The organism is Pseudomonas sp. UF-293 (genome assembly GCF_058245595.1).
Genome location: NZ_JBSICA010000021.1, coordinates 1 through 92,779, shown reverse-complemented (window position 1 = coordinate 92,779; position 92,779 = coordinate 1). Strand labels below are relative to the sequence as shown.

Here is a 92,779-nt window from a genome sequence, read left to right as displayed (position 1 = left end):
CTCGCGAAGGTGTCGTGTCAGGCAACACTACTATTGTCTGACCCACCGTTTTCGCGAGCAGGCTCGCTCCCACAGGGCGATTTACACAGGCTCGGGATCAGTAGTGATACCACTTCACTTCAAGCATGACTTCTGTTTCCGGGCTGGCGAGCTGGCTGAATTCACGCTGAGCACTCAAGCGCAAACCGAGGTTGCGCGACAGCTCCCACTGCTGATTCAGGCTCAGGCTGCGGCGCACTTCACCGTTGAAGAAGTAATCGCCCTTGGCTTCCAGGCTCAGATTGCCCAGCGGGTTTTTCCACAGTACGCCGGTATTGAAGCCACCGGCCGGGGAAACAAACTCGGCGAAGTCGTTGTTGTGTTCCACGCGCACCGTGCCCAAGGCAAAGCCGAGCACGTCTTCGCCCAATTGCCAGGTACCACCGCCGCCGCCGTTGACATGGCTGACCAGTGTTTCGTCGTCATGCTTGCCCGGTACGCGCTCGAGGCCACCGGTGACTTGCCACGACAGCGGTTGCAGCAGCTCGTTGCGCGGGGTCAGCGAACGAATGGTCGCCAGATCCAGTTGCTGCAACTGCCAGTCATTGCCTTCGTACTGACGCAGCTTCAGTTGCAAAATTTCGATCTGCGCGCCGAGGGGGAAGCTTTCGGCGTTGTCGTTGAGGTCGTGATAAGCCATGCGCAGGCCGTACTCGCCGAACGCGCGATCGCCGCGCGTACCGAGGCCGGCCTGCCAGGTGCGGGACTCGTGGCCATCCTCGGGCAGACCGGGTTGCGGAATTTCCAGCTCCGGCGCCGGGTTCTTGTTGATCGCCCGCAGCAGTTCGAAACTGCGCTGCGCTCGTTGCGGGTCGCGCTCCTGGCCATTGGCGCGGTAGCGCTCCAGACGATAGGCGGCGTCGACGATCAACGCCTGACGTGCGCGCGGCAGCGCTTTGAACGTTGGCTCTTGCAGGACTTTTTGATCGGCGCTGACTTTCAGCACCCATTGCTGTTCGTCATCGCTTAACGGCTCGGCGCGGCTGAGCAGTTCACGTTCGCGGGACGGGCGATATTCGATGTGCTCGACCAGCCCGGCCTCTTTCACCGCTTTGACGGTGTCGGTCGGGATCGCGGTCAGCGGGAATTGTTCGGTCAGGCGCAGGCTCGGCCGCGCCACTTGCAGCAATTCCAGCAAGCGATACGAGCAGTTTTCGTCGAAGAAGAAATAGTCGAACTGGATCTGCTTGAGCTCCCACACATGCTCGACCATGCGCGCGGTTTCTTCCTGAGTCAGGTTAAGGCGGTATTCCCACAGATCGCGGTTTTCCAGGCTGCGGTATTCCGACAGTTTTTCTTGATACGGCACCAGTGCGAACAGCCCCGGGTAGCCGCCCATCAAGCCTTTCCAGGCATACAGAATGCTGTTGTCCGAGCCTTCGATGTAGGCGCCGAAGTTGATCGCATAGCTGAGCAGCGAGGTCTTGTCAGCCTGCACGTCCGCCTGATCGATGCGCAGCAGGGTGTGGCCGAACATCGACGAAGGGCTGTTGAGATACGCCGCCGGGAAGATCATCACAGCACTGTGCGGCGAGACGTCCTTGAACCATTTCTTGTATTCGGCGCATTCCGGCGCTGGCAAATCGGAGAGGTTGAGTTGCGCTTTCAGCCAGCGCGTGCGCGCCGGATAGACGCATTGTGCATGTTGCTCGCCGAGGCTGGCCGGGGCGTACAGCGCCTGCACGGTGGCGGCCAGTTCGCGGTCCGGATGCTCGTTGCCATCGGGGGCGAGAAAGAACTTCTTGTCGCTGACATAGCTGCGCCAGCCGCCGAGCTTGGCGGTTTCGTAATGACCCAGAGAAATCCAGAAGCGGTCGTTGGCCAGTTGCTGCAAACGTTGAGGATCGATGTGAGGCGCGGCGGACAGCGGGGCGCAGACACAGAGCGCCAGCCAGGCAAGGCGTTTGAGCATAGTCGGCAACTTAAGTCGAAAGAAAAAATTCAATACCAACAAACTGTAGGAGCTGACGAGTGCAACGAGGCTGCGATCTGTTGATCTTCAAAAGCAAAGATCGCAGCCTCGTTGCACTCGTCAGCTCCAACAACGGGTCATTTGGCAAAAAATAAAAACCCGCTTCCCGAAGGAAGCGGGTGGGGTCGAGCTTAAGCCTGAGTTGCGTACTTGGCCAGACGTGGGTCCGATTTCAGTACTGCCAGGGTGTTGGTATGCACGTCTTCAGCGGTCACGTCAGCCTTGCTGAAGATCTGCTGGAAGTGCTCGTGGGTCACGGCAGCAAAGTGCGCGCGGTCTTCCGGTGCCACGCCCAGTACCACGGCATAGGTGGTCAGCGCTTCGCCGTTGCCTTTGGCCATGTCTTCGGACAGCTCGTTCATCATGCCATTCATGGCGAACCAGGACTTGCCGCCATAAGTCAGCGACGCGTTGGTCGAGCAGCCGTTGGTGCCGGAGGTCATACCGAAGGTAGCGTTACCGGAAGTGCCGTTGGTGGTGGAAGCAAGGAAGTGCGCCGGGGTGCCACGCTGACCTTCGAACAGCATGTTGCCCCAACCGCAATCCGGGCCGCCCGGGGCTTGCGCCATTGCGTTGATGGATACAGCGGTGAAGAGAGTACCGAGAAGAATCCGTTTCATAGCTTTGTTCTCTTTATGTGCATACCAATGGACAGGGTTCTGGCCTTTCGCACTCTGCCCGAGGACAGCGCCGAAAGTGTCAGTGGGCCGGTATTAGTTCCAGCCGCGCAGTTTGGAGTTTAGGCACGTTCCAGCGGTTCCGTGACTTTTTGCAAAATATTTGGAATAAACCTCTGATTTATCGGGACGCGTCGGCCGGCCGCGCGCTTGTCTATGCTTTGTCATGTGGCGCGCCTTGCCAGTGGGGCACGGGCAGCGCCAGAATGCCGCTACCTGCCCCGCCTGATTGTTAAGGAAGCCCGATGCCTGATCCTGTTGCTGCCAGCCTGCGTCTTGCGCCCGAAGCGCTGACTCGTCCGTTTTCCGCTGAACAGTTCAGCTTCACTACCACCAATGATCTGGAGCCCTTTCGCGGCGTGCTCGGCCAGGAACGCGCGGTCGAAGCCTTGCAGTTCGGTGTGGCGATGCCACGCCCCGGTTACAACGTATTCGTCATGGGCGAGCCCGGCACCGGCCGTTTCTCGTTCGTCAAACGCTACCTGAAGGCCGAAGGCAAGCGCCTGCAGACCCCGGCGGACTGGGTCTACGTCAACAACTTCGATGAGCCCCGCGAACCGCGCGCACTGGAGCTGCCATCGGGCACGGCGGGCTCGTTCATCGGCGACATCAACGGCTTGATCGACAATCTGCTGGCGACCTTCCCGGCAGTCTTTGAACACCCGTCCTACCAGCAGAAAAAAAGCGCCATCGACCGCGCCTTCAACCAGCGCTACGACAAGGCGCTGGACATCATTGAGCGCTTGGCGCTGGAAAAAGACGTCGCCCTGTACCGCGACAGCAGCAACATCGCCTTCACCCCGATGCTCGAAGGCAAGGCCCTGGACGAAGCTGAATTCGCCCAGTTGCCAGAAGCCGAGCGTGAGCGTTTTCACGATGACATTTCCGGCCTCGAAGAGCGCCTGAACGAAGAACTCGCCAGCCTGCCGCAGTGGAAGCGCGAGTCGAACAATCAACTGCGTTCGCTCAACGAAGAAACCATCACCCTGGCCTTACAGCCGTTGCTGGCGCCGCTGTCGGAGAAGTACGCGGAGAACGCCGGGGTCTGCGGTTACTTGCAGGCCATGCAGGTCTACCTGCTGAAAACCGTGGTCGAGCAACTGGTCGACGACAGCAAGACCGACGCCGTCGCGCGCAAGTTGCTGGAAGAGCAATACGCACCGAGCCTGGTGGTCGGGCATCCGGCCAGCGGCGGTGCGCCGGTGGTGTTCGAGCCGCATCCGACCTACGAAAACCTTTTTGGCCGCATCGAGTACACCACCGATCAGGGCGCGCTTTATACGACCTATCGACAGTTGCGCCCGGGCGCGCTGCATCGCGCCAATGGCGGTTTCCTGATTCTTGAAGCGGAAAAAATGCTCAGCGAGCCGTTCGTGTGGGATGCGCTCAAACGCGCCCTGCAATCGCGCAAGCTGAAAATGGAATCGCCGCTGGGCGAGATGGGCCGGTTCGCCACCGTGACCTTGAATCCGCAGCACATTCCGCTGCAAGTCAAAGTCATCATCATCGGTGCGCGGCAGCTGTATTACACGCTGCAGGACCTCGATCCGGACTTCCAGGAAATGTTCCGTGTACTGGTCGATTTCGACGAAGACATTCCGATGGTCGACGAGAGTCTGGAGCAATTCGCCCAGCTATTGAAAACCCGCACTTCGGAAGAAGGCATGGCGCCGCTGACCGCCGATGCGGTGGCGCGTCTGGCCACTTACAGTGCACGGCTGGCCGAGCATCAGGGGCGCTTGTCGGCGCGCATTGGCGATCTGTTCCAACTGGTCAGCGAGGCGGATTTCATTCGCCATCTGGCCGGCGATGAAATGACCGACGCCGGCCACATCGAACGCGCCCTGAAAGCCAAGGCCACCCGCACCGGGCGCGTCTCGGCACGGATTCTCGACGACATGCTCGCCGGGATCATCCTCATCGACACCGATGGCGCGGCTGTCGGCAAGTGCAACGGGCTGACGGTGCTGGAGGTCGGTGATTCGGCGTTCGGCGTGCCGGCGCGGATTTCCGCCACGGTGTACCCGGGCGGCAGCGGTATCGTCGACATCGAGCGTGAGGTCAACCTCGGCCAGCCGATTCACTCCAAAGGCGTGATGATTCTCACCGGTTATCTGGGCAGCCGTTACGCCCAGGAATTTCCGCTGGCGATCTCGGCGAGCATTGCGCTGGAGCAGTCGTACGGTTACGTCGATGGTGACAGTGCGTCGTTGGGCGAGGCGTGCACGCTGATTTCGGCGCTGTCGAAAACCCCGCTCAAGCAATGTTTTGCCATCACCGGTTCGATCAACCAGTTTGGCGAAGTGCAGGCGGTCGGCGGGGTCAACGAGAAGATCGAAGGCTTCTTCCGCCTTTGCGAAGCGCGCGGCCTGACCGGCGAACAGGGCGCGATCATTCCCCAGGCCAACGTCGCCACGCTGATGCTCGATGAAAAAGTCCTGGCCGCCGTGCGCGCCGGGCAGTTCCATGTCTACGCGGTGCGTCAGGCCGATGAGGCACTGAGCCTGCTGGTGGGCGAGCCGGCCGGTGAGCCGAACGCCGATGGCGAATTCCCCGAAGGCAGCATCAATGCGCGAGTAGTCGAACGCCTGCGCGATATCGCCGAGATGATCAGCGAAGAAGACTTGAAGGAGGCTGAGAAGGAACTGGCGCAGGAGGCTCTCGCCGAAGCCAAACCGGCCTGACAGGCTTGCACTAAACCCTGTGGGAGCGAGCCTGCTCGCGAATGCGGTGATTCAGTTGACGAATGAGTCGGCTGATCCATCGTCTTCGCGAGCAGGCTCGCTCCCACAGTGGTTTTCCAGATTGATCTCTGCGGGGATCTTCGGGGAATGTGCCACTACTCTGACGCCAATATTCACACAATGACCATTCGGCGCCTTCTGGTTCCATTTGGCTTGCGCAGGACACTTTTCTTCTATTCTCAGGTCAAGGATATCGACAGTATCACTGGATCGAGCCAGTCCTCCCGTGGGGGCTGAATACCGGCTTTACCGAGGGTCGCCGCCATGTCGCGCAACCTCTGTCTCACCCGTCAATGCCTGGGTCTGGTGACCCGGATCGAATGCGCCGTAAAGCCGCTGGCCGGCGACAACGGCATGTGGACACTGCTCTTCGCGGCCGGCATGGCCGGCGAACAACCTTCCGCGATCAAAGCCCAAGGCCCGTTCCACGGCCCGGTCGCGGCCGAGTCGATTCTCGACACGATTGTTGAAAGCCTGACTTTGCACGGCTACGAACTGGCCGATGATCCGCAGATATGGAGCCTGCACCTGCAGGCGCAGTTGCGGCAGATCAACGGCGGCCGTGGGCGCAGTCTCAACGGTTAAGGCGCCGTCTGGTCCACCTGCGCCTTGTCGAGCTTGACCTCAAAGCCGTATTGCACGGTGGTGAGGTCGGTGCGCTGATAGGATTCCACGCGAGTCGGGCGACCGTAAAAATAGTGCACGCCAAGCAGCGCCGGGCCTTCGGTGCTGGCGTCGTGGCTGACCGAGAGAATCTGCTTGAGGTAGTGGCCGCTGTCGTCCTTGACGAAGAAACGCCACTCGTTGGCCGGGAAGGTTTTCAAGTCGACCACCAGCGTGTTGTCCTTGATCGCCAGGCCTTTGGGCAATGACTGCGCCTCGTAGGAATGCTTGGCCACCGTGGCCAGAAACAACGGCATCGAACCGACGGCAATCGCCGGGGTTTCCGGAAACAGGTTCAGATCATAAGTAATCGTCGCTGATAGCGGATCCACCTGATATGCCTCGGGCGGCAGTTCGATCGGCTCATCGAGTTTGCCGCCGCGCTTTTCCGTGAAGAAGGTCACCGGGCTGACGCCGGGGTTGAGTTCGTCGCCGAGCAGTTCGTCGTTGAAGGTGCGGCGGTGGGAAAACTCGATACGCGCCGCGCTCGGCTCTTCCACCGATTGATGAATGCGCACGCCCGCCTTCAATTGTTCCTCGCTCAGGTCCGCGCCTTTTAGCCAGTTGGCTGCGAGGTCGTCATACACCACAACTGGCAGATCCAGCGGCTGCACGGCTTTGGCCGTGGTGTGCGGATTGAAGGTGCGCACCGGCAGGTCCAGGGTTTTGCGCGTCACCGTCGCCGAAGAGAAGTCGAGCACGCTGACTTCGAGGGTCTCGATCGGGCCGTGAAAGTAGACCTTGTTGTAGCGGCGTGGGTGATCTTTCTCGAAGGCTTGCTGGTCGTCGCTGAGCTGTTTCTCCAGGGTGTCGCTCCAGCTCGTTTGCTTCTGTAGTTGCGCCAGTTGTTTCTGATAAAACTCGACCTGCTCCGGGCTTTCATTGATCGAACCGGCGCGTACCAGGTATTGACCGCTGGCGTCGCGGGCCTGAATGATCAGCGGATTGATGCGGGTTTCGGCGACATCTGCGGCCAGCGGCCGGCTGTTGCTGACTTCGACTTCGGCATAGTTCTTTTCCAGCTTGAGCAGTTTGACGCTGAGGTTGTCGTTGCTGCGGGTCTGGCCGACGTCTTTCTGCGTCAGGTCGAAACTGTACAAGCGACGCGGCGCGATGACTTCGATCTGGCCTTGCAGGCTGACCGGTTGCGGCAGGCTTTTTTTGTCGACGTTAAGGCCATCGATAAATGGGTAGGTCACCGTCAGGTCATCGGGATTGGTCACGTTGGAACTGGACGGGCTGAGCTGGATGCCCGGATCGGTTTCCGACCACTCCGGTTGCCAGGCGATGACACGTTTGTTGCTCAGCGTCACCGAATGCCATTCGATGCCGTGCGGAAACAGGAAACCGCCGGGAATGTTCAGGTTGAACGGGAATACCGGTTGCAGATCGGTGAGGTAATCCGAGCTGGCGTCCTTGTGCAGCACGAACAGGCCGTTGATGAAGGTATCGACCAGCGCCTGCGGGGTGGGGTAGTGCTTGAGCACAGCGAGGGCGTCGGCGCCGTATTCGGTATGCGGTGCGATGTCGTCGAGCTTGAGCCGGGCCCGTTCCAGTAACAGCAGCGAGCCGCCGAGTTCGGTGACGGCATCCTTGAGCTTGGGATCGCTGATCGTGTCCAGTGACTGTTCGAAGGTGGCGGTCTTTTCGTCGAGGTTGGCGACGTGCTTTTCATCGCCGGGCGAGCAACCGCCGATGAGCAAGGCGAGGCAGATACCGGCAGTCGTCAAGGCTGATCGCACATCCATTTCCACGCGTCCTGTCCACTGTCATTGGGCTGTCAATGCTTTGGACACTAGCAGAAAAACTTTGTCACACACACGCAGGTGGCGGATTTTCCGGCGGTTTCTGGCTGTCACAGCGGGCTGTTATACTCGCCGCCATTTCCAGCCCCTTGTGTGAGAGTCAATGGAACGCTTTATCGAAAATGCAATGTACGCCACCCGCTGGCTGCTGGCGCCGATCTACATCGGCCTGTCCCTCGGTCTGCTGGCGCTGGCATTGAAGTTCTTCCAGGAAATCATCCATATCCTGCCCAACGTCTTCGCCATGGCCGAATCGGACCTGATTCTGGTGCTGCTGTCGCTGATCGATATGGCGCTGGTGGGTGGTCTGCTGGTGATGGTGATGATTTCCGGCTACGAAAACTTCGTCTCGCAACTGGACATCGACGAAGGCAAAGAGAAGCTCAGCTGGCTGGGCACCATGGACTCGTCGTCGCTGAAGATGAAAGTCGCGGCGTCGATCGTGGCGATCTCCTCGATCCACTTGCTGCGCATCTTCATGGACGCCAAGAACGTCGATCCCGAGCATCTGATGTGGTACGTGATCATCCACATGACGTTTGTGGTGTCGGCGTTTGCCATGGGTTATCTGGACAAGGTCACCAAGCACTGATCGGCCGATCAAGGCAAAAGAGCCGCCCGTCTGTTGCGAAACAGACGGGCGGTTTCGTTTGTGGCTTGTGCTTTCAAGCGCACCGGCCTATCCCTGTAACGGTGCGATTCGCCACGGTGTGAGGTGCTTCCATGAACCTGCAAGAGTTGAACGCGTTTGCTGTTGCCAGGAAGATCGACGAGTTGAACCTGATCTCCATGGAAGGCGGCATTTACCTGTTGGAAGCGAGGATGCATGGGGCGGCGTATCCGTTGAGCGATCTCAAGGGCAATATGCTGACGCTGCGCTCAGTTGAGCATGCGCGGGATCTGCTGCATGCCTTTCCGGTTCTGCCCTTCAATCTTGTGCATACCTCGGTTCATGACGAAATGTGTGGGCTGGTCGGTGACCTCGATGAAAGCCTGAAAGTACCGCTGGCCTGGCGCTCGGCCCTGTAGGCCCGGCCCCAACCCCAGGTATCTGTGCTAGTCTGCTCGCCCTTTTGGTTCCGGGCGCGCCGGGACGAGCTGTGCACGCACGGCTAGTCCTGTGGCCGTCCGCACAGCGGAGCAGTGTCATGTCCGAAGTAAATCTGTCCACCGACGAAACCCGCGTCAGCTACGGTATCGGCCGTCAACTTGGCGACCAGCTGCGCGATAACCCGCCACCGGGTGTCAGCCTGGACGCGATCCTGGCCGGTCTGACCGACGCTTTCGCCGGCAAGCCAAGCCGTGTTGGCCAGGAAGAAATGTCCGCCAGCTTCAAAGTGATCCGCGAGATCATGCAAGCCGAAGCAGCTGCCAAGGCTGAAGCCGCGGCTGGCGAAGGCTTGGCCTTCCTCGCCGAAAACGCCAAGCGTGACGGCATCACCACGCTGGCCTCCGGCCTGCAATTTGAAGTGCTGACTCAGGGCGAAGGCGCCAAGCCGACCCGTGAAGACCAGGTGCGTACGCACTACCACGGCACCCTGATCGACGGCACTGTGTTCGACAGCTCCTACGAGCGCGGCCAGCCTGCAGAATTCCCGGTTGGCGGCGTGATCGCTGGCTGGACCGAAGCGCTGCAACTGATGAATGCCGGCAGCAAATGGCGCCTGTACGTGCCGAGCGAACTGGCTTACGGCGCCCAGGGCGTTGGCAGCATCCCGCCGCACAGCGTTCTGGTATTCGACGTCGAGTTGCTGGACGTTCTGTAAGGCCTGATGGTTGGAGCGGGCTCGCGGTCATGTGGGAGCGGGCTTGCTCGCGAAAGCGGGGTGTCATTCAACGATGATGTTGAACGTAATGGCCTCTTCGCGAGCAAGCCCGCTCCCACAGGGCTCGCTCCGACATGTTGCGGTTTCATATTTCGATCTTGTTGTGCAGCTCACTGGTCGGGCGCAACGCCCGGGCATAGCAGAACAGGAACAGATTGCGCACCAGCTCCTTGAGTACCAGCGGCTCGCTGGAATTGAGGCTGCTGACGTCCAGATCACCTTGATCCTGCAACTCATGCAAGGCTTCTTCTTCAAGCACCGCACAGACTTCGCCGGTTTCCCGATGGAGGATTCTGAGGTAAGGGTGTGGGCGATCCAGCCAGGCGTCGATCAAATAAGTCATGGGTATCATCTCCTTGAAGGGTTTCAATGAGAATAATTCTTATTCATCAAATAGCAAGTGCCTATTGGCGGATCGTGAAGTTTTCCGGGTAAAGGTTGTGTCAGGTCAAAATGGCATGGCTGATGGCCATGCGCGGATTCATTGAGCTGAAGTGGGGAGGGCAAAACTCCATCCCACGGCTGGCGCGGGATGGCTGACGCAAGGCTCAGACTTTTCTGACGAACTCGGATTTGAGCTTCATCGGGCCGATGCCGTCGATCTTGCAGTCGATGTCGTGATCGCCATCGCACAGGCGGATGTTCTTGACCTTGGTGCCGACCTTGACCACCAGCGATGTGCCCTTGACTTTGAGATCCTTGATCACGGTGATGGTGTCGCCGTCCTGCAGGACGTTGCCGACCGAATCTTTCTTCACCGCATCATCGGCCGCCACTTCGGCTTCGCCACTGGCAGACCACTCGTGGGCACACTCGGGGCAGACCAGTTGGGTACCGTCTTCATAGGTGTATTCGGAATTGCATTTCGGGCAGGGTGGCAACGTGCTCACTAAGGTTCCTTGGGTATCAGGAGGGCTAAAGGGCGCACATTGTATAGGGTTTTAGCTTTTGAGGCAGTCAAAAGCAAAAGATCGCAGCCTTCGGCAGCTCCTACGGTGATGTGTAGGAGCTGCCGAAGGCTGCGATCTTTTGATCTTGTTTCAGCAATATCAGTGCGTGCGGGCTACCGCGAACTCGCTCAGTTCCACCAGCGCATCGCGGTATTCGCTGGCCGGCAGCGCCTCGAGGCACTTGATCGCGCGGGCCACGTAATCGCGGGCCAGTTGCGCGGTGTACTCCAGCGAGCCGGACGCTTCGACGGCGATGCGGATGCTTTCCAGGTCTTCGATTCCGCCTTTCTGGATCGCCTGACGCACCAGTGCCGCCTGTTCGGCGGTGCCTTCGCGCATGGTGTAGATCAGCGGCAGGGTTGGTTTGCCTTCGGCCAGATCGTCGCCGACGTTCTTGCCCAGGGTTTCCGCGTCGCCTTTGTAGTCGAGCAGGTCATCAACCAGCTGGAACGCCACACCCAGATGATCGCCGAAGGTGCGCAGGGCTTCGCTCTGCTCGGCGGTCGCGCCAGCCAGGGCGGCGGCGCTGTGGGTCGACGCTTCGAAGAGCATTGCGGTCTTGCCGCGGATGACTTCCATGTAGGTTTCTTCGCTGGTGCTCGCGTCACGCACCTTGGACAGCTGCAACACTTCGCCTTCAGCGATGATCCGAGTGGCTTGAGACAAAATCTTCATCACCGGCATCGAGCCCAGTTCGACCATCATTTCGAACGAGCGCGAATACAGGAAGTCGCCGACCAGCACGCTCGGGGCGTTGCCCCACATGGCGTTGGCGGTCGAGCGGCCACGGCGCATGCCGGACATGTCGACGACGTCGTCATGCAGCAGGGTCGCGGTGTGCAAAAATTCGATGGTGGCGGCCAGCAGGCGCATGTCGTCGCCTTCGCGACCCAGGGCCTTGCCACACAGCAACACTAATAAAGGACGCAGGCGTTTGCCGCCGGCCGACGTGATGTAATCGCCGATTTTCGATACCAGCGGCACTCGAGACGTCAGCTGCTTCTTGATGATGCCGTCGACGGCGCTAAAATCGTCCGCCACCGCGCGGTAGAAAGCTTGGGGTTGCATCAGCGAGAGTCGCTCCAGAAGGGTTGCGCGGCATGCTAGGACCCCCGTCCAGACCTGTCAAGGCGCGATGGACGGCCACTTGCGCGAGGCAGATTGCTTGCGTACAATCGCGCACCCTGAACTTCCTGGGCAGCACCTGCCTTACGCAATTGCACTTGGGCCGTTCCAGCCCCATGCAGCCATGCCAGCCAATACCTCTTCTTATAAAGAGCTGGGTGAGCAGGATTATCGGAGAAATACCATGTACGCAGTAATCGTTACCGGCGGTAAGCAATACAAGGTCGCTGAAGGTGAATACCTGAAGATCGAAAAACTGGAAATCGCTACTGGCGAATCCGTGACTTTTGATCGCGTTCTGCTGGTCGCCAACGGCGACGACGTGAACATCGGCGCACCAGTTGTTGCTGGCGCAACCGTCAAGGCTGAAGTGATCTCCCAAGGTCGTCACGATAAAGTCCGCATCATCAAGTTCCGTCGCCGTAAGCACCACATGAAGCGTATGGGCCACCGCCAGTGGTTCACCGAGATCAAAATCACCGGTATTCAGGCTTAATTACAGCCTAATTCCTCACTAGGAGAATTGAACTCATGGCACACAAAAAAGCTGGTGGTAGTACCCGTAACGGTCGCGACTCAGAAGCCAAACGCCTTGGCGTGAAGATGTATGGCGGCCAGGTCATCAAGGCCGGCAACATCATCGTGCGTCAGCGCGGCACCCAATTCCACGCTGGCTACGGCGTTGGCATGGGCAAGGATCACACTCTCTTCGCTAAAATCGAAGGCGTGATCAAGTTCGAAGTAAAGGGCGCCTTCGGTCGTCGTTACGTGAGCGTAATCGCGGCTTAATCGCGAGATCGCTGGAGAAGCCCTGTCTTGCGACGGGGCTTTTTCGTTTGTGGGGTGAGTCTCTTGCAAAGCTGTTTGTATGGGCTGTCGGCGTGCGATGCAGGTCGTGTCTTGGGGTCGCTGCGCTCATTTTTGCAAGAGTCTTATGTCTTGATTGTTTTTCGGCTCGTCCGTACGGCGAGAGGCGTTGGTTATGAAGTTTGTTGATGAAGTATCGATTCGCGTAAAGGCCGGTGACGGTGGCAACGGTGCCATGAGTTTCCGTCGGGAAAAATTCATTGAAAACGGCGGCCCGAACGGCGGTGATGGCGGTGACGGCGGTTCCATCTACATGATGGCCGACGAAAACCTCAACACCCTGGTCGACTACCGTTACACCCGTCACTTCGATGCCGAGCGTGGCTCCAACGGTGGCAGCACCGACTGCACCGGCAAGAAGGGCGAAGACCTGATCCTGCGTGTGCCGGTCGGCACCACCGTGATCGACTCCGCCACCCAGGAAGTCATCGGCGACCTGACCAAGGCTGGTCAGAAACTGATGGTGGTGCAGGGCGGCTGGCACGGTCTGGGCAACACCCGTTTCAAATCCAGTACCAACCGTGCGCCGCGTCAGACCACGCCAGGCAAGCCGGGCGAGCAGCGCGACCTGAAACTGGAAATGAAAGTGCTGGCCGACGTCGGTCTGCTGGGTTTGCCGAACGCCGGTAAAAGTACCTTTATCCGTTCGGTCTCGGCCGCCAAGCCGAAAGTCGCCGACTACCCGTTCACCACGCTGGTGCCGAACCTCGGTGTGGTCAGCGTCGATCGCTGGAAGAGCTTCGTCATTGCCGACATTCCGGGCTTGATCGAAGGCGCTTCCGACGGTGCCGGCCTGGGCATTCGCTTCCTCAAGCACCTGGCGCGTACGCGTTTGCTGCTGCACCTCGTCGACATGGCGCCGCTGGATGATTCCAGTGCTCCGGACGCAGCTGAAGTGATCGTCAACGAGCTGATCAAATTCAGCCCGTCGCTGGCCGAGCGTGATCGCTGGCTGGTGCTGAACAAGTGCGACCAGATCCTTGAAGAAGAGCACGATGCTCGCGTCAAGGAAATCGTCGATCGCCTTGAATGGACCGGTCCGGTGTACGTGATCTCGGCCATCGCCAAGATCGGTACCGAGCGTCTGTGCCACGACATCATGCGTTACATGGAAGACCGTGCCGATCGTCTCGCCGCAGATCCTGCGTACAAGGAAGAGCTGGCCGATCTCGATCAGCGCATCGAAGACGAAGCTCGCGCCCAGTTGCAGGCGCTGGACGACAAGCGTGCCCTGCGTCGCAGTGGCGTGAAGTCGGTCCATGACATCGGCGACGATGACTGGGATGAAGAAGATGTGGATGACGAAGACGGTCCGGAAATCATTTACGTGCGTGACTGATCCGTTGCGATAAACTTGAACGCCGCTCAATCGAGCGGCGTTTTAGTATCCGGAAATCGATCGTTGGTCAGCAATCGCCACGATTAACGTCACGGGCAGTGCCAGGTCGCGCTGCCCTCAAGCTAAGGTTGAAGATGATGCGGAGCAAGGTGACAGGTGCGCAGCGTTGGGTCGTGAAGATCGGCAGCGCTTTGCTGACAGCTGACGGCAAAGGGCTGGATCGCGCGGCAATGAGTGTCTGGGTCGAGCAGATGGTGGCGCTGCATGAAGCGGGCGTCGAGCTGGTGCTGGTGTCCTCCGGGGCGGTGGCGGCCGGCATGAGCCGCTTGGGCTGGACCGCGCGACCCAGTGCCATGCACGAGCTTCAGGCGGCCGCTGCAATCGGTCAGATGGGGTTGGTGCAGGCCTGGGAATCAAGCTTCGCCGAACATGGCCGGCACACCGCGCAGATTCTCCTGACCCACGACGACCTGTCCGACCGCAAGCGCTACCTGAATGCTCGCAGTACCTTGCGTGCGCTGGTCGAGCTGAAAGTCATTCCGGTGATCAACGAAAACGACACCGTGGTCACCGACGAAATCCGTTTCGGCGACAACGACACGCTGGCGGCGCTGGTGGCCAACCTGGTCGAGGCCGATCTGCTGGTGATCCTCACTGATCGCGATGGCATGTTCGACGCCGACCCGCGCAATAACCCCGATGCGCAGCTGATTTACGAAGCGCGCGCCGATGATCCGTCGCTTGATGCGATTGCGGGCGGTACCGGCGGGGCGCTGGGGCGTGGCGGCATGCAGACCAAGCTGCGCGCGGCGCGTCTGGCGGCGCGTTCCGGTGCCCACACCATCATCGTCGGCGGGCGCCTTGAGCGCGTGCTCGATCGTCTGAAGGCGGGCGAGCGCATCGGCACGCTGCTGTCGCCCGAGCGTGGCATGCTTGCGGCGCGCAAGCAGTGGCTGGCCGGGCATCTGCAAACCCGTGGCACCCTGGTGCTGGATGAGGGGGCGGTGTCGGCGTTGTCCAAGGGCAATAAAAGTCTGCTGCCGGTGGGGGTGAAACTGGTTCAAGGCAGCTTCCGTCGTGGTGAGATGGTCGTCTGTGTGGCCCCGGATGGTCGGGAGATCGCTCGGGGTCTGGCTAATTACAGCGCCCTTGAGGCGCAAAAAATCATCGGTCAGTCGTCGGATGCGATTGTCGGTTTGCTCGGTTACATGGCGGAGCCGGAACTGGTTCACCGTGACAACCTGATTCTGGTCTAAGGAAAATTCGATGCGCGTAGCGAAAGGATTGTTGGGCTTGCTGATGGCCATGCCATTGCTGGTCTCGGCCGAGGAAATCGGTCAGGTGTCGACCGTGTTCAAGTTTGTCGGGCCGAATGACCGGATTGTGGTCGAGGCCTTCGACGATCCGAAAGTCGAAGGTGTGACCTGCTACCTGTCGCGCGCCAAGACTGGCGGAGTGAAGGGTGGTCTTGGTCTGGCAGAGGATCGTGCCGAAGCCTCGATCGCCTGTCGCCAGGTCGGGCCGATCAAGTTCAAGGGTGAGCTGAAGGATGGCGATGAGGTGTTCAAGGAGCGCACTTCGCTGGTGTTCAAGACCATGCAGGTGGTGCGTTTCCTCGACAAGAAGCGCAACACGCTGGTGTACCTGGTCTACAGCGATCGCTTGATCGAGGGTAGCCCACAGAATGCTGTGACGGCCATCCCGATCCTGCCGTGGGTGCCCGTTCAGCAATAAGTGCCACCTATCCGAACTGTGGGAGCGAGCCCGCTCGCGAATGCGATCTGTCAGTTGATGTTTGTATCGACTGACGTGACCTCTTCGCGAGCAGGCTCGCTCCCACATTTTTTTGCCCGTAAGCTTGTTAAATCACAGGCAATAAAAAACCGACCCTGAGGTCGGTTTTTTAATGACTACGTCGATTAAGCGGCTTCTTTCAGCGCTTTGACGTGGCCATTCAGACGGCTCTTATGACGAGCAGCCTTGTTCTTGTGGATGATGCCTTTATCGGCCATACGGTCGATAACTGGCACAGCCAGAACGTATGCAGCTTGAGCTTTTTCAGCGTCTTTTGCGTCGATGGCCTTAACTACATTCTTGATGTAGGTACGAACCATGGAACGCAGGCTGGCGTTGTGGCTGCGACGCTTCTCAGCCTGTTTTGCACGTTTTTTGGCGGAAGGTGAGTTGGCCACCGTCGAGCTCCTCGAAAGACTTTTTAGGAAATAGCAAACAAAATAGGCCGCGAATCATGCCGATGAAGACTTGTCTTGTCAAGGGCACTTGAATCGTTCCGCTAAGTGGTAGGTATAAAGAGGCGGGATATTTATTTCCGGCGCTTGACCTGTAAACTCGCGAGCTTTGGCTCTGTGCTGTTGCGGCGCGGAGTATCGCACAAGTAGGCGCATTGTTCGCCTGCTGTTTATCGACAGGCACAAACTCTCTCAATGAATCTGCTCAAATCGTTGGCCGCCGTCAGCTCTATCACGATGCTTTCCCGGATTCTGGGTTTTTTTCGTGACACGCTGATCGCGCGAACATTCGGCGCCGGGATGGCCACGGATGCCTTCTTTATTGCGTTCAAACTGCCCAATCTGCTGCGGCGGATCTTTGCCGAAGGGGCTTTTTCCCAGGCGTTCGTGCCGATCCTGGCCGAATATAAAAGCCAGCAGGGCGAAGAGGCGACGCGCACCTTTATTGCCTATGTGTCGGGCCTGCTGACGCTGGTATTGGCGGTTGTGACTGCGCTGGGCATGATCGCTGCGCCCTGGGTGATCTGGGCCACGGCCCCCGGTTTCACCGATACCCCGGAAAAATTCCAGCTCACCTCCGATCTGTTGCGGGTGACCTTTCCTTATATATTGCTGATCTCGCTGTCCTCGCTGGCCGGCGCGATTCTGAATACCTGGAACCGCTTCTCGGTGCCGGCCTTCGTGCCGACTCTGCTCAACGTCAGCATGATCGTGTTTTCGCTGTTCCTCACGCCCTACTTCGATCCACCGGTCATGGCGCTCGGCTGGGCGGTATTGGTCGGCGGTCTGGCGCAATTACTCTATCAACTGCCACACCTGAAAAAGATCGGCATGCTGGTGCTGCCGCGCCTGAACCTGCGCGACAGCGGCGTGTGGCGGGTGATGAAGCAGATGCTGCCGGCCATCCTCGGTGTATCGGTCAGTCAGATTTCGCTGATTATCAACACCATCTTCGCCTCGTTTCTGGTCGCAGGCTCGGTGTCGTGGATGTACTACGCCGACCGTTTGATGGAGTTGCCGTCGGGCGTGTTGGGCGTGGCACTCGGCACGATTCTGCTGCCGACGCTGGCCAAGACCTACGCCAGCAAGGATCGTCATGAGTATTCGCGAATCCTCGATTGGGGGCTGCGCCTGTGCTTTGTGCTGGTGCTGCCGTGCGCGCTGGCGCTGGGGATACTTGCCGAACCGTTGACCGTTTCGTTGTTCCAGTATGGCCAGTTCAGCGGCTTTGATGCCGAGATGACCCAGCGTGCGCTGATTGCCTATTCTGTCGGCCTGCTCGGAATTATCGTGATCAAAGTGCTGGCGCCGGGCTTTTATGCGCAACAGAACATTCGCACCCCGGTGAAAATCGCAATTTTCACGCTGGTCTGCACGCAGTTGTTCAACCTGGCGTTGATCGGTCCGCTGGCCCACGCCGGCCTTGCGTTGGCGATCAGTGCTGGCGCCTGTCTAAACGCCGGGCTGCTGTTCTATCAACTGCGCAAGCAGAAGATGTATCAACCGCAGCCGGGCTGGGGCAAATTCGGCTTCAAGCTGGTGGTTGCAGTGACCGTGATGTCGGCGGTGTTGCTGGCCGGCATGCATTTCATGCCGGCATGGGATGAGGGCCATATGCTCGAGCGCTTCCTGCGTCTGGGCGCGCTGGTGGTGGCCGGTGTGGTGGCGTATTTCGGTATGTTGCTGCTGCTGGGTTTCCGTCTGCGCGACTTCAATCGCAAGGCCTTGAGCTGAGGTTTCAGCCTTCATGAGCAGGCATGAGCCGGCGGTTTTGTCGGCTCGTTCACTTTGCGTTACGGTGTTGCCTGTCGTCGGCCGTCGGGTGTGGTTATAATCGACCACTTTATGAGCAAGAAGCGCGTTATGCAGCTGGTTCGAGGCCTCCACAACTTGCGCCCCCAGCATCGGGGCTGCGTCGCCACTATTGGCAACTTTGACGGTGTTCACCGTGGTCACCAGGCTATCCTGGCCCGGCTGCGTGAGCGTGCGCTCGAGTTGGGCGTACCCAGCTGCGTGGTGATTTTCGAGCCGCAGCCACGGGAGTTCTTTGCTCCCGACACCGCACCGGCACGTCTGGCGCGGTTGCGCGACAAGCTGCAACTGCTGGCCGCTGAAGGCGTCGACCGGGTCTTGTGCCTGGCCTTCAACCAGCGCTTGAGCAAGCTCAGCGCCAGTGAGTTTGTCGACACCATCCTCGTTGATGGCCTCGGCGTGCAGCATCTGGAGGTCGGTGACGATTTCCGTTTCGGTTGCGACCGCCTCGGCGATTTCGATTTTCTGATGCAGGCCGGGCAGGTTCACGGTTTCACCGTCGAAGCCGCGCAAACCGTCGAGCTGGACGGCATTCGCGTCAGCAGCACGCAGGTGCGCAACGCCTTGGCTGCGGCCGATTTTGCCTTGGCCGAACGCTTGCTCGGCCGTCCGTACCGCATCGCCGGGCGCGTACTGCATGGCCAGAAACTGGCCCGGCAATTGGGAACGCCCACTGCCAATATTCAACTCAAGCGTCGTCGCGTGCCGTTCACCGGGGTCTATCTGGTGAATGTGGACATCGACGGCAAGACCTGGCCCGGTGTCGCCAATATTGGCGTGCGTCCCACGGTGCAAGGGGATGGCAAAGCCCACCTCGAGGTCCATTTGTTAGATTTTGCCGGCGATCTGTATGACCGGCGTTTGACGGTGGTTTTCCACCAAAAGCTGCGTGAAGAGCAGCGCTTCGCCTCTCTGGAGGCATTGAAAACGGCGATCAATGCGGATGTCGCCACCGCCCGTGCACTAGCCGCACCTAGCGCCCATCGCTAATGAAGAGCCTTAAATGACCGACTATAAAGCCACGCTAAACCTTCCGGACACCGCCTTCCCAATGAAGGCCGGCCTGCCACAGCGCGAACCGCAGATCCTGCAGCGCTGGGACAGTATTGGCCTGTACGGAAAGTTGCGCGAGATTGGCAAGGATCGTCCGAAGTTCGTCCTGCACGACGGCCCTCCGTACGCCAACGGCACGATCCACATCGGTCACGCACTGAACAAGATTCTCAAGGACATGATCATTCGCTCGAAGACCCTGTCGGGTTTCGACGCGCCGTACGTCCCGGGCTGGGACTGCCATGGCCTGCCGATCGAGCACAAGGTTGAAGTGACCCACGGCAAGAACCTCGGCGCGGATAAAACCCGCGAGCTGTGCCGTGCCTACGCCACCGAGCAGATCGAAGGGCAGAAGTCCGAGTTCATCCGTCTCGGTGTGTTGGGCGATTTCGCCAATCCATACAAGACCATGGACTTCAAGAACGAGGCCGGTGAAATCCGCGCCCTCGCTGAAATCGTCAAGGGCGGTTTCGTCTTCAAGGGCCTCAAGCCCGTGAACTGGTGCTTCGATTGCGGTTCGGCGCTGGCTGAAGCTGAAGTCGAGTACGAGAACAAGAAGTCCTCGACCATCGACGTCGCGTTCCCGATCGCTGATGAAGCCAAACTGGCTGCCGCGTTCGGTCTGGCCTCGCTGAGCAAACCTGCTGCGATCGTGATCTGGACCACTACCCCGTGGACCATCCCGGCCAACCAGGCGCTGAACGTGCACCCGGAATTCAACTACGCCCTGGTCGATATCGGCGACAAGCTGCTGGTGCTGGCTGAAGAGCTGGTCGAAGCCTGCCTGGCGCGCTATGGCGTGGAAGGTTCGGTCATCGCCACCACCACCGGTAAAGAACTTGAGCTGATCAACTTCCGTCACCCGTTCTACGATCGTCTGTCGCCGGTGTACCTGGCTGACTACGTCGAACTGGGCGCTGGCACCGGCGTGGTTCACTCCGCCCCGGCCTACGGCGTGGATGACTTCGTGACCTGCAAGAAATACGGCATGGTCAACGACGACATCCTCAACCCGGTGCAGAGCAACGGCGTGTACGTGCCGTCGCTGGAATTCTTCGGCGGCCAGTTCATCTGGAAGGCCAACCCGGCCATCGTCGAAAAACTGACCGAAGTCGGTGCGCTGATGCACACCACCGTCATCGAACACAGCTACATGCACTGCTGGCGCCACAAGACCCCGCTGATCTACCGCGCCACCGCGCAGTGGTTCATCGGCATGGACAAAGAGCCAACCAGCGGCGACACCCTGCGCGTACGCTCGCTCAAGGCCATCGAAGACACCAAGTTCGTTCCCGCCTGGGGCCAGGCGCGTTTGCACTCGATGATCGCCAACCGTCCGGACTGGTGCATCTCGCGTCAGCGCAACTGGGGCGTGCCGATCCCGTTCTTCCTCAACAAGGAAAGCGGCGAGCTGCACCCGCGTACCGTCGAGCTGATGGAGGAAGTCGCCAAACGCGTTGAAGTCGAAGGCATCGAAGCCTGGTTCAAACTCGACGCTGCCGAGTTGCTCGGTGATGAAGCGCCGCAGTACGACAAGATCAGCGACACCCTCGACGTCTGGTTCGACTCGGGCACCACGCACTGGCACGTCCTGCGCGGTTCGCACCCGATGGGCCACGAAAGCGGCCCGCGTGCCGACCTGTACCTGGAAGGTTCCGACCAGCACCGTGGCTGGTTCCACTCGTCCCTGCTGACCGGTTGCGCCATCGACAACCACGCGCCTTACCGCGAGCTGCTGACTCACGGTTTCACCGTCGATGAGTCCGGCCGCAAGATGTCCAAGTCGCTGGGCAACGTGATCGCGCCGCAGAAGGTCAACGACACCCTGGGCGCTGACATCATGCGTCTGTGGGTCGCTTCGACCGACTACTCCGGCGAAATGGCGGTCTCCGAGCAGATTCTGCAGCGCAGCGCGGATGCCTACCGTCGTATCCGTAACACCGCGCGCTTCCTGCTTTCCAACCTGACCGGTTTCAATCCGGCCACCGACCTGCTGCCGGCCGAAGACATGCTGGCGCTGGATCGCTGGGCGGTGGATCGTACGCTGCTGCTGCAACGCGAGTTGCAAGAGCACTACGGCGAATACCGTTTCTGGAACGTGTACTCGAAGATCCACAACTTCTGCGTGCAGGAGCTGGGTGGTTTCTACCTCGACATCATCAAGGACCGCCAGTACACCACCGGCGCCGACAGCAAGGCCCGTCGCTCGTGCCAGACCGCGCTGTTCCACATCTCCGAGGCGCTGGTGCGCTGGATCGCGCCGATCCTCGCTTTCACTGCCGATGAGCTGTGGCAATACCTGCCGGGGGAGCGTAACGAGTCGGTCATGCTGAACACCTGGTACGAAGGCCTGACCGAGCTGCCGGAAGGCTTCGAGCTGGGTCGCGCCTACTGGGATCGCATCATGGAAGTGAAAGTCGCGGTCAACAAAGAGATGGAAATCCAGCGTGCGGCGAAAGCTGTCGGTGGCAACCTGCAGGCCGAAGTGACGCTGTTTGCCGAAGAGGCGCTGAGCGCCGACCTGGCCAAGCTGAGCAACGAGCTGCGCTTTGTCCTGATCACCTCGACTGCCAGCGTTGCGCCATTCGTGCAGGCTCCGGCCGATGCAGTGGCCACCGAAGTCAGCGGTCTGAAACTGAAGATCGTCAAATCGGCGTTCCCGAAATGCGCACGTTGCTGGCATTGCCGCGAAGACGTCGGCGTGAACCCGGAGCATCCGGAAATCTGCGGGCGTTGCGTCGACAACATCAGCGGCGCTGGCGAGGTTCGTCACTATGCCTGATGCCATTGGCCGTTTCGGACGGCTGAGCTGGCTGTGGTTGAGCCTGCTGGTTCTGGTCATTGACCAGGCCAGCAAGTTCTACTTCGAAGCCAGGCTCGAAATGTTCCAGCAGATCGTGATCATTCCCGATCTGTTCAGCTGGACTCTGGCCTACAACACTGGCGCTGCCTTCAGCTTCCTCGCGGACAGCTCCGGCTGGCAGCGCTGGCTCTTTGCGCTGATCGCGATTGTGGTCAGTGCCGTGCTAGTGGTCTGGCTCAAGCGCCTGGGCCGCAACGACACCTGGCTGGCCGTCGCCCTGGCGCTGGTGCTGGGTGGTGCGCTGGGCAACCTGTATGACCGCGTTGCCCTGGGCCATGTGATCGACTTCATCCTGGTGCACTGGCAGAACCGCTGGTATTTCCCGGCGTTCAACATTGCCGACAGCGCGATCACCGTTGGCGCGATCATGCTGGCACTGGACATGTTCAAATCGAAGAAAACCGAAGAGGCTGCTCATGACTGAACCGCTATCGACTGAGCAACGCATCGGCCAGAACACCGAAGTCACTCTGCACTTTGCCTTGCGCCTGGAAAACGGTGACACCGTCGACAGTACCTTCGACAAGGCCCCGGCGACGTTCAAGGTCGGCGATGGCAACCTGCTGCCGGGTTTCGAAGCCGCACTGTTCGGCTTCAAGGCCGGTGACAAGCGCACCCTGACCGTTGAGCCGGAAAACGCCTTCGGTCAGCCGAACCCGCAGAACGTGCAGACCATCCCGCGTTCGCAGTTCACCGACATGGAGTTGTCACCGGGTCTGCTGGTGATCTTCAACGATGCGGCCAATACTGAATTGCCAGGTGTGGTGAAAGAGTTCGACGACACGCAAGTGACCGTCGACTTCAACCACCCGCTGGCCGGCAAGACGCTGACCTTTGACGTGGAAATCATTTCCGTCAAAGCGCTATAACTGACTGTATAAGGTCAAATGTGGGAGCGAGCCTGCTCGCGAAAGCGGTGTGTCAATCAACAGAAATGTTGCAGGTGATGGCCCCTTCGCGAGCAGGCTCGCTCCCACAGTCTGTTTTCCATTGTTTTCGCGCGCAAGACACGAGGCACAGCATGCAAATCAAACTCGCCAACCCCCGTGGCTTCTGCGCCGGTGTGGACCGGGCGATCGAAATCGTCAACCGCGCCCTGGAAGTCTTCGGGCCACCGATCTATGTGCGTCATGAAGTGGTGCACAACAAGTTCGTCGTCGAAGACCTGCGCAGCCGTGGCGCGATTTTCGTCGAAGAGCTCGATCAGGTGCCCGATGACGTGATCGTCATCTTCAGTGCCCACGGTGTTTCGCAAGCCGTGCGCAACGAAGCCGCCGGTCGTGGCCTGAAGGTTTTCGATGCAACCTGCCCGCTGGTGACCAAGGTGCACATCGAGGTGGCCAAATACAGCCGCGACGGTCGTGAATGCATCCTGATCGGCCACGCCGGTCACCCGGAAGTCGAAGGCACCATGGGCCAGTACGATGCCAGCAATGGCGGTGCGATCTACCTCGTCGAAGACGAAAAGGACGTGGCCGAGTTGCAGGTGCGCGATCCGGAAAGACTCGCCTTCGTCACCCAGACAACCTTGTCGATGGACGACACCAGCCGTGTGATCGATGCCCTGCGCACGCGCTTCCCGGCGATCGGTGGTCCGCGCAAGGACGACATCTGCTACGCCACACAAAACCGTCAGGACGCCGTCAAGCAACTGGCCGACGAGTGCGACGTAGTGCTGGTGGTCGGCAGCCCGAACAGTTCCAACTCCAACCGTCTGCGTGAACTGGCTGAGCGCATGGCGACCCCGGCCTATCTGATCGACGGTGCCGAAGACCTGCAAGAAAGCTGGTTCGCCGGCGTCGAGCGTATCGGCATCACCGCTGGCGCCTCGGCGCCGGAAGTGCTGGTCCGGGGCGTGATCCAGCAATTGCAGGCCTGGGGCGCGACCGGTGCCGATGAGTTGGCCGGCCGTGAAGAGAACATCACGTTCTCGATGCCGAAAGAGCTGCGCGTCCGTTCGATCTGACGCTTCTGTTTTTGTCGCACAGCGCCTGCTCGGTTTCCTGACTGCTCAGGCGCACGCGACCGGTCGCGGCCAGCACGATCTGGCGCTGGCTGACCGGTTCGCGCGGCGAGCAGATGTGTATCGTCCCCGCCTGAAATCGCCGCCCCGGCATCAGCGGCTGCCCCAGATGACTGAAGCGCACATAGCGGCTCACCCACCAGTTGCCGACAATCGGCACCTTCGCCTCACTGGCGCGTTCAACCAGCAGCGGATTGCTGCTGTCCTCCGGCCCCTTGCCGCTTCGATCCAGAATGATCCGCCAACCCTGACTCCAGTCACCGCCGATGCCGTGGATCACCACGCTCTGATTGTGCGTAATGGCCAAGGTGCGAGCGTGGCGGATACCTTCGAGTAGCGACTGCGCTGCGTGATCGCGGTGAGTCGCTTGCTTGAGCGCAGCGAACGCCGGGCTGACCAGCAGCAGAACAATTGCGCCAATTGCCAGTCCCATAAGCAGTTCAATCAGGCTGAAACCGTGTTGCGGCATGAAAAATCCCTCCGTGGAATGGTTTGAGCAGCGCAATCCGTGCGCCGCGCAGGGCAAATCAGTCGGCGCGTGCCGAGCGAATGTTCTAGCGTGTAAAAGCAGGTATAGCCGACAGCAACGGAGGGCATCGATGGATCTTCGTACAAAAGGTTTCACGCTGGTCGAGTTGCTGGTCGCCATCGCGGTGTTCCTGGTACTGATCACGCTGGCGGTGCCGGCCTTTACCCGTACGATCCAGAGCAGCAAGGCAGATACTGAAGTCGGTGACTTGCAGCGGGCAATCAATTTCGCCCGGCTCGAAGCGATCAATCGTGGCGTGACCACGCGTCTGCGTCCGACCGCTGGCGGCAGTGTCTGGACCGGAGAGCTGGCGGTCTACGACAGCACTGGCAATCCGGCCAATGTGTTGCGGGTTGTTCCAGCAATGAGCAGTGGCGCGACTCTGACGCTACCCTCAGGAGTGACCGCACTGGATTTCAACAATCTTGGTGGTCTGGCGGCACCGTCGACGGCGGTGGTCATCGGTTACACGCTGGGCACGCAAAGCAGGACGCTGAACGTGTGTTTGAACGGACGCATTCAATTGGGTGGAAATTGCGGATGAGGGCAGGGAGCAAAGTCGCACAGGAGGGCATGACGCTGATCGAAGTGCTGGTCGCGTTGCTGATTCTCACCGTCGGGCTGTTGGGCGCAGCAGCGGTGCAGCTCAATGCGCTGAAGTACACCGACAGTTCGCGGATGACCAGTCAGGCGAGCTTCATTGCCTATGACATGATGGATCGCATTCGCGCCAACTCTGGCGCCAACTACACCGTCACGCCGCCGACCTCGGGCAACCTCAGTGTTGCTCGGGATCAGGATCTCTACGACTTCACCACCAATATCGCCAACTTCGGCGGCCCGACCGCGACGGGCAACATCACCCTCAATCAACGGGTCTACACCATCACCATTACCTGGAGCGATGCGCGCGCGGCGAACGCTGCCAGTGCCCAGCGCAGTTTCGTTCTGACCAGCCGGGCGGCGGTCGATCCGGTGGCCACACCATGAAGCGTTCCAGCCGTGGTTTCGGCCTGATCGAGTTGCTGATTGCTCTGGCTTTGGGGCTGATCGTCGTACTCGGTGTGGTACAGATTTTCATCGCCGCGAAAAACACTTACGTCAGTCAGAACAGCGCCGCAGCGATGCAGGAAGATGCGCGCTTTGTCTTGAGCAAAATGATTCAGGAAATTCGCATGGTCGGCATGTTCGGCTGTCTCGGCACCATCGTTGACTCCAGTTCGGCAGGGGATTTCAACGCTGCGCAGATCGCCCCGATCAATTGGGATAACGCCAATCTGAAATTGACCCTGGTCACTGCTGATGTCGGTAGCGGGGGAGGGACGCCAACCTGGACGGTGGTTTCCGATTGTCGCAACAGTGCGGTCGCCTACACTGGATTGCGCAGCCCGACCACGGGCCAGATCGCGTTCCCGATCCGCCGTCTGATCTACAGCTTCAGCAATAACCAGATCCTCATGGGCACTGGCAGCGGCAATCCGGCGCAGCAAGTGCTGGTGAACAACGTCAGCGCCTTCAACGTCACTTTTGGTCTTGCCAGCTCGGCGACCGACGTGGCGGCCTCCACTTACAGCAGCAACCCCGGCGATCCCGCGCGCATCCGCAGTGTGCGCCTGAGCCTGACCCTCACCGACCCGAACAATCGGGTGCGCAATCAAACCTTCAACGTGGTTGCGGCATTGCGCAACCGCTTGCCATGAGGGGGCGGCGATGAGGATTTCCCTGCAACAACGTCAGGCCCAGCGCGGCATGGTCCTGTTGGTGAGCCTGGTGTTTCTGCTGTTGCTCACATTGATCGGTTTATCCTCGATGCAGAGCGCCAACCTGCAAGAGAAAATGGCCGGCAGCGTCAGCCTGCGCAATCAATCGTTTCAGGCGGCCGAAGCGGCATTGCGTGTCGGTGAAAGCGCAGTGCAACTGGACAGTTACTCGTTGGCGGTGTGCAGCGGCACGAGCCAATGTCTGCCGCCGGCTGAATCGTCATCAGTCAGCTCGGCCGGTTTCAATTCGACCTCCGGGGTGACCTGGATCGCTGCCGGTAATGGCTTTTATGGCGTGCAGAACATCGGCACGACCCTGACAGCGGTGAACGTGCCGAGCAACACTTCGGCAACCTTGTATCGAGTGACTGCGGTCGGCATCGCCGGCAATTCGCGTAGCGTGGTGGAGAGTGTCTATGCGAAGTATTGAGCGCGGCGGGTCGCTGCTGATCGGCATGCTGCTGAGTTTCTATCTGGCGGCGCCGGCCTGGGCGTTCACGCCGTCTGATTCGCCGCTGCTGAGCGCGGCAGCGGTGGCGCCGAACGTGATGCTGCTGATCGACGACTCTGGGAGCATGAACAGCATCATCTACGCCGCCGGATTCGACCCGAACGTCAACCGCACTCCCGCCCGGCAGTGCAATGCCTTCCTCGGCTTGTGCTCTGCACTCAATGCGCCGCAGATTACCGGCGACACAGTATTTCTATCGAGCCTGCCAACCTCCGGCTGCTCTGGAGGCGCCTACGCGTTCTACAACAACAGTGTGGCGCCGTTATGTCTGAAACTGCCCGACCCGGTAGGCAACGAGAACACTCGCTATTCCGCCGATTACATTTCCTACATAGTCAGCCTGGCCATCAGCAACGGCACCCGCGACTTCACCGCTGGGGCGATTCCCAACGATTACCGGATGAACGTGGCGCGCAACGTTTCCACCGCGCTGGTGAGCAGCAACCGCACCTTGCGCATGGGCCTGTCGACATTCAATCCGGCGACCAGCAGCAACCCGGGCAACGGCGGGTTTATCGCTCGCTCGATCACCGATTTGTCACCAGTCGCGGGCAGCGTCACCCAGGCCCAGGCAGACACTAACTACAACGCGCTGATTTCATCGATCAACGGCCTGAACGCTGTGGCCAACACGCCGTTGGCCGAGAGCTACTACGAAGTCACGCGCTACATGCGCGGCCTGGCGCCTTACTACAACGGCGCGCCGGCGACCTATACCAGCCCGATCCAATATCGCTGCCAGAAAAACTACGGCGTGGTGATTACCGATGGCTTGCCGACCTATGACCGTACCTTCCCGACCAACGATCCGCTGGGAGGCAGTCGGCTACCAAACTGGGATGGCGTGAATAACGATGGCGACAACCTCAACGGTGACGGCGAAGGTGACACCCTGTATCTGGATGACATTGCCAAATTCGCCTTCGACATCGACATGCGCTCGACCGGCACCGACGCCGCCGGCAAGAGCTGGAATGCGGTGGATTTTCCCCGGCAGTATATGAACACCTACACCGTCGGTTTCGCTGCGGACAACGACATGTTGTCCGACGCCGCCAGTTATGGGCAGGGCAGGTATTACCAGGCGACCGACAGCTCCGGGCTCAATGCGGCGTTATCGTCGGCACTGAGCGATATCACTTCCAAGGCCGGCTCCGGTGGTGCCGGCGTCGCCAGCAGCAGTACGTTGACCAGTGGCAGCAGTTTCTACCAGACCACTTACGATCCCAAGGATTGGCGCGGCACGATCAGGTCGTTCGGCTTTACCTCGACAGGCACGGTGAATACCTCGGCGGCGCAATGGTCGACCGACACCACTATCGTGCCCTCTGCCACCGCGCCGATTTTCCAGTCATGGAACACCGCGAGCAACACGCCCATTGCCCTGGCACTCCTCAACTTTTCCCCGGCGCAGCAGACTACGCTGAATCAGGGGTTGCCCAGCGGCATCAACGGCAATGATCTGCTGGAGTGGAGCAAAGGGACCAACAAGGCCGGGCTCAAAGTGCGCACTGCGCTGCTCGGCGACATCATCAATTCGCCACTGGTACTCGCGTCGCCTTCGGACAAGACCGCATCCGATCTGACGGGTGACAGCAGTTACACCAACTACCTGACCACCAAGGCTGCGAACATGAATACCAGCCTGGTGGTGAACGCCAACGACGGTTTCGTCAACGTGATCAATTCGGCGAACGGCACCCGCCGTTATGCCTACATGCCCTCCAGCGTGCTGCCTTCCTTGCGGCTAATTGCTGACGCCAACTACGTCAACGGCGTCAGCCACAAGTTTCTGGTGGACGGTCAGGTCGGCGTGTTCGATGCGCAGGCTGGCACTACTTGGAAAACGTTAGCCATTGGCGGAACGGGGGCCGGTGGCAAAACCTTCTATGGGCTGCAACTGTTCGATGCCTCGGCGGGCAATGTCATCAAGGCATTGTGGGAGGTCAGTGCGCCGGCCACGGCCAACACGTCGAACGCTTTCAATGATCTGGGTTACGCCTACGCGCGTCCGGCAGTGGCACGCTTGGCCAACGGTCGCTGGGCGACTTTCATCGCCAATGGCTACGGCAGCAATTCGGGGGTTGCAGCGTTGTATGTGCTGGATGCGCTGGATGGTTCGCTGATCAGGAAAATCGTCATTGACAGTACGGAAACCAGCAACGGTCTGTCATCTGTGGAGCTCAGGGTCAATTCCTCGAACGTGGTGCAGGCTGCCTACGGTGGCGACCTGAAGGGGCGTATGTGGAAATTCGACTTGAGCGCACCCGGGGCAGAAAGCTGGGGCGTGGCATTTGCCGGCAAGCCTTTGTTCACCGCCCCGGGTGGGGCAACGCAGCCGATCACCGCGCAACCGCTGCTGGCGGATAACCCACAGGGCGGCAAACAGGTGTTCTTTGGCACCGGCAAGTTCAACGAAACTGCCGACAAGAGCAATAAGGATCTGCAGGCGTTCTATTCAATCTGGGATGCAGAGGGTGGGGCCGGACAAATCACCGTCAGCAGCTTGCAGGCGCAGGCGATCACCGGTTCGTTCTCCGGCAGTTCCGGGCAGTTCTTGACCACCAGCCAGAATGAAACGACGTATCCGGGAGAAAAAGGCTGGTATTTGCCGCTGGTGTACAACAACGTGCTGACCGGCGAGCGAGTGATCAACCAGGCCAGCATTGTGCTGGGGCGAGTCGTTTTTACCACCGCCAGCGTCGATACCACCGACCCTTGTTCGAGCTTTGGTACGGGCCGACTGGTCGAACTCGATGCGTTCAACGGTAAGATGCTCAACTACGCCGTGATTGACACCACTGGCGACCGTTTGGTCGACAGCAATGACATGATATCCAGTGGCGTGATTTTTACCGGCGGCATTCCGACCCTGAACTTCATCTCCGCTAACGGCGAGCGCAAGGGCACGACTGACACCAGCGGCGCGGTCACGGTCATTGTGGAAAAAGGTGGCGGCGGCAGCCGTCGTATCATGTGGCGACAAATCCAGTAAGCGAGAATTTGAGGCATGCGCAGAACCAGCCGAGGTTTTACCCTGATCGAGATCATGATCGTTATCGCGATTATCGGGATCATCCTCACCATCAGCATTCCCAGCTACAACGAATACGTGAAGAAGGACCGTCGCGCCGAAGTGGTTTCGCTGCTCTCGGAGCAGGCGCAGACCCTCGAACGCTTCTACACCCGTAACAATGTCTACACCGGCGTCACCGGGCTGAGCACGGGCAATGATTTCTACACCATCACCCCGACGCTGACCGACCAGAGCTTTGTGCTCACCGCGCTGCGTAAAACCGGCTCGGCCATGGCGACCGACAAATGCGGGGATTTCACCCTGACCAACACCGGCGTACGAAGCATGAACAACGCGACCACCGGAGTGACCGCCAAGGATTGCTGGGGCCGCTGACGCATTCTTTCTCGGGCGCCTTTTGCGCTCACTGTCTTTTTTACGGTTGGATCAAACATGACCAGGCAACAGCAAGTGGTGATTGTCGGTGGCGGGGTGATTGGCCTGCTCACTGCCTACAATCTTGCCTCCGAAGTGCGCAGCGTAGTGCTGCTGGATCGCTCGAATGTCGGCCAGGAGTCATCCTGGGCTGGGGGCGGCATCGTCTCGCCGTTGTACCCGTGGCGCTACAGTCCGGCAGTCACCGCGCTGGCGCATTGGTCGCAGGATTTTTATCCACAGCTCGGCCAGCGCTTGTTTGCCGACACTGGCGTTGATCCTGAAGTGCACACCACCGGCCTGTACTGGCTCGACCTGGACGATGAAGCCGAAGCCCTGGCCTGGGCCGAGCGGGAAAACCGGCCGCTGCGGGCTGTGGATATCTCGGCGGCGCATGACGCGGTGCCGGTGCTCGGCAGCGGTTTCAGCCGGGCGATCTATATGGCCGATGTCGCCAACGTGCGCAATCCTCGACTGGTCAAATCGCTGAAGGCCGCGTTGCTGGCGCTGCCGAACGTGACGATTCATGAGCAATGCGAAGTCAGTGGCTTCGTCCGCGAGGGTGAGCGCGTGGTCGGCGTGGAGACTTCGACGGGGGTGATCAATGGCGACCAGATTGTGCTGACGGCGGGGGCGTGGAGCGGTGATCTGCTCAAGACACTGAGCCTGACGCTGCCGGTCGAGCCGGTCAAAGGCCAGATGATTCTCTACAAGTGCGCGGCTGATTTCCTGCCGAGCATGGTGCTGGCCAAGGGGCGTTATGCGATCCCGCGTCGCGACGGTCACATTCTGATCGGCAGCACGCTGGAGCACGAAGGTTACGACAAGACCCCGACCGACATAGCGCTGGAAAGCCTCAAGGCCTCGGCGATCGAATTGTTGCCGGCGCTGGCGGATGCCGAAGTGGTCGGGCACTGGGCCGGGCTGCGGCCGGGGTCGCCTGAAGGCATTCCCTTTATTGGCCGGGTGCCGGAGTTCGAGGGGTTGTGGCTGAACTGCGGGCATTATCGCAATGGGCTGGTGCTGGCGCCGGCGTCATGCCAGCTGTTCGCCGACGTGATGCTGGGGCGGGCGCCGATTATTGATCCGGTGCCGTATGCGCCTGAGGGCCGTATTTAGTCAGAGGCTGGTAGACCGCCTTCGCGAGCAGGCTCGCTCCCGCAGGAATACTCATTCCAAATGTGAGAGCGAGCCTGCTCGCGAAGGGGCCTTTAATCCAGGCCCAATTTCTTCAGCCGATAGCGCATCGACCGAAACGACAGACTCAACCGCTGCGCCGCCGCCGTGCGGTTCCAGCGGGTTTCCTCCAGCGCCTGCAAAATCAGTTTGCGTTCGACGCTCTCCAGATAATCCTCGAGATTGTCGATCTGTGTCAGATCGGCCAATGCGCCATCCGCCGAGCAATTGCCTTCGCTCAAACGCAGATCCTGCGCTTCGATCGTACGGTTTTCACACAGGGTGTGCGCGCGTTCGAGCACGTTCTCCAGTTCGCGCACATTGCCGGGAAAGCGATAGTTCTTCAGCGCCTCCAGCGCTTGCGGGTGCAGGCGTGCTTCGGGTTGTCCGGTGTCTTTGGCCAGACGCTTGAGCAGGTGCATGGCAAGCGCCTCGATGTCGTCGCGGCGTTCGCGCAGGGACGGCACGCGCAGTTCGATGACGTTGAGCCGGTAATACAGATCCTGGCGGAAGCGCTCGGCCGAAACTTCGGCTTCAAGGTCTTTGTGCGTGGCGCAAAGGATGCGTACGTCAACCACCGTTTCCTGCTGGCCGCCGACGCTGCGCACGGCTTTTTCCTGAATCGCTCGCAGCAGTTTCACCTGCATCGACAGTGGCAGATCGGCGACCTCATCGAGAAACAGAGTGCCGCCATGGGCCGCCTGGAACAGCCCCGGCTTGTCCTCGACGGCACCGGTGAAACTGCCTTTGCGGTGCCCGAAGAATTCGCTTTCCATCAGCTCCGACGGAATCGCCCCGCAGTTCACCGGTACGAAGGGGTGGTTGGCGCGCGGGCCTTGTTCGTGGATCAGACGCGCGACGAGTTCTTTGCCGCTGCCGGATTCACCACTGATGTACACCGGCGCCTGACTGCGTGCGAGCTTGTCGATCTGCTTGCGCAGATTGGCCATCGGCGGCGAGTCACCCAGCAACCGTCGCTCGATTGCCGTGCTCAGGCCGCCCGCTGTCGGCATGCGCAGCGCCGAGCTGACCAGTTCGCGTAGTCGCGGCAGCTCCACCGGTTTGGTGAGGAAATCGAACGCCCCGGCCTTCAATGCATTGATGGCCGTTTCCAGGCTTCCGTATGCAGTGATCATCGCCACCGGCAGGTGTGGATCGCGTTGCTGGATGTGCTGCACCAGTTCCAGCCCGGTGCCGTCGGGCAGGCGCATGTCGGTCAGGCACAGATCAAAGTGCTCGCGCTGCAACAGCGCCTGCGCCTCGCCCAGATTGCGTGCGCTGAAGGTATCGAGTTTCATCCGTCCCAGGGTAATTTCCAGGAGCTCGCGGATATCCGGTTCGTCGTCGACGATAAGAATTTTCTGCCGTGGGCTTGTATTCAACTTTGTTTCCGTCCGTGAGCAAAAGTGATGCAAAAGCAGCCGCCGCCTTGGCGTGATTTGAAGTCTAGGCGTGCCTGGTTGCTTTCGCACAGCTCACGGGACAGATAAAGGCCAAGACCGGTGCCTTGGCTGCTGGTGGTGAAGAACGGCTCAAAGAGATGTACCTGTTCGTCGGCCGACACGCCGGGGCCGTTGTCCTGCACTTCGAGCACTGCCAATTGGCTGTCGGGGTCGACGAACAGTGCCAGCCAGACGTCGGCCTGCTCGTGCAGTTGCGCACTGTGTCGCCAGGCGTTGCGTATCAGGTTGTCGAGAATCTGCCGCAGCTGGTTGGGGTCCATCAGCGTGGTGAATTCCCCGGAATTGATCCGCAGATGAATGTGCTGGCGCTCGTTGGCCTGCTCGCGGGTTTCGCCGACGAAGTCTTCCAGCCACGGCTTGAGGTCCAGCCGTTGCGGCGCGCTTTGCTGGCGGCGGGACAGTTGCAGGACGTTTTCGATGACTCGGTTCATGCGCTGGGAGTGGTCTTGAATAATCTGCGTCAGACGCCGATCTGCGCTATCGAGTTCCTCGGACTCGGCCAGCAGCTGAGCGGCATGACTGATGGCGCCCAGTGGATTGCGAATTTCATGGGAGATGCCGGCGGTCAAGCGTCCGAGCGCAGCGAGCTTGAGTTGCTGCGCCTGTTGGGTGATTTGCGCCAGATCTTCGAGAAACACCAGCGTCTGCTGGTTCGGGCTCTGCTCGAGGGCGATGAAGCTGGGTTGCAGCTCAAGGCCATTACCGGGAATTTTCAGGCTCTGCGGGCGCAAGGTCGGGTTGTTGCGCCACAGTTGCAGACGCTCGACCAGCGCTGGCGAATATTCGTCGATCAAATGACCTTGCAGGTGACTATGGCCGAGCAGACTTTGCGCGCTGTGATTGGCCAGTTGCACCCGACGCTGTTCGTCGAGCACCAGAATGCCGGTGCGCATGCGTTGCAGGATCAACGCGTTGAGCGCCTCCAGGCCGACCACTTCGCTGGCGCGCTGTTCGGCCAGGGTCTCACTGACTTCGAGTCGGCGGACCAGCCCCTGTACCAGCAATGAGGCGGCAAAGCACAATGCGCCAAGAGTGCCGGCTTGCAAGTAGGCGTTGGCGCTCAAGGGGCGGCTGAAACCCAGCACAAAGCTCAGGCCGACAATGCCGATCGCCGCGATCGCGGCAATCGACAGGCCGATGCGCCTTCGCAGCAAAGTGTTGCTGATCGCCACCGAGACGACCAGCAAGTTGCCCAGCGCACTGGCCACGCCGCCGGCCGCATAGAACAGACCGCACAACAACAGCACATCGACCAACGCTAAAGTGAACAGTTGCGCCGGGCGCCGGGTGTTTTCGAGGAACACCACCAGCAGCATGTTGATGATCAGGTACAGCCAGCTGCCGCCGCGCAGCAGATCGTCGTTGGCCGACGTCAGCAGGCGGTTGTCCATGTTGCTGGAGATCAGCAGCACCAGGGTGATGCCGACACTTAACCGGTAAAGATGATAAAGGCGCAGCAGACGCTGAGCCTGTTTTTGGTCGGTCTCAGCGACCACTGGCGTCCGGGCCTTGCTCAAGATGAGCCTGGCTGCAATACCACTGCTGCTGGTTGCCCAGGGCGCGGTCGCGTGGCAAATGCACGCCGCAGTGGGCGCAGCGCACCATCGGCGGCGCGTCCTGTTCGCGCGACGATCGGGTGGACGAGGCGGGGGCCTTGAATTTGCGCCAGAGCCAGATGGCGGCGAAGATCAGGGCAATCCAGAACAATAAACGAAGCATGATGAGCGGCTTTTCGGCTGATGATCCGGCAGTTTAGCCAAGGACCCGACCAGCGCACAGCCTATTAAAGCGCGGCAATAAAAAAGGGAGATCCGCAGATCTCCCTTTTTCGTACCGCCGGTGTGATCAGTCGAACACGCCGAAGGTCATGTAGCTGAACCACGAGCGGTCGGTGTCGCTGGATTCCGGCTCTGGCTCTTCGATCACGTCGCCGTTTTCGTCTTTAGGCTTGAGCTCGTTCGGGATCGCATCTTTCGCGTCCTGGAACTGCTTCTGCACGTCCTGGTTGGCGCGGGTTTCGCCCGGCGGCAGCGGTGGACGCGATTCGATCAGGCCCAGAGTCGCCTTGCTCAGGAACGAACGGTTGTCGGCCTCGGCTACGCGCGGCACGAACTGGCCGTCCTGCAGGCTCGGGTGATCCGGGTAGTTGAGCTTGAGGGTTTCCAGACTGGTGGCCGCAAGGTCGTCGAGATGCAGACGCTGGTAAGCCTCGGTCATCACCGCCAGGCCGTCGCCGACCGATGGGGTTTCCTGGAAGTTCTCCACAACGTACTTGCCACGGTTGGCAGCGGCTACATAAGCCTGGCGGGTCAGGTAGTAATCGGCGACGTGGATTTCGTAGGCGGCCAGCAGGTTGCGCAGGTAGATCATGCGCTGCTTGGCGTCCGGCGCGTAGCGGCTGTTCGGGTAGCGGCTGGTCAGCTGCGCGAACTCGTTGTACGAGTCACGGGCGGCGCCCGGGTCACGCTTGGTCATGTCCAGCGGCAGGAAGCGCGCCAGCAGACCGACGTCCTGGTCGAACGAGGTCAGACCCTTGAGGTAGTACGCGTAATCCACGTTCGGATGCTGCGGATGCAAACGAATGAAACGCTCGGCGGCAGACTTTGCAGCTTCCGGCTCGGCGTTCTTGTAGTTGGCGTAGATCAACTCCAGCTGAGCCTGATCGGCGTAGCGACCGAACGGATAACGCGACTCCAGAGCCTTCAGCTTGGCTGTGGCGCTGGTGTAGCTGTTGTTGTCCAGGTCAGTCTGAGCCTGCTGATACAGCTCGGCTTCGCTGAGGTTTTCGTCTACGACTTCCTTCGATGAGCAAGCAGCGGTCAATGCGAGGATGGCGATCAGCAGCAGGTGTTTCACTTGCATGGCGGCTTGCGTCCCTATGACGGCCGCTGTCTTGGGCGGGGCCGTCCTGTTATGATGAGCGCCCCGTTGAAAAGCCTCGGGGCAAAAGACGCCGTATTTAACCACAAGCGCGCAGCCGAAACCAAAGGCTGTGCCGACGCCCAGTCCGAGCATGTCCGATAAAATTGAACTTCGCGCAGAGGTGCCGTCCGAATTGGGCGGCCAACGCCTCGATCAAGTCGCCGCCCAACTCTTCGCTGAGCACTCACGCTCGCGCCTTTCCGCCTGGATCAAAGAAGGTCGCCTGACTGTGGACGGGGCGGTCATCCGCCCGCGTGACATTGTGCATGGCGGTGCCATCCTTGAGCTGATTGCCGAGCAGGAAGCCCAGGGCGAGTGGATCGCCCAGGACATCGAGCTTGATATCGTCTATGAAGACGACGACATCCTGGTGATCAACAAGCCTGCGGGCCTGGTGGTGCACCCGGCTGCCGGTCACGCCGATGGCACTCTGCTCAACGCTTTGTTGCACCATGTGCCGGACATCATCAATGTCCCGCGCGCCGGTATCGTGCATCGTCTGGACAAGGACACCACCGGTCTGATGGTAGTGGCCAAGACCATTCAGGCGCAGACCAAACTGGTCGCGCAATTGCAGAGCCGTAGCGTCAGCCGCATCTATGAGTGCATCGTGATCGGCGTGGTCACCGCCGGTGGCAAGATCAACGCGCCGATCGGTCGTCACGGCCAGCAACGCCAGCGCATGGCGGTGATGGAAGGCGGCAAGCCAGCCGTCAGCCACTACCGCGTGCTCGAGCGTTTCCGTTCGCACACCCATGTGCGGGTGAAACTGGAAACCGGGCGGACCCACCAGATCCGCGTGCACATGGCGCACATCAACTTCCCGTTGGTCGGCGATCCGGCGTATGGCGGGCGTTTCCGCATTCCGCCAGCGGCCAACCCGACCATGGTCGAGTCGCTCAAGCACTTCCCGCGTCAGGCTCTGCACGCGCGCTTCCTTGAACTCGATCACCCGACGAGCGGTGAGCGCATGAGCTGGGAATCGCCGCTGCCGGAAGATTTCGTCTGGCTGCTGACCCTGCTCAAGCAGGATCGCGAGGCCTTCGTCGGATGAACTGGCTGACGCCGGACTGGCCTGCGCCGGCCAGCGTCAGGGCCTGTATCACCACCCGCGAGGGTGGTGTCAGCGAGGCGCCGTTCGACAGCCTGAATTTGGGCGATCACGTCGATGACCGTCCCGATGCCGTCGCCGAGAACCGTCGACGCTTGACCGAACACTTTTCCATACAGCCTGCCTGGTTGCAGCAAGTGCACGGAATCACCGTTGCCCATGCTGATCCGGGCATTGTTGCGACGGCAGATGCCAGTTGGACGGCAACGCCGGGCATTGCCTGCACGGCGATGACGGCAGACTGTTTGCCAGCATTGTTCTGCGATCGTGCCGGCACGCGTGTCGCGGCCGCTCATGCCGGTTGGCGTGGTCTGGCGGCGGGCGTGCTTGAGGCAACTCTCGACAGCCTCGATGTTCCTACTGACGAGGTACTGGTCTGGCTCGGCCCGGCCATTGGCCCCAAAGCCTTTGAAGTCGGTCCGGAAGTACGGGAAGTCTTCATCAATCAACTGCCTGAAGCAGCAGAAGCGTTCGTACCGAGCAACAATGCCGGCAAGTTCATGGCTGATATCTATCTGCTGGCGCGCCTGCGTCTGGCTGAACGGGGTGTCACGGCTGTTTATGGTGGCGGTTTCTGCACCGTGACCGATCCGCGCTTCTTTTCTTACCGCCGTGCGTTGCGCACCGGTCGTTTCGCCTCCCTTGTTTGGCTCACCCGCTAAACTCTCTGATCTGCATCAACCCTCTGACGCTTGAATCTTGCAGAATCGACCGCATCTATAGCGGTATCTGGCAGGTTTCTTTATTCAGGATGGTTTCTTAGGTCCGGCCTGCTCAAAAGGAAGGTGACCCATGCGTATTGACCGTTTAACCAGCAAATTACAGTTGGCCCTGTCCGACGCTCAGTCGTTGGCAGTCGGCCACGATCATCCGGCCATCGAGCCGGCGCACTTGATGCAGGCCATGCTTGAACAGCAGGGCGGTTCGATCAAGCCGCTGCTGATGCAGGTAGGCTTCGACGTCAACAGCTTGCGTAAAGAGCTGACCAAAGAGCTCGATCAACTACCGAAAATCCAGAACCCGACCGGCGACGTCAACATGTCGCAGGATCTGGCGCGCCTGCTCAATCAGGCCGACCGTCTGGCTCAGCAGAAGGGCGACCAGTTCATTTCCAGCGAACTGGTGCTGCTCGCCGCGATGGACGAGAACAGCAAGCTCGGCAAGTTGCTGCTCGGCCAAGGCGTGAGCAAGAAGGCCCTGGAAAACGCGATCAACAACCTGCGTGGTGGCGAAGCGGTAAATGACGCCAACCACGAAGAATCGCGGCAGGCGCTGGACAAGTACACCGTCGACCTGACCAAGCGCGCCGAAGACGGCAAGCTTGATCCGGTGATCGGCCGCGACGACGAAATCCGTCGCACCATTCAGGTTCTGCAACGCCGCACCAAGAACAACCCTGTGCTGATCGGTGAACCTGGCGTGGGTAAAACCGCCATCGCCGAAGGCTTGGCTCAGCGCATCATCAACGGCGAAGTCCCGGACGGCCTCAAGGGCAAACGTCTGCTGTCGCTGGACATGGGCGCGCTGATTGCCGGTGCAAAGTATCGCGGTGAGTTCGAAGAACGCCTCAAAGGCCTGCTCAACGAGCTGTCGAAGCAGGAAGGGCAGATCATTCTGTTCATCGACGAACTGCACACCATGGTCGGCGCCGGTAAGGGCGAAGGCTCGATGGATGCCGGCAACATGCTCAAGCCTGCGTTGGCTCGCGGCGAGTTGCACTGCGTCGGCGCGACCACGCTCAACGAGTACCGCCAATATATAGAGAAGGATGCGGCGCTGGAGCGGCGCTTCCAGAAAGTCCTGGTGGACGAGCCGAGCGAGGAAGATACCATCGCAATCCTGCGTGGCCTCAAGGAACGTTACGAGGTTCACCACAAGGTGGCGATCACCGACGGCGCGATCATCGCCGCGGCCAAGCTCAGCCATCGCTACATTACCGATCGGCAATTGCCGGACAAGGCCATCGACCTGATCGACGAGGCCGCCAGCCGAATCCGCATGGAAATCGACTCCAAACCGGAAGTACTCGATCGTCTGGAGCGGCGCCTGATTCAGTTGAAGGTGGAATCCCAAGCGCTGAAGAAAGAAAGCGACGACGCGGCGAAGAAACGCCTGGAAAAACTCCAGGAAGAAATCGAGCGTCACGAGCGTGAGTATTCCGATCTGGAAGAAATCTGGAACTCGGAAAAAGCCGAGGTGCAGGGTTCTGCGCAGATCCAGCAGAAGATCGAGCAATCGCGTCAGGAGCTGGAAGCCGCGCGCCGCAAAGGCGATCTGAACCGCATGGCCGAGTTGCAGTACGGGGTGATCCCCGATCTGGAGCGCAGCCTGCAAATGGTCGACCAGCACGGCAAAAGCGAAAATCAGCTGCTGCGTAGCAAGGTGACCGAGGAAGAGATCGCCGAAGTCGTGTCGAAGTGGACCGGTATCCCGGTGTCGAAAATGCTTGAAGGCGAGCGCGACAAGCTGATGAAGATGGAGAGCCTGTTGCACAAACGGGTAATCGGTCAGGAAGAAGCGGTCGTGGCTGTGGCCAACGCCGTGCGGCGCTCCCGCGCCGGGTTGTCCGACCCGAATCGTCCGAGCGGCTCGTTCATGTTCCTCGGCCCGACCGGTGTCGGTAAAACCGAGCTGTGCAAGGCGCTGGCCGAATTCCTCTTCGATACTGAAGAGGCGATGGTGCGGATCGACATGTCCGAGTTCATGGAGAAACATTCCGTGGCTCGTCTGATCGGTGCGCCACCGGGCTACGTCGGCTATGAAGAGGGCGGTTATCTGACTGAAGCGGTGCGTCGCAAGCCGTATTCGGTGATCCTTATGGACGAAGTCGAGAAGGCGCACCCGGATGTTTTCAACATCCTTCTGCAAGTGCTCGAGGATGGCCGTCTGACCGATAGCCACGGGCGCACGGTGGACTTCCGCAACACGGTGATCGTAATGACTTCGAACCTGGGGTCGATGCAGATCCAGGAACTGGTCGGTGATCGTGAGGCGCAGCGTGCTGCGGTGATGGACGCGCTGACGTCGCATTTCCGTCCGGAGTTCATCAACCGCGTCGACGAGGTGGTGATCTTCGAGCCGCTGGCGCGAGATCAGATCGCCGGGATTACCGAGATCCAGTTGGGCCGCCTGCGCAGCCGTCTGGCCGAGCGCGAGCTGAAGCTGGAGCTGAGCCCGGAAGCGATGGACAAGCTGATCGCCGTCGGTTACGACCCGGTGTATGGCGCACGTCCTTTGAAACGGGCGATCCAGCGCTGGATCGAAAACCCGCTGGCGCAGTTGATCCTGTCGGGTCATTTCATGCCGGGCGACACCGCCACCGGCAAGGTCGAGAACGACGAAATCGTTTTCGGCTAAGCCTCAGCGGCAATGAAACCGGGAAGGCCTCGCATTGCGAGGCCTTTTTTTCGCCAGGCTGTTGAACTCAAAGGAAAAGGCTTGTAAAGTGCGCCCCGCAGTCAGTCACCGGCAGCGTTTCAACCCACTGGGTTGGAAACTGAAATAAGTTGCAAATCATTAACTTGAAAGCAATTTAGGGGGTTGACAGAGGTGTTCTAGGTTGTAGAATAGCGCGCCTCAGACACACGAACGCAGCGATGCGAACGGGTGGCGAGATGCAACAAGGCTTCACCGTTGTAAATTGAAATATGTAGTTCCGTGATAGCTCAGTCGGTAGAGCAAATGACTGTTAATCATTGGGTCCCAGGTTCGAGTCCTGGTCACGGAGCCAATTTAAAACCGGGGTATAGCGCAGTCCGGTAGCGCGCCTGCTTTGGGAGCAGGATGTCAGGAGTTCGAATCCCCTTACCCCGACCATATTTGGGTCGTTAGCTCAGTTGGTAGAGCAGTTGGCTTTTAACCAATTGGTCGTAGGTTCGAATCCCACACGACCCACCATTTTTGAAACCAGTTTGCGCTGGGATCGAATCTTAAGATCAGAGGCCAAAAGCGCTGATCGAAGAAGGCGATCTTTGAAAGGTCGCCTTTTTTTTACCGGGGTATAGCGCAGTCCGGTAGCGCGCCTGCTTTGGGAGCAGGATGTCAGGAGTTCGAATCCCCTTACCCCGACCATATTAAAAATCCTCGTATCGAAAGATACGGGGATTTTTTTTGCCTGCCCAGAGGCGAATCCCTTCAAGTCGTCATACAACCTGCCGATAGCCCGCTAACACGAGGGGACTGCCAACGCTTCGCCCCTTGATCTGGCCATTACAAGAATAAGGGCGTTCGTCATGTTGCTTCGTCAGTTGAATATTGCTCCCCGGGCTGCCTTGGGATTTGCCCTGATCGCGGTGTTGGTGGCCTTGCTTGGCGTGTTTGCGCTGGGGCAGATGTCGAGCATTCGCGACAGTGAGGTGGCGGTGGAGAATCGCTGGTTGCCGAGCATCCGTGGCGGCGACGAGATCCGCGAACTGATGCTGCGCATCCGCACCATCTCCCTGCGTATGGCGCTCGATCAGGATCCGGCCAACATCGCCACCTATCGCGGCCAGATGGACACCCGCGACAAGGAGCTGAGCGAGAAGATCGCTGCCTACGACAAACTGGTCGACACTGCCGAAGGTCAGCAGCTGTATGACCAGTTCAAGAAAACCTTCGCCGCCTATCGCACCGGCATTGCCCAGTCATTCACCCTTGCCGAGCAAGGCAAGCGTGACGAGCTGACCAAATTGCTCCTGGTTGACATGAAGACCGTGGTCGACGGCTCCGGCAAGCAACTCAACGATCTCGCCGATCTGTTCGCCCGCCAGGTCGCCGCCGAAAGCGAAAAGTCCGCTGCGCATTATGAAACCTCGCGGACCATCGTGACCCTGTTCATTGCCTTGGCAGCGCTGGCCACAGTGGCGCTGGCGATGTTGCTCACGCGCAGTATCGTCCGGCCGCTGAGCAGCGCCGTAAGCGCCGCTGAAAGCGTGGCGCAGGGCGACCTCACCCGGCCGATCGAAACCCATGGCAACGACGAAGTCAGCCGCTTGCTCAAGGCCCTCGCGACGATGCAACAGAACCTGCGCGAGACCCTGCAAGGTATCAGCGGCTCAGCCACGCAACTGGCCACCGCTGCGGATGAACTGAGCGCCGTCACCGTCAACAGCACCCAGGGCCTGCAAGAGCAGAACAACGAAATCGAGCAAGCCGCCACTGCGGTCAACCAGATGACCGCTGCGGTGGAGGAAGTCGCACGCAACGCGGTGTCGACGTCCGATGCCACGCGCCAGTCCAGTCAATCGGCGCGATTGGGCCAGGAGCGCGTCAGCGAAACCGCCAGCGCGATCAATGCCCTGGCCAGCGATGTGCAGAACACCGGTGAACTGGTGCAGTCGCTGGCCAATCAGTCGCAGGACATCGGCAAGGTTCTGGACGTGATTCGCGCCATCGCCGAGCAGACCAATCTGCTGGCGCTCAACGCTGCCATCGAGGCAGCACGAGCGGGCGAAAGCGGTCGAGGTTTTGCGGTGGTGGCTGATGAGGTGCGCGCGCTGGCGTATCGCACCCAGCAATCGACGCAGGAAATCGAACAGATGGTGCAAGGCATGCGCAGCGGTTCGAGCCAGGCGCTGGAGTCAATGCAGGCCAGCGCTTCCCGTGCGGCAAGCACTTTGGTTCTGGCTGAGCGGGCGGGTGAGGCGTTGGTGACGATCACGGCGTCGGTGCACGAGATTCACGAGCGCAACCTGGTGATCGCCAGCGCCGCTGAAGAACAGGCGCAAGTGGCGCGGGAAGTGGATCGCAATCTGGTGAACATTCGCGACCTGTCGGTGCGTTCGGCTGCGGGGGCTGATCAGACCAGCGCATCGAGCCATGAACTGTCGCAGCTGGCCAATGCGCTACAGGGCATGGTGCGGCGCTTCCAGCTCTGATGAACAGCGATTCATTGCAGGCCTTCGCCTACTGATTTGAGAACAGCACGCAACAATGTGGGAGCGAGCCTGCTCGCGAAGGGGCCGGATCATTCAACGACAGTGTTGACTGACCAACCGCTTTCGCGAGCAGGCTCGCTCCCACGGGTTGGCGCTTTAGTGCAGTTTCAGACGCGGCTCGGTGCCACGACCAATCTTGCTGCCCAGCATCAGCATCGCCGTGCGGAACGGGCCGTACAGTGCCATCTGGTGCATGCGGTACAGCGACACATAGAACATCCGCGCCAGCCAGCCCTCGAGCATCACGCTGCCGGTCAGGTTACCCATCAAGTTACCCACAGCAGAAAAACGCGACAGCGAAATCAGCGAGCCGTAGTCGGTGTATTTGTACTCCGGCAGGGTCTTGCCTTCGATGCGCAGTTTCAGCGACTTGGCCAGCAATGAGGCTTGTTGATGCGCCGCTTGTGCACGCGGCGGCACGTTGCGATCAGTGCCCGGTTGCGGGCAGGCTGCGCAGTCACCGAAGGCGAAGATGTTTTCGTCGCGAGTGGTTTGCAGAGTCGGCAGCACTTGCAGCTGATTGATACGGTTGGTTTCCAGACCGTCGATGTCCTTGAGGAAACCCGGTGCGCGAATGCCGGCAGCCCAGACTTTCAGGCTGGCCTTGATCTCGTTGCCATCGGCGGTGATCAGGCTGTCCGCAGTCACTTCGCTGACTGCTGCGTTGGTCATCACATTGACCCCGAGCTTCTCCAGGGTCTTGTGCACCGGCCCGCTGATGCGTTCCGGCAGGGCAGGCAGCACCCGTGGGCCGGCTTCGATCAGCGTGATGTGCATGTTTTCCGGTTTGATCCGGTCCAGACCATACGCGGCCAATTCATGGGCGGCGTTGTGCAGTTCGGCTGCCAGTTCGACGCCGGTGGCGCCAGCGCCGACGATGGCCACGCTGATCTGCTCGACCACGTCGGTCTGCCCGGCGTGGGCGCGCAGATAATGATTGAGCAATTGCTGGTGGAAGCGCTCGGCCTGTTTGCGCGTATCGAGGAACAGACAATGCTGCGCTGCGCCCTGGGTGCCGAAATCGTTGGTGGTACTGCCGACGCTGATCACCAGCGAGTCATAAGCCACTTCACGCGCCGGCACCAGCTCGACGCCGTTTTCGTCGTAGGTTGCGGCCAGCTGGATTTTCTTCTGCGCGCGATCGAGCCCGCTCATGCGCCCGAGCTGGAACTCGAAGTGGTTCCATTTCGCCTGGGCGACATAGTTGAGTTCGTCTTCGGAAGAGTTCAGGGAGCCGGCGGCCACTTCGTGCAGCAGCGGCTTCCAGATATGGGTCAGGTTCGCGTCGACCAGCATGACGCTGGCCGTGCCGCGCTTGCCCAGAGTCTTACCCAGACGGGTAGCCAACTCCAGACCGCCGGCGCCGCCGCCGACAATGACAATACGATGGGACATAGGGATTACTCGCAAGGTTTTTAAAGGAAATCTTTTTCGCAGTTACCCAAGCGAGCGCCAGGCAGCTCATAGCGTCAGATAACTGATAAATCGGCTCAACAGGCCTAGACCGATGGTCACTGCCAATACCAGCACCAGGAGCATCCATGGCCGGAAAGGCCGGCGCTCGACACGGTGTTGGGACAGTTGCAGGTACTCTTCGACATGCTTTTGGTCTTCGGGGTTCAGGCGGCTGGTCATATTTGCCTCGTCAGGTAGACGTTACTGAATGAGCACAGGCTACAGCGGTTTTCAGCCCGGGTTGAACGCAGCGTAGCCGCTGTCCGGAACCGGTTCGACGGACACGCTATCGTCGATACGAATGATGCCGCTTTGTAACACCCGGGCGGTGATCCCGCCATGCCCGCGCACGGCCTGGAAAGTGCCCGGGCCCAGATTGTTCTGCAAACGTGCGCAGGGCTGACACCAGCCAGTGGTTTCGAGTATCGCTTGCCCGATGCGAAAGCGCCGCCCCTTCAGGCTAAACAAATTGATTCCGCTTATAACGAGATTGCGCCGCAGATCTTCAGGCCGGATCGGCTGGTCATCGGGACGGCCCATCAAGGCGTTGATCACCGCCAGGTGCTCCCACTGAATCAGCGTCACCTGCCGCGCATTGCGAATGCCCGGACGGGCGTGGTCGCCGGTAAGCCCGGCTTCCAGCCGCGCTTCGACCGCGTCGAGCTCGAGCATCGGCCCACGGGATTCTGGACGCACACCGATCCAGCGCACACTGCCCGTTTGCGGAACCTCGGCGATCAACTGCTGCAGCGGCGTCACAGGCTGATGCCCACGTCGAACACAATGCTGCGGCCGAGGTTGCTGCGCAGAAAGTCCGGTGCGTCGGGGTGGGCGAACAGCACGCGGGCGAATGTCGGGCCGACCAGCGACAGCGAGCGCCAGCCCTGACGCAGATATTCGGTCGGTGGCGGGAAATGACTGTTGAGATCCAGCACTTCGCGCTTGAGGCTGGCGAAGGCGATGATGTCCAGCTCACCCAGATCCATGCCGCGTTCCTTATAGTTGTGCGCCTTCTTGCGCAGGGTCGGCGCCAGGCGCAGGAGAAATTCATTGGCCGGGATGCGTTTTGGCTTGGCTTCGCGGCGCACCAGTTGGCTCAGGGAAAACGCGCTGCGCCGACGCTGCAATTCGTCGCGCCACTCGTCATTGAGACGCCGGCCTTCATCGAGGACGAAAAAAACCTCGAAATTGGCATCGCGGAACAACACGTCCGGCGGCTCACCGGCCGGGGCGAACTCGTCGGCGCGGTAGGGGATGTTCAAACCTTGCAGCAGGCGCTGGCAGACCCAACGCTCACGCTCCCATTTGCGGGCATTGGACAGGAACGCATTGGCCTGCTCGGCCGCGATGGTCAGCAGGCGTAAATAATCTGAATCATCCATAAGCCCAAGCTTAGCGTCCAAATGCGACAAGCAGATAGCTTTGCATCGGCCCAGATATGAAGGTCGTGCGATTGCGTCCTTGTAGGAGCTGCCGAAGGCTGCGATCTTTTGCTTTTATAAACAAGATCAAAAGATCGCAGCCTTCGGCAGCTCCTACAAAAAAGCGTGTCGAGTAGCAGGTGAGGGAATCATGATCGGTGCCGAACTGCTTTCAACGGCAAGCCTGACGCTCGGCTGGCTGATTTATCTGCCGGTGCTGCTCTGGGCGGTCATGCGTGCGTCATGGGTCGAGCTGTTCAGCGACAGTCGCCGGCAGCACTTGCTGTTCGGCACGGTGTTCGCGCTGTTTCTGCTGTGGCTGGTGCGCAGGGATTTCGACACTGGCGTGTCTTATCACTTCATCGGCATGACGGCGGTGACGCTGCTGCTCGATTGGCCGCTGGCGATCGTCGGCGGGCTGGTTGCGCAGATGGGGCTGGTGCTGCTGGGGCGTCAGGACCTGGCTGCGGTGGGCGTCAATGGCGCGTTGCTGATTCTGCTGCCAGTGCTGATCACCGAATGCGTGGCGATTCTGGTCGAGCGTGCGCAGCCACGAAATCCGTTCGTTTACATCTTCTGTTCCGGTTTCTTCGCCGCTGCGTTGTCAGGCCTGTCGTGCCTGATCCTCAGCCTGACACTGCTGTGGTACGACGGCCTCTTCGCCATGCCGGAATGGCTGGAGGATTTCGTCGGTTACTTGTGGCTGCTGCTGTTTCCCGAGGCCTTTATCAACGGCATGGTCGTCAGTGCGTTGGTGGTGTTCTGCCCGGAATGGCTGGAGACCTTCAACCGCACCCGCTACCTGTCGGCGCCGTGGAAGGACGACGATCCGAAGTCCTGATCCACTCCGAAGCGCCATCCCCGTGCGGGTTTTATGCAACCTGATCGGCGATCAGTGACGCGGATCGAAATCGCCGGAAAACAGCTCGTCTTCGGCATCCGGGGCGACCGGAATCTTGTGCTCTTCCGAGGCCCAGGCGCCAAGGTCGATCAGTTTGCAGCGATCAGAGCAAAACGGACGGAATTTGTTCGCCGGGGTGAATTCGACGGGGGCGCCGCAGGTCGGGCATTCAACGGTTGGAATCTGGCTCATGCTTGGCCTCCGGATAAAGTCAGGTAAAAGTGATGCAGACGCTCGACTTCGCTGTGCAGCCAGGCGAGGTCGCGGTCGTTGACGATGACATCGTCGGCACGGCTCACGCGATCTTCACGGCTCAATTGCGCCTTGAGGATCGCCTGCACTTGTTGTTCGCTGGTCTGGTCACGCTGCAAGGTGCGTTCGATCTGCAGTTGTTGCGGCGCATCGATGACCAGGATGCGCTGGGTCATCGCGTATTGCCCGGACTCGATCAGCAATGGTGAAACCAGAATCGCGTAAGGCGATTTTGCCTGCGCCAGATGATGAGCGATTTCCTCGCCGATCAACGGATGCAGCAGCGCTTCGAGCCAACGCCGCTGTTCAGGGTCTTCAAAAATCAGTTTGCGCAGGGCGGCACGATCCAGCGTGCCGTCGGCCTGCAACACGCCGGAGCCGAAGTGCTCGGCGATTTTCGCCAGCGCCGGACGCCCCGGCTCGACTACCCATCGCGCCGCATGATCGGCATCCACCACATGCACACCGAGATCGATGAAGTGCTGCGCCGCCGCACTTTTGCCGCTGCCGATGCCGCCGGTCAGGCCGAGAATCCAGGGTTTTTCCACAGGGGTATTCATTTCAAACCGACAGACTGCCAATAGAAGTCGGTTATTTGACCACCCCAGAGCAAGGCAATCCAGCCGGCAATTGCCAGAAAGGGTCCGAAGGGGATCGGTGTAGAGCTTTCCTGAGCGCGCAGGCGCAGCATGACCACGCCCAAAATCGCCCCCACCAACGATGACAACAGAATCGTAAGCGGCAGAATCTGCCAGCCACCCCATGCGCCGAGCAAGGCCAGCAGCTTGAAATCGCCATGACCAATGCCGTCCTTGCCGGTGAGCAGTTTGAACAGCCAGAACACCGACCACAGCGCCAGATAACCCGCGACCGCGCCCCACAACGCATCGGGCAACGCCACGAACACGCCGAAGCTGTTGACGATCAGCCCCAACCACAGCAACGGCAGCACCAGCACATCGGGCAGCAGCTGATGCTCGCAGTCGATCAGACTCATCGCCAGCAGGCCCCACGTCAGCAAGATCAGCAACCCCGCCGGCCAGCCGAAGCCCAGATGCCAGGCGATGAAAGCCGAGAGCAGGCCGCAGCCCAGTTCGGTCAGCGGGTAACGTTTGCTGATCGGCGTCGCGCAGGCCGAGCAGCGCCCGCGCAGGCACAGATAACTGAGAAGCGGAATGTTTTCCCAAGGGCGGATCCGATGTCCGCAATGCGGGCACGCGGAGTGCGGCAGCATCAGGTTGTAGGTCGGCACGGGCGTTACGGTGGGCAGGCCGAGCACATCATGGGCTTGCTGGCGCCAGTCGCGCTCGAGCATCTTCGGCAGGCGCCAGACCACAACATTGAGGAAGCTGCCGACCACCAGCCCGAGCAGCAGCGCGGTGACCACAAAGGCCAACGGATACACGGTAAACAGTTCGTCGATAGGCATGTCAGATCGCTGAGCCGAGCTGGAAGATCGGCAGGTACATGGCCACCACCAGTCCACCGACGATGACCCCCAGCACCACCATGATGAATGGCTCCATCAGGCTGGTGAGGTTGTCGACCATGTTATCGACTTCCGCTTCATAAAAACCGGCTACTTTATCGAGCATGTCATCCAGCGCTCCGGATTCCTCGCCAATGGCGGTCATCTGCACGGCCATGTTCGGAAACACACCGGTGCTGCGCATCGAGAAATTCAGCTGCATACCGGTCGAGACGTCCTGCCGAACTCGCAACACCGCGCGCTTGAACACCACATTGCCAGTGGCGCCGGCCACCGAATCCAGCGCTTCCACCAAAGGCACACCGGCCGCAAAAGTGGTCGACAGGGTGCGGGCAAAACGTGCGACGGCGGACTTGTACATCAAGGTGCCCACCAGCGGCAGTTTCAGCAGCCAGGCATCGCGACGGTCACGCAGGGCCTGCGATGTCTTCAACGCGTGGCGAGTGCCGAAAAACGCTGCCACCAGTGCAAGAAGAATCGCCCACCACCACTGCTGCATGAACTCCGACAGGCTGATGATCATCAGCGTAAAGCCGGGCAATTCGACGCCGAAGCCGGAAAACACCGACTGGAACTGCGGCACCACTTTGACCAGCAGAATGCCGGTCACCACTGCCGCCACCAGTACCACAGCGGTGGGGTAGGTCATGGCTTTCTTGATCTTGGCCTTGAGCGCTTCGCTTTTTTCCTTATAGGTCGCCACACGTTCAAGCAAGGTGTCGAGGGCGCCGGACTGTTCGCCGGCGTCGACCAGGTTGCAGTACAACTCGTCGAAGTATTGAGGCTTCTTGCGCAGGGCCGTGGCGAAGCTGTTGCCGGCGGCGACCTCCTGTTTGACCTCGTCGACCAGTTTGCGCATGGCCGGGTTTTCGAAGCCTTCACCGATGATGTCGAACGACTGCAACAGCGGCACACCGGCCTTCATCATCGTCGCCATCTGCCGGGTAAACAGGGCGATGTCCTGCGGTTTGATGCGTTTGCCCAAGGTCAGCAGGGATGCGGATTTCTTGCGCACCTTGCCCGGGTTGATCCCCTGTTTGCGCAGCTGCGCCTTGATCAGTGCGGGATTCTGCCCGCTCAACTCGCCCGTGACCTTGCTGCCTTTGCGGTCGGTGCCTTCCCAGGCGTAAACGCTGACTTTCGCTGCCTTGACCGCCATGTTCAATCCTTGGTGACCCGGTTGATTTCCTCAAGGCTGGTGATGCCTTGCATGGCCTTGTGCAGCCCGGAGGTGCGCAGATCGGCGAAACCGTCGCGACGCATCTGGATGTCGATTTCCAGCGAATTGCCCTCGGCCATGATCAACCGTTGCAGGTCCGGTGTGTTCTTTACCACTTCATAAATCCCCACGCGTCCTTTGTAACCGCCGTTGCAGTGATCGCAACCGACCGGCTCGTAGATCGTGAAATGGCCGATGCGTTCCTCGGGGAAGCCTTCCTTGAGCAAGGTTTCATGAGGGATTTCCAGCGGCCGCTTGCAATGCGCGCACAACTTGCGCGCCAGACGCTGGGCGATGATCAGGCTGACCGAAGTGGCAATGTTGAAACCGGGAATGCCCATGTTGTGCAGGCGCGTGAGGGTTTCCGCCGCGCTGTTGGTGTGCAGGGTCGACAGCACCAGGTGGCCGGTCTGCGCGGCCTTGATCGCGATCTCGGCGGTTTCCAGATCGCGGATCTCGCCGACCATGATTACGTCCGGGTCCTGACGCAGGAACGAACGCAGCGCTTGGGCAAAGTCCAGCCCTTGGCGGGGATTGACGTTGACCTGGTTGATGCCTTCCATGTTGATTTCGACCGGGTCTTCGGCGGTGGAAATATTGATGTCGACGGTGTTGAGGATGTTCAGCCCGGTGTACAGCGACACGGTTTTGCCGGAGCCGGTGGGGCCGGTGACCAGAATCATCCCTTGCGGCTGTTTCAGCGCGGCGAGGTACAAGGCCTTTTGTTCGGCCTCATAACCCAAAGCGTCGATGCCCATTTGCGCACTGGACGGGTCGAGAATCCGGATCACCACTTTTTCGCCCCACAGGGTCGGCAGGGTGTTGACGCGAAAATCGATGGATTTGCTTTTAGACAGCCGCATCTTGATGCGCCCGTCCTGGGGTTTGCGCCGTTCCGAAATATCCAGACTGGCCATCACCTTCAAGCGCGCGGCAATACGCCCGGCCAATTGGATTGGCGGTTTGGCCACCTCGCGCAGCATGCCGTCGGTGCGCATGCGCACCCGATAGTTTTTTTCGTAGGGTTCGAAGTGCAGGTCGGAAGAGCCGCTCTTGATCGCATCGAGCAGCATTTTGTGGACGAAGCGCACAACCGGGGCGTCGTCGGCATCGAGGCCGCCGATCACGTCCTGTTTGTTGTCATCAATGGACTCGACGTCGAGGCCATCGAGATCGACATCGGCCATTTCCTCCAGGCCCGAAGCATGGCTGTCGAAGAACTTGTCGATGGCGTCGCTGAGCTTGTCGTCCTCGACCAGAATCGCTTCGGTGCTCAGGCCGGTGCTGAACTGGATGTCGCTGATCGCCTGCTGATTGCTCGGGTCGGAAAGGCCCACGAACAATTTGTTGCCGCGCCGCCACAAGGGCAGCGCGCAGTGCTGACGAACCAGTTTTTCACTGACCAGGCCCTTGGGCTGAGTCTCTTTGTCGAGGCAATGCAGATCGAGCAGGGCCATGCCGAAATGTTCCGAGGCGATCTCGGCAATTTGCCGGCTATTGACCAGTTTGTTGTGCACCAGGTAATTGACCAGCGACACGCGATTGCGCTGGGCCTGCGCCCAGGATTGCCGGGCACTTGTTTCCGTGAGCAGTTCGGCCTGGACCAATTGCTTGGCCAGACCGCTCAGAGCGATGTCATTCATGGGGATTCCGCACGCTTGCCGTTCATGACTTATAGCCTAGTCAAGTGACAGCGCCAAACACGGCCGGTGCAGGTGACAAAAAGTGTCAGATAGTGCGGTTGCGGGTTGTAGGAAACGGCGCAGGCGATTGCGCGCGCCCAGTAGGCGGGGCCTGAAAGGCGTTGGCATGGGCTGTGCTGAGCCATATCCAGATCATGAGATTTCGACTCATGCATGGAGCGTGTCTATGAAAAAACAACAAGGTTTCACATTGATCGAGCTGCTGATCGTCGTGGCGATCATCGGCATTCTGGCGACTATTGCCCTGCCGCAGTATTCGAAGTATCAGGCGCGGTCGAAGGTGACGGCGGGGTTGGCGGAGATTAGTGCATTGAAAGTGCCATTCGAGGACACGATCAATCAAGGCACAGCTCCAACCTTGGCCAACGTTGCCAATGGTGCGACTACTACTTCCAACTGTACGTTGGCGGTTACAGGCACAGCGGCGACTGGCGAAGGTACGCTTACCTGTACCCTGCTCAATGCACCGGGCCCGGTGTTAGGTAAAACCATTACGCTTTCTCGTTCCGGGGCGGCGACGGGGAATACCTCCGGTGTATGGACGTGTGCGACGACGGTCAACGCCGATTACTCGCCTCGGGGTTGCACGGCCAGCGGTACGTAAGGCTGAATCGAGCGAACGAAGAATGCCCCGCACTGCGGGGCATTTTCATATCCCGACCACTTAACAAAAGCTCCAATAATTTCAGCAGCTTATGAACTTTCCAGAAAACCGCAACTTGCATGCGAAGATTTGGCCAGTCATGCATTTTGCATGAAAACGAAAATTACCGTTTTTTATAACTCATTGTTTTCAAAGGGTTTTATGTGTCGGAAAAAGTTGGCACAGCGTTCGCAATATCTCCGGTAACCCTGCTGACAAGCGTTACAGCAGACTTCCAGTAAAAACAGGAGTTACTCGTATGAAGAAGTTCGCTATCACTGCCGCTGCTACCGCTCTGACCCTGACCATGGCTGGTGGCGCTTTCGCCCAGTCCGCTCAGGCTACCCAGGCGCCAATGGTTCTGGCTGCCGGTGAAGTTACCGAAATGAAACAAGATACCAGCGACACCTGGATCACCACCAAGGTCAAAGCTGACCTGGTTACCGAAAAAGGCATTCCAGGCACCGACATCAAAGTCGAAACCAACAAGGGTGTAGTTTCCCTGTCGTCGACCACTGCGGTAACCGAGTCGCAGAAAGAAGTCGCCGTTGGCATTGCCAAGAAAATCAAAGGCGTTAAAGCGGTCTCCGCTGACGGCCTGAAAGCCGAGTAAGGCAAGACTTCTCGCCTGAACCGGGAGAAGACGCGACAGACGGGCCGAGCAATACGTCTGCCGCAACTTTAGAGTTCATGCGAACGGTCACACGGATGTGACCATTACAGGCCCCGGCACTTGTGTCGGGGCCTGTTCTATTTGGAGAATCAAAAGATCGCAGCCTTCGGCAGCTCCTACAGGGAAATGCATTCCAAATGTAGGAGCTGCCGAAGGCTGCGATCTTTTGCTCTTCTCAGTTACCGCGTTTGCTGTTGATCTGCCGCAGGCGATTGCCTTCGAAGCGCAGGTATTGATACATGCCGTTGTTCGGGCCGTAGGTCCATTCCTCGACCTGAAACTCTTCGCGGCGATTGGCACTGCGCTTGTAGCCGAGCACGTCGCGACTGACCGGCTCGCCGCATTTTTGCAGCACTTCGCTGGCGCGGTCGCCGAGGCTGATCAACTGGCTGCCGCAGCGCAATGTATCCGACGCCGACGCGTGGCCGGCGGCGCACGTCAGCGCGAGCACAGCCAGCCAGTCACGCACGGTCATTCTGCATCCAGGTGCATTTGCGTGACCACGCGGCCATCGCTTTCGGCCTCGCCGAGGTTGGCGTCGATGAAGTACACGCGGTCATCTTCGAGCTTGCCCTTGTCGACCAGGTAATCCTTGATGGTGCTGGCGCGATCCTGGCCCAACTGTCGCAACAGCACCTCGCTGCCACTCCAGAATGCGATCACGCCCTGGCGCATTTTCGCCGTGCGCTCTTCCTTGCCCAGATCTTTCCATTCTGCCGGTGGCTGGGTTTTCAGGCGTGTGCGGTAGATGCCTTCGAGCAACGCGCCTTTCTCGCTTTCGGGCACTTGCAGCAGCGACGCCTGGGCCGGGACTTTGTCGCCACGGCGCTGGAGCATCTTGTAGTAGTTGTACTGATATTCGCGTTCCAGACGTTGCTCGGCCAGCAGGGGCCCATCGCTGCTCTTCGCGGCAGTGCCTTCAATTTCAAGGCGCAGCGCCGGGCGTTCCTTGAGCGCTTGCGACAGTTTCACCAGCGCCGCTTCGGCGTCTTTGCTCAGATCGCTGGAGCCCGGCGCGAAGGACACCGTGCCGAGGTCTTCGGAGCCGCCACCACTGACCAGCCCGCCGATCATCTTGAACGGTGCGGCGGCGGCTTTGACGATCAGATTGCGCAGGGTCTGCCAGACGATCGGCATGACGCTGAACTGTGGATTATTCAGGTCGCCGGTCACCGGCAATTCGATGGAGATCTTGCCGTCGACATCCTTGAGCAGGGCGATCGCCAGCTTCAGCGGCAGACTCACTGCATCGGGGCTGTCGACCTTTTCGCCCAGTTGCAGTTGCTCGACGACGACCTTGTTTTCGGCTTTCAATTGGCCCTTGGTAATCAGGTAGTGCAGGTCAAGATTCAGCCGGCCCTTGCGGATGCGGTAGCCGGCGAATTTGCCGGAGTAGGGCGTCAGAGTGGTCAGCTCGACGCGCTTGAAACTGGTGGCGATGTCGAGGCTGGCCATCGGGTCGAACGGATTGACCGCACCCTTGATGGTCACCGGCGCATAGCGGTCGACCTTGCCTTTGATGTCAACGCTGGCCGGTTTTGCCTGACGGCTGTCGATGGTGCCGATCTGGCCGTTGAGCTGTTGCACGGCGGTGGCGAAGTTGGGTGTCAGACTGAAGTCGGCGAAGTTGGCCGAGCCGTCGTTGATCGCAATCGCGCCGATGTGAATGCCCAGTGGTTTGTCCTTGCCGGCCGGTTTGGCTGCGTTGCTTTTTGCTCCGCTGTCGGCCGGTTGTGGGATCAGCAGGTCGTCGACGTTGGTGGTGCGATCGTCATTGATCATGAAGCGCACATACGGCTGCAACAGGTTGACCTTGTCGATCGACAGGCTGTCGCCGTGCTGATAATTGATGCCGTCGACCACCACTTGCTGCCATTTGAGGAAGTCGCGGGTCTTGAGCGTATCGAGGGTGTGCAGTTGATCGATCTGCGCGCGGCCGGTGACGCTGAGGGCCAGTGGCTCGGTGCTCTTCAGGTTGACCTTGAGATCACTGCCGAGCATGCCGCTGCGCAGCTCCAGGCGAATGAACGGGTTGATGTAGGACTGCGCGACACGCAGGTCGACGTCCTGGGTTTTCACGTTGAGCTGGGCGTTGACCGGGGCCAGGTTGACCGTGCCGTCGGCGCTGATCTTGCCTTGCTTGCCGAGGCCGCTGTCGAGCTTGAGCTTGAAAGGCGAGCCGTTGAGGCTGTCGAAATCCTGCAGATCGACGTTCAGCGGGGTGATGTCCAGCGCCACCGCCGGTTGCGCCGAGCGGTCGGCGAGATGGACCGTGTAGTTGCGCAGTTGCACATCCTTGACCAGCACCTGCCATGGCTTGCTCGGTGCGCTTGGTTCAGGTTTCGGCGAGTCGGCAGCAGCAGGTGTTCCCGCCGGTTCGGCAGCGGCTTTGGCAGCCGGTTTCGACGGTTGGCTGGCGAACAGTTTCTGCCAGTCCAGTTGGCCGTCGGCTTCCAGCGCCGCCCAGGTTTCCAGCTTGTTGCTGCGGATCTTGCCGACCACCACCTGTTGCTTGGCCAGGTCCAGCGAGGTTTCGCTGACGTCGAGACGTTCGAGCCTGGCCAGTGGGCGCCCATCCGGGGCCTTGATGGCGAATGGCGCAATGCTCACCGCGACGTTGTTCAGCAGCAGTTCGGTCTGTTTCGACAGGTTGAGTTTGTACTCGGTGCTGAGGCTGACCACGCCGTTTTCCAGCACCAGCGGCACGGCGTCACGCACGTAAGGCCAGAAGGATTTCATCTGGCCATCGGTGACTTTCAGGGTGCCTTCAGAGGTGAACGGGATCAGGCTGAAATTGCCGGTCCAGTCGATCCGCCCGCCAGCGGGGCCGATGGCGACGAGGGTCATGTCGGCGCTGTCCTCAGGCAATGTGCTGAGGTTTTTCAGCTCGAAACTGAGGTCGTCGTAAAGAAATTCGATCGGCTCACTGGGACGCATATCCTGGAAATGCACCACGCCCCCGGCCAGTTTGATGTTGTCGATGCGCAGCGGAAACGGCTTGGCGTCGGGATCGGCGGGTGTCGGCTCGCTCGGCGGCACGTTGAACAGGCCCAGCAGGTTGAGCTTGCCGTCCTTGGCGAAGAGAATTTCGCTTTTGGGTTTGTCCAGTTCGATGTCGGACAGATGCAGGGCTTTGGTCCACAGGCTATCGATCTGCAGGTTGGCATAGAGGCGATCGAAGCCGACCTGCTCCTTGCCCGGCTCGCCGATGACCAGGCCCCACAGGGTGACCTCAAGGCTGAACGGGTTCAGTTCGATGCGCTGCAGATGCGCCGGCACCGTCGCATAGTTCGCCAGTTGCTGGTTGGCCACGCGCAAGGCAATGCCCGGCAGGATCAGAAACCCCAGCAGGCTGTAGAGGGCCAGGGCTGTCAGCAGTGCGCCAATCGCGCGAATCAATCCTTTGGGCATGTGCGGCTTCATCTGTCTGAATCGGAGTGCCTTGGAGTATGGCACGCGATTCTGGTTCCGAAGTGCTTGATGTGGGACAGGATTGTTCAGAAATTTCTGTAGGAACAGATCTCCCTTGTGGGAGCGAGCCTGCTCGCGAATGCGGTGGTTCAGTGAAAAACAAGTCGACTGACACTGCGCTTTCGCGAGCAGGCTCGCTCCCACAGGGGAATGTAATCGCTCATGCCTGAGGGATCACAGCTGCAAGATCAGCGTCTTCAACGGTGGTTGCTGGTCCTGGGAAGGGAAGTCGGCGCCCGGGGTCATCACGCTCCATTCGCGTACCGGGCGGCCGGCTTTTTCGGCGCAGCGCAGCACTTGTTCGCGCCAGTCGTCCATGCTGACTTTCGCCAGGTTGTTACAGCAGATCAGCACGCCGTCATCGGCGGTGGTCAGCAGCGCGGGTTTGAGCAGGCTCTGATAATCGCGCAGCAGATCGACGGTGCCGAACGCACTTTTGGCCCACGCCGGCGGGTCGAGCAGCACCAGATCGTATTGGCGTTGTTCGAGGCGCTGATAGCTTGGCAGCTTCTGCCCGCGCCGCTGGCTGATCGGCAGGCCGGCGAGTTCGCGGATCGCCGGAAAGTAATCGGACTGAATGAATTGCATCGGCGGCAGCTGCGGGTTGAGCAAACCATTCTCCCGACCGACCGCCAGATTGCCCTCGGCAAAGTCCAGGTTGCACACCTCGCGCGCACCGCCCGCCGCTGCACTGAGGCCAACGCCACAGGTGTAGGCGAACAGGTTGAGCACGCTTTTGCCTTGCGCGTGGTCCTTGACCCAGCCACGGGTGTTGCGCAGGTCGAGGAACAGCAGCGGATCCTGCCCGGCATGACGCCCGCGCACTCGATAGTTCAGACCCCATTCATGCCCGACCAGATCGGCCAGTGCAGCGTCATCGGCTTTATAGACGCTGTCTTCGCGATCGATCCGCGAGTTGCCACGGGAACGGTCGTTGTAGACCAGCAGGCTGTCGAAGCCCAGCGTCTGGTTGACCATGGCATGCAGTTGCAGCAGGTCGTCACGTTCGAGCGTCTGGTGAAAACTCTGTACCAGCAATTGCGGACCGTAGCGGTCGATGGTCAGGCCGCCGGCGCCTTCCTGGCTGCCGTGGAACAGCCGATAGCAATCGGTGCCCTGGCTGTGCAGCACAGCGAGCAGGTCCTGGCGTTGATCGAGGGCGGCGCGCAGCGCCTGATTCAAGGAAGACATGCGGGCGCCTTGCTGAAAAAAACGCGAAGCTTAGCAGTCGCGGAGCTACAAGCGGCAAGTTTCTAGCTGCAAGCGAAAAGCGAAAAGCTGCGCGGACCGCTTTAGCTTGCAGCTTGTAGCTAGAAACTTGCAGCTCTCAAGTATTGAGCCGTTTATCAACGAGGTCTTGTACGACGCTTGGATCAGCCAGGGTGGAAGTATCGCCGAGACTGTCGAGCTCATTGCAGGCAATCTTGCGCAAAATCCGCCGCATGATCTTGCCCGAGCGGGTCTTTGGCAGCGCCGGCGCCCACTGGATCAGGTCCGGTTTGGCGAAGCTGCCGATTTCCTTGCTGACATGCGCCAGCAGGCCTTTCTTCAGCTCTTCGTTGGCCTCGGTGCCGTTCATTGGCGTGACGAACGCGTAGATGCCCTGGCCTTTGACGTCGTGGGGATAACCGACCACGGCGGCCTCGGCGATGCTGTCGTGCAGCACCAGGGCGCTTTCCACTTCGGCGGTGCCGATGCGGTGGCCGGAGACGTTGATCACATCATCGATGCGTCCGGTGATCCAGTAATCGCCGTCCTCGTCACGTCGGGCGCCGTCGCCGGTGAAGTAATAGCCGGGGTAGGGTTTGAAGTAGGTGTCGATCATCCGCTGCGGATCGCCGTAGACACTGCGGATCTGCGCCGGCCAGCTCGATTTGATCGCCAGCACGCCGCTGCCGGCGCCTTTGATTTCCTTGCCGACTTCGTCGAGCAATACCGGTTGCACGCCGAACATCGGTTGCGTCGCGCAGCCCGGTTTGATCCGTTGCGCGCTGACCAGCGGGCTGAGCATGATGCCGCCGGTTTCGGTCTGCCACCAGGTGTCGACGATCGGGCAGCGCTGTTCACCGACGGCATTGAAATACCATTCCCACGCTTCCGGGTTGATCGGCTCACCGACGCTGCCGAGCAATCTGAGGCTGGCGCGCGAAGTTTCCTTCAATGGTCCGGCGCCTTCGCGCATCAACGCGCGCAGGGCGGTGGGTGCGGTGTAGAAAATGTTGACCTTGTGCTTGTCGATGACCTGCCAGAAGCGCGAACTGCTCGGGTAGCTCGGCACGCCTTCGAACATCAGGGTGGTCGCACCGTTGGCCAGCGGCCCGTAGACGATGTAACTGTGGCCAGTGACCCAGCCGACGTCGGCGGTGCACCAGAATACTTCGCCGTCGCGGTAATCGAGCACGTACTTGAAGGTCATCGCCGCTTGCAGCAGGTAGCCGCCGGTGGTGTGCAGCACGCCTTTGGGTTTGCCGGTGCTGCCGGAGGTGTAGAGGATGAACAGCGGATCTTCGGCGTCCATCGGTTCCGGCGGGCAGTCGTCGTCGACTTCGCGTACGGCCTGGTGATACCAGAGGTCGCGGCCTTCGACCCAGTCGACCTGGCCCTGCGTGCGCTCGACCACCACCACGGTGCTGACGTTCGGGCAACTTTGCAGGGCTTTGTCGACGTTGTTTTTCAGCGGCACGAAGCGGCCGCCGCGCACGCCTTCATCGGCGGTGATCACGGTACGACAGTCGGCGTCGAGAATTCGATCACGCAGGGAATCCGGAGAGAACCCGCCAAACACTACCGAATGGATCGCACCGATTCGCGCGCAGGCGAGCATGGCATAGGCGGCTTCGGGGATCATCGGCATGTAGATGCACACCCGGTCGCCTTTCTTCACGCCACGGCTTTTCAACACGTTGGCCAGGCGGCAGACGTGGTGATGGAGTTTGTTGTAAGTGATCTGCGCCGATTCGGCTGGGTCGTCCCCCTCCCAGAGCAGCGCGGTCTGTTCGCCACGTTGGTCGAGGTGGCGGTCGATGCAGTTGTAGCTGACGTTGAGCTTGCCGCCAGCAAACCAGGCCGCTTCACCGGTTTTCAGGTCATAGCGCTGCACGGTCTGCCACGGCGTGCTCCAGTCGAGAAAGCGCGTGGCCTGCTCGGCCCAGAAGACGCTGGGGTGTTCAATCGATTCGCGGTACAGGCGCCGATACTCGTCCTGGCTCAACTGCGCGGCCTGGCGCACGGCATCGGCTTTGGGGAACGTGCTGATATCGAACATGACGGTTCCTTATTCTTGTGGTGCGACACGAATAAAGATGCGCCGAGCGCTGCACAGGTTCAAGTCATGCGCCAAAACAACTGTGGGAGCGAGCCTGCTCGCGAAGGTGGCGGATCAGTCAACACAGTGTTGAATGACGCACCGATTTCGCGAGCAGGCTCGCTCCCACAGGGAACAGCGTTGTGCCCGGAGGCTTTTATCAGCCGCGATGACGCCCGCGGAAGTAGTTGATCAGGCCCTGAGTCGAGGCATCGTCAGCCACGGTCTCGTCGCTGCCGACCAGGCGGTTGTAGACGCCTTTGCCCAGTTCCTTGCCCAGTTCCACACCCCACTGGTCGAAGGCGTTGATGCCCCAGACCACGCTTTGCACGAACACTTTGTGCTCATACATCGCAACCAGCGCGCCGAGGCGACGCGGGCTGATGCGTTCGACTACCAGGGTGTTGCTCGGACGATTGCCCGGGATCACCTTGTGCGGCGCCAGTTTGCGCACGTCGTCTTCGCCCATGCCTTTGTCGCGCAGCTCGGCTTCGGCTTCCGGCAGGGTCTTGCCGAGCATCAGCGCCTGGCTCTGCGACAGGCAGTTGGCGTACAGCCACTGGTGGTGGTCGGAAACCGGGTTGAAGCTGACGATCGGCACGATGAAGTCGGCAGGGATCAGTTGGGTGCCCTGGTGCAGCAACTGGTGGTAGGCGTGCTGACCGTTGCAGCCGACGCCACCCCAGATCACCGGGCCGGTGTCGGTCGACACCGAGGTGCCGTCCTGACGCACGCTCTTGCCGTTGGACTCCATGTCCAACTGTTGCAAGTGCTTGGTGATGTTACGCAGGTAGTGGTCGTACGGCAGGATCGCGTGACTCTGCGCACCCCAGAAGTTGCCGTACCAGACGCCGAGCAGTGCCAGCAGCACCGGCATGTTCTGTTCGAACGGCGCGGTCTGGAAATGCTGGTCCATGGTGTAGGCACCGGACAGCAGTTCCTTGAAGTTGGACATGCCGATCGCCAGGGCGATCGGCAAACCGATCGCCGACCACAGCGAGTAACGGCCGCCGACCCAGTCCCACATCGGGAAGATGTTTTCTTCGCGGATCCCGAAGGCCACCGCAGCGGCGTTGTTGCTCGATACAGCGATGAAGTGGCGATACAGCTCGGCTTCCGAGCCGCCCTGGGCCAGGTACCAGGCGCGTGCAGCCTGAGCATTCTTCAGGGTTTCGAGGGTGTTGAACGACTTCGACGAAACAATGAAAAGCGTGGTCTCGGCGCGCAGTTTCTGCGTCAGCTCGTGGAATTCACTGCCGTCGATGTTCGCCAGATAATGGCAACGCACGCCTTTCTGCGCGTAGGACAGCAGCGCTTCGGACACCAGCTCAGGACCGAGGAACGAACCACCGATACCGATATTGACCACGTCGGTGATCGGCTTCTCGGTGTAGCCACGCCACAAGCCATCGTGAATGCGGCCGACCAGATCGGTGATCTGGTTCAGCACCTTGTGCACTTCCGGCATCACGTTGACGCCGTTGACCGACAATTTGTCGCCAACCGGGCGGCGCAGGGCGGTGTGCAGTGCCGGGCGGCCTTCGGAAGCGTTGACGATTTCGCCGTCGAACAGCGCTTTGATCGCGCCCTTCAGATCGACTTCGTTGGCCAGACCCACCAGCAGGTTGCGGGTCTCGGCGTTGATCAAATTCTTCGAATAATCGAGAAACAGGCCGCAGCTGCTGAGGGTGAATTGATTGAAACGCTGCGGATCGGCGTTGAAGGCTTCGCGCATGCTGAAATCCTGCATGGCTTGGCGGTGATCTTTCAACGCTTGCCAGGCGGGCAGAGCGGTAACGTCGTGAGGAGTGCGGTAGTACGCCATCGCTGCGGTTTTCCTTTTTACTTGAACGGCCTTTTGAACACGGTTCAGATCAGCCATGCCCTTTTAATGCATGGGATCAACTGCGTCGACACGAGATCTGGACACAGGGCGAATACAGTAAACCTCGCGCTGCAATCTGTCTTGACTTTGTCTGACCAGATCCCTGTACTTTTTTAACATCCGCAGAGGAATCTGGCCGACAAACGGAGGCGCCCGGAAGAGTTTCGCCCAACCGGCATGCCCCGAAAACACCTGTGGGAGCGAGCCTGCTCGCGAAGGCGGCGTGTCAGTCGACCTTAATGTCAGCTGATACACCGCCTTCGCGAGCCGGCTCGCTCCCACAGGGAAATTCGTTGCTGCTTAAATCGGGCTATCGAGATTCAGGTGCAGGTTGTCGATCAGCCGCGTAGTGCCGAGGAACGCCGCCGCGAGAATCACCAGATCGCGGTCGTCCGCCGTCGCCGGGCGCAAGGTCAGGCCATGACGGATTTCCAGATAATCCGGACGCAGCCCCGCCGATTCAAGCACCTGCAACTGCACAGCGATCAGCGCTGGGTAATCGCGCTCACCTTGCTTGATCGCTTCGGCAATGCTGCTCAGCACGCGATACACCACCGGCGCCACGGCGCGCTGGTCTTCATTGAGGAAACCGTTGCGCGACGACAGCGCCAGACCGTCCGCTGCACGCACGGTCGGCTCGCCGATGATCTGGATCGGCATGTTCAGGTCGTGCACCAGTGCGCGGATCACCGCCAGTTGCTGGTAATCCTTCTGGCCGAAGATTGCGAGATCCGGCTGGACCATGTTGAACAGCTTGCTGACCACCGTCGCAACACCTTCGAAGTGCCCCGGACGGCTGGCGCCACACAGGCCTTCAGACAATTGCGGCACGCTGACCCGGGTTTGTCCGGCCATGCCGTCCGGGTACATCTCTTCAACCGTCGGCGCGAACAGCAGATCGCAACCGGCCTCGAGGAGCTTTTCCTGATCGGCGGCGAGGGTGCGCGGGTATTTGTCGAGGTCTTCGCCGGCGCCGAATTGCAGCGGGTTGACGAAAATACTCGCGACGACGAAATCGACTCGCTGGGTAGCTTTGGTGATCAGTGCGACGTGGCCGCTGTGCAGGTTGCCCATGGTCGGCACGAAGCCGATGCGCTTGCCTTCACTACGCGCGCGGGCGACGGCGGCGCGCAGTTCGCGTACGGTTTTGACGGTGTTCATGCAGAGAATCCGTGTTCGATGCCGGGGAACGTGGTGGCTTTGACTTCGCTGACGTAAGCCTTCAGCGCGGACTGGATGCTGTCCTGACCCTGCATGAAGTTCTTGACGAATTTGGGTACGCGGCCGGTGATCGACAGGCCGAGCATGTCGTGCAGCACGAGCACCTGGCCGTCGGTGGCGTTGCCGGCACCGATACCGATCACCGGAATGCCCACGGCCTGGCTGATTTCCGCCGCCAGTTCGCTCGGTACGCACTCGAGCAACAGCATGGCCGCACCGGCCTGCTCCAGCGCGATCGCATCGGCACGCATCTGCCGCGCCTGGTTCTCGTTGCGGCCCTGCACTTTATAGCCGCCGAGGAGGTTCACCGCTTGCGGGGTCAGGCCCATGTGTGCGCACACCGGCACACCGCGCTCGGCGAGCAGGCGGATCGACTCCGCCAGCCACAGTTGACCTTCGACCTTGATCATGTGTGCACCGGCCTGCATCAGCATGGCGCTGTTGGTCATGGTCTGTTCGAGGGTGGCATTGGCCATGAACGGCAGGTCGGCGAGGATCAGGGCATCGCCATTGCCACGCTTGACGCTGGCGACGTGGTAGGCCATTTCCGCCGTGGTCACTGGCAGGGTGCTGTCGTGACCCTGCAGGACCATACCGAGGGAGTCGCCGACCAGCAGCACTTCGACACCGGCCTCGTTGCAGGCATGGGCGAAGGTCGCGTCATAGCAGGTCAGCATGGTGATTTTTTCACCTTTCTGCTTGAGGCTCTGGAGCGTCGTCAGGGTGATGGCTGGCATGTAAAAAATCCTCGTTCAGGCGCTCTGGAAACTGCTGCGAGTCACGCGCGTGATTCTTCATCTACTCAGGCGCACGGTCTTGTGTCGTGCTTTGAAAGGCCTGGATTGCGCCCGTATGTGCCGGGTTGGCGGCAGCGGGACGCCTATAGTCGTGATGAGCCAACAGGAAGTCAATTGCGTGTGTTACCGCATTGTTACGCGGGCGGTGTTACCGGCGTTACTGATGCGATTCAGCGGCGCGGCGGGCCTGATTCGGGGGATTTTTGTCTGACAATAACCGTGAATATCACCCGATCAACTGTAGGAGCTGTCGAGTGAAACGAGGCTGCGATCTTTTGATCTTTAGAATCAAGATCAAAAGATCGCAGCGTTCCGCAGCTCCTACAGTGGAATTTGTGTCAGGGCTGGGAGATGCGCTCAAGACCGACGAACGGGCAGGCGGCCAGCAGGTCTGTCAGCGTGCGGCCATCGGCGAAACGCAGATCCTGTGGCGCCAGTTCAGCCAGGGGATAGAGCACAAAGGCCCGCTCCTGAATCTGATAATGCGGGACTTTCAGCCGTGGCTCATCGATCAGGCGATCGCCGAACAGCAGAACATCCAGATCCAGCGTACGTGGCCCCCAACGCTCCAGACGCTCGCGGCCCTGCTCATTCTCGATTGCCTGCAAGGCGTCGAGCAGCTCTAACGGTGCGAGCGCGCTGTCGAGGGCGACCACAGCATTGGTGTAACGCGGCTGGCCCGGCAACAGCGAATCGCTTTGATAAAAGGCTGAGACGCCGCAGAGGGTGGTCTGCGGCAATCGCCCCAGCGCCGTGACGGCGCTGCGCAATTGTCCGGCCGGGTCGGCGAGGTTGCTGCCCAGACCGATGTAGATGCGTTCCATGACTTACTCGCCCGTCGCGCTCGAAGCACCGGCGCGCTTGCGCTTGGAACCGCCGCTGCGGCGACGCTTGCGCGGTGCGCCGCTGGCGTCGTCACCCTTGCCGCTGAGGTCGCGGATCATGTCGCGGCGCTCGCTGTCGTTGGCGTCCTGATAATCGGTCCACCATTCGCCGAGACCGTCGGTCTCCTCGCCGGCGCTTTCACGCAGCAGGAGGAAATCGTAACCGGCACGGAAGCGCGGGTTGTCCAGCAACAGATCGGCGCGTTTGCCACTGCGGCGTGGCAGGCGTTCCTGCATGTCCCAGATTTCGCGGATCGGCATGGTGAAGCGCTTCGGAATCGCGATGCGCTGGCACTGCTCGGCAATCAGCTCGTGAGCGGCTTCCTGCATCGCCGGAATCGGCGGCATGCCACGTTCCTGCAGACGCAACACGCGGGCCGGCAGTGCCGGCCAGAGCAGGGCGGCAAAGAGGAACGCCGGGGTTACCGGTTTGTTCTGCTTGATGCGCAGATCGGTGTTGGTCAGCGCTTCGCTGATCAAGGTATGGGTGTATTCCGGATTGTATTCCAGCGCCTCGGCACTGGCCGGGAACAGCGGCGCGAACAGCTGCAGATCGACCAGCATTTCAAAGGTGATCGCGCCGTGGCCGGAGAGGAAAAGCTTGAGCACTTCTTCGAACAGCCGCGCCGAGGGAATCTCGCGCAGCATCGGCGCCAGTTCGCGGATCGGCTGCACGGTGTGCTTCTCGATGCCGAAGTTGAGCTTGGCGGCGAAGCGCACGGCGCGCAGCATGCGCACCGGGTCTTCCTGGTAACGCTGCTTCGGGTCGCCGATCAGACGGATCAGGTGATTGCGGATGTCGTGCACGCCATTGGCGTAATCGAGGATGCGCTCGCTGACCGGATCGTAATACAGGGCGTTGATGGTGAAGTCGCGACGTTGCGCGTCTTCTTCCAGAGTGCCGTAGACGTTGTCGCGCAGAATGCGCCCGCTCTCGTTGCGCGAAGACTGGTTGCTGTCTTCGTCGTCTTCGTTGACCGGGTGATTGGCGCGGAAGGTCGCGACTTCAATGATTTCGCGACCGAAATGGATGTGCACCAGCTTGAACCGGCGGCCGATGATCCGCGCATTGCGGAATTCGGCACGCACCTGCTCGGGGGTGGCACTGGTGGCGACGTCGAAGTCCTTGGGCGTGATGCCCAGCAGCATGTCACGCACGCAACCACCGACCAGATAAGCCTGGTAACCGGCACCTTGCAGGCGTTCGACGATATTCACCGCATAGCGGCTGAACTGCGTTTTCTGCAGCGAATGTTGGCCGCTGTTGAGCACTTCAGGGGTGCTGCGGATGTGTTGCGTACGACGCACGGGAGTTCGGAATGACTGGAACAGCTTCTTCAGCATGGGATGCACTGTTTGAAGGAATGTTCGGCCATACCAAAAGAATGACCGCATGATGGGCGCAGATTCTAGCATTTAGTCGGGGGATGGTGTAGGACGCAGCAGATATGAGCTGCAAGCCGCAAGCTGCAAGGGTCGAGCGAGGAAAACAGGGGATTTCGGTGCGGGAGAAACTACAAGGGGAGCCGAAGCTCCCCAAGAAGTAGTTGCGTGCTCTTTTTATTATTGATTCGGGCTTCTTGTTTTTGTTGAGTGCCCTCGCCACGAAGTGTTTCCTTCGTGACCCTCCCAATCGGGAGCCAAGAGCAAACGGATTGCTTTGGTCGCTGAATTGCAGTGATCTGTCGATCCAACCAGTACAGGCTCTGTCTTAGGACAGTTTTTGTTGTTCTCGGCCTGGTCGTGGGGCAAGCCCCAAATACAACGCCTCTCCAAAAGAATCAGTTAGCTGCGCCTCTCGCCGTCTTGTTTTTATTGTGCGTGAGTCGATTCGTCTTATTTTTATTGTCTTGTGCATTGCTTGTTATTGTTCTTGTACCAAACATATAGCAGGGTGCGTGCCAACTTTTGTCCCGTCCAGTAAAACAAGGGGTTAGGTCGATATAACCGTTTTGCAGGGGCGAAAAAAAGCCGGGGTTTCGTTACCGATAACCCCGGCTTCTGTTACGTGAATCGACTGCGGTAACAGTTTTTTCACATTGTCATGCGTTACCCGTGCACGCGGTGGGTAACGCTCAGCTTTCGCTGGCGACCCCGGTCTTGCGTCGTGGAATGCCCAGACGCTGGCGGCGTTCCCACAGACATTTGCGGCTGACGCCCAGTTTGCGTGCCAGTTCGGTCTCGGTCATGTGGTCCTGATGCTCGAGGACGAAGTGCTGAAAATAATCCTCCAGCGACAGATCCTCGGTCGGCTCATGGCTGCTGTTGCTGGCGTTACCGCCGGTTTGCGGCGGCAGACCGATGAACTCGTCGTCTTCCAGATCGCTCAGCTCGATGTCGATGCCCAGCAGGTCGGCCGAAATCTCCGGGCTTTCGCTGAGAATCACCGCGCGCTCGACTGCGTTTTCCAGCTCACGGACGTTACCCGGCCAGGAATAGTGCCGGATCGCCTGTTCGGCATCGGCGGCAAATTTCAGGTCGGTGCGATTGATCCGCGCGCTCTGGCGAGCGAGGAAGGCATTGGCGATTTCGTTGACGTCGGCGCCACGCTCGCGCAGCGGCGGCAGCTTCAGGGCAATCACGTGCAGACGGTAATAAAGGTCTTCACGGAACTGACCGATTTTCGCCAGGCTCTTCAGATCGCGGTGGGTTGCAGCGATCAGGCGCACATCGACTTTCTGCGACTGCACCGAACCTACGCGGCGAATTTCGCCCTCCTGCAGAACCCGCAGCAAGCGAGCCTGGGCTTCCAGTGGCAGTTCGCCGATCTCATCGAGGAACAAGGTGCCGCCGTCCGCCGCTTCGACCAGACCGGCGCGACCGGCGCTGGCCCCGGTGAACGCGCCTTTCTCGTGGCCGAACAGTTCGGATTCGATCAGGCTTTCAGGAATTGCTGCGCAGTTCACCGAAATCATCGGCGCCTTGGCGCGTTTCGACAGATTGTGCAGGGCGCGGGCCACCAGTTCTTTACCGGTGCCGGACTCACCCTGGATCAACACGTTGGAGTCGGTTGGCGCGACTTTGCGGATCTTGCTGTACAGGTCCTGCATCGGTGGGCAGGAGCCGATGATGCCAATTTCACCATTGCTGTTATCCACAGCGGCTTTGCCATTGCCAGCGGCAGGCTTGCTCGCGGTGGCTTCGCCGGCAGCCGGCGCCGACTGGCGATCGCGCAGGATCCGCGCAACGGCCTGAAGCATTTCATCGTGGTCGAACGGCTTGGCGATGTAATCGACCGCGCCCATTTTCATCGAGTCGACCGCCGAGCGCAGGCTGGCGTAACTGGTCATGATCAGCACCGGTGTGCCCTGGCCGAGCTTGATCAGCTCGGTGCCCGGGGCGCCCGGCAGGCGCAGGTCGCTGACGATCAGATCGAACGTAGGAATGGTGAAGCGTTCTTGTGCTTCCTGCACTGATCCGGCTTCGCTGACCTGGTACTGGTTGCGTTCCAGCAGGCGGCGCAAGGCGGAGCGGATAATGGTTTCGTCTTCGACGATCAAAATGTGCGGCATTGATTCGATACTCTCGACGGTCTCAGTTCACAGCGGACGTCGCTTCGACATGACGCGGTAAGGTCACCCGGATACGGGTGCCGCGTTGGCTTTGTACATCAGCCGGGCTGTCGATGGTGATTTGTCCATAATGCTCTTCAACGATGGAATAGACCAGTGCAAGGCCCAGACCGGTGCCTTCACCCGGATCCTTGGTGGTGAAGAAAGGTTCGAACAATCGGTCCATGATGCTCGACGGAATACCGCTGCCTTCGTCTTCGACGATCAGATCGACCGTGTGTTCGCCGGCTTCGCTCTTGACCCGTACCGCACTGTGCGGCGGCGAGGCGTCGCGGGCGTTGGAGAGCAGATTGATCAGCACCTGGGCAAGCCGTTGCGGGTCGCCTTCGACCCAATGATCGGGATCGCACAGGTTGTAGAACTGCACTTCGAAATTGCGTCGGTTCAGCGCCAGCAGGCCGATGGCATCCTGCGCGACTTCGGCCAGGCACACCGGTTCGTCGCTGTGCTGATGGCTGCCGGCATGGGCGAAGCTCATCAGCGACTGGACGATGCGCGAGACGCGTTTGGTCTGCTCGAGAATCTGCCCGCTGATTTCCGTCAGTTCGCCGTCGTCTTCGCGCTCTTCGCGCAGGTTTTGCGCCAGACAGGCAATGCCGGTGATCGGGTTGCCGATCTCGTGGGCCACACCCGCTGCGAGTCGACCGATGCTGGCCAGCCGTTCGGAATGCACCAGTTTATCTTCGAGCATCTGCGTTTCGGTCAGATCCTCGACGAGTAACACCAGGCCACTGTTACCCGGGGCCAACGGCTCGTCGATCGCCGCTTTGTGCAGATTCAGCCAGCGGGTCTGACCATCGAGGGCCAGGTGCTGTTTGTGCAAATGCTCGTCGGGCAGGTTGATGAAGCCTTGCAGCAGTTCTTTCCACGGGTTGGCGATGGTGCTCAGGCGCGAACCGACCACCCGCTGCGCGGCGATGCCGGTCAGCTCTTCCATGGCCTTGTTCCACATCAGGATCTCCTGATCCTTGGCCAGCGAGCAGACGCCCATCGGCAGCTCCTGCAAGGTCTGCCGATGGTAGCGGCGCAGGGCGTCGAGCTCGGCGGCCAGGCCGGTGAGGCGCGAGTGGTAATCCTCGAGACGGCTTTCAATAAAGTGAATGTCTTCGGTGACGTAGTTTTCGCCGCCAGCCTTATAAGGCAGGAAGGTTTCCACCATGTCCTGCGCAACGCTCGGACCCATCAGGCCGGACAGGTTGGCCTCGATGCGGTCGCGCAACCGGCGCAAGGCATACGGCCGGCGTTCATCGAAGGGCAGATACAGATCGCGCAGCGCTTGCTCGACCTCTTTCTGCGCAGCCTTGGCACCGAGCGGCTTGGCCAGTTGCGTGGCAAATTCCTGCGGCGAAGCGGCGTGCAGTTCGCGGCGTTGCGGGCGGCGCACGTTATCCACGGCGCAGGCTTCGGCGGCACTGGCTTCTTCCGGGCTGGCGTTGGTGAACAGTGAGATCAGGGTGAACATCAACACGTTGGCCGCCAGCGAGGCGATGGCCGCCATGTGCCAACTGGTGTCGTCGAGCACGTAGATCATGTTCAACAGCGGGATATAGAAACCCTGCAGATTGCCGACCAGCGGCAGCAACATGGTCACCACCCAGACCGTGATCCCCGCCAACAGACCGGCAATGAAGCCACGGCGGTTGGCGGTCGGCCAGTACAACACCGACAACACCCCGGGCAGAAATTGCAAAGTCGCAACGAACGCGACGATGCCGAGGTTGGCCAGATCCTGCTCGACGCCGAGCATCAGGTAGAAACCGAAGCCGGCCATGATGATCGCCACGATCAACGCCCGGCGCGTCCATTTCAGCCAGCGGTAGATGTTGCCTTCGGCCGGGGGTTGATAGAGCGGCAGCACCAGGTGGTTCAGCGCCATGCCCGACAAGGCCAGAGTAGTGACGATGATCAAACCACTGGCGGCGGACAGGCCACCGACGTAGGCAAGCAACGCCAGCGGTTTGCTGTTGGCGGCAATGCCGATGCCGAGGGTGAAATATTCCGGGTCGGTGGTAGCACCGAGTTTCAGCCCGGCCCAGAGTATCAGCGGCACAGCGAGACTCATCAGTAGCAGAAACAGCGGCAGGCCCCAGCTGGCGCTGACCAGCGAGCGCGGATTGAGGTTTTCCGTAAAGGTCATGTGATACATGTGCGGCATTACGATCGCCGAGGCGAAGAACACCAGCAGCAACGTGCGCCACGGGCCTTCCTGTAACGGCGTGTGCAGGGCGGCGAGGGCGGTCTGGTTTTGCAGCAGCCACAGTTCGAGCTGTTGCGGGCCGTCGAACACGCCATACAGCGCGTACAGGCCAACACCGCCGAGGGCGATCAATTTGATGATCGACTCAAAAGCGATCGCGAACACCAGCCCTTCATGTTTCTCGCGCGTGGCGATGTGCCGGGAACCGAAGAAAATCGTGAACAGAATGATCAGCGCACAAAACGCCAGCGCCACGCGGCTCTGCACACGTTCGCCGGTGAGAATACTGATCGAGTCGGCCACTGCCTGGATCTGCAGGGCCAGCAACGGCAGCACGCCAATCAGCATGAAAATCGTGGTCAGCGCACCGGCCCAGGTGCTGCGGAAGCGGAAGGCAAACAGGTCGGCCAGCGACGACAGTTGATAGGTGCGGGTGATCTTCAGGATCGGATAGAGCAGCACCGGCGCCAGCAGAAACGCACCGGACACGCCGAGATAACTGGACAGAAAGCCGTAACCGTACTGATAGGCCAGGCCCACCGTGCCGTAGAACGCCCAGGCACTGGCGTAAACCCCCAGCGACAGGGTGTAGGTCAACGGATGGCGAATGATCGCGCGCGGGATCATGCCCCGTTCACTGACCCAGGCCACGCCGAACAGCGCCGCCAGGTACGCGGCGCTGATCAGGATCATCTGGGTCAGGCTAAAGCTCATCGGCATCTTTTTGGCTCTGCAGGATGAAGGTCACGACAATCAGGATCAGCCAGAGCAGATAGGGGCGATACCAGGCGCCCGTCGCGTCGATCCACCAATCCATGATGGCGGGGGAGAACAGGTAGATCCCGACGACCAGAAGCAGGACCAAGCGATAGATGTACATCCCGGCCTCTCTTTTTTATGCGCGTGCCCGAAAACGTGCGGCGATGGTAACGGATGGGCGCGCGACTGCAAGTGTCGTCATTGCAGTTGCGCTTCGGGCAAGGTCAGTGTGCGCGGGATCTTGGCAGCATCCCACTGTGCGCTGCCCCAAGCGAGCAGTTCGCCCGGCGAAGCGTGTGCCAGTTCGGTGCCGGGATTCTGCCCCAATGCGCGCAAGGCTCGCAGCAGCAATGGTGTGGCTTGATCGGCTTCGAGTGGCGGCGAACGGTAGGACTTGCCGAGCTTGTTGCCGTCCGGCTGGGTGATCAGCGGCAGATGCAGATAGCGCGGCTGTTTCAGGCCGAGCAGTTCTTGCAGGTACAGCTGGCGCGGTGTCGAATCGAGCAGATCGGCGCCGCGCACAATATCGCTAATGCCTTGCCAGGCATCGTCGAGCACCACCGCAAGTTGATAGGCATAGAGGCCATCGCGACGACGGATGACGAAGTCGCCGACGTCGCGGCCCAGGTGCTGGCGGTATTCGCCCTGCACGCGATCGATGAAGTGGTATTCCAGCTCCGGCACGCGCAGGCGGATCGCGGCGTCGTGCTGGTCATGTCCGGCATTGCGGCAAAACCCCGGATAAATGCCGTGATACGGCTCCAGTTGTTTGCGCGAGCAGGTGCAGGCGTAGGCAAGGCCATGGTTGAACAGACTGTTGAGCACTTCGGCGTAGGCAGCGTGCCGATCGCTCTGGCGGACCATTTCGCCGTCCCATTCGAAGCCGTAGCTTTCCAGCGCCTTGAGAATCGCCGCTTGCGCACCCGGCTCTTCGCGCGGCGGGTCGAGATCTTCCATGCGCACCAGCCAGCGCCCGCCAACCGAGCGGGCATCGAGATAGGACGCCAGCGCAGCGACCAGCGAACCGAAGTGCAGGTGGCCACTGGGCGTAGGGGCGAAGCGGCCGATGTAGGCGGGGGATTTGGCAGTCATGGAGGCGATAAAAGCTATTCAGAATTAAGCAGGTTACCCCTGTGGGAGCGGGCCTGCTCGCGAAAGCGTCGGTTCAGACAACCTGGATGTTGAATGACACACCGCATTCGGGAGCAAGCCCCCTCCCACAAAAGCAGGAACCGCACAAACAAAAACGGAGCGTTCGCACGCTCCGTTTTCCGTTCAGGTGGAAGTTACTTGCCGACCTGCTTTTCCTTGATTTCCGCCAGGGTCTTGCAGTCGATGCACAGATCCGCTGTCGGGCGGGCTTCGAGGCGCTTGACGCCGATCTCGATGCCGCAGGACTCGCACCAGCCGTATTCTTCGTCTTCGATCAGTTGCAGGGTCTTGTCGATTTTCTTGATCAGCTTGCGCTCGCGGTCGCGGGCGCGCAGTTCGAGGGCGAACTCTTCTTCCTGGCTGGCACGGTCGGCCGGGTCAGGGAAGTTGGCCGCTTCGTCTTTCATGTGATCAACCGTACGGTCGACTTCCTGCATCAAGTCCAGTTTCCACTTGTTCAGGATCTTGGTGAAGTGCGCGCGCATCGGAGCGCCCATGTACTCTTCACCCGCCTTCGAAACGTAAGGTTCGAAGCCGCTGATCGTCGCTTGCTGCTGTTGCTTTGCCTGGGTGGACATGAAATAGACCGCCTCTACTCTTGTAATCCATTGCGCAGGATTGCTCCATCACCGACACCTGCCGGCCCTGCGGCTGCAAGCGGGCGAACTTACCAGATCAAATCAGCCTGCGCTACTCCCGGATGTCGAGCCCCCGGCGGGTGGCGCTTGCAGATGTCTGACAAGCCGTGTCTGTGGGAATGAAGACCTGTTCAATCACTGATTTTAGTCAATCCTGGAGCGTACGTTCAGATCGTTACAGTCCAGCGTTCTTGAGGCTGTGACCTTCACGGGTTCTCGCTCGTTCCGGCAGACAGGTAGAATCGTCTCTTTTTTCCGTCGAAGGCATTCCAATGGGCCCCTACAGTGCGCGCAGTCGTGCGATCGAACCGTTCCATGTGATGGCGCTGCTGGCGCGGGCCAATGAATTGCAGGCCGAAGGCCAGGACGTGATCCATCTGGAAATCGGCGAACCGGACTTCACCACCGCCGAACCGATCATCCGCGCCGGGCAAGCCGCGCTGACCGCAGGCAAGACCCGCTACACCGCCGCCCGTGGGATTCCCGAACTGCGCGAGGCGATCGCCGGGTTTTACCAGTCGCGCTACGGCCTGCATATCGATCCACGGCGGATTCTGATCACGCCGGGCGGCTCCGGCGCGCTGTTGCTGGCCAGTGCTTTGCTGGTCGACCCGGGTAAACACTGGCTGCTGGCGGACCCGGGTTACCCGTGCAACCGACACTTTTTGCGTCTGGTCGAAGGCGCTGCGCAACTGGTGCCGGTCGGGCCGGAAGTGCGTTATCAACTGACTCCGGATCTGATCGAGCGGCATTGGGACCACGACAGTGTCGGCGCCCTTGTCGCTTCGCCGGCAAACCCGACCGGCACTTTGCTGACCCGCGATGAGCTGGCCGGGTTATCCACAGCGATCAAGGCCAGGCACGGGCACCTGGTGGTGGATGAGATCTACCACGGCCTGACCTACGGCACTGATGCCGCCAGTGTGCTGGAAGTCGATGACAACGCTTTTGTCCTCAACAGTTTCTCCAAGTATTTCGGCATGACCGGTTGGCGCCTGGGCTGGCTGGTGGCGCCAGAGGCGGCGGTCAGCGAACTGGAAAAACTCGCGCAGAACCTCTACATCAGCGCGCCGAGCATGGCGCAATACGCTGCGCTGGCCTGTTTCGAGCCAGCCACCATTGCGATTCTCGAAGAGCGCCGCGCCGAATTTGCGCGCCGTCGCGACTTCCTCCTGCCAGCGCTGCGTGAACTGGGTTTCAACATTGCCGTTGAGCCTGAAGGTGCGTTTTATCTGTACGCCGATATCAGCCGTTTCGGCGGTGATGCCTTCGCGTTCTGCCGGCATTTCCTCGAAACCGAGCACGTTGCCTTCACCCCGGGACTGGATTTCGGTCGTTATCAGGCCGGCCATCACGTGCGTTTCGCTTACACACAAAACCTCGCACGTTTGCAGGAAGCGGTGGAGCGCATCGCGCGCGGCTTGAAGAGCTGGCAAGGCTGATGCGCTTTTATCCTGCTCTGGAAGAGGCGCGGCTGATTCGTCGTTACAAACGTTTTCTTGCCGATATCGAAACCGTTAGCGGCGAGTTGCTGACTATTCACTGCCCTAACACCGGGTCGATGCTCAATTGTCAGGTCGAGGGCGGGCAGGTCTGGTTCAGTCGCTCCAATGACCCGAAACGCAAATTGCCCGGCACTTGGGAAATTGGCGAAACCCCGCAGGGCCGGCTGTTTTGCGTCAACACCGGGCGCGCCAACGGCGTGGTTGAAGAAGCCTTGCAGGCGGGCGTGATCACCGAGTTGGACGGCTTTACCGCGTTGAAGCGTGAGGTTGCGTACGGACAGGAAAAAAGCCGCATCGACTTCCGCCTCGAATACCCCAGCGGCCCAGCGTATGTCGAAGTGAAAAGCGTCACCCTCGGCTTCGACGGCACGGCGGTGGCGGCGTTTCCGGATGCGGTGACCCAGCGCGGCGCCAAGCACCTGCGTGAACTTGCGCATCTGGCGCGCGACGGTATCCGGGCAGTGCAGTTGTACTGTGTGAACCTCACCGGCATCGATGCGGTGCGCCCAGCCGAGGAGATCGATTGGGCGTACGCCGAGGCGCTGCGTGAAGCGGTTGCTTGCGGTGTCGAGGTGTTGGCGTATGGCGTGCGCCTCGACCCTGAAGAGCTGGTCATCGACCGCCGACTTGATGTCTTGCTCAACGGTTAAACGTCGACCCATACGCCTTGTGTATCTTCCTGGCATTCAATCGCCGTCAGCGACTGCCCGGCGCAAGGTCCGGCAACGCATTCGCCGTCCTCGATCAGAAACAGTGCGCCATGGGTGGCGCACTGGATCAGGCTGTTGCTCGGGTCGAGAAACTGGTCGGGCTGCCATTCCAGCCCGACGCCCCGATGCGGGCAGCGATTGAGATAGACATAAGCCTGCCCGCCGCGACGCACGGCGAAGAGTTTTTTGCCTCCGATTTCGAAACCGCGACTGCCGGCTTCGGCCAGATCGCTGCCGGCGCAGAGAAACTTCATGGCTATCCTCTAGTGTCCGCTCGTGTCTGGATATGTCCGAGCTTGACGTTCAAATGCAAACAATTATCAAATGGCGACCCTCTCCCACTGGGAGTCTGGCCGTTGTCGAGAATACTTGGCTCGCTGCGCCGATGCCCGGGAAACCTCGTTCAAGGAAGCTGTGTATGCGCCTGAAAACCCGCGTTGCCGTGCTTTGCACCGGCCTTTTGCTCTGCCATCAGGCGGCCGCAGCTGATTTACCACAACGCTGGGTCAGCGCCGGCGGTGCGCTGTCGGAATGGGTCAGCGCGTTGGGTGGCGAGTCGAAACTGGTGGGGGTCGACACCACCAGTCAGCATCCGCAGACATTGAAAGGGCTGCCGAGCATTGGCTATCAGCGCAGCCTGTCGGCGGAAGGCATCTTGAGCCTGCGTCCGGACATTCTGATCGGCACCGAAGAAATGGGCCCGCCGCCGGTTCTGGCGCAAGTCAAAGCGGCGAAGGTCAAGGTCGAGTTGTTTTCAGCCCAGCCTGATCTGCCGACGCTGGAAAAGAATGTCACTCATCTGGGCCAGTTGCTCGGCGCACAAAGCCAGGCGGCGCAGCTGCTGCAGAGTTATCAACAGCAACTCCAGGCGCAGAAAACGCGCGTTGCCCACGTGCAGACCACGCACAAAGCCCCCGGCGTGTTGCTGCTGCTCGGGCATGCGGGCGGCAAGCCGCTGATCGCCGGCAAGGACACGGCCGCCGATTGGCTGCTGCAACAGGCCGGCGGGTACAACCTTGCGACGCATACTGGATACAAACCGTTTTCTGTCGAATCCCTCGCCAGCCTCGATCCCGAAGTGCTGGTGTTCGCCGACCGTGCGCTGACCGGCGAAGCGGCAAAAGCGGCGTTGTTCAAGGAAAACCCCATCCTCAATTCCAGCCGTGCGGCCAAGAGCGGGCGGGTCATGGAGCTGGATCCGACGCTGCTGGTTGGCGGCCTCGGGCCGCGTCTGCCAGCTGCTTTGCAAACCCTGACTGACGGTTTCTACCCGGCCAAGGATGGCCAATGACCACAATGGTCAAACCCCGTGGCTTGTTTATCGGCCTGACATTGCTGTGTCTGTTGGCGATCTGGCTGTCGCTGGCGCTGGGGCCGGTGAGTCTGCCATTGTTCGACACCTTGCGGGCGGCGCTGCGTCTGATCGGCGTGCCGTTGGCGCCTGAAGGGTTGGAGCAGGCTGAGCTGATTCTCGGTCAGATCCGCCTGCCGCGAACCTTGCTCGGCTTGGCGGTCGGCGGCGTGCTGGCGCTGTCCGGAGTGGCGATGCAGGGCCTGTTTCGTAATCCGCTGGCCGACCCGGGGCTGGTCGGGGTGTCCAGTGGCGCGGCACTCGGCGCGGCGATTGCGATTGTCGGCGGATCGTTCTTTGGCGGCCTGCCTGAGTGGTTCGGCCCCTATCTGTTGTCGGTGTGTGCGTTTCTTGGCGGGCTCGGGGTGACGGCGCTGGTCTATCGGCTGGGCCGGCGCAACGGTCAGACGCATGTGGCGACCATGTTGCTGGCAGGTATCGCTTTGACGGCGCTGGCCAGTTCGGCAGTCGGTCTGTTCACTTATCTGGCCGATGACGCAACGCTGCGCACCCTGACATTCTGGAACCTCGGCAGCCTCAACGGCGCCAGTTACGCGCGGCTGTGGCCCTTGCTGATCATCACCATCGGCGTGGCGTTGTGGCTGCCGCGCAGAGCCAAGGCATTGAATGCCTTGTTGCTCGGTGAATCCGAGGCCGGTCATCTGGGCATCGATGTCGAACGGCTAAAACGCGAACTGGTGTTCTGCACCGCGCTGGGGGTTGGCGCGGCGGTGGCGGCGGCGGGCATGATCGGTTTTGTCGGGCTGGTGGTGCCGCATCTGGTGCGCCTGCTGGCCTGCCCCGATCATAAAGTGCTGTTGCCAGCGTCGGTCCTGGCGGGTGCGAGCCTGTTATTGCTCGCTGATCTGGTGGCGCGCCTGGCGCTGGCGCCGGCGGAGTTGCCGATCGGCATTGTCACCGCGTTTATCGGTGCACCGTTTTTTCTTTATCTGCTGTTGCGAGGGCGTGCCTGATGTTGTCTGCGCACAATCTGCATGTCCGCCGTGGCCACAAGGCTGTGCTCAGCGGGGTCACGCTGCAACTCGAGCCCGGTGAAGTGCTTGGCGTGCTGGGACCGAACGGCGCCGGGAAAAGCACATTGCTCGGCGCCTTGTGTGGCGAATTGCTCGCCAGTGACGGCAACGTTTCGCTCGATGGTCAGGCGTTGAGTCAGTGGAGCGGAACGCAGCGGGCGCAACGAATGGCGGTGTTGCCGCAGGTGTCGACACTGGATTTTGCCTTCGCCGTGGAAGAGGTCGTCGGCATGGGCCGCTTGCCGTACCAGACCGGGCGCGTGCGCGATGATGAAATCGTCGCGGCAGCGCTGGCCGCCGCCGATGCCGGGCACCTGAGCGGGCGCAGCTATCTGGCATTGTCCGGGGGGGAGCGTCAGCGTGTGCATCTGGCGCGGGTGCTGGCGCAACTCTGGCCGGGTCAGGCCGGGCAAACCTTATTGCTCGACGAACCGACATCGATGCTTGACCCGCTGCATCAGCACACCACCTTGCAGGCGGTGCGTGAGTTCGCCGATCGCGGCGCGGCGGTGCTGGTGATCCTGCATGATCTGAATCTGGCGGCGCGCTATTGTGATCGCGTGCTGTTGCTGGAGCAGGGGCGCCCGGTTGCGCTGGATACTCCGCAACAGGTGCTGCGCCCGGAAACCCTCAAAGCCGTTTTCGGTCTTGAAGTATTGGTGCAACCGCACCCGGAGCGTGGGCATCCGCTGATCATCGCCCGCTGATCAATCATCGAGGTGTCGCATGCGTGGATTGTGGTTGTGGGCGCTGGTGTTGCTGGCAGGCTGTCAGCACGTGGTGGCTCCGCCGCTGAGCGGTGAAATCCGCGATCTGCGCAGCGGCGAGGTACTTGGCGCACAGCAACTGCTGGCGCGTCTCGCTGAGCCTGAGCGTTTGATCATCGGTGAGCAGCACGACAACGCCGATCACCATGCTGCGCAATTGTGGCTGTTGCAGGCGCTCGGCGAACAACGGGCGCAAGGCAGTCTGCTGCTGGAAATGCTCACGCCGAATCAACAAGCGAAAGTCGATGCGGCGCGCCAGGCGAAATCCGGTCCGGCTGATCTGCCTTTGGCATTGGCCTGGCAGGAGGGCTGGGACTGGAATCTTTACGGGCCGATCGTGCGCTTCGCCCTGACGCAGCCCTATCCGCTGCTGGCGGCCAATCTCGATGACAGCGAAATCCGCGCGTTCTACCGAAACCCACCGGCTCTCGTTGGTCCGCGCAGTAATGCGCAGGCGGTGAGAAACACGTTGCTCGGACAAGTCAGTGAATCTCACTGTGGCTTGTTGCCCGAATCACAGATGCCGGCGATGTTGGCGATTCAGCAGCAGCGTGATCGGCGTATGGCCGAACGCATGCTGGCGGCGCCGGCGCCTACGATCCTGCTGGCCGGTGCCTGGCATGCGCGCAAGGATGTTGGCGTGCCGCTGCATCTGCTGGATCTCGGCGCTGGGAAGGCGCCGACCGTTTTGATGCTGGCCGAGCAGGGGGATGCGGTCACGCCGGCGATGGCCGATTACGTCTGGTACACGCCTGCCACACCGAAGCCGGATTACTGCGAACAGATGCGCCAGCAATTCGCCAAATGACTTTCTCACAGGCAAAAAAAGACCCGGTAAAAACCGGGTCAAATAACCGTGATTAGCCTGATGAGGAGATAATCTGAGAGTCCGAACCAAGGGCTTTTCAGAATATCGACTGATCTCGCGACCAGTTGTGATAATCATAGCGATTCTCATTACCGCGTCAACCGCTGATTTTGCAAATCTGTAATTTAGTTTTGCAAGCGGTCGTGAAGCCCTGTGAATAAAGGGCTTTGCGCTAGGTCTGATGCATCGTCAATTGCGTGATCTGTCGATTCAACTGACCGATGCGTCGAGCCATGCCTTCAATCAGGCTGTGCGCGATCTTCGGGTTGCTGCGGGTCATGCTCAAAAATTGATCACCGGGAATCAACATTATCGTGCTCGGCTCGGACGTCATCACCGTGGCGTTGCGTGGCTCGCCGGTGAACAACGCCATGGCACCGAAAATCTCGTCCTTGGGCACGTCGCCAACCTTGTGCCCGTCAACAAATGCCTCGGCGTGCCCGTCGATGATCACGAAGACATGATCCGCTGCATCGCCCTGTTGAATCAGCACGGCGCCAGCCCCGACCCGTTTGAAGCCGTTGGTGCTGCGAAACTCGCGCGGTTTCAGCTCGGCCACGGCGTGGGCGAGCAGCGCCATTTGCCCGAGCAGATAGCTCAGGAGCTGCTCCGCTCGATCAGGGTCGGCATACAAATGCTGCAAAACCTCAGCGCGCCCATAGGGCAGCAGGCGCACAGCGCTGTCGCTGCACACGCGGCAGTCGCTCCAGTGCTCGCCGCGCTGCATACCGAGCAGGTCACCCTCCTGCCAATAGAACAGCGCTCGGCCTGCAATGCAGCCATGCACCACGCCCTCGCTCAGCAAAAACAGCTGATCATCCGGCAACTGCGCAAACAAATCATCCGTGGCTTCCAGTTCGATAACAGGCGCGCATGGCGATAAATCCTGTAGCCATTGCCCGGGAAGATTCTGCAAGCGATTGATCAATGCGTCGGCGTAGGCCGATTGTTCCCCCAGTAAATACATGGTCCGCGCCTGTTCAGTTCTTGTGGCGCGCGGAAATGGCTTCGAGCTGCTTGTTCAGGGCGTCCTTGCGCTCGGCGGGGATGTCGTTCCAGTGCACGTCCATCAACGCGCCCTCGATCGCATACAACAACACCTTCGATGCTCGAAACCCCCGAGTACGCACGGCCCGGTAGGCATCCACTGCACCGAGGCGACGCAAGTCCGAGGCGCTGTGGATGCCCACGGCATGCAGCCACTGCGCCGACGTCTTGCCAAGATTTTTCAAGTGTTGCAGTTCATCATTCATCAAGCCTCCTTGCGACGGCCGAATGGTGCGTGGGCGAGCTTCTCAGGAGTGTAGCCATCAGTAGGAAAAGCGTGGTTGTTTGGTCGGATTCGACGCAAAAGCTTCTAAGAAAGGGTAGTGAAAGGCCTGCGAACGCAGGAAGACGGGCGCAAATGCAGAAACAAATGTGGGAGCGGGCTTGCTCGCGAAGACGTCGGGTCAGTCACCAGAAGTGTCGACTGTCCCTACGTCTTCGCGAGCAAGCCCGCTCCCACAGGGAAAAGGCGTGGTGTCAGGAAGATTTCCAGATATCAGCGTGTGCGATAGCGCAACCGCGTGCCGAAATTCATCGACATCAGGATCTCGTCGGCACTCAGCTCCGGCGGAAAGTACGCCCCGGAGATTTGCGCATGGGCCAGGCTGGCGCCTTCGAGCGAGGCCTTGCGGAAGTCGATGCCGCGCAGATCGGCGGAGCGGAAGTACGCATCGCGGAAATCCACGCCGTCGGCGTTCAGTTCGCGCAGGTCGAGGCCACGGAAATCGCCGCCGACCATGTCGATCGGGCCATCCTGTGGGCGTTCCTTGTTGAAGCCTGCAACGTCATCTTTGTGCAGCAGGGCGTAAAGCGGAGTGTCGAGCAGTTTTGGCTGGCTCATGTCAGATCACCTGTTGGTTTTATGACGCCAGTATAGTGCCACTATTTGACGGCCGTGAAGCGAGCGAGGGCTTCACGGCCGAAATAGTTTTTTACAGACCCGGCAGGCGCTGACGGATCTGCGCGACCACGGTGTCCAGCGTGCCGGATTCATTGGTCTGCACGCGTTTGCTGCGCAGGATTTCTTCCGGCGTCAACGCTTCGCGGTTGGCCTGCTGCGCTTCGATTACTGCCAGGGTAGCGTCGGACGGATCCTTCTGATCGGCCTGACGCATCGCCAGCCAGCTCTCGATCACTGCCTGCGGGGCGTTGCAGTCGAGGATCAGGAACGGCGTGCCAGTGGCTTCGGCAATCTTCGCCGCGTTGTCGCGCTGCTCGCGCTTGAGGTAAGTCGCGTCGATCACCACCGGGAAACCGGCATGCAGGATCACCTCGGCGATTTCATGCAGACGTGCGTAAGTCGCGGAACTGGCGTCGGCGCTGTAAATGCCGGCCTGCACATCGTTGGCGACGGTCTGCTCGCCGAACAGGCGCTTGCGCTCGACATCCGAACGCAGGCGAATCGCGCCCAGCGCTTCGACCAGACGCATGGCCACATGGCTCTTGCCGACAGCGGAAACGCCGTGGGTAATGGCCATGAAGCGCGAAGGAATGGTGCTGTAGCTTTCCGCCAGATTGGCGTAGTTGCGGTACTGACGCAGGGTGGTAGCGCGCTGCACGGCAGTGGCGTCCGCCGGCATGCTGAACAGCGCCACCTTGGCCCGTACCAGAGCGCGGTAGGCTTTATAGAAGTTCAACACTTCCAGGCCCTGATAGTCGCCGGTCAGTTCCAGGTATTGGCTGATGAGGCGACGCGCCAGCGATTTCAGGCCACGGTCTTCCAGGTCCATGGCGAGGAAACCGGTGTCGGCCCAGACGTCAGTGAAGCGGAATGGCTCGTTGAACTCGATGCAGTCGAAGATCACCACGTTGCCGTCGATGACCGTAGCGTTGCCCAGGTGAATGTCGCCGTGGCATTCACGGGTGAAACCTTGCGCCTTGCGCTGGGCGAACAGGGGCTTGAGGCGTTCGAAGCTGCTTTCGGCCCAGGCTTTCAGGGCGTCGAGTTGCAGCAAATCGTTCTTGTCGCTGAGGAACGGCAGGATCTGCTCGAAATTTTGTGCGACCGGTGCCATCACGCTGTCCGGGGTGCCGGCGTCGTGTTCGGCCGGGACCTTCGGTGCATTGAGGTGGAAGTGCGCGATCTGCTCGGCCAGTGCATCGATGTGCTGAGTGGTCAGCTCGCCATTGGCTTGCAGGGTGCTGAGCAGCCCGCTCTGCGGGAACTGGCGCATTTTCAGCACGTATTCGATAGCCGGGCCGTCGCCGCCGAGTTGCGGTGCTTCGACGCTGCCGGTGACCGGCAACACGTCCAGATACAAATCAGCGGTCAGACGCTGGTTCAGGCGCAGCTCTTCAGCGCAGAAATGCGCACGTGCGTCGAGACTGGTGAAGTCGAGGAAGCCGAAATTCACCGGCTTCTTCACTTTATAAGCAAAGGGCCCGGTGAGAATCACCCACGAGATGTGGGTTTCGATAACCTGAAACCCTTCGACGGGATGCGGGTAGAGGGCCGGGTTTTGCAGGGCAGCGATCAGGGACTGGCTCACGGGCGATCCTTCAGAGACGGGGGGAATTCGAGGCGGCCATTATGGCTGCTTGCCCGCCTGACGCAAACCTCCGCGCGTGCCTGTTGAGGATCGATAAAGTGCGTATAATCCGCCGCCATGACTCGATCCCGATCCCCCCGTACCAAGAAAAAACCACCAGCCAAGGGCCTCAGCCCATGGTTGAGCTGGGCCATTAAACTCAGCCTGGTCGGCCTTGTAGTGCTGGCCGGCTTCGCCGTTTACCTCGATGCCGTGGTGCAGGAGAAGTTCTCCGGCAAGCGCTGGACCATCCCGGCCAAGGTGTACGCGCGCCCGCTTGAGCTGTTCGTCGGACAGAAGCTCAGCAAGGACGATTTCCTCACCGAACTCGATGCCCTCGGCTATCGCCGCGAGGCCGTAAGCAACGGCCCTGGCGCCGCCGCCGTCAGCGGCAATACGGTTGACCTGAACACCCGTGGCTTCCAGTTCTATGAAGGGCTGGAGAAACCGCAGCCAGTGCGCGTGCGCTTCTCCGGCGATTACGTCGCCGAGCTGTCCGCGACCAACGGCTCGAAGCTGTCGGTGGTGCGCCTCGAGCCGCTGATGATCGGCGGCATTTACCCGAAAAATCTCGAAGACCGCATCCTGATCAAACTCGATCAGGTGCCGCCGTACCTGCTCGAAACCCTGATCGCCGTGGAAGACCGCGACTTCTATAGTCACTGGGGCGTGTCGCCGAAATCGATCGCCCGCGCCGTGTGGATCAATACCTCCGGCGGCAAGATGACCCAGGGCGGCAGTACGCTGACCCAGCAGTTGGTGAAGAACTTCTACCTGACCAGCGAACGCAGCCTGACCCGCAAGCTCACCGAAGCGATGATGGCGTTGCTGCTCGAACTGCATTACGACAAAAAGGAAATTCTTGAGGCCTACCTCAACGAAGTCTTCGTCGGTCAGGACGGTCAGCGTGCGGTGCACGGTTTCGGTCTGGCCAGCCAGTTCTTCTTCGGCCAGCCGTTGTCCGAGCTGAAACTGCATCAAGTGGCGTTGCTGGTCGGCATGGTCAAGGGGCCGTCCTACTACAACCCGCGTCGCAACCCGGAGCGCGCGCTGGAGCGGCGTAATCTGGTCCTCGACGTGCTGGCGCAGCAAGGCGTGGCCACCGCCGAACAGGTCGAAGCGGCGAAGAAAATGCCGCTCGGCGTGACGACTCGCGGCAAGCTCGCCGACAGCTCGTTCCCGGGCTTTATCGATCTGGTCAAACGTCAGTTGCGCGAAGACTACCGTGACGAGGACTTGACCGAAGAAGGTCTGCGCATCTTCACCAGTTTCGATCCGATCCTGCAGATGAAAGCCGAAGCCTCGGTCAACGACACGTTCAAACGTCTGGCCGGGCGCAAGGGTTCCGATGATGTGGAAGCGGCGATGGTCGTGACCAACCCGGAAACCGGCGAAGTCCAGGCGATGATCGGCAGCCGTCAGGCCAGTTACGCCGGTTTCAACCGTGCACTGGATGCGGTACGCCCGATCGGCTCGCTGATCAAGCCGGCGGTCTACCTGACCGCGCTGGAGAAACCGAGCCAGTACACGCTGACCAGTTGGCTGTCGGACGATCCGTTGTCGGTCAAAGGCGCCAACGGTCAGGTGTGGAAGCCGCAGAACTATGATCGCCGCTCCCACGGCACGGTGTTCCTCTATCAGGGCTTGGCGCATTCCTACAACCTGTCGACTTCGCGTCTGGGCCTGGAAGTTGGCGTGCCGAATGTGCTCAAGACTCTCGGTCGCCTGGGCGTTACCCGTGAATTCCCGGCGTTCCCGTCGATGTTGCTCGGTGCCGGCGGCATGACGCCGATTGAAGTGGCGACCATGTACCAGACGCTGGCCAACGGTGGTTTCAATACACCGATGCGCGGTATTCGCAGCGTGCTGACCGCCGAGGGCGAGCCGCTCAAGCGTTATCCGTTCCAGATCGAGCAGCGTTTCGATCCGGCCTCGATTTACTTGATCCAGAACGCCATGCAGCGGGTGATGCGTGAAGGTACCGGCAGTTCGGTTTATAACGTGCTGCCCAAGACCCTGACCCTGGCGGGCAAGACCGGTACCAGTAACGATTCGCGCGACAGCTGGTTCGCCGGCTTCAGTCAGGATCTGCTGGCAGTGGTCTGGCTCGGTCGCGACGACAACGGCAAGACACCGTTCACCGGGGCAACCGGTGCGTTGCAGGTCTGGACCAGTTTCATGCGCAAGGCCGATCCGCTACCGCTGGACATGCCGCAGCCGGACAACGTCGTGCAGGCCTGGGTCGATTCGCGCACCGGTCAGGGTTCGGATGCCAACTGCCCCGGCGCGGTGCAGATGCCGTATATTCGCGGCAGCGAACCGCCACCCGGCGCCGCGTGTGCAAGCGAAACACCTGCCTCGCCGGAGTCGGTGATGGACTGGGTCAAGGGCTGGATGAATTAAGCAAAGAGGGTTTCAAGTGAACAAGTGGTTGATTCCAGCGGTGACCGCCGTGGCTTTGCTCAGCGGCTGCTCCACCGTACAGCGTGGTTCGATTCCCGTGGTGGATTCGGGTACCGCCGTGTCCAACAGCGAGCGCATCGGCGCCAATGGCGGTTTCCGCCAGACCACGGTCAAGCGCCCAGCGCAGGGCCAGACTCAGGCGATTCCGCAAGGCGATACCGGCGTGGTGGTGATGGTGCCGGGCGGCGGTGCTGCGGTGTCGACACCGATCAGTTCTTCACCGATCGTCCCGGGTCCGGCATCCGGCGGCATTACTTCGGGGCCGTACAACCCATCGGCCGTTGAGTCGGCGCCGATCAACTCCGGCAGCTACAGCATGCCGTCGACGCCAAGTGGCATTCCTTCGGCCAGCAGTGGCGGCGGTCTTTCGGCGGATGAGCAACTGGACGGCCCGGTACTCGCCTTGCTGACTACCGCGCAACAACAGCAGGCCGGCGGCGACCTCAACGGTGCGTCCTCCAGTCTGGAGCGGGCGCAACGTGTCGCCCCGCGCGAGCCACAAGTACTTTACCGTTTGGCGCAAGTGCGCATGGCCCAGGGCGATGCGCCGCAAGCCGAGCAGTTCGCCCGTCGCGCGCTGACCATGGCCAACGGTCGCCCGGATCTGCAAGCCAGCCTGTGGGAAATCATCGCTCAGTCTCGTGAGAAACAAGGCGATTCCGCCGGCGCCGCACTGGCCCGTCAGAAGGCCAAGGTTTCCCTGTGATGGATGTGCGCTTCCCGAAAATCGCCGATCAGCTGTTGCTGATCGAACGCGAGCTGCGCACCCAGGGTTGGTGGGATGAGGTTCAGCCGTCCGCCGAAGCCCTGAGCAGTGTCGAGCCGTTTTCGGTCGACACGCTGGACTTCGAGCAATGGCTGCAATGGATCTTCCTGCCGCGCATGAAGATGATCCTCGAACAGGATCTGCCGCTGCCGAACGCCTCGGGCATTCAGGAAATGGCGGAAATGGTCTTCGCCCAACGCAACCTTGGCGGCAAGGATCGGCAGTTGCAGGTGCTGCTCAAAGAGTTTGATCTGCTGATCACTGCATCCCGCTGAACGCGGTTGTGTAGGAGCTTTGTAGGAGCTGCCGAAGGCTGCGATCTTTTGATCTTGCTCTTCCAACAAGTCAAAAGATCGCAGCCTTCGGCAGCTCCTACACATCCTTCGAAACGATTACGAACAATTCTCCTTAATCTGCTTCTTCGCTTCGACGATGCGTTCCTGACGCTGTGTATCGTCGAGCCTGCGCACATCCCCCTCGACCTCCTCACGCAAACGCGGATTGTTCTGCAGTTGCGCCAGGTTCGTGCGTGCCTGCTCACAAAAGGCCTTGAGCTGCGCCTGCTGCTCGGCGACCTGTTTCTTCACCTTGGCATCAATGGCTTTCTGATCGCCAAGGACGCCACCGCCCGGCATCGGCGCAGCTTTCGGCGCGGGTGAGGAGGGCGTCTGTACGGTCGTCGACGGTTGGCCCTGCGGCGGTTGTGCATCGAAATGCGTGACACCCTGGGCATCGACCCATTTGTAGATTTGAGCGGCCGAGCACCATGGGCTGAGGCCGATCAGCAGAGTGAGGAGAAGCGTTCGCATGCTGATTCCTTGGCAAAAATGCGCAATTGACGCTAACAGAGTAGCCCTTTTCAGGTTTTTTCTTGCGTTCTCATGTGCTTACCCACAATTAACCACACAGACGACTTGACTTGCAGAGGGCGAAACAGAAGAATCCAAAGTCCGCTGTAGAGGGACTGCCAGAAGCAGACCCACTCGGTAGATCATGAGGCGCACATCCGCGCCGACCTGTTACACCCGCAACGCGTTACCTCGCGCTGGGTGGGAAAGGCCCGCAACACTTGGGACGATCCCAATACTTGCTCAGTCAGTGCTGACGTAGTCGGCGACCACCGTCGCTCATGCTCTGCCGAGAAGTAAACCTATTAAGACCCGCCCCTTGTTTGTGGACGGTATTCTGGCGTTTTAGAGGTGAACAACGTGGAGCTTTTATCTGGCGGTGAGATGCTCGTCCGCTTTTTGCGTGACGAAGGCGTCAAATATATCTACGGGTACCCGGGTGGTGCTCTCCTGCATGTTTACGATGCCCTGTTCAAAGAACCGGAAGTGACCCACATCCTGGTTCGTCACGAACAAGCGGCGACCCATATGGCTGACGGCTACGCCCGTGCCACCGGTAAAGCCGGCGTGGTATTGGTGACTTCCGGTCCAGGCGCCACAAACGCCATCACCGGTATCGCCACCGCCTATATGGACTCGATTCCGATGGTGATCATTTCCGGCCAGGTGCCAAGCACCATGGTTGGCACCGACGCGTTCCAGGAAACCGACATGATCGGTATCTCCCGGCCGATCGTGAAGCACAGCTTCATGATCAAGCACGCCTCGGAAATCCCGGAAGTCATGAAGAAGGCCTTCTACCTGGCGCAATCCGGTCGTCCGGGCCCGGTCGTGGTCGACATCCCGAAAGACATGACCAACCCGGCCGAAAAGTTCGAATACGTTTTTCCGAAAAAAGCCAAGCTGCGCTCCTACAGCCCAGCCGTTCGCGGTCACTCCGGGCAGATCCGCAAAGCAGCCGAAATGTTGTTGGCGGCCAAGCGCCCGGTGCTGTACTCCGGCGGCGGTGTAATCCTCGGCAACGGTTCCGCGCAACTGACCGAACTGGCGAAAATGCTCAACCTGCCGGTGACCAACACCTTGATGGGGCTGGGCGCTTTCCCTGGCACTGACCGTCAGTTCATCGGCATGCTCGGCATGCACGGCAGCTACACCGCCAACCTGGCGATGCACCATGCCGACGTGATCCTTGCAGTGGGCGCACGCTTCGACGATCGGGTGATCAACGGCCCGGCAAAGTTCTGCCCGAACGCCAAGATCATCCATATCGACATCGACCCGGCGTCGATCTCCAAGACCATCAAGGCCGACGTGCCAATCGTTGGCCCGGTCGAAAGCGTCCTGACCGAAATGGTCGCGATCCTCAAGGAAATCGGCGAGACCCCGAACAAAGAGTCCGTAGCCAGCTGGTGGAAGCAGGTCGATGAATGGCGTGGCGATCGCGGCCTGTTCCCTTATGAAAAGGGTGACGGCAGCAAGATCAAGCCGCAGACCGTGATCGAAACCCTCTGCGAAGTGACCAAGGGCGACGCCTTTGTGACCTCCGACGTCGGTCAGCACCAGATGTTCGCTGCGCAGTACTACACGTTCAACAAGCCTAACCGCTGGATCAACTCCGGTGGTCTGGGCACGATGGGCTTCGGTCTGCCAGCCGCGATGGGCATCAAACTGAGCTTCCCGGACGACGACGTTGCCTGCGTCACCGGCGAAGGCAGTATCCAGATGAACATCCAGGAGCTGTCGACCTGCCTGCAATACGGCTTGCCGGTGAAGATCGTCATCCTCAACAACGGTGTGCTGGGCATGGTTCGCCAGTGGCAGGACATGAGCTACGGCAGCCGTCACTCGCACTCCTACATGGAATCGCTGCCCGACTTCATCAAGCTGGCTGAAGCCTACGGCCACGTTGGCGTACGCATCACCGAATCGAAGGATTTGAAGTCGAAGATGGCTGAAGCGTTCGCCATGAAAGATCGCCTGGTGATCATCGATGTTGCGGTCGACACCAGCGAGCACGTCTACCCGATGCAGATCAAAGACGGCTCCATGCGCGATATGTGGCTGAGCAAGACGGAGCGTACTTAATCATGCGGCACATTATTTCCCTGCTTCTGGAAAACGAACCCGGCGCTCTGTCTCGCGTAGTCGGCCTGTTCTCGCAGCGCAACTACAACATCGAAAGCTTGACCGTGGCCCCGACCGAAGACCCGACCCTGTCGCGTCTGACGCTGACCACCGTGGGTCACGATGAAGTGATCGAGCAGATCACCAAAAACCTGAACAAGCTGATCGAAGTGGTCAAGCTGGTGGACCTGTCGGAAAGCGCTCACATCGAGCGCGAGCTGATGCTGGTCAAGGTCAAGGCCACTGGCGCCCAGCGCGCCGAGATCAAACGCACCACCGATATCTACCGTGGACAGATCGTCGACGTCAGCGCCAGCGTGTATACCGTTCAGTTGACCGGTACCAGCGACAAGCTCGACAGCTTCATTCAGTCCATCGGCACCGCATCGATTCTGGAGACCGTCCGCAGCGGCGTGACCGGTATTGCTCGCGGCGACAAAGTACTCAGCATCTAAACCAAATTAGCGCATGGCCTGAATGGCCGGATATAAGGGGAAATTCATGAAAGTTTTCTACGATAAAGACTGCGACCTGTCGATCATCCAGGGCAAGAAAGTTGCCATCATCGGTTACGGCTCCCAGGGCCACGCTCAAGCGTGCAACCTGAAAGATTCCGGTGTCGACGTAACTGTCGGTCTGCGTAAAGGTTCGGCCACCGTTGCCAAAGCCGAAGCTCACGGCCTGAAAGTGACCGACGTCGCTTCCGCTGTTGCTGCTGCCGACCTGGTCATGATCCTGACCCCGGACGAGTTCCAGTCCTCGCTGTACAAGAACGAAATCGAGCCGAACATCAAGAAAGGCGCCACCCTGGCCTTCTCCCACGGCTTCGCGATTCACTACAACCAGGTTGTTCCGCGTGCTGACCTCGACGTGATCATGATCGCGCCGAAAGCCCCGGGCCACACCGTACGTTCCGAGTTCGTCAAAGGCGGCGGTATCCCTGACCTGATCGCGATCTACCAGGACGCTTCGGGCAATGCCAAAAACGTAGCGCTGTCCTACGCCGCTGGCGTTGGTGGCGGTCGTACCGGCATCATCGAAACCACCTTCAAGGACGAAACCGAAACCGACCTGTTCGGCGAACAAGCCGTTCTGTGCGGCGGTACCGTTGAACTGGTAAAAGCCGGTTTCGAAACCCTGGTTGAAGCTGGCTACGCGCCGGAAATGGCCTACTTCGAGTGCCTGCACGAACTGAAACTGATCGTTGACCTCATGTACGAAGGCGGTATCGCCAACATGAACTACTCGATCTCCAACAACGCTGAGTACGGCGAGTACGTGACTGGTCCGGAAGTGATCAACGCCGAATCCCGTCAGGCTATGCGCAATGCCCTGAAACGTATTCAGGACGGCGAATACGCCAAAATGTTCATCAGCGAAGGCGCAACCGGCTACCCTTCGATGACCGCCAAGCGTCGTAACAACGCCGCTCACGGTATCGAAATCATCGGCGAGCAACTGCGCTCCATGATGCCGTGGATCGGTGCCAACAAGATCGTCGACAAAGCCAAAAACTAAGTCGTCGTCCCTTGTACGAAAAACGCGGCCTCGGCCGCGTTTTTTCGTTTGGGCCGGTGCTTCTGGTATAAAGCTGCATCGTTTGTGGCCGAACTGTCGTCCTCAAGCTTCTGTCGAATTTTTTCCAAACCGTTGCAAGGTAATGTCCATGAGCGAACGTCCCGAAGAGCCGAACAAGGCTTCCGACGCCGAAAGCCTGCTGCCCATCGATGAGCACATCGAAGAAGGGCACGACGCTGAAGGTCGTAAAGTCCGGCATCGTGGTATCTATCTGCTGCCGAATCTGTTCACCACTGCCAACCTGTTCGCAGGCTTCTATTCCATCATCAACTCGATGAGCGCGCAGGCCGCGTTGAGCGCCGGCGACTCGGTGAATGCGAGCAAGTACTTCGCCTTCGCTGCGATCGCGATTTTCGTCGCGATGGTGCTCGACGGCCTCGATGGTCGCGTGGCGCGCATGACCAATACGCAAAGTGCCTTCGGCGCCGAGTACGACTCGCTGTCGGACATGGTCGCCTTCGGTGTCGCGCCGGCATTGCTGGCCTTCGGCTGGGCGCTGGGCGATATGGGCAAGGTCGGCTGGATGGTCGCCTTCATTTATGTAGCGGGTGCAGCGTTGCGTCTGGCGCGTTTCAACACCCAGGTCGGCACGGCGGACAAACGCTACTTCATCGGTCTGGCCAGCCCGGCGGCGGCAGGGGTGGTGGCCGGTATTGTCTGGGCGTTCAGCGATTACGGCATCCAGGGTTCGAAGATGTCGTTCCTGGTGGCCTTGATGGTGGCGGCGGCCGGCATGCTGATGGTCAGCAACATCAAGTACAACAGCTTCAAGGAGCTGGACCTCAAAGGTCGCGTGCCATTCGTGGCGATCCTAGCGGTGGTGTTGGTATTCGCTGTCGTGTTCAGTGATCCGCCGCGCATTCTGCTGCTGGTGTTCCTCGCCTATGCAGCATCCGGCCCGGTGCAATATCTGTTGCGGCTTCGTCGTCACAAAAACGCCGAGTGATGTAATTTCCCGCATACTCCGCAGTCTATGGGTGCACCTGTCCTCCAAAGCTGCGGAGTTGTCATGTTGATCAAGATCCCCAAAGCATCCGACTGCCATGAGTCGGATGTCACGCCTGAAGCCATTTATCTCTCCCGTCGCCAATTGCTCGGCGCCACTGCTGCCGGTATCGCCGTGAGCAGCCTGCCACGCTGGGCCAGTGCAGCTGATGCCCCGCGCTACTCTGACGTCGAATCCGGCAAGGCTCCGGCCTGGTTTGCCGAAAAGCTTCCTTCTACTCAATGGGGTGCGGTCAACGTCAAAGACGAGGCGATCACGCCTTATAAAGACGCCACGCACTACAACAACTTTTATGAGTTCGGTACCGGCAAGGGCGATCCGGCTTCGAATGCTGGCGACCTGAAAACCGAACCCTGGAGCGTGGTGATAGACGGGGAGGTGGGTAAGCCGGGGCGTTACGCGCTGGAAGACTTCATGAAGCCGTATCAGCTGGAGGAGCGCATCTATCGTCTGCGCTGCGTCGAGGCATGGTCGATGGTCATTCCCTGGATCGGCTTTCCCATCTCGGCCTTGCTCAAGCAGGTCGAGCCGACTTCCAAGGCCAAGTACATCCGCTTCGAAACGCTGCAGGATCCCAAGAGCATGCCCGGCCAGCGTTCCGGTTTTGCCCTGATCGACTGGCCGTATGTCGAAGGCTTGCGTCTGGACGAGGCGATGAATCCTTTGGCGATCCTCGCGGTGGGCATGTATGGCCGCGAACTGCCGAACCAGAACGGCGCGCCTTTGCGTCTGGTGGTGCCATGGAAGTACGGCTTTAAAAGCGTTAAGTCCATCGTGCGCATCAGTCTGGTTAGCGAGCAGCCGAAGACCACCTGGCAAAGCATCGCTGCGGACGAGTATGGCTTCTATGCGAATGTGAATCCTACCGTCGACCATCCACGCTGGACTCAGGCGCGCGAACGGCGCTTGCCGAACAGTCTGTTCAAACCGAATGTGCGCGATACGCAGATGTTCAACGGCTACTCGGATGAAGTCGCTTCTTTATATACAGGGCTCGATCTGCGGAAGAACTACTGATGCGCTATCCGTTCTGGCGAGTGGGCGTTTTCGTTGCTGCGGCGGTCTGGCCATTGCTGTGGTTCTATCAGGCTTTCGCCGATCTGCTCGGGCCTGATCCGGGCAAGGTACTGGTTGATCGTCTCGGGCTTGGCACGCTGGTGTTGCTGTTGATCACGCTGAGCATGACGCCGCTGCAAAAGCTGAGCGGCTGGGCGGGATGGATTGCAGTGCGCCGGCAGCTGGGGCTGTGGTGTTTTGCTTACGTGACACTGCATCTGTTCAGCTATATGGCGTTTATCCTTGGGTTCGACTGGTCACAATTGGGCGTTGAGCTACGTAAGCGACCGTACATCATTGTCGGTGCACTCGGCTTTCTCGGATTGCTGATACTGGCAGTGACGTCGAATCGTTATAGTCAGCGTCGTTTGGGTGCTCGCTGGAAGAAGCTGCATCGCTTGGTTTACGTGATACTTGGGCTGGGTTTGCTGCATATGCTTTGGATCGTGCGGGCTGATCTGGAGGAGTGGGCGATTTATGCCTTTATAGGTGGTGTGCTTTTGCTGCTTCGTCTACCGCCGGTGATGAGACGAATCCCGCGTTTACTGGGTAAAAAGCAGAATCTGCAAGAAAAGCGAAATTAACGGTTGACGGCAGATTCCAGAGGTCTATAATTCGCCCCACTTCCGGCGCAGTCGAAACGG

At 60.1% G+C, this 92,779-nt stretch carries 86 protein-coding genes and 4 tRNA genes; 49 read left to right on the top strand and 41 right to left on the bottom strand.

The features are described 5' to 3' along the window. Positions 1–97: 97 nt before the first annotated feature. Positions 98–1,951 carry an Lnb N-terminal periplasmic domain-containing protein gene (locus AC4IHP_RS20495; RefSeq protein ID WP_460121564.1) on the bottom strand — a complete coding sequence of 618 codons (1,854 nt, stop codon included), beginning with the start codon at positions 1,949–1,951 and terminating at the stop codon, positions 98–100. 191 nt (positions 1,952–2,142) lie between these two features. Next, the gene (locus tag AC4IHP_RS20490; protein ID WP_007909797.1) at positions 2,143–2,631 is read right to left on the bottom strand and encodes a DUF3015 domain-containing protein; all 489 of its coding nucleotides are present in this window, start codon (positions 2,629–2,631) and stop codon (positions 2,143–2,145) included. 302 nt (positions 2,632–2,933) lie between these two features. On the opposite strand from AC4IHP_RS20490, the gene AC4IHP_RS20485 reads away from it, so the two are divergent. Together AC4IHP_RS20485 and AC4IHP_RS20480 are read left to right on the top strand one after the other, a co-directional pair. Beyond that, positions 2,934–5,372 (top strand): Lon protease family protein, encoded by a 2,439-nt coding sequence (locus tag AC4IHP_RS20485; RefSeq protein WP_460121562.1) that lies wholly within the window; start codon positions 2,934–2,936, stop codon positions 5,370–5,372. A 324-nt stretch (positions 5,373–5,696) separates the two neighbouring features. Then, positions 5,697–6,017: a PA4575 family protein gene (locus tag AC4IHP_RS20480; RefSeq protein WP_016773114.1), complete on the top strand. Its 321-nt coding sequence runs from the start codon at positions 5,697–5,699 to the stop codon at positions 6,015–6,017. Here AC4IHP_RS20480 and AC4IHP_RS20475 read toward each other — a convergent pair. Further along, positions 6,014–7,843: a hypothetical protein gene (locus AC4IHP_RS20475; protein WP_490832591.1), complete on the bottom strand. Its 1,830-nt coding sequence runs from the start codon at positions 7,841–7,843 to the stop codon at positions 6,014–6,016. The genes AC4IHP_RS20480 and AC4IHP_RS20475 overlap by 4 nt on opposite strands. Before the next feature lie 160 nt (positions 7,844–8,003). Here AC4IHP_RS20475 and AC4IHP_RS20470 point away from each other — a divergent pair, with 160 nt between their 5' ends. The 3 genes from AC4IHP_RS20470 to bamJ all read left to right on the top strand — a co-directional run bounded on the left by AC4IHP_RS20470 (position 8,004) and on the right by bamJ (position 9,666). Beyond that, positions 8,004–8,492: a TIGR00645 family protein gene (locus tag AC4IHP_RS20470; protein ID WP_016773116.1), complete on the top strand. Its 489-nt coding sequence runs from the start codon at positions 8,004–8,006 to the stop codon at positions 8,490–8,492. Positions 8,493–8,623: 131 nt separating this feature from the next. Further along, entirely contained in the window at positions 8,624–8,929 is a 306-nt protein-coding gene (locus AC4IHP_RS20465) for a DUF6482 family protein (RefSeq protein WP_252878921.1), read from the top strand. Positions 8,930–9,048: 119 nt separating this feature from the next. Continuing rightward, positions 9,049–9,666 carry a BamJ family beta-barrel-assembly machinery protein gene (gene bamJ / locus AC4IHP_RS20460; RefSeq protein ID WP_039761705.1) on the top strand — a complete coding sequence of 206 codons (618 nt, stop codon included), beginning with the start codon at positions 9,049–9,051 and terminating at the stop codon, positions 9,664–9,666. 145 nt (positions 9,667–9,811) lie between these two features. Here the strand turns inward: bamJ and AC4IHP_RS20455 are convergent, their stop codons facing one another. From AC4IHP_RS20455 to AC4IHP_RS20445, 3 genes are all read right to left on the bottom strand, one after another. Then, entirely contained in the window at positions 9,812–10,069 is a 258-nt protein-coding gene (locus AC4IHP_RS20455) for a PA4570 family protein (protein WP_039761704.1), read from the bottom strand. 205 nt (positions 10,070–10,274) lie between these two features. Further along, a complete protein-coding gene (locus tag AC4IHP_RS20450) occupies positions 10,275–10,616 on the bottom strand; it encodes a zinc ribbon domain-containing protein YjdM (RefSeq protein ID WP_016773119.1) in 342 nt (113 codons plus the stop codon). Positions 10,617–10,775: 159 nt separating this feature from the next. Beyond that, positions 10,776–11,744, bottom strand: a complete 969-nt coding sequence (locus AC4IHP_RS20445) for a polyprenyl synthetase family protein (protein ID WP_016773120.1) — start codon at positions 11,742–11,744, stop codon at positions 10,776–10,778. Between the two features lie 241 nt (positions 11,745–11,985). On the opposite strand from AC4IHP_RS20445, the gene rplU reads away from it, so the two are divergent. The 5 genes from rplU to AC4IHP_RS20420 all read left to right on the top strand — a co-directional run bounded on the left by rplU (position 11,986) and on the right by AC4IHP_RS20420 (position 15,741). Beyond that, positions 11,986–12,297, top strand: coding sequence for a 50S ribosomal protein L21 (gene rplU / locus AC4IHP_RS20440; RefSeq protein WP_007924746.1), 312 nt, complete (start codon positions 11,986–11,988; stop codon positions 12,295–12,297). 35 nt (positions 12,298–12,332) lie between these two features. Beyond that, entirely contained in the window at positions 12,333–12,590 is a 258-nt protein-coding gene (rpmA, locus tag AC4IHP_RS20435) for a 50S ribosomal protein L27 (protein ID WP_016773121.1), read from the top strand. 193 nt (positions 12,591–12,783) lie between these two features. Continuing rightward, positions 12,784–14,007, top strand: coding sequence for an Obg family GTPase CgtA (gene cgtA / locus AC4IHP_RS20430; RefSeq protein WP_016773122.1), 1,224 nt, complete (start codon positions 12,784–12,786; stop codon positions 14,005–14,007). 137 nt (positions 14,008–14,144) lie between these two features. Continuing rightward, on the top strand, positions 14,145–15,263 hold the full coding sequence (proB, locus tag AC4IHP_RS20425; RefSeq protein WP_490832590.1) for a glutamate 5-kinase: 1,119 nt from the start codon (positions 14,145–14,147) through the stop codon (positions 15,261–15,263). A 10-nt stretch (positions 15,264–15,273) separates the two neighbouring features. Continuing rightward, positions 15,274–15,741 (top strand): CreA family protein, encoded by a 468-nt coding sequence (locus AC4IHP_RS20420; RefSeq protein ID WP_041477794.1) that lies wholly within the window; start codon positions 15,274–15,276, stop codon positions 15,739–15,741. A gap of 185 nt (positions 15,742–15,926) precedes the next feature. On the opposite strand, the gene rpsT is transcribed toward AC4IHP_RS20420, so the two are convergent. Next, positions 15,927–16,199, bottom strand: a complete 273-nt coding sequence (gene rpsT / locus AC4IHP_RS20415; protein WP_003228351.1) for a 30S ribosomal protein S20 — start codon at positions 16,197–16,199, stop codon at positions 15,927–15,929. Between the two features lie 252 nt (positions 16,200–16,451). On the opposite strand from rpsT, the gene murJ reads away from it, so the two are divergent. The 6 genes from murJ (at position 16,452) to ispH (ending at position 23,950) form a co-directional block, all read left to right on the top strand. Further along, positions 16,452–17,990: a murein biosynthesis integral membrane protein MurJ gene (gene murJ, locus AC4IHP_RS20410; RefSeq protein ID WP_490832589.1), complete on the top strand. Its 1,539-nt coding sequence runs from the start codon at positions 16,452–16,454 to the stop codon at positions 17,988–17,990. Positions 17,991–18,119: 129 nt separating this feature from the next. After that, on the top strand, positions 18,120–19,058 hold the full coding sequence (ribF, locus tag AC4IHP_RS20405; protein WP_016773125.1) for a bifunctional riboflavin kinase/FAD synthetase: 939 nt from the start codon (positions 18,120–18,122) through the stop codon (positions 19,056–19,058). A 13-nt stretch (positions 19,059–19,071) separates the two neighbouring features. Beyond that, complete coding sequence (gene ileS / locus AC4IHP_RS20400; protein ID WP_073475512.1) at positions 19,072–21,903, top strand: isoleucine--tRNA ligase; 2,832 nt, start codon at positions 19,072–19,074, stop codon at positions 21,901–21,903. After that, positions 21,896–22,408, top strand: coding sequence for a signal peptidase II (gene lspA / locus AC4IHP_RS20395; protein ID WP_039761690.1), 513 nt, complete (start codon positions 21,896–21,898; stop codon positions 22,406–22,408). The genes ileS and lspA overlap by 8 nt, the downstream gene beginning before the upstream one ends. Next, positions 22,401–22,853, top strand: coding sequence for an FKBP-type peptidyl-prolyl cis-trans isomerase (gene fkpB, locus AC4IHP_RS20390; protein WP_064364108.1), 453 nt, complete (start codon positions 22,401–22,403; stop codon positions 22,851–22,853). Before lspA ends, fkpB begins: the two co-directional genes overlap by 8 nt. A 152-nt stretch (positions 22,854–23,005) precedes the next feature. Next, on the top strand, positions 23,006–23,950 hold the full coding sequence (ispH, locus tag AC4IHP_RS20385) for a 4-hydroxy-3-methylbut-2-enyl diphosphate reductase (RefSeq protein ID WP_490832588.1): 945 nt from the start codon (positions 23,006–23,008) through the stop codon (positions 23,948–23,950). Here the strand turns inward: ispH and AC4IHP_RS20380 are convergent. Next, entirely contained in the window at positions 23,907–24,476 is a 570-nt protein-coding gene (locus tag AC4IHP_RS20380) for a GspH/FimT family pseudopilin (RefSeq protein ID WP_490832587.1), read from the bottom strand. The genes ispH and AC4IHP_RS20380 overlap by 44 nt on opposite strands. Before the next feature lie 130 nt (positions 24,477–24,606). Here AC4IHP_RS20380 and AC4IHP_RS20375 point away from each other — a divergent pair, with 130 nt between their 5' ends. The 7 genes from AC4IHP_RS20375 to thiO are packed head-to-tail and all read left to right on the top strand — an operon-like array spanning position 24,607 to position 31,377. Further along, a complete protein-coding gene (locus tag AC4IHP_RS20375; RefSeq protein ID WP_064364110.1) occupies positions 24,607–25,080 on the top strand; it encodes a GspH/FimT family pseudopilin in 474 nt (157 codons plus the stop codon). Next, positions 25,077–25,526 carry a type IV pilus modification protein PilV gene (pilV, locus tag AC4IHP_RS20370; protein ID WP_460121548.1) on the top strand — a complete coding sequence of 150 codons (450 nt, stop codon included), beginning with the start codon at positions 25,077–25,079 and terminating at the stop codon, positions 25,524–25,526. Before AC4IHP_RS20375 ends, pilV begins: the two co-directional genes overlap by 4 nt. Beyond that, positions 25,523–26,236 carry a PilW family protein gene (locus tag AC4IHP_RS20365; RefSeq protein WP_490832586.1) on the top strand — a complete coding sequence of 238 codons (714 nt, stop codon included), beginning with the start codon at positions 25,523–25,525 and terminating at the stop codon, positions 26,234–26,236. The genes pilV and AC4IHP_RS20365 overlap by 4 nt, the downstream gene beginning before the upstream one ends. 10 nt (positions 26,237–26,246) lie before the next feature. Further along, positions 26,247–26,726, top strand: coding sequence for a pilus assembly PilX family protein (locus AC4IHP_RS20360; protein WP_016773134.1), 480 nt, complete (start codon positions 26,247–26,249; stop codon positions 26,724–26,726). Continuing rightward, the gene (locus AC4IHP_RS20355) at positions 26,713–29,802 is read left to right on the top strand and encodes a pilus assembly protein (RefSeq protein ID WP_490832585.1); all 3,090 of its coding nucleotides are present in this window, start codon (positions 26,713–26,715) and stop codon (positions 29,800–29,802) included. Before AC4IHP_RS20360 ends, AC4IHP_RS20355 begins: the two co-directional genes overlap by 14 nt. A 15-nt stretch (positions 29,803–29,817) precedes the next feature. Beyond that, positions 29,818–30,219, top strand: a complete 402-nt coding sequence (locus tag AC4IHP_RS20350; protein WP_490832584.1) for a type IV pilin protein — start codon at positions 29,818–29,820, stop codon at positions 30,217–30,219. Between the two features lie 57 nt (positions 30,220–30,276). After that, complete coding sequence (thiO, locus tag AC4IHP_RS20345; RefSeq protein WP_490832583.1) at positions 30,277–31,377, top strand: glycine oxidase ThiO; 1,101 nt, start codon at positions 30,277–30,279, stop codon at positions 31,375–31,377. Positions 31,378–31,469: 92 nt separating this feature from the next. Here the strand turns inward: thiO and AC4IHP_RS20340 are convergent, their stop codons facing one another. The 4 genes from AC4IHP_RS20340 to AC4IHP_RS20325 all read right to left on the bottom strand — a co-directional run bounded on the left by AC4IHP_RS20340 (position 31,470) and on the right by AC4IHP_RS20325 (position 35,759). After that, positions 31,470–32,816 (bottom strand): sigma-54-dependent transcriptional regulator, encoded by a 1,347-nt coding sequence (locus AC4IHP_RS20340; RefSeq protein ID WP_460121537.1) that lies wholly within the window; start codon positions 32,814–32,816, stop codon positions 31,470–31,472. Then, entirely contained in the window at positions 32,813–34,414 is a 1,602-nt protein-coding gene (locus tag AC4IHP_RS20335; protein ID WP_490832582.1) for a sensor histidine kinase, read from the bottom strand. Before AC4IHP_RS20335 ends, AC4IHP_RS20340 begins: the two co-directional genes overlap by 4 nt. Next, on the bottom strand, positions 34,383–34,616 hold the full coding sequence (locus AC4IHP_RS20330) for a PP0621 family protein (RefSeq protein WP_490832581.1): 234 nt from the start codon (positions 34,614–34,616) through the stop codon (positions 34,383–34,385). The genes AC4IHP_RS20335 and AC4IHP_RS20330 overlap by 32 nt, the downstream gene beginning before the upstream one ends. A 126-nt stretch (positions 34,617–34,742) precedes the next feature. Next, the gene (locus AC4IHP_RS20325; protein WP_016773139.1) at positions 34,743–35,759 is read right to left on the bottom strand and encodes an outer membrane protein assembly factor BamD; all 1,017 of its coding nucleotides are present in this window, start codon (positions 35,757–35,759) and stop codon (positions 34,743–34,745) included. A 151-nt stretch (positions 35,760–35,910) separates the two neighbouring features. On the opposite strand from AC4IHP_RS20325, the gene rluD reads away from it, so the two are divergent. From rluD to AC4IHP_RS20285, 8 genes are all read left to right on the top strand, one after another. After that, positions 35,911–36,873 carry a 23S rRNA pseudouridine(1911/1915/1917) synthase RluD gene (rluD, locus tag AC4IHP_RS20320; RefSeq protein ID WP_490832580.1) on the top strand — a complete coding sequence of 321 codons (963 nt, stop codon included), beginning with the start codon at positions 35,911–35,913 and terminating at the stop codon, positions 36,871–36,873. Continuing rightward, complete coding sequence (gene pgeF, locus AC4IHP_RS20315; protein WP_490832579.1) at positions 36,870–37,592, top strand: peptidoglycan editing factor PgeF; 723 nt, start codon at positions 36,870–36,872, stop codon at positions 37,590–37,592. The genes rluD and pgeF overlap by 4 nt, the downstream gene beginning before the upstream one ends. Before the next feature lie 130 nt (positions 37,593–37,722). Beyond that, complete coding sequence (gene clpB, locus AC4IHP_RS20310; protein WP_016773142.1) at positions 37,723–40,287, top strand: ATP-dependent chaperone ClpB; 2,565 nt, start codon at positions 37,723–37,725, stop codon at positions 40,285–40,287. Positions 40,288–40,584: 297 nt separating this feature from the next. Continuing rightward, positions 40,585–40,660, top strand: a tRNA-Asn gene (locus AC4IHP_RS20305). A gap of 9 nt (positions 40,661–40,669) precedes the next feature. Beyond that, a tRNA-Pro gene (locus tag AC4IHP_RS20300) sits at positions 40,670–40,746 on the top strand. Positions 40,747–40,751: 5 nt separating this feature from the next. Beyond that, positions 40,752–40,827: transfer RNA gene (locus AC4IHP_RS20295), tRNA-Lys, on the top strand. A gap of 97 nt (positions 40,828–40,924) precedes the next feature. Next, positions 40,925–41,001 (top strand) — tRNA-Pro (locus tag AC4IHP_RS20290). A gap of 161 nt (positions 41,002–41,162) precedes the next feature. Then, positions 41,163–42,788 carry a methyl-accepting chemotaxis protein gene (locus AC4IHP_RS20285; RefSeq protein ID WP_460121529.1) on the top strand — a complete coding sequence of 542 codons (1,626 nt, stop codon included), beginning with the start codon at positions 41,163–41,165 and terminating at the stop codon, positions 42,786–42,788. 156 nt (positions 42,789–42,944) lie between these two features. On the opposite strand, the gene AC4IHP_RS20280 is transcribed toward AC4IHP_RS20285, so the two are convergent. From AC4IHP_RS20280 to AC4IHP_RS20265, 4 genes are all read right to left on the bottom strand, one after another. Next, the gene (locus tag AC4IHP_RS20280; protein ID WP_016773144.1) at positions 42,945–44,243 is read right to left on the bottom strand and encodes an NAD(P)/FAD-dependent oxidoreductase; all 1,299 of its coding nucleotides are present in this window, start codon (positions 44,241–44,243) and stop codon (positions 42,945–42,947) included. 66 nt (positions 44,244–44,309) lie between these two features. Continuing rightward, positions 44,310–44,483 carry a DUF3094 domain-containing protein gene (locus AC4IHP_RS20275; protein WP_007909875.1) on the bottom strand — a complete coding sequence of 58 codons (174 nt, stop codon included), beginning with the start codon at positions 44,481–44,483 and terminating at the stop codon, positions 44,310–44,312. Positions 44,484–44,534: 51 nt separating this feature from the next. Continuing rightward, on the bottom strand, positions 44,535–45,062 hold the full coding sequence (locus tag AC4IHP_RS20270) for an MOSC domain-containing protein (RefSeq protein WP_490832578.1): 528 nt from the start codon (positions 45,060–45,062) through the stop codon (positions 44,535–44,537). Then, a complete protein-coding gene (locus AC4IHP_RS20265) occupies positions 45,059–45,685 on the bottom strand; it encodes a DUF1780 domain-containing protein (protein ID WP_007909887.1) in 627 nt (208 codons plus the stop codon). The genes AC4IHP_RS20270 and AC4IHP_RS20265 overlap by 4 nt, the downstream gene beginning before the upstream one ends. A gap of 190 nt (positions 45,686–45,875) precedes the next feature. Between AC4IHP_RS20265 and AC4IHP_RS20260 the strand changes: the two genes are divergently transcribed. After that, positions 45,876–46,565 (top strand): energy-coupling factor ABC transporter permease, encoded by a 690-nt coding sequence (locus AC4IHP_RS20260; RefSeq protein ID WP_490832577.1) that lies wholly within the window; start codon positions 45,876–45,878, stop codon positions 46,563–46,565. 51 nt (positions 46,566–46,616) lie between these two features. On the opposite strand, the gene yacG is transcribed toward AC4IHP_RS20260, so the two are convergent. Genes yacG through pilB form a run of 5 tightly spaced genes read right to left on the bottom strand, consistent with a single transcriptional unit; the run spans position 46,617 to position 51,228 of the window. After that, complete coding sequence (yacG, locus tag AC4IHP_RS20255) at positions 46,617–46,817, bottom strand: DNA gyrase inhibitor YacG (RefSeq protein ID WP_016773149.1); 201 nt, start codon at positions 46,815–46,817, stop codon at positions 46,617–46,619. After that, positions 46,814–47,437 carry a dephospho-CoA kinase gene (coaE, locus tag AC4IHP_RS20250; RefSeq protein WP_490832576.1) on the bottom strand — a complete coding sequence of 208 codons (624 nt, stop codon included), beginning with the start codon at positions 47,435–47,437 and terminating at the stop codon, positions 46,814–46,816. The genes yacG and coaE overlap by 4 nt, the downstream gene beginning before the upstream one ends. After that, positions 47,434–48,306, bottom strand: coding sequence for a prepilin peptidase (locus AC4IHP_RS20245; RefSeq protein ID WP_490832575.1), 873 nt, complete (start codon positions 48,304–48,306; stop codon positions 47,434–47,436). Before AC4IHP_RS20245 ends, coaE begins: the two co-directional genes overlap by 4 nt. A gap of 1 nt (position 48,307) precedes the next feature. Further along, on the bottom strand, positions 48,308–49,525 hold the full coding sequence (locus AC4IHP_RS20240) for a type II secretion system F family protein (RefSeq protein WP_490832574.1): 1,218 nt from the start codon (positions 49,523–49,525) through the stop codon (positions 48,308–48,310). 2 nt (positions 49,526–49,527) lie between these two features. After that, a complete protein-coding gene (gene pilB, locus AC4IHP_RS20235) occupies positions 49,528–51,228 on the bottom strand; it encodes a type IV-A pilus assembly ATPase PilB (RefSeq protein ID WP_056790439.1) in 1,701 nt (566 codons plus the stop codon). A 226-nt stretch (positions 51,229–51,454) separates the two neighbouring features. Here pilB and AC4IHP_RS20230 point away from each other — a divergent pair, with 226 nt between their 5' ends. Together AC4IHP_RS20230 and AC4IHP_RS20225 are read left to right on the top strand one after the other, a co-directional pair. Then, positions 51,455–51,892: a pilin gene (locus AC4IHP_RS20230; protein ID WP_039761637.1), complete on the top strand. Its 438-nt coding sequence runs from the start codon at positions 51,455–51,457 to the stop codon at positions 51,890–51,892. A gap of 298 nt (positions 51,893–52,190) precedes the next feature. After that, complete coding sequence (locus tag AC4IHP_RS20225) at positions 52,191–52,544, top strand: BON domain-containing protein (RefSeq protein WP_016773155.1); 354 nt, start codon at positions 52,191–52,193, stop codon at positions 52,542–52,544. 235 nt (positions 52,545–52,779) lie between these two features. On the opposite strand, the gene AC4IHP_RS20220 is transcribed toward AC4IHP_RS20225, so the two are convergent. The 14 genes from AC4IHP_RS20220 to dksA all read right to left on the bottom strand — a co-directional run bounded on the left by AC4IHP_RS20220 (position 52,780) and on the right by dksA (position 72,424). Next, the gene (locus AC4IHP_RS20220; protein ID WP_460121513.1) at positions 52,780–53,079 is read right to left on the bottom strand and encodes a DUF2845 domain-containing protein; all 300 of its coding nucleotides are present in this window, start codon (positions 53,077–53,079) and stop codon (positions 52,780–52,782) included. Further along, positions 53,076–56,027, bottom strand: coding sequence for a DUF748 domain-containing protein (locus tag AC4IHP_RS20215; protein ID WP_490832573.1), 2,952 nt, complete (start codon positions 56,025–56,027; stop codon positions 53,076–53,078). Before AC4IHP_RS20215 ends, AC4IHP_RS20220 begins: the two co-directional genes overlap by 4 nt. A 222-nt stretch (positions 56,028–56,249) precedes the next feature. After that, positions 56,250–57,266 carry a class I SAM-dependent rRNA methyltransferase gene (locus tag AC4IHP_RS20210; RefSeq protein ID WP_490832572.1) on the bottom strand — a complete coding sequence of 339 codons (1,017 nt, stop codon included), beginning with the start codon at positions 57,264–57,266 and terminating at the stop codon, positions 56,250–56,252. 136 nt (positions 57,267–57,402) lie between these two features. Further along, positions 57,403–59,340 carry an acetate--CoA ligase gene (gene acs / locus AC4IHP_RS20205; RefSeq protein ID WP_490832571.1) on the bottom strand — a complete coding sequence of 646 codons (1,938 nt, stop codon included), beginning with the start codon at positions 59,338–59,340 and terminating at the stop codon, positions 57,403–57,405. 199 nt (positions 59,341–59,539) lie between these two features. After that, positions 59,540–61,204 carry a glucose-6-phosphate isomerase gene (gene pgi, locus AC4IHP_RS20200; RefSeq protein ID WP_016773160.1) on the bottom strand — a complete coding sequence of 555 codons (1,665 nt, stop codon included), beginning with the start codon at positions 61,202–61,204 and terminating at the stop codon, positions 59,540–59,542. 360 nt (positions 61,205–61,564) lie between these two features. Continuing rightward, positions 61,565–62,425 (bottom strand): pantoate--beta-alanine ligase, encoded by an 861-nt coding sequence (gene panC, locus AC4IHP_RS20195; RefSeq protein WP_490832570.1) that lies wholly within the window; start codon positions 62,423–62,425, stop codon positions 61,565–61,567. Further along, entirely contained in the window at positions 62,422–63,222 is an 801-nt protein-coding gene (gene panB, locus AC4IHP_RS20190; RefSeq protein ID WP_490832569.1) for a 3-methyl-2-oxobutanoate hydroxymethyltransferase, read from the bottom strand. Before panB ends, panC begins: the two co-directional genes overlap by 4 nt. A gap of 398 nt (positions 63,223–63,620) precedes the next feature. Further along, positions 63,621–64,106: a 2-amino-4-hydroxy-6-hydroxymethyldihydropteridine diphosphokinase gene (gene folK, locus AC4IHP_RS20185; protein ID WP_490832568.1), complete on the bottom strand. Its 486-nt coding sequence runs from the start codon at positions 64,104–64,106 to the stop codon at positions 63,621–63,623. 3 nt (positions 64,107–64,109) lie between these two features. Next, positions 64,110–65,510 (bottom strand): polynucleotide adenylyltransferase PcnB, encoded by a 1,401-nt coding sequence (locus AC4IHP_RS20180; protein WP_016773164.1) that lies wholly within the window; start codon positions 65,508–65,510, stop codon positions 64,110–64,112. 731 nt (positions 65,511–66,241) lie between these two features. Continuing rightward, positions 66,242–67,678, bottom strand: a complete 1,437-nt coding sequence (locus tag AC4IHP_RS20175) for a sigma-54-dependent transcriptional regulator (RefSeq protein WP_039761623.1) — start codon at positions 67,676–67,678, stop codon at positions 66,242–66,244. A 22-nt stretch (positions 67,679–67,700) separates the two neighbouring features. After that, positions 67,701–70,655, bottom strand: coding sequence for a sensor histidine kinase (locus tag AC4IHP_RS20170; protein WP_460121498.1), 2,955 nt, complete (start codon positions 70,653–70,655; stop codon positions 67,701–67,703). Next, a complete protein-coding gene (locus AC4IHP_RS20165) occupies positions 70,639–70,815 on the bottom strand; it encodes a hypothetical protein (protein WP_003176118.1) in 177 nt (58 codons plus the stop codon). Before AC4IHP_RS20165 ends, AC4IHP_RS20170 begins: the two co-directional genes overlap by 17 nt. 77 nt (positions 70,816–70,892) lie before the next feature. Beyond that, positions 70,893–71,786 carry a tRNA glutamyl-Q(34) synthetase GluQRS gene (gene gluQRS, locus AC4IHP_RS20160; protein ID WP_490832567.1) on the bottom strand — a complete coding sequence of 298 codons (894 nt, stop codon included), beginning with the start codon at positions 71,784–71,786 and terminating at the stop codon, positions 70,893–70,895. Positions 71,787–71,980: 194 nt separating this feature from the next. Next, positions 71,981–72,424, bottom strand: a complete 444-nt coding sequence (gene dksA, locus AC4IHP_RS20155) for an RNA polymerase-binding protein DksA (RefSeq protein WP_042610464.1) — start codon at positions 72,422–72,424, stop codon at positions 71,981–71,983. A 332-nt stretch (positions 72,425–72,756) separates the two neighbouring features. On the opposite strand from dksA, the gene AC4IHP_RS20150 reads away from it, so the two are divergent. Together AC4IHP_RS20150 and sfsA are read left to right on the top strand one after the other, a co-directional pair. Then, positions 72,757–73,926 carry a pyridoxal phosphate-dependent aminotransferase gene (locus tag AC4IHP_RS20150; protein WP_490832566.1) on the top strand — a complete coding sequence of 390 codons (1,170 nt, stop codon included), beginning with the start codon at positions 72,757–72,759 and terminating at the stop codon, positions 73,924–73,926. Beyond that, positions 73,926–74,639: a DNA/RNA nuclease SfsA gene (gene sfsA, locus AC4IHP_RS20145; RefSeq protein WP_490832565.1), complete on the top strand. Its 714-nt coding sequence runs from the start codon at positions 73,926–73,928 to the stop codon at positions 74,637–74,639. Before AC4IHP_RS20150 ends, sfsA begins: the two co-directional genes overlap by 1 nt. Here the strand turns inward: sfsA and AC4IHP_RS20140 are convergent. Then, the gene (locus AC4IHP_RS20140) at positions 74,636–74,953 is read right to left on the bottom strand and encodes a Rieske (2Fe-2S) protein (RefSeq protein WP_490832564.1); all 318 of its coding nucleotides are present in this window, start codon (positions 74,951–74,953) and stop codon (positions 74,636–74,638) included. The two genes, sfsA and AC4IHP_RS20140, sit on opposite strands and share 4 nt — an antisense overlap. 164 nt (positions 74,954–75,117) lie before the next feature. Between AC4IHP_RS20140 and AC4IHP_RS20135 the strand changes: the two genes are divergently transcribed. The 4 genes from AC4IHP_RS20135 to AC4IHP_RS20120 are packed head-to-tail and all read left to right on the top strand — an operon-like array spanning position 75,118 to position 78,659. Continuing rightward, positions 75,118–75,990 (top strand): heme/hemin ABC transporter substrate-binding protein, encoded by an 873-nt coding sequence (locus tag AC4IHP_RS20135; RefSeq protein WP_490832563.1) that lies wholly within the window; start codon positions 75,118–75,120, stop codon positions 75,988–75,990. Positions 75,991–76,040: 50 nt separating this feature from the next. Further along, entirely contained in the window at positions 76,041–77,024 is a 984-nt protein-coding gene (locus AC4IHP_RS20130; RefSeq protein WP_490832592.1) for a FecCD family ABC transporter permease, read from the top strand. Further along, positions 77,024–77,791, top strand: a complete 768-nt coding sequence (locus tag AC4IHP_RS20125) for a heme ABC transporter ATP-binding protein (RefSeq protein ID WP_490832562.1) — start codon at positions 77,024–77,026, stop codon at positions 77,789–77,791. Before AC4IHP_RS20130 ends, AC4IHP_RS20125 begins: the two co-directional genes overlap by 1 nt. Positions 77,792–77,810: 19 nt before the next feature. Beyond that, positions 77,811–78,659, top strand: a complete 849-nt coding sequence (locus AC4IHP_RS20120; RefSeq protein ID WP_490832561.1) for a ChaN family lipoprotein — start codon at positions 77,811–77,813, stop codon at positions 78,657–78,659. 232 nt (positions 78,660–78,891) lie between these two features. Here AC4IHP_RS20120 and AC4IHP_RS20115 read toward each other — a convergent pair whose 3' ends face one another. The 4 genes from AC4IHP_RS20115 to AC4IHP_RS20100 all read right to left on the bottom strand — a co-directional run bounded on the left by AC4IHP_RS20115 (position 78,892) and on the right by AC4IHP_RS20100 (position 82,255). Further along, the gene (locus AC4IHP_RS20115; protein ID WP_490832560.1) at positions 78,892–79,686 is read right to left on the bottom strand and encodes a Crp/Fnr family transcriptional regulator; all 795 of its coding nucleotides are present in this window, start codon (positions 79,684–79,686) and stop codon (positions 78,892–78,894) included. A 13-nt stretch (positions 79,687–79,699) separates the two neighbouring features. Continuing rightward, positions 79,700–79,972 (bottom strand): TfoX/Sxy family protein, encoded by a 273-nt coding sequence (locus AC4IHP_RS20110; protein WP_016773175.1) that lies wholly within the window; start codon positions 79,970–79,972, stop codon positions 79,700–79,702. Positions 79,973–80,262: 290 nt separating this feature from the next. Beyond that, on the bottom strand, positions 80,263–80,607 hold the full coding sequence (locus tag AC4IHP_RS20105; RefSeq protein ID WP_039761605.1) for a pentapeptide repeat-containing protein: 345 nt from the start codon (positions 80,605–80,607) through the stop codon (positions 80,263–80,265). A 91-nt stretch (positions 80,608–80,698) separates the two neighbouring features. After that, on the bottom strand, positions 80,699–82,255 hold the full coding sequence (locus tag AC4IHP_RS20100; protein WP_490832559.1) for a bifunctional aminoglycoside phosphotransferase/ATP-binding protein: 1,557 nt from the start codon (positions 82,253–82,255) through the stop codon (positions 80,699–80,701). A 117-nt stretch (positions 82,256–82,372) separates the two neighbouring features. Here AC4IHP_RS20100 and mrcB point away from each other — a divergent pair, with 117 nt between their 5' ends. From mrcB to AC4IHP_RS20085, 3 genes are read left to right on the top strand one after another with little or no spacing between them, the layout of a single operon-like run. Next, positions 82,373–84,697 (top strand): penicillin-binding protein 1B, encoded by a 2,325-nt coding sequence (mrcB, locus tag AC4IHP_RS20095; protein WP_471880024.1) that lies wholly within the window; start codon positions 82,373–82,375, stop codon positions 84,695–84,697. 16 nt (positions 84,698–84,713) lie between these two features. After that, positions 84,714–85,463 carry a tetratricopeptide repeat protein gene (locus AC4IHP_RS20090; RefSeq protein ID WP_041477844.1) on the top strand — a complete coding sequence of 250 codons (750 nt, stop codon included), beginning with the start codon at positions 84,714–84,716 and terminating at the stop codon, positions 85,461–85,463. Continuing rightward, entirely contained in the window at positions 85,463–85,798 is a 336-nt protein-coding gene (locus tag AC4IHP_RS20085; protein ID WP_073475432.1) for a YqcC family protein, read from the top strand. The genes AC4IHP_RS20090 and AC4IHP_RS20085 overlap by 1 nt, the downstream gene beginning before the upstream one ends. Before the next feature lie 117 nt (positions 85,799–85,915). Here AC4IHP_RS20085 and AC4IHP_RS20080 read toward each other — a convergent pair whose 3' ends face one another. Continuing rightward, positions 85,916–86,332 carry a DUF4124 domain-containing protein gene (locus AC4IHP_RS20080; RefSeq protein ID WP_400556799.1) on the bottom strand — a complete coding sequence of 139 codons (417 nt, stop codon included), beginning with the start codon at positions 86,330–86,332 and terminating at the stop codon, positions 85,916–85,918. A 399-nt stretch (positions 86,333–86,731) separates the two neighbouring features. On the opposite strand from AC4IHP_RS20080, the gene AC4IHP_RS20075 reads away from it, so the two are divergent. The 6 genes from AC4IHP_RS20075 to msrQ all read left to right on the top strand — a co-directional run bounded on the left by AC4IHP_RS20075 (position 86,732) and on the right by msrQ (position 92,719). Then, positions 86,732–88,456: an acetolactate synthase 3 large subunit gene (locus AC4IHP_RS20075; RefSeq protein WP_039761986.1), complete on the top strand. Its 1,725-nt coding sequence runs from the start codon at positions 86,732–86,734 to the stop codon at positions 88,454–88,456. Between the two features lie 2 nt (positions 88,457–88,458). Beyond that, positions 88,459–88,950 carry an acetolactate synthase small subunit gene (gene ilvN / locus AC4IHP_RS20070; protein WP_003176102.1) on the top strand — a complete coding sequence of 164 codons (492 nt, stop codon included), beginning with the start codon at positions 88,459–88,461 and terminating at the stop codon, positions 88,948–88,950. Positions 88,951–88,996: 46 nt separating this feature from the next. Then, positions 88,997–90,013 carry a ketol-acid reductoisomerase gene (gene ilvC, locus AC4IHP_RS20065; protein WP_003228216.1) on the top strand — a complete coding sequence of 339 codons (1,017 nt, stop codon included), beginning with the start codon at positions 88,997–88,999 and terminating at the stop codon, positions 90,011–90,013. Between the two features lie 148 nt (positions 90,014–90,161). After that, the gene (gene pssA, locus AC4IHP_RS20060; protein ID WP_016773182.1) at positions 90,162–91,019 is read left to right on the top strand and encodes a CDP-diacylglycerol--serine O-phosphatidyltransferase; all 858 of its coding nucleotides are present in this window, start codon (positions 90,162–90,164) and stop codon (positions 91,017–91,019) included. Positions 91,020–91,082: 63 nt separating this feature from the next. Continuing rightward, positions 91,083–92,096 carry a protein-methionine-sulfoxide reductase catalytic subunit MsrP gene (gene msrP / locus AC4IHP_RS20055; RefSeq protein ID WP_460121471.1) on the top strand — a complete coding sequence of 338 codons (1,014 nt, stop codon included), beginning with the start codon at positions 91,083–91,085 and terminating at the stop codon, positions 92,094–92,096. After that, complete coding sequence (msrQ, locus tag AC4IHP_RS20050) at positions 92,096–92,719, top strand: protein-methionine-sulfoxide reductase heme-binding subunit MsrQ (protein ID WP_490832558.1); 624 nt, start codon at positions 92,096–92,098, stop codon at positions 92,717–92,719. The genes msrP and msrQ overlap by 1 nt, the downstream gene beginning before the upstream one ends. The last annotated feature ends 60 nt before the right edge of the window (positions 92,720–92,779 follow it).

Excerpts from the sequence above, each read along its gene's own strand:
- gluQRS (WP_490832567.1), bottom strand. The coding sequence starts at position 71,786 with ATGACTGCCAAATCCCCCGCCTACATCGGCCGCTTCGCCCCTACGCCC.
- pssA (WP_016773182.1), top strand. The coding sequence starts at position 90,162 with ATGAGCGAACGTCCCGAAGAGCCGAACAAGGCTTCCGACGCCGAAAGC.
- AC4IHP_RS20240 (WP_490832574.1), bottom strand. The coding sequence starts at position 49,525 with ATGGCGGTCAAGGCAGCGAAAGTCAGCGTTTACGCCTGGGAAGGCACC.
- AC4IHP_RS20210 (WP_490832572.1), bottom strand. The coding sequence starts at position 57,266 with ATGTCTTCCTTGAATCAGGCGCTGCGCGCCGCCCTCGATCAACGCCAG.
- AC4IHP_RS20115 (WP_490832560.1), bottom strand. The coding sequence starts at position 79,686 with ATGTATTTACTGGGGGAACAATCGGCCTACGCCGACGCATTGATCAAT.
- AC4IHP_RS20275 (WP_007909875.1), bottom strand. The coding sequence starts at position 44,483 with ATGACCAGCCGCCTGAACCCCGAAGACCAAAAGCATGTCGAAGAGTAC.
- thiO (WP_490832583.1), top strand. The coding sequence starts at position 30,277 with ATGACCAGGCAACAGCAAGTGGTGATTGTCGGTGGCGGGGTGATTGGC.
- rplU (WP_007924746.1), top strand. The coding sequence starts at position 11,986 with ATGTACGCAGTAATCGTTACCGGCGGTAAGCAATACAAGGTCGCTGAA.
- pgi (WP_016773160.1), bottom strand. The coding sequence starts at position 61,204 with ATGGCGTACTACCGCACTCCTCACGACGTTACCGCTCTGCCCGCCTGG.
- AC4IHP_RS20165 (WP_003176118.1), bottom strand. The coding sequence starts at position 70,815 with ATGTACATCTATCGCTTGGTCCTGCTTCTGGTCGTCGGGATCTACCTG.
- AC4IHP_RS20225 (WP_016773155.1), top strand. The coding sequence starts at position 52,191 with ATGAAGAAGTTCGCTATCACTGCCGCTGCTACCGCTCTGACCCTGACC.
- AC4IHP_RS20350 (WP_490832584.1), top strand. The coding sequence starts at position 29,818 with ATGCGCAGAACCAGCCGAGGTTTTACCCTGATCGAGATCATGATCGTT.
- AC4IHP_RS20150 (WP_490832566.1), top strand. The coding sequence starts at position 72,757 with ATGGGCCCCTACAGTGCGCGCAGTCGTGCGATCGAACCGTTCCATGTG.
- AC4IHP_RS20490 (WP_007909797.1), bottom strand. The coding sequence starts at position 2,631 with ATGAAACGGATTCTTCTCGGTACTCTCTTCACCGCTGTATCCATCAAC.
- mrcB (WP_471880024.1), top strand. The coding sequence starts at position 82,373 with ATGACTCGATCCCGATCCCCCCGTACCAAGAAAAAACCACCAGCCAAG.
- bamJ (WP_039761705.1), top strand. The coding sequence starts at position 9,049 with ATGTCCGAAGTAAATCTGTCCACCGACGAAACCCGCGTCAGCTACGGT.
- pgeF (WP_490832579.1), top strand. The coding sequence starts at position 36,870 with ATGAACTGGCTGACGCCGGACTGGCCTGCGCCGGCCAGCGTCAGGGCC.
- rluD (WP_490832580.1), top strand. The coding sequence starts at position 35,911 with ATGTCCGATAAAATTGAACTTCGCGCAGAGGTGCCGTCCGAATTGGGC.
- AC4IHP_RS20265 (WP_007909887.1), bottom strand. The coding sequence starts at position 45,685 with ATGGATGATTCAGATTATTTACGCCTGCTGACCATCGCGGCCGAGCAG.
- AC4IHP_RS20480 (WP_016773114.1), top strand. The coding sequence starts at position 5,697 with ATGTCGCGCAACCTCTGTCTCACCCGTCAATGCCTGGGTCTGGTGACC.
- AC4IHP_RS20105 (WP_039761605.1), bottom strand. The coding sequence starts at position 80,607 with ATGAGCCAGCCAAAACTGCTCGACACTCCGCTTTACGCCCTGCTGCAC.
- panB (WP_490832569.1), bottom strand. The coding sequence starts at position 63,222 with ATGCCAGCCATCACCCTGACGACGCTCCAGAGCCTCAAGCAGAAAGGT.
- AC4IHP_RS20375 (WP_064364110.1), top strand. The coding sequence starts at position 24,607 with ATGGATCTTCGTACAAAAGGTTTCACGCTGGTCGAGTTGCTGGTCGCC.
- ilvN (WP_003176102.1), top strand. The coding sequence starts at position 88,459 with ATGCGGCACATTATTTCCCTGCTTCTGGAAAACGAACCCGGCGCTCTG.
- AC4IHP_RS20445 (WP_016773120.1), bottom strand. The coding sequence starts at position 11,744 with ATGCAACCCCAAGCTTTCTACCGCGCGGTGGCGGACGATTTTAGCGCC.
- lspA (WP_039761690.1), top strand. The coding sequence starts at position 21,896 with ATGCCTGATGCCATTGGCCGTTTCGGACGGCTGAGCTGGCTGTGGTTG.
- proB (WP_490832590.1), top strand. The coding sequence starts at position 14,145 with ATGCGGAGCAAGGTGACAGGTGCGCAGCGTTGGGTCGTGAAGATCGGC.
- sfsA (WP_490832565.1), top strand. The coding sequence starts at position 73,926 with ATGCGCTTTTATCCTGCTCTGGAAGAGGCGCGGCTGATTCGTCGTTAC.
- AC4IHP_RS20455 (WP_039761704.1), bottom strand. The coding sequence starts at position 10,069 with ATGACTTATTTGATCGACGCCTGGCTGGATCGCCCACACCCTTACCTC.
- ileS (WP_073475512.1), top strand. The coding sequence starts at position 19,072 with ATGACCGACTATAAAGCCACGCTAAACCTTCCGGACACCGCCTTCCCA.
- yacG (WP_016773149.1), bottom strand. The coding sequence starts at position 46,817 with ATGAGCCAGATTCCAACCGTTGAATGCCCGACCTGCGGCGCCCCCGTC.
- AC4IHP_RS20365 (WP_490832586.1), top strand. The coding sequence starts at position 25,523 with ATGAAGCGTTCCAGCCGTGGTTTCGGCCTGATCGAGTTGCTGATTGCT.
- AC4IHP_RS20485 (WP_460121562.1), top strand. The coding sequence starts at position 2,934 with ATGCCTGATCCTGTTGCTGCCAGCCTGCGTCTTGCGCCCGAAGCGCTG.
- folK (WP_490832568.1), bottom strand. The coding sequence starts at position 64,106 with ATGGAACGCATCTACATCGGTCTGGGCAGCAACCTCGCCGACCCGGCC.
- murJ (WP_490832589.1), top strand. The coding sequence starts at position 16,452 with ATGAATCTGCTCAAATCGTTGGCCGCCGTCAGCTCTATCACGATGCTT.
- cgtA (WP_016773122.1), top strand. The coding sequence starts at position 12,784 with ATGAAGTTTGTTGATGAAGTATCGATTCGCGTAAAGGCCGGTGACGGT.
- AC4IHP_RS20325 (WP_016773139.1), bottom strand. The coding sequence starts at position 35,759 with ATGCAAGTGAAACACCTGCTGCTGATCGCCATCCTCGCATTGACCGCT.
- AC4IHP_RS20245 (WP_490832575.1), bottom strand. The coding sequence starts at position 48,306 with ATGCCTATCGACGAACTGTTTACCGTGTATCCGTTGGCCTTTGTGGTC.
- ispH (WP_490832588.1), top strand. The coding sequence starts at position 23,006 with ATGCAAATCAAACTCGCCAACCCCCGTGGCTTCTGCGCCGGTGTGGAC.
- AC4IHP_RS20360 (WP_016773134.1), top strand. The coding sequence starts at position 26,247 with ATGAGGATTTCCCTGCAACAACGTCAGGCCCAGCGCGGCATGGTCCTG.
- AC4IHP_RS20215 (WP_490832573.1), bottom strand. The coding sequence starts at position 56,027 with ATGAAGCCGCACATGCCCAAAGGATTGATTCGCGCGATTGGCGCACTG.
- acs (WP_490832571.1), bottom strand. The coding sequence starts at position 59,340 with ATGTTCGATATCAGCACGTTCCCCAAAGCCGATGCCGTGCGCCAGGCC.
- AC4IHP_RS20110 (WP_016773175.1), bottom strand. The coding sequence starts at position 79,972 with ATGAATGATGAACTGCAACACTTGAAAAATCTTGGCAAGACGTCGGCG.
- fkpB (WP_064364108.1), top strand. The coding sequence starts at position 22,401 with ATGACTGAACCGCTATCGACTGAGCAACGCATCGGCCAGAACACCGAA.
- coaE (WP_490832576.1), bottom strand. The coding sequence starts at position 47,437 with ATGAATACCCCTGTGGAAAAACCCTGGATTCTCGGCCTGACCGGCGGC.
- rpmA (WP_016773121.1), top strand. The coding sequence starts at position 12,333 with ATGGCACACAAAAAAGCTGGTGGTAGTACCCGTAACGGTCGCGACTCA.
- ribF (WP_016773125.1), top strand. The coding sequence starts at position 18,120 with ATGCAGCTGGTTCGAGGCCTCCACAACTTGCGCCCCCAGCATCGGGGC.
- AC4IHP_RS20120 (WP_490832561.1), top strand. The coding sequence starts at position 77,811 with ATGCGTGGATTGTGGTTGTGGGCGCTGGTGTTGCTGGCAGGCTGTCAG.
- AC4IHP_RS20380 (WP_490832587.1), bottom strand. The coding sequence starts at position 24,476 with ATGCCGCAACACGGTTTCAGCCTGATTGAACTGCTTATGGGACTGGCA.
- AC4IHP_RS20230 (WP_039761637.1), top strand. The coding sequence starts at position 51,455 with ATGAAAAAACAACAAGGTTTCACATTGATCGAGCTGCTGATCGTCGTG.
- AC4IHP_RS20140 (WP_490832564.1), bottom strand. The coding sequence starts at position 74,953 with ATGAAGTTTCTCTGCGCCGGCAGCGATCTGGCCGAAGCCGGCAGTCGC.
- clpB (WP_016773142.1), top strand. The coding sequence starts at position 37,723 with ATGCGTATTGACCGTTTAACCAGCAAATTACAGTTGGCCCTGTCCGAC.
- pilB (WP_056790439.1), bottom strand. The coding sequence starts at position 51,228 with ATGAATGACATCGCTCTGAGCGGTCTGGCCAAGCAATTGGTCCAGGCC.
- AC4IHP_RS20085 (WP_073475432.1), top strand. The coding sequence starts at position 85,463 with ATGGATGTGCGCTTCCCGAAAATCGCCGATCAGCTGTTGCTGATCGAA.
- AC4IHP_RS20180 (WP_016773164.1), bottom strand. The coding sequence starts at position 65,510 with ATGCTGAAGAAGCTGTTCCAGTCATTCCGAACTCCCGTGCGTCGTACG.
- dksA (WP_042610464.1), bottom strand. The coding sequence starts at position 72,424 with ATGTCCACCCAGGCAAAGCAACAGCAGCAAGCGACGATCAGCGGCTTC.
- AC4IHP_RS20260 (WP_490832577.1), top strand. The coding sequence starts at position 45,876 with ATGATCGGTGCCGAACTGCTTTCAACGGCAAGCCTGACGCTCGGCTGG.
- AC4IHP_RS20280 (WP_016773144.1), bottom strand. The coding sequence starts at position 44,243 with ATGTCCCATCGTATTGTCATTGTCGGCGGCGGCGCCGGCGGTCTGGAG.
- AC4IHP_RS20125 (WP_490832562.1), top strand. The coding sequence starts at position 77,024 with ATGTTGTCTGCGCACAATCTGCATGTCCGCCGTGGCCACAAGGCTGTG.
- AC4IHP_RS20420 (WP_041477794.1), top strand. The coding sequence starts at position 15,274 with ATGCGCGTAGCGAAAGGATTGTTGGGCTTGCTGATGGCCATGCCATTG.
- AC4IHP_RS20330 (WP_490832581.1), bottom strand. The coding sequence starts at position 34,616 with ATGCTTCGTTTATTGTTCTGGATTGCCCTGATCTTCGCCGCCATCTGG.
- AC4IHP_RS20175 (WP_039761623.1), bottom strand. The coding sequence starts at position 67,678 with ATGCCGCACATTTTGATCGTCGAAGACGAAACCATTATCCGCTCCGCC.
- AC4IHP_RS20080 (WP_400556799.1), bottom strand. The coding sequence starts at position 86,332 with ATGCGAACGCTTCTCCTCACTCTGCTGATCGGCCTCAGCCCATGGTGC.
- msrP (WP_460121471.1), top strand. The coding sequence starts at position 91,083 with ATGTTGATCAAGATCCCCAAAGCATCCGACTGCCATGAGTCGGATGTC.
- panC (WP_490832570.1), bottom strand. The coding sequence starts at position 62,425 with ATGAACACCGTCAAAACCGTACGCGAACTGCGCGCCGCCGTCGCCCGC.
- AC4IHP_RS20170 (WP_460121498.1), bottom strand. The coding sequence starts at position 70,655 with ATGCCGATGAGCTTTAGCCTGACCCAGATGATCCTGATCAGCGCCGCG.
- AC4IHP_RS20495 (WP_460121564.1), bottom strand. The coding sequence starts at position 1,951 with ATGCTCAAACGCCTTGCCTGGCTGGCGCTCTGTGTCTGCGCCCCGCTG.
- AC4IHP_RS20220 (WP_460121513.1), bottom strand. The coding sequence starts at position 53,079 with ATGACCGTGCGTGACTGGCTGGCTGTGCTCGCGCTGACGTGCGCCGCC.
- AC4IHP_RS20135 (WP_490832563.1), top strand. The coding sequence starts at position 75,118 with ATGCGCCTGAAAACCCGCGTTGCCGTGCTTTGCACCGGCCTTTTGCTC.
- AC4IHP_RS20475 (WP_490832591.1), bottom strand. The coding sequence starts at position 7,843 with ATGGATGTGCGATCAGCCTTGACGACTGCCGGTATCTGCCTCGCCTTG.
- ilvC (WP_003228216.1), top strand. The coding sequence starts at position 88,997 with ATGAAAGTTTTCTACGATAAAGACTGCGACCTGTCGATCATCCAGGGC.
- AC4IHP_RS20470 (WP_016773116.1), top strand. The coding sequence starts at position 8,004 with ATGGAACGCTTTATCGAAAATGCAATGTACGCCACCCGCTGGCTGCTG.
- AC4IHP_RS20285 (WP_460121529.1), top strand. The coding sequence starts at position 41,163 with ATGTTGCTTCGTCAGTTGAATATTGCTCCCCGGGCTGCCTTGGGATTT.
- pilV (WP_460121548.1), top strand. The coding sequence starts at position 25,077 with ATGAGGGCAGGGAGCAAAGTCGCACAGGAGGGCATGACGCTGATCGAA.
- AC4IHP_RS20355 (WP_490832585.1), top strand. The coding sequence starts at position 26,713 with ATGCGAAGTATTGAGCGCGGCGGGTCGCTGCTGATCGGCATGCTGCTG.
- msrQ (WP_490832558.1), top strand. The coding sequence starts at position 92,096 with ATGCGCTATCCGTTCTGGCGAGTGGGCGTTTTCGTTGCTGCGGCGGTC.
- AC4IHP_RS20465 (WP_252878921.1), top strand. The coding sequence starts at position 8,624 with ATGAACCTGCAAGAGTTGAACGCGTTTGCTGTTGCCAGGAAGATCGAC.